Source organism: Bacillus sp. 166amftsu (genome assembly GCF_900107445.1).
Lineage (GTDB): Bacteria > Bacillota > Bacilli > Bacillales > Bacillaceae_G > Bacillus_A > Bacillus_A arachidis.
The window spans coordinates 1-87,879 of sequence record NZ_FNQA01000014.1; the positions used below are offsets into that span (position 1 = coordinate 1).

The 87,879-nt window shown below is 37.6% G+C and carries 82 protein-coding genes, 1 tRNA gene, 1 other RNA gene and 3 pseudogenes; 20 read left to right on the forward strand and 67 right to left on the reverse strand.

What is annotated here, in order from left to right; all coding sequences use genetic code 11:
* The 21 genes from BLV40_RS21370 to BLV40_RS21460 form a co-directional block, all read right to left on the reverse strand.
* On the reverse strand, window positions 1–1,543 hold a 1,543-nt coding region (locus tag BLV40_RS21370; RefSeq protein ID WP_244525438.1), incomplete at its 3' end, for a Cna B-type domain-containing protein.
* A gap of 410 nt (window positions 1,544–1,953) precedes the next feature.
* Complete coding sequence (locus BLV40_RS28705; protein WP_170833690.1) at window positions 1,954–2,103, reverse strand: glycoside hydrolase family 3 protein; 150 nt, start codon at window positions 2,101–2,103, stop codon at window positions 1,954–1,956.
* A gap of 397 nt (window positions 2,104–2,500) precedes the next feature.
* Window positions 2,501–3,130 carry a TetR/AcrR family transcriptional regulator gene (locus tag BLV40_RS21375; protein ID WP_090693698.1) on the reverse strand — a complete coding sequence of 210 codons (630 nt, stop codon included), beginning with the start codon at window positions 3,128–3,130 and terminating at the stop codon, window positions 2,501–2,503.
* Between the two features lie 521 nt (window positions 3,131–3,651).
* Window positions 3,652–4,010: a transfer-messenger RNA gene (gene ssrA / locus BLV40_RS21380) on the reverse strand.
* Between the two features lie 127 nt (window positions 4,011–4,137).
* Window positions 4,138–4,605, reverse strand: coding sequence for an SsrA-binding protein (gene smpB, locus BLV40_RS21385; protein WP_017153345.1), 468 nt, complete (start codon window positions 4,603–4,605; stop codon window positions 4,138–4,140).
* 170 nt (window positions 4,606–4,775) lie between these two features.
* Window positions 4,776–7,160 (reverse strand): ribonuclease R, encoded by a 2,385-nt coding sequence (gene rnr / locus BLV40_RS21390; protein ID WP_090693702.1) that lies wholly within the window; start codon window positions 7,158–7,160, stop codon window positions 4,776–4,778.
* Window positions 7,161–7,488: 328 nt separating this feature from the next.
* Window positions 7,489–8,229, reverse strand: coding sequence for an alpha/beta hydrolase (locus BLV40_RS21395; RefSeq protein WP_139265596.1), 741 nt, complete (start codon window positions 8,227–8,229; stop codon window positions 7,489–7,491).
* Window positions 8,195–8,401: a hypothetical protein gene (locus BLV40_RS28955; RefSeq protein WP_176527754.1), complete on the reverse strand. Its 207-nt coding sequence runs from the start codon at window positions 8,399–8,401 to the stop codon at window positions 8,195–8,197. Before BLV40_RS28955 ends, BLV40_RS21395 begins: the two co-directional genes overlap by 35 nt.
* 9 nt (window positions 8,402–8,410) lie before the next feature.
* Window positions 8,411–8,644, reverse strand: coding sequence for a preprotein translocase subunit SecG (gene secG, locus BLV40_RS21400; RefSeq protein ID WP_026594097.1), 234 nt, complete (start codon window positions 8,642–8,644; stop codon window positions 8,411–8,413).
* Between the two features lie 93 nt (window positions 8,645–8,737).
* The gene (locus tag BLV40_RS21405) at window positions 8,738–9,430 is read right to left on the reverse strand and encodes an LrgB family protein (protein ID WP_026594096.1); all 693 of its coding nucleotides are present in this window, start codon (window positions 9,428–9,430) and stop codon (window positions 8,738–8,740) included.
* Window positions 9,427–9,795: a CidA/LrgA family holin-like protein gene (locus BLV40_RS21410; protein ID WP_026594095.1), complete on the reverse strand. Its 369-nt coding sequence runs from the start codon at window positions 9,793–9,795 to the stop codon at window positions 9,427–9,429. The genes BLV40_RS21405 and BLV40_RS21410 overlap by 4 nt, the downstream gene beginning before the upstream one ends.
* Window positions 9,796–10,096: 301 nt before the next feature.
* A complete protein-coding gene (locus BLV40_RS21415; protein ID WP_090693706.1) occupies window positions 10,097–10,642 on the reverse strand; it encodes a hypothetical protein in 546 nt (181 codons plus the stop codon).
* A 168-nt stretch (window positions 10,643–10,810) separates the two neighbouring features.
* Window positions 10,811–12,103, reverse strand: a complete 1,293-nt coding sequence (eno, locus tag BLV40_RS21420) for a phosphopyruvate hydratase (protein WP_026594093.1) — start codon at window positions 12,101–12,103, stop codon at window positions 10,811–10,813.
* A gap of 32 nt (window positions 12,104–12,135) precedes the next feature.
* A complete protein-coding gene (gene gpmI / locus BLV40_RS21425) occupies window positions 12,136–13,665 on the reverse strand; it encodes a 2,3-bisphosphoglycerate-independent phosphoglycerate mutase (RefSeq protein ID WP_090693710.1) in 1,530 nt (509 codons plus the stop codon).
* Window positions 13,662–14,417, reverse strand: a complete 756-nt coding sequence (gene tpiA / locus BLV40_RS21430; RefSeq protein WP_003201936.1) for a triose-phosphate isomerase — start codon at window positions 14,415–14,417, stop codon at window positions 13,662–13,664. Before tpiA ends, gpmI begins: the two co-directional genes overlap by 4 nt.
* Before the next feature lie 32 nt (window positions 14,418–14,449).
* Window positions 14,450–15,634: a phosphoglycerate kinase gene (locus BLV40_RS21435; protein ID WP_026594091.1), complete on the reverse strand. Its 1,185-nt coding sequence runs from the start codon at window positions 15,632–15,634 to the stop codon at window positions 14,450–14,452.
* A gap of 134 nt (window positions 15,635–15,768) precedes the next feature.
* On the reverse strand, window positions 15,769–16,773 hold the full coding sequence (gene gap / locus BLV40_RS21440; protein ID WP_020061700.1) for a type I glyceraldehyde-3-phosphate dehydrogenase: 1,005 nt from the start codon (window positions 16,771–16,773) through the stop codon (window positions 15,769–15,771).
* Between the two features lie 26 nt (window positions 16,774–16,799).
* Complete coding sequence (gene cggR / locus BLV40_RS21445) at window positions 16,800–17,828, reverse strand: gapA transcriptional regulator CggR (protein ID WP_026594090.1); 1,029 nt, start codon at window positions 17,826–17,828, stop codon at window positions 16,800–16,802.
* Window positions 17,829–17,963: 135 nt separating this feature from the next.
* Window positions 17,964–18,209, reverse strand: a complete 246-nt coding sequence (locus tag BLV40_RS21450; RefSeq protein WP_090693713.1) for a glutaredoxin family protein — start codon at window positions 18,207–18,209, stop codon at window positions 17,964–17,966.
* A gap of 9 nt (window positions 18,210–18,218) precedes the next feature.
* Entirely contained in the window at window positions 18,219–19,526 is a 1,308-nt protein-coding gene (gene rpoN / locus BLV40_RS21455) for an RNA polymerase factor sigma-54 (protein ID WP_090693717.1), read from the reverse strand.
* Between the two features lie 504 nt (window positions 19,527–20,030).
* Window positions 20,031–20,106 (reverse strand) — tRNA-Arg (locus tag BLV40_RS21460).
* A gap of 180 nt (window positions 20,107–20,286) precedes the next feature.
* Between BLV40_RS21460 and BLV40_RS21465 the strand changes: the two genes are divergently transcribed.
* The 8 genes from BLV40_RS21465 (at window position 20,287) to clpP (ending at window position 24,904) form a co-directional block, all read left to right on the forward strand.
* Window positions 20,287–20,493, forward strand: a complete 207-nt coding sequence (locus tag BLV40_RS21465; protein ID WP_000216162.1) for a DUF1657 domain-containing protein — start codon at window positions 20,287–20,289, stop codon at window positions 20,491–20,493.
* A gap of 116 nt (window positions 20,494–20,609) precedes the next feature.
* Complete coding sequence (locus tag BLV40_RS21470; RefSeq protein ID WP_026594087.1) at window positions 20,610–21,098, forward strand: YhcN/YlaJ family sporulation lipoprotein; 489 nt, start codon at window positions 20,610–20,612, stop codon at window positions 21,096–21,098.
* Between the two features lie 34 nt (window positions 21,099–21,132).
* Window positions 21,133–21,609 carry a stage V sporulation protein AC gene (gene spoVAC / locus BLV40_RS21475; RefSeq protein WP_026594086.1) on the forward strand — a complete coding sequence of 159 codons (477 nt, stop codon included), beginning with the start codon at window positions 21,133–21,135 and terminating at the stop codon, window positions 21,607–21,609.
* Window positions 21,610–22,626 (forward strand): stage V sporulation protein AD, encoded by a 1,017-nt coding sequence (gene spoVAD / locus BLV40_RS21480; protein WP_090693720.1) that lies wholly within the window; start codon window positions 21,610–21,612, stop codon window positions 22,624–22,626. It begins immediately after the preceding gene.
* Complete coding sequence (gene spoVAE / locus BLV40_RS21485; protein WP_026594084.1) at window positions 22,623–22,973, forward strand: stage V sporulation protein AE; 351 nt, start codon at window positions 22,623–22,625, stop codon at window positions 22,971–22,973. The genes spoVAD and spoVAE overlap by 4 nt, the downstream gene beginning before the upstream one ends.
* Before the next feature lie 11 nt (window positions 22,974–22,984).
* Window positions 22,985–23,191: a DUF1657 domain-containing protein gene (locus tag BLV40_RS21490; RefSeq protein ID WP_026594083.1), complete on the forward strand. Its 207-nt coding sequence runs from the start codon at window positions 22,985–22,987 to the stop codon at window positions 23,189–23,191.
* A 20-nt stretch (window positions 23,192–23,211) separates the two neighbouring features.
* Window positions 23,212–24,081: a DUF421 domain-containing protein gene (locus BLV40_RS21495; RefSeq protein WP_090693724.1), complete on the forward strand. Its 870-nt coding sequence runs from the start codon at window positions 23,212–23,214 to the stop codon at window positions 24,079–24,081.
* 241 nt (window positions 24,082–24,322) lie between these two features.
* Window positions 24,323–24,904 (forward strand): ATP-dependent Clp endopeptidase proteolytic subunit ClpP, encoded by a 582-nt coding sequence (clpP, locus tag BLV40_RS21500; RefSeq protein ID WP_026594081.1) that lies wholly within the window; start codon window positions 24,323–24,325, stop codon window positions 24,902–24,904.
* Between the two features lie 164 nt (window positions 24,905–25,068).
* On the opposite strand, the gene BLV40_RS21505 is transcribed toward clpP, so the two are convergent.
* From BLV40_RS21505 to BLV40_RS21610, 22 genes are all read right to left on the reverse strand, one after another.
* The gene (locus BLV40_RS21505) at window positions 25,069–25,326 is read right to left on the reverse strand and encodes an HPr family phosphocarrier protein (protein WP_026594080.1); all 258 of its coding nucleotides are present in this window, start codon (window positions 25,324–25,326) and stop codon (window positions 25,069–25,071) included.
* 22 nt (window positions 25,327–25,348) lie between these two features.
* Entirely contained in the window at window positions 25,349–26,299 is a 951-nt protein-coding gene (whiA, locus tag BLV40_RS21510; protein ID WP_026594079.1) for a DNA-binding protein WhiA, read from the reverse strand.
* 86 nt (window positions 26,300–26,385) lie between these two features.
* Entirely contained in the window at window positions 26,386–27,339 is a 954-nt protein-coding gene (locus tag BLV40_RS21515) for a gluconeogenesis factor YvcK family protein (protein WP_026594078.1), read from the reverse strand.
* 3 nt (window positions 27,340–27,342) lie between these two features.
* The gene (gene rapZ / locus BLV40_RS21520; protein ID WP_026594077.1) at window positions 27,343–28,224 is read right to left on the reverse strand and encodes an RNase adapter RapZ; all 882 of its coding nucleotides are present in this window, start codon (window positions 28,222–28,224) and stop codon (window positions 27,343–27,345) included.
* Between the two features lie 20 nt (window positions 28,225–28,244).
* Window positions 28,245–28,703: an NUDIX hydrolase gene (locus BLV40_RS21525; protein ID WP_026594076.1), complete on the reverse strand. Its 459-nt coding sequence runs from the start codon at window positions 28,701–28,703 to the stop codon at window positions 28,245–28,247.
* Window positions 28,704–29,107: 404 nt separating this feature from the next.
* Entirely contained in the window at window positions 29,108–29,809 is a 702-nt protein-coding gene (locus BLV40_RS21530; RefSeq protein WP_090693728.1) for a LutC/YkgG family protein, read from the reverse strand.
* A complete protein-coding gene (locus BLV40_RS21535; RefSeq protein WP_090693732.1) occupies window positions 29,790–31,223 on the reverse strand; it encodes a LutB/LldF family L-lactate oxidation iron-sulfur protein in 1,434 nt (477 codons plus the stop codon). The genes BLV40_RS21530 and BLV40_RS21535 overlap by 20 nt, the downstream gene beginning before the upstream one ends.
* Before the next feature lie 15 nt (window positions 31,224–31,238).
* Window positions 31,239–31,964, reverse strand: a complete 726-nt coding sequence (locus tag BLV40_RS21540) for a (Fe-S)-binding protein (protein WP_026594073.1) — start codon at window positions 31,962–31,964, stop codon at window positions 31,239–31,241.
* Window positions 31,965–32,177: 213 nt separating this feature from the next.
* Window positions 32,178–32,987: a DUF368 domain-containing protein gene (locus tag BLV40_RS21545; protein ID WP_090693733.1), complete on the reverse strand. Its 810-nt coding sequence runs from the start codon at window positions 32,985–32,987 to the stop codon at window positions 32,178–32,180.
* A gap of 173 nt (window positions 32,988–33,160) precedes the next feature.
* Window positions 33,161–34,114 (reverse strand): thioredoxin-disulfide reductase, encoded by a 954-nt coding sequence (gene trxB / locus BLV40_RS21550; RefSeq protein ID WP_139265593.1) that lies wholly within the window; start codon window positions 34,112–34,114, stop codon window positions 33,161–33,163.
* 77 nt (window positions 34,115–34,191) lie between these two features.
* Window positions 34,192–35,703, reverse strand: a complete 1,512-nt coding sequence (locus BLV40_RS21555; RefSeq protein WP_026594070.1) for a tetratricopeptide repeat protein — start codon at window positions 35,701–35,703, stop codon at window positions 34,192–34,194.
* Window positions 35,704–35,842: 139 nt separating this feature from the next.
* Window positions 35,843–36,358 (reverse strand): acyltransferase, encoded by a 516-nt coding sequence (locus BLV40_RS21560; RefSeq protein ID WP_090693744.1) that lies wholly within the window; start codon window positions 36,356–36,358, stop codon window positions 35,843–35,845.
* A gap of 22 nt (window positions 36,359–36,380) precedes the next feature.
* Entirely contained in the window at window positions 36,381–37,019 is a 639-nt protein-coding gene (gene ppaX, locus BLV40_RS21565; protein ID WP_026594068.1) for a pyrophosphatase PpaX, read from the reverse strand.
* A 66-nt stretch (window positions 37,020–37,085) separates the two neighbouring features.
* Window positions 37,086–37,898 carry a prolipoprotein diacylglyceryl transferase gene (gene lgt / locus BLV40_RS21570; RefSeq protein WP_090693748.1) on the reverse strand — a complete coding sequence of 271 codons (813 nt, stop codon included), beginning with the start codon at window positions 37,896–37,898 and terminating at the stop codon, window positions 37,086–37,088.
* A 23-nt stretch (window positions 37,899–37,921) separates the two neighbouring features.
* On the reverse strand, window positions 37,922–38,851 hold the full coding sequence (gene hprK, locus BLV40_RS21575; RefSeq protein ID WP_035415741.1) for an HPr(Ser) kinase/phosphatase: 930 nt from the start codon (window positions 38,849–38,851) through the stop codon (window positions 37,922–37,924).
* A gap of 162 nt (window positions 38,852–39,013) precedes the next feature.
* Complete coding sequence (locus tag BLV40_RS21580; protein ID WP_026594065.1) at window positions 39,014–39,388, reverse strand: phage holin family protein; 375 nt, start codon at window positions 39,386–39,388, stop codon at window positions 39,014–39,016.
* A 316-nt stretch (window positions 39,389–39,704) separates the two neighbouring features.
* Window positions 39,705–42,575, reverse strand: coding sequence for an excinuclease ABC subunit UvrA (uvrA, locus tag BLV40_RS21585; protein WP_090693752.1), 2,871 nt, complete (start codon window positions 42,573–42,575; stop codon window positions 39,705–39,707).
* Window positions 42,576–42,580: 5 nt separating this feature from the next.
* A complete protein-coding gene (gene uvrB / locus BLV40_RS21590) occupies window positions 42,581–44,557 on the reverse strand; it encodes an excinuclease ABC subunit B (protein WP_090693754.1) in 1,977 nt (658 codons plus the stop codon).
* A 260-nt stretch (window positions 44,558–44,817) separates the two neighbouring features.
* The gene (locus BLV40_RS21595) at window positions 44,818–45,159 is read right to left on the reverse strand and encodes a zinc ribbon domain-containing protein YjdM (protein WP_026594062.1); all 342 of its coding nucleotides are present in this window, start codon (window positions 45,157–45,159) and stop codon (window positions 44,818–44,820) included.
* A gap of 76 nt (window positions 45,160–45,235) precedes the next feature.
* Window positions 45,236–46,990, reverse strand: coding sequence for a SulP family inorganic anion transporter (gene sulP / locus BLV40_RS21600; RefSeq protein ID WP_090693757.1), 1,755 nt, complete (start codon window positions 46,988–46,990; stop codon window positions 45,236–45,238).
* A gap of 127 nt (window positions 46,991–47,117) precedes the next feature.
* A complete protein-coding gene (locus BLV40_RS21605) occupies window positions 47,118–47,558 on the reverse strand; it encodes a hypothetical protein (protein WP_026594060.1) in 441 nt (146 codons plus the stop codon).
* Window position 47,559: 1 nt separating this feature from the next.
* Window positions 47,560–47,913 carry an ArsR/SmtB family transcription factor gene (locus BLV40_RS21610; RefSeq protein ID WP_090693760.1) on the reverse strand — a complete coding sequence of 118 codons (354 nt, stop codon included), beginning with the start codon at window positions 47,911–47,913 and terminating at the stop codon, window positions 47,560–47,562.
* 178 nt (window positions 47,914–48,091) lie between these two features.
* Here BLV40_RS21610 and BLV40_RS29830 point away from each other — a divergent pair.
* Window positions 48,092–48,196: pseudogene (locus tag BLV40_RS29830) on the forward strand (IS3 family transposase); the annotation flags it as partial.
* Between the two features lie 250 nt (window positions 48,197–48,446).
* Entirely contained in the window at window positions 48,447–49,856 is a 1,410-nt protein-coding gene (locus tag BLV40_RS21620; RefSeq protein WP_026594058.1) for a branched-chain amino acid transporter BcaP, read from the forward strand.
* Window positions 49,857–49,876: 20 nt separating this feature from the next.
* On the opposite strand, the gene BLV40_RS21625 is transcribed toward BLV40_RS21620, so the two are convergent.
* The 3 genes from BLV40_RS21625 to BLV40_RS21635 all read right to left on the reverse strand — a co-directional run bounded on the left by BLV40_RS21625 (window position 49,877) and on the right by BLV40_RS21635 (window position 52,429).
* Window positions 49,877–50,488, reverse strand: coding sequence for a hypothetical protein (locus tag BLV40_RS21625; RefSeq protein ID WP_090693766.1), 612 nt, complete (start codon window positions 50,486–50,488; stop codon window positions 49,877–49,879).
* Window positions 50,485–51,246 (reverse strand): MerR family transcriptional regulator, encoded by a 762-nt coding sequence (locus BLV40_RS21630; protein WP_139265594.1) that lies wholly within the window; start codon window positions 51,244–51,246, stop codon window positions 50,485–50,487. The genes BLV40_RS21625 and BLV40_RS21630 overlap by 4 nt, the downstream gene beginning before the upstream one ends.
* Before the next feature lie 160 nt (window positions 51,247–51,406).
* On the reverse strand, window positions 51,407–52,429 hold the full coding sequence (locus tag BLV40_RS21635) for a YeiH family protein (protein WP_026594055.1): 1,023 nt from the start codon (window positions 52,427–52,429) through the stop codon (window positions 51,407–51,409).
* A 293-nt stretch (window positions 52,430–52,722) separates the two neighbouring features.
* Between BLV40_RS21635 and BLV40_RS21640 the strand changes: the two genes are divergently transcribed.
* Complete coding sequence (locus tag BLV40_RS21640; protein ID WP_090693772.1) at window positions 52,723–53,616, forward strand: LysR family transcriptional regulator; 894 nt, start codon at window positions 52,723–52,725, stop codon at window positions 53,614–53,616.
* Between the two features lie 51 nt (window positions 53,617–53,667).
* A pseudogene (locus BLV40_RS29460) lies at window positions 53,668–53,997 on the forward strand (MerR family transcriptional regulator).
* A gap of 80 nt (window positions 53,998–54,077) precedes the next feature.
* Here the strand turns inward: BLV40_RS29460 and BLV40_RS21650 are convergent.
* Both BLV40_RS21650 and BLV40_RS21655 read right to left on the reverse strand, forming a co-directional pair.
* The gene (locus BLV40_RS21650; RefSeq protein WP_000637524.1) at window positions 54,078–54,389 is read right to left on the reverse strand and encodes a heavy metal-binding domain-containing protein; all 312 of its coding nucleotides are present in this window, start codon (window positions 54,387–54,389) and stop codon (window positions 54,078–54,080) included.
* A 47-nt stretch (window positions 54,390–54,436) separates the two neighbouring features.
* The gene (locus BLV40_RS21655) at window positions 54,437–54,769 is read right to left on the reverse strand and encodes a DUF1904 family protein (RefSeq protein ID WP_090693775.1); all 333 of its coding nucleotides are present in this window, start codon (window positions 54,767–54,769) and stop codon (window positions 54,437–54,439) included.
* Window positions 54,770–55,200: 431 nt separating this feature from the next.
* Here BLV40_RS21655 and zwf point away from each other — a divergent pair, with 431 nt between their 5' ends.
* Window positions 55,201–56,676: a glucose-6-phosphate dehydrogenase gene (zwf, locus tag BLV40_RS21660; protein ID WP_244525439.1), complete on the forward strand. Its 1,476-nt coding sequence runs from the start codon at window positions 55,201–55,203 to the stop codon at window positions 56,674–56,676.
* A gap of 16 nt (window positions 56,677–56,692) precedes the next feature.
* Complete coding sequence (locus BLV40_RS21665) at window positions 56,693–57,304, forward strand: cyclase family protein (protein ID WP_026594051.1); 612 nt, start codon at window positions 56,693–56,695, stop codon at window positions 57,302–57,304.
* Window positions 57,305–57,631: 327 nt separating this feature from the next.
* On the opposite strand, the gene gndA is transcribed toward BLV40_RS21665, so the two are convergent.
* From gndA to BLV40_RS21765, 15 genes and pseudogenes are all read right to left on the reverse strand, one after another.
* A complete protein-coding gene (gndA, locus tag BLV40_RS21675; RefSeq protein ID WP_090693786.1) occupies window positions 57,632–59,041 on the reverse strand; it encodes an NADP-dependent phosphogluconate dehydrogenase in 1,410 nt (469 codons plus the stop codon).
* A 400-nt stretch (window positions 59,042–59,441) separates the two neighbouring features.
* Window positions 59,442–60,644, reverse strand: coding sequence for a PDZ domain-containing protein (locus BLV40_RS21680; protein ID WP_081811124.1), 1,203 nt, complete (start codon window positions 60,642–60,644; stop codon window positions 59,442–59,444).
* Window positions 60,645–60,739: 95 nt separating this feature from the next.
* On the reverse strand, window positions 60,740–62,224 hold the full coding sequence (locus BLV40_RS21685; protein WP_139265595.1) for a S41 family peptidase: 1,485 nt from the start codon (window positions 62,222–62,224) through the stop codon (window positions 60,740–60,742).
* Between the two features lie 70 nt (window positions 62,225–62,294).
* Window positions 62,295–63,188 (reverse strand): permease-like cell division protein FtsX, encoded by an 894-nt coding sequence (ftsX, locus tag BLV40_RS21690; RefSeq protein ID WP_090693792.1) that lies wholly within the window; start codon window positions 63,186–63,188, stop codon window positions 62,295–62,297.
* Window positions 63,178–63,864, reverse strand: coding sequence for a cell division ATP-binding protein FtsE (gene ftsE, locus BLV40_RS21695; protein WP_090693795.1), 687 nt, complete (start codon window positions 63,862–63,864; stop codon window positions 63,178–63,180). Before ftsE ends, ftsX begins: the two co-directional genes overlap by 11 nt.
* 388 nt (window positions 63,865–64,252) lie before the next feature.
* The gene (gene cccB, locus BLV40_RS21705) at window positions 64,253–64,576 is read right to left on the reverse strand and encodes a cytochrome c551 (RefSeq protein WP_026594044.1); all 324 of its coding nucleotides are present in this window, start codon (window positions 64,574–64,576) and stop codon (window positions 64,253–64,255) included.
* Between the two features lie 451 nt (window positions 64,577–65,027).
* A protein-coding gene (prfB, locus tag BLV40_RS21710; RefSeq protein WP_098302617.1) for a peptide chain release factor 2 occupies window positions 65,028–66,129 on the reverse strand; the annotation gives its coding sequence in 2 pieces (ribosomal slippage) (window positions 65,028–66,056 and window positions 66,058–66,129; 1,101 coding nt in all).
* 173 nt (window positions 66,130–66,302) lie between these two features.
* On the reverse strand, window positions 66,303–68,813 hold the full coding sequence (secA, locus tag BLV40_RS21720) for a preprotein translocase subunit SecA (protein WP_090693804.1): 2,511 nt from the start codon (window positions 68,811–68,813) through the stop codon (window positions 66,303–66,305).
* A gap of 343 nt (window positions 68,814–69,156) precedes the next feature.
* Window positions 69,157–69,699 (reverse strand): ribosome hibernation-promoting factor, HPF/YfiA family, encoded by a 543-nt coding sequence (gene raiA, locus BLV40_RS21725; RefSeq protein WP_026594041.1) that lies wholly within the window; start codon window positions 69,697–69,699, stop codon window positions 69,157–69,159.
* Between the two features lie 390 nt (window positions 69,700–70,089).
* Window positions 70,090–70,287, reverse strand: coding sequence for a cold shock protein CspC (gene cspC, locus BLV40_RS21735; protein WP_026594040.1), 198 nt, complete (start codon window positions 70,285–70,287; stop codon window positions 70,090–70,092).
* 126 nt (window positions 70,288–70,413) lie between these two features.
* On the reverse strand, window positions 70,414–71,118 hold the full coding sequence (locus BLV40_RS21740) for a ComF family protein (RefSeq protein WP_090693807.1): 705 nt from the start codon (window positions 71,116–71,118) through the stop codon (window positions 70,414–70,416).
* A complete protein-coding gene (locus BLV40_RS21745; RefSeq protein ID WP_090693809.1) occupies window positions 71,118–72,464 on the reverse strand; it encodes an ATP-dependent helicase ComFA in 1,347 nt (448 codons plus the stop codon). The genes BLV40_RS21740 and BLV40_RS21745 overlap by 1 nt, the downstream gene beginning before the upstream one ends.
* Window positions 72,465–72,591: 127 nt before the next feature.
* Window positions 72,592–74,015, reverse strand: a pseudogene (locus tag BLV40_RS21750) (NlpC/P60 family protein).
* Window positions 74,016–74,164: 149 nt separating this feature from the next.
* Window positions 74,165–74,479 carry a winged helix-turn-helix transcriptional regulator gene (locus BLV40_RS21760; protein ID WP_016112543.1) on the reverse strand — a complete coding sequence of 105 codons (315 nt, stop codon included), beginning with the start codon at window positions 74,477–74,479 and terminating at the stop codon, window positions 74,165–74,167.
* Between the two features lie 169 nt (window positions 74,480–74,648).
* On the reverse strand, window positions 74,649–75,491 hold the full coding sequence (locus BLV40_RS21765) for a DegV family protein (RefSeq protein WP_026594035.1): 843 nt from the start codon (window positions 75,489–75,491) through the stop codon (window positions 74,649–74,651).
* A gap of 240 nt (window positions 75,492–75,731) precedes the next feature.
* Between BLV40_RS21765 and BLV40_RS21770 the strand changes: the two genes are divergently transcribed.
* Together BLV40_RS21770 and BLV40_RS21775 are read left to right on the forward strand one after the other, a co-directional pair.
* Window positions 75,732–76,373, forward strand: coding sequence for a YigZ family protein (locus tag BLV40_RS21770; protein WP_026594034.1), 642 nt, complete (start codon window positions 75,732–75,734; stop codon window positions 76,371–76,373).
* Between the two features lie 25 nt (window positions 76,374–76,398).
* Window positions 76,399–77,523: an LCP family protein gene (locus BLV40_RS21775; RefSeq protein ID WP_090693817.1), complete on the forward strand. Its 1,125-nt coding sequence runs from the start codon at window positions 76,399–76,401 to the stop codon at window positions 77,521–77,523.
* A 57-nt stretch (window positions 77,524–77,580) separates the two neighbouring features.
* Here the strand turns inward: BLV40_RS21775 and wecB are convergent, their stop codons facing one another.
* Window positions 77,581–78,699 carry a non-hydrolyzing UDP-N-acetylglucosamine 2-epimerase gene (wecB, locus tag BLV40_RS21780; RefSeq protein WP_026594032.1) on the reverse strand — a complete coding sequence of 373 codons (1,119 nt, stop codon included), beginning with the start codon at window positions 78,697–78,699 and terminating at the stop codon, window positions 77,581–77,583.
* A gap of 270 nt (window positions 78,700–78,969) precedes the next feature.
* Complete coding sequence (locus BLV40_RS21785) at window positions 78,970–80,295, reverse strand: UDP-glucose dehydrogenase family protein (RefSeq protein WP_090693832.1); 1,326 nt, start codon at window positions 80,293–80,295, stop codon at window positions 78,970–78,972.
* Between the two features lie 585 nt (window positions 80,296–80,880).
* Here BLV40_RS21785 and BLV40_RS21790 point away from each other — a divergent pair.
* From BLV40_RS21790 to BLV40_RS21800, 3 genes are all read left to right on the forward strand, one after another.
* Window positions 80,881–81,954 (forward strand): glycosyltransferase family 4 protein, encoded by a 1,074-nt coding sequence (locus tag BLV40_RS21790; protein ID WP_090693820.1) that lies wholly within the window; start codon window positions 80,881–80,883, stop codon window positions 81,952–81,954.
* A 192-nt stretch (window positions 81,955–82,146) separates the two neighbouring features.
* Entirely contained in the window at window positions 82,147–82,884 is a 738-nt protein-coding gene (locus BLV40_RS21795; protein WP_026594029.1) for a polysaccharide deacetylase family protein, read from the forward strand.
* A 104-nt stretch (window positions 82,885–82,988) separates the two neighbouring features.
* Window positions 82,989–85,664, forward strand: coding sequence for a sigma-54-dependent transcriptional regulator (locus tag BLV40_RS21800; RefSeq protein ID WP_090693823.1), 2,676 nt, complete (start codon window positions 82,989–82,991; stop codon window positions 85,662–85,664).
* Between the two features lie 43 nt (window positions 85,665–85,707).
* On the opposite strand, the gene BLV40_RS21805 is transcribed toward BLV40_RS21800, so the two are convergent.
* The gene (locus BLV40_RS21805) at window positions 85,708–86,133 is read right to left on the reverse strand and encodes a CHRD domain-containing protein (protein ID WP_026594027.1); all 426 of its coding nucleotides are present in this window, start codon (window positions 86,131–86,133) and stop codon (window positions 85,708–85,710) included.
* A 224-nt stretch (window positions 86,134–86,357) separates the two neighbouring features.
* Here BLV40_RS21805 and BLV40_RS21810 point away from each other — a divergent pair, with 224 nt between their 5' ends.
* Window positions 86,358–87,518 carry a chromate transporter gene (locus tag BLV40_RS21810; protein ID WP_090693827.1) on the forward strand — a complete coding sequence of 387 codons (1,161 nt, stop codon included), beginning with the start codon at window positions 86,358–86,360 and terminating at the stop codon, window positions 87,516–87,518.
* A gap of 54 nt (window positions 87,519–87,572) precedes the next feature.
* Here BLV40_RS21810 and BLV40_RS21815 read toward each other — a convergent pair.
* Window positions 87,573–87,879, reverse strand: a 307-nt coding sequence (locus tag BLV40_RS21815; RefSeq protein WP_139265524.1) for an IS3 family transposase, incomplete at its 5' end; no start/stop codon positions are given.

Here is an 87,879-nt window from a genome sequence, read left to right on the forward strand (position 1 = left end):
GAGCCTGTTGCCCTTCTAATTCACCAATCGTTTCCCATCCACCTGGTACTTCTTCGTCTTGTAGTGCATCGTGTATTTTTGTATTTACAATATCATATCCTTTAACTTTAGATTGATATCCCTCTACAGGGTGTTCTCTTACCTCATATTTATACTCTTTCCCATCCGAGTCGTATGCCGCTAGATTGTTAAACTCATATTTCCAATCACTTGCTGCCGATACTTCTTTAGTTGTAATTATTTTCCCATTTTGTAATAAGTCTACTTTAATTGTTCCTGGACGATCTTTTACCTTATCGCCTTTCCATGTTTTTGTTCCTGAAATGGATATAGTTTTCACTTTATTTGAAATCGGCAACTTAACTCCATTTGCCTCATTTGATTTAACTTCAAAACTTACTTTTTTCTGAGGATCAAAGTCAATATAATTTGGGGCTGAAACTTCTTGCACATAATATTTACCTGGTTGTAAATCAGAAATTTCAATTATCCCTTTGTCATTTGTTTTATAAACATCTCCAATTTGTTCTCCCGATTCTTTATACAACTTAAACGAGACGTTCGGTATTACTTTTTCTTCATCACCTTCAAGATGCTTAACAATTCTTAACGTTCCTTTAGGAGGTAAATCGCCTTGAATGCCACTGCCAGATGTTATATTTTCGACTGTAGCAGTACCCGACTGAGAAACCGGTTGTTTATGTAGAAGCTGATAATCAGCCTTATAATTATTCTTGAAAGATTCTTGGCTCTTTCCGCTTTCTGTTATAATACTTGCATAAGAAACGTTAAAAGACCTTGCACTTCCCATACTCCAGTTAATCACGACTTGAAATGATCGATTGTCGTCATTAAACTTAACATATCCATAACGTTGATCTTGAAATTGTTTAATAGTTAACTCCTCTCTGTCATTAACTATTATTCGAAAACTATCTTTATTGAGTGTTTGACCTTCCTGCAAACTATCAGACACGACAATATCTCTACCTAAATACTCTTTCTTGTTGTTTATCCTCAAACCCCAACGCACTTCATCGGGTTTACTTGGTTGGATATAACCCGTTTTGCCGACAAATGGGTCAGACCCTGTACTACCACCGCTAGAGCTAATAATCGTGACAGTTTGTTTATCTAAATTCGTACCTAAATTTGTTTCAACATTTGTTGTTTGTCCTACACCATTAGCTTGAACAGTAAAATAAAAATGTCCTCTGATATTTTGAAGTTTCTCCACCATATCATTAAATGTACATACCACTTTACCTGCAGTTACTTTACAAGAACCAAAATTATTCCTTTGCTCATCATTTAATGGAATCGTTCCCTCAAATCCCGTTAACTCTCGAGGCAGTGCTAATGTTAGCGTATCTCCAGGCTTCATATTATTTCCAGATTTATCACTGAAGGTTACATTTATTTTAGCCTTATCCCCTTGCTTCATCGTTTTTTTATCAATCGTAAAACTATCCACAAATCCTGTTGTACTTAACTCTTGTGCACTTGCTATTATAGGCAACAAACTCTGACCTATAGTAAACATAAAAATCATTATAATTGAAAAAATCGAAGTTATCCTTTTTAAATACATACATTCTCTCCTATTGTTGCTATGGGTACATTCCGTTATAGCAATTATTCTATTATTCAATGTCACTGATATATATTAATGATTTAGCAATAAATCTTACCGTCTGTTCTCTTTTTTGAATCCTGCTACTGTTTAGATAAAGTAACACTTTCATCCATATAAGTATTCCTTATCTATCCTATGATTCTCGCTGTTTTTACATTTAAAAGTATGATGTCCGACCTTTAAGGGGCGTAAATCAGATTCCTATTACAATTAATACCCTTTAAATTTTTATTTATATATGAATTCAATATTAAAATGAAAATAATGGCTCAACATTTTTCTTGTCATATTAATGATATTCCTAAAAAATACTTTCATCATATTCTATCTGCTTCGTCTAAGAATTTTTTGTACGAAGAATTATCGTTTAACTCTTTCGGAAATGTCTCTGCTAATTTCCCGCTAGGATTCGAAACTACAATACTATTACTTTGGACTTTCGCTACCTTCTCGATTAATCGCTCCAATAGAAGGGTATCCTTCTTCAGGTGCGATCCTTCTACATTTAATTAAGACTCGATAACGATTCAATCCAAACCCTTAAAAATTCCGATCTCTTCCCTGTACCTGAGATAATGGTCAATCCCATCACCAAAAGGAACTATATATGAAAAACTACTTGTATGTTCTTCCATCCAACTATCACTATTCAAATTTAATCCTTCTATTTAATGAACTGCAGTCGCAGATGCCTACAAAAAACCATTAGGAAATACTGTATTATTCATTTTTCCACTCCGTCCCACTCTGTTAACTACAAGAAAAGACTGTTAACTCGAAGTTAATAGTACCAAAATCATTAATATTTGGCAATTTATTCTTTTTAAAAATAAAAAAAGAGCTAATTGATGCTTAAAGTATCAATTAGCTCTTTTTTATGTAATTTGCAATCGATTCAATTGTCATTTCCATCATCCGTTCAGCTGAAACGCATGTTTCTTTTTCTAAATAGCGCTCTCTCGTTGCAAGACGCTGAGCCATTGCCATAAGAGTGTTAGCAGTCCATATAAATAGTTCTTTTCCACTAATATCTGTCCGAATGTTTCCTTCCTTTTGCCCTCGCTCAAATAGTAGATATAAAACCTCTACGATTCCCCAAATTTTCTCTTGCACCGATCGGACTTCTATGATTTCAGGATATTGTGTTCGATAGTAAGCTTGAAATCGAAGAATATCCCTTTTTGTTTTAAGAAAATCAAGACAACGTTTTAAAAATAATAGAATCTGTTCGTAAGCTGGAACATCATCTGAAAAACCTACAAAAAGCTCTTTCATCTCAAAAAACAACATATTATGTACTTCGAAGGCGATTTCATCAATAGATTTATAATATTTATATAACGTAACTTTACTAATTCCAGATTCACTAGCTATATCACTCATGTTCACTTTCAGGAAATTTTTTTCCAAAAATAATTTCCTTGATGCTGCCAGCACTTCTTTACGACGTTTATTTCTTTGCTCCTCTAATTCCTCATTCCATTTCGAGCTCAACCTAAACAACTCCCGATATTTACTAAACACATAAAATCAAAATTACAATATTATTTTGTTAAATTCCTACAATGTGTTTCATTGATATATATCAATATTACTTTTATGAATTTATCATAAATTACAAATACAAACAACAAAGGTTTATAATAAGTTCCCCTATCTTCAAACTCTGTCTTTTCACTTATTGATAAAAAACAGTTTGAAATCCCGAATAAAACTATACTTAGTGGCTATTTTTATCAAACGTAAATATAAATTATCAATCTTTGTTACAAATTAACAATTATCTCATATTCGTCCAAAAATAAATCTTCTTTGTTTTATGAATTCAATAATAACAAGTGTGTAACCAAATTTAATTTTCAAATCATAACATACCCACTAATACCTATAGATAATTAGATATACTCCATTTTTAGAACCATAAGTTTGCCGCAAACAAAAAGAACCATAAGCTTGCCGTTCCGGCAAACTTATGGTTCTTATCACACAAAATAAAAAAACCACCAAATATGTATTGGTGGAGACGGTGGGAGTCGAACCCACGTCCAAAAGTATTGGCACTTAAGCTTCTACGAGCATAGTCGATATATTGGCATTTCGCAAACTCTTCGGCCTATCGACAGGCTTCCAAGTCGCTAGTCTGATTATTCTCTTCCTTCGCCCTCAGACGGCGAACTCCGGCGTAGTCCACTTAGTTTGAGTCCCTTACCCTACCACATGGACGATGGAGGGAGGAACCGCTAAGCTGTATTAAGCAGCTAAAGCGAAGTTGTTTTGTTGTTTGCCAGTTATTGGCTTTGACGTTTTAACGAGGCCGATCCCCTCGACTCGCAACTTAAGCTCAAACTACCCCTGTCGAATCCGTAACGTCCCCATATAAGAAATGGAGCATACGAAGTATATTCGTGATAGCTACTCATGAGCTGTTTTTCAATGTTCAACTGGCCTTACAAAAATTATTATATCATACGTTTGTTATTTTACAAATGTAAATTTCTGTATTACATCTTTTGACGATCGCGGAACGCGCGAGCAATTTCACGTTTTGCTTCTTTCTCTTTTAAATCATGACGCTTATCATATTGTTTCTTACCTCTTGCTAAACCAAGTGCCATTTTTGCAAATCCATTTTTCAAATAAATTTTAACTGGAACAAGCGTATAACCTGTTTCTTTTGAATAACCGATTAGCTTTTGGATTTCTTTCTTATGAAGAAGTAATTTTCTTGTGCGAAGCGGATCATGATTGAAACGATTCCCTTGTTCATACGGACTAATATGCATATTATGTACCCAAACTTCACCATTATGTACACGTGCGAAAGCATCTTTTAAGTTAACACGTCCAGCGCGAATAGACTTAATTTCCGTTCCTTGAAGGACAAGCCCTGCTTCGTATGTTTCATCGATGAAATAATCATGAAATGCTTTTTTATTTTGTGCAATAACTTTACCGCTACCTTTTGGCATCTAACGTCCCTCCTCTATTTGTACTATTTTAACAAAAGTTATTAAAAGATGGAAGTGGCTCGCTCAGAATGTGTGGAAGAAGCGAAGCCGTCGAACATTCTAGCCACTGGAGCTGGATTATTAAAAAGCGGAAGTGGCTTCGCTTATGTGCCAAGCGAAGCCACCCTTTCTTACTTACGCTTTTTCTTTTTCTTCTTAAATCCTGGGACATTTTCAAAGAATGGCTTTTTCTTTTTACCGTTACCATCCTTTTTCCCCGGACGACCAGAAGCTCCTTTTCCGCGGCTGCCGCGTTCATTTTTGCGACCATTACCACGTTCTTCGCTACCGCGACCATTACGTCTCTTTCTACCGCCTTTTGGCTGCTCAATCACAACCGGACGATCTTTGAATTTGCGTCTTGGGCTACCTTTCATGCCGACGATTTCAAAATCAATTGCACGCTCATCTTTGTTTACATTAATAACGCGAATTGTGATTTCATCACCGATGCGGAAAATGTTACCTGTACGTTCTCCAATCATCGCGAAGTGCTGTTCGTCATAACGGTAGTAATCATCCGTTAAATAGCTAACGTGAACAAGACCTTCAATTGTATTTGGAAGCTCTACGAACAAACCAAAGTTTGTTACAGAACTAATCATACCATCGTACTCTTCACCGATCTTATCAAGCATATACTCAGCTTTTTTCAATTCATCTGTCTCACGTTCCGCTTCAACAGCACGACGTTCCATATTAGAAGAATGCTCTGCAATATCCGGTAACTTTTCACGCCATTTTGCTTGTGTTTCATTATCGATTTTACCGTTAATAATGTATTCACGAATTAATCGATGCACAATCGTATCTGGATAACGACGAATTGGTGATGTGAAATGCGTATAGAATTCCGTTGATAATCCGAAGTGTCCTAGGCTATCTGCATCGTAACGAGCTTGTTTCATTGAACGAAGCATAACTGTTGAAATAACCACTTCTTCAGGTTGGCCTTGTACCATTTCAAGAATTTGTTGCAGGGCACGAGGATGTATTTCATTCGCACGTCCTTTTACCGCATAACCGAAGTTTGTGACAAACTCGAAGAAACGCTCTAATTTGTCTTCTTTCGGATCTTCATGGACACGGTACATAAACGGTACGTTCATCCAGTGGAAATGCTCGGCCACAGTTTCGTTCGCTACAAGCATGAACTCTTCAATTAACTTTTCTGATACAGAACGGTCTCGCATAACAACATCTGTTGGTTTGCCTTCTTCATCTACTAATACTTTTGCTTCTTTAAAATCAAAGTCAATTGCACCGCGTCTCATACGTTTTTCACGTAAGATTTGTGCTAACTGCCCCATTTCTTTGAACATTGGTACTAACGGTTCATAGCGCTCAATTAACGCTTCGTCTTCATCTTCTAAAATACTTCTTACATCAGCGTACGTCATACGTTCTGTTGTTTTAATAACACTTTGGAAAATTTCATGGCTAACAACATCACCAAGATTGTTAATTTCCATTTCACAAGATAGTGTAAGACGATCCACTTTCGGATTTAATGAACAAATTCCGTTTGATAAACGATGCGGAATCATCGGAATTACACGGTCAACAAGATACACACTTGTTGCTCTTTCTGCTGCTTCCACATCAATCGGAGATCCTTCATGGACATAATGACTTACATCCGCGATGTGAACGCCAAGTTTATAATTACCGTTCTCAAGTTTTGTTACTGTAACAGCATCATCTAAATCTTTTGCATCTGCGCCGTCAATTGTAACGATCATTTGATCACGAAGGTCACGGCGATCTTTTAAATCTTCTTCTGAAATCGTTTCTGGTACACTGTTCGCATGTTCCATTACATCTTCTGGGAATGCGAGTGGCAAGTGATGTTTATGAATAACAGATAAGATATCTACCCCTGGGTCATTTTTATGACCAAGAATTTGAATCACTTCACCTTCCGCACTTAAACGATCCTGCGGATAGCTTGTAATTTTCACAACAACTTTATGCCCTTCTACCGCACCCATAGATGCACTTTTCGGAATAAAAATATCACTTGTCCAGCGTTTATTATCTGGAAGAACAAATCCGAAATTTTTTGACTCTGTATATGTACCAACTAACTCCTTCGTACCGCGCTCTACAATACGAATGATTGTACCTTCTTGGCGTGATCCACTAGATTGTGAATTAATACGTGCTAATACTGTATCGCCATGAAGTGCACCATTTAATTCTGTAGGCGGAATAAAAATATCATCGTCCCCTGTTTTCTTCTCTTCTGGGACAACAAAAGCAAAACCACGTGCATGTCCAATTAATTTACCGCGCACTAAGTTCATCTTTTCTGGAAGGCCGTAGCGATTGCTACGTGTACGAACAACAAGTCCTTTCTCTTCCATCATAACTAGGGCTTTTACAAAATCTTTAAAGCCAGCGGAATCTACAATACCAAATGCCTCTTCTAATTCTTGTATCGTTAGCGGTTTATACGCTTCTTCTTTCATAAATAACAACAACTTATCAATATGTTCTTGAATAATCTCTTCCAAGCACAAATACCTCCTTTAAATCCTCATATTATCTAGTGTATCCGAAAGATGATGGATGTATAAAGTGAAACTTCTATAAACACTCGTTTTTCATCATTTATTCTGCTGCGGAATCCTCATCTTAAACCTTTCTTTCTATATCAACTTCGATTTATTTGAACCTAAGTTCCGGCTATGAACATAAAAGAAGATTCCCACTCGTTTTCTCCTTCTATTTTTACGCGGCACGGTGCGAAAAAAAGCGCTGACCACTTATCCATCACCTGGTCCTCTCCCACCCTAAAAAGAATGGTTTTCATACCTCATGAAAAAAAGAGGCAACCAGATTTCACCAATCTAGTTGCTCCAAGAAGTTATATACATCTTCGTGTAGCTCATCACGCTGTTTATCAAGCGTAATAACATGAGTAGAGTCTTCATACCACTTAATTTCTTTTAACGTGGATTCTACACCGTTATAGATAATGTTTGCACTGTCTGTATTAATCATTTCATCATGGCGTGCTTGTACAACAAATGTTGGAGCATAAATCATATCGACATTATTGCGTACGTCACGAATTAAGTCTTGCAGTGCTTTTAATGTATTCATTGGTGTCTTTTTAAATTCCATCATTTCTTCTGCAATTCGTTCTGGTGACTTCTGCTCACGCTTTTTATATTCACGTGCATATGCCAATATCCCCTGGTACATAATTTCTTCGCTCTTAATGTACATTGGCGCACACATTGGAACAGCCCCTAAAATCGGTAATGTATAAGCAAGTTTTAATGAGAATACACCACCAAGCGATAATCCAACAGCCGCGATTTTCTCATATCCTAGATCTTTCAAATGTTGATAAGCAGCCATAACATCTTTCCACCAATCTTCAGGGCCTGTGTGAACAAGCTGCTCTGGTGGTACACCATGACCTTTATAAATTGGGGCGTGGCAAGTATAGCCTTTTTTCTCTAAAAAACGCCCGAGCATACGTACATCAGCTGAATTTCCCGTGAATCCATGTAGTAATAAAACAGCACGGTCCCCACCCTCAAATGTAAATGGTTTCGGAGATGCTAATTTCATCATCTTCTTCTCCTCTTTCTCTTCTGTAATCTAGTCGTATTGTTTCTATCCTTAGTTTACCATAGTTCCATTTCCATAATCTAATTAGAAACTTTTTCTCGATAATAAAAAAGAAGAACCATTCACACGAATGTGCAAACGCTTCTTCTCTTTCCATATCTGTAAAACGCAAGGCCTTTACTTATATGCTTAAGTAAGTAACTCCAATTGTTAGTGCGAAAAATAGTACAGCTACAACAACTGTAATGCGGTTTAATATCGCTTCAATTCCACGTGCTTTTTGTTTACCAAATAATTGCTCTGCACCGCCTGAAATTGCACCTGAAAGGCCTGAACTATTACTAGACTGCATAATTACTAAAACAATCATTAAAATCGATACAATAATAAGTAAAACTGATAATAACGTATGCACTCGGCGTACCTCCTACAAAGATTCAGTTAATTTAACTGTAGCACAAATCTAATAGAAAAGCGAGAGCTGTTCGATGACTCTCACTTTTCCATATTATATAAGCAAGCCCGCAAATAACGGTCCTAGTAAACAAGTTAAAATAGCCGTCAATGTCATTGTTACCGATCCAATGACACCTTCATGTTCATTATTTTTCATCGCTCTCATCACACCCATAATATGTGATGCACATCCAAAACCGATTCCTTTACCAACAGAATTTGTAACGCGGCTCCATTTCAATAAAAGAGGACCCGTAATTGTTCCTGTAATCCCTGCTACAACAACGAACGCTGCTGTTAATGATGGAACGCCGCCAACTTGCTCAGATACACTCATGGCAACTGGCATTGTTACGGATTTTGGTAAAGAAGATAAAATTAAGCTTTTATCTGTCCCCATAAGCGTTGCAATCACTAGGTCACTTGCAATCGCAACCGTTGTTCCGACTAATACACCACCCGCAATCGGTACAACATATTTTTGCAACACATGACGCTGTTTATATAGTGGAATTGCAAATGCTACAACACCTGGACCAAGCAGTTTCGAAATCCAGCCGCCACCACTTTGCATGTATGCTTGGTATGGTATATCCAGCACAAGTAACAAGACAATCATTAATGCTGTCGCTACAAGCATTGGAATGGTAAATGGTGTTGGTAATACTTTATAAATCTTTTTAGATAATTGATATAATAACAATGTAAGAATAACCCAACCAATTCCGATTAATATTTGACTCATCGCATTTCTTTTTCCTTTCTATTCGCAAGATATTGTCCTGTATGTCCTGCGACAATAATAATTAAAAATGTACTCGCTACAATCGTAATGAAAAGAGAAATTCCTTTACTCATAAAAAAAGCACCGTAATTCATTAGGCCAATCGTTGGCGGAATCAATAAAAACGGCATAATAGCAACGAGTGTTTCTGCTCCTAAATCAAACCATTTCACAGGAAGAACCTTCATGCTGAGTAAAATAAGTAATAGAAACATCCCAATCAAACTTCCTGGAATCGGAATATCTACCATTTCTTGTACCCATGTTCCAATCATGTAAAACACGTAAAGAGCTGCAACTTGGACAATAATCTTTGTAAATTTCATGTTCATCATCCCTCATGTTTATACGATCTTCTGTTTTATATCTTTATCATAGTATACATTGTAAAAACCTGCAATTTATCAACTTGACAACAAAAACGGCATATGTTACACGCTTACACCCTTGATATGACTGCGTTTTTGAGCGGAATTTACGTCAAAAACATTGACCTAAAATATAAAGTTTTTATTTTCTGAATTTTATGAGTTGCTATTTTAAGAAAGCAATCTCCATCAAATTGGATGTTCTCAAAACATAAAAAGAACAAGAAGTAATGTCTTCTTGTTCTTTTTATGTTTTGATTTATATTTTATATAGTGCCTGATGTACTACATCACAAAACTCTTTACTCCCATGCACTATGAAATTTATCTTGCTTGCAAATTCGATTGTTAACATCCAATCTTTATTTCTTCCAATAAGCCCAGTGTAACTTGTCCCTCCTTCAACTGCTCTGTTTTCTGTTAATAAGTAATACAATGGAAATAGTGCATAATTCTTTTCCGCTCTCTTTAAGCTATATGTCCCAATACTTTCTACTACCCTTGCAATATTATCGTGAACATTTACGTTAAAATAGTAGCATCCTTCATTTATACCTGTTTTTCTACACCCTTCCAATATAGCTGCATTTAGCTCTTCTGGACAAAAAGCCGCCGGTTTAGGGTTGTGGACAATTGAATAGAATGTTGTATAATGTTTGGCTAGATTGACTGAATATAAAATAGTGTTTACATCAAAGTAGCAGTCTTCTATAAAATCAATTGGAAAGATATATTTTTCTAACCATTCTGTAATTTCGTTAGATTCTTCACTATCTATTGCTGTACTCAGTTTAAACATTCCCATCACTCTATTCCCTCTCTCGATTAAATATTTTTTATTTATATCACAGGTTCATTATATTAGATTCTCTTATTAACATTTACTCATATGCATTACAAACATATAAAAACCCCCTATCACAAATAGGAGGTTTTTATCATTTAATTTAAACGATTAAAAATTACGTTTAAATTATTTTTTTAGGTTGTAGAAAGATTTTAAACCATCGTAAACAGCGATTTCGCCTAGTTCGTCTTCGATGCGTAATAATTGGTTGTACTTAGCAATACGGTCAGTACGGCTCATAGAACCAGTTTTGATTTGGCCAGCGTTAGTTGCAACTGCGATGTCAGCGATTGTAGCATCTTCAGTTTCACCAGAACGGTGAGATACAACTGCTGTGTAACCAGCACGTTTAGCCATTTCGATTGCTTCGAAAGTCTCAGTTAAAGTACCGATTTGGTTAACTTTAATTAAGATTGAGTTAGAGATACCTTTTTCGATACCTTCAGCAAGTTTTTGCGTGTTCGTTACGAATAAATCGTCACCAACTAATTGAACTTTTTTGCCAAGACGGTCAGTTAATAACTTGTGGCCATCCCAGTCGTTTTCGTCTAAACCATCTTCGATAGAGATAATTGGGAAGTCGTTGCAAAGACCTTCGTAGAAATCAACCATTTCTGCAGAAGTTAAGCTACGGCCTTCGCCTGCAAGGTCATATTTACCAGTTTCTTTGTTGTAGAACTCAGAAGAAGCAACGTCCATTCCTAAGAATACGTTCTCGCCAGCTTTGTAACCAGCTTTTTCGATAGCTTCGATGATTACTTCTAATGCTTCACGGTTAGAACCAAGGTTTGGAGCGAATCCACCTTCGTCACCTACTGCAGTGTTAAGACCTTTGTCATGTAATACAGCTTTTAATGCATGGAATACTTCAGCACCCATACGGATTGATTCTTTGAATGTTGGAGCACCAACTGGTAAGATCATGAACTCTTGGAAGTCAACGTTGTTATCAGCGTGAGAACCACCGTTGATGATGTTCATCATTGGAGTTGGTAATTGTTTTGCATTGAATCCACCAAGGTAACGGTATAGTGGAAGACCTACGAAGTCAGCTGCTGCGTGAGCTACTGCCATAGATACACCAAGGATAGCGTTAGCGCCTAGTTTACCTTTGTTTGGAGTGCCATCTAATTCGATCATAGCACGGTCGATACCAGCTTGGTCAGTTACGTCGAAACCAACGATTTCTGGAGCGATAATTTCGTTAACGTTGTTTACTGCGTTAACAACACCTTTACCAAGGTAACGAGATTTGTCACCGTCACGTAATTCTACTGCTTCGTGCTCACCAGTAGATGCACCACTTGGTACGATAGCGCGTCCGAATGCGCCGCTTTCTGTGTAAACTTCTACTTCTACAGTTGGGTTACCACGAGAGTCAAGGACTTCGCGAGCATAAACATCAATAATTGTTGACATATAATTTCTCTCCTTTTATATATACAATTTAATTATTTAATAATTGTTTTACCTGTCATTTCTTTCGGTTGTTCCACATTTAAAAGTGTAAGCATTGTTGGAGCGATATCTCCTAAGATGCCACCTTCACGTAATTCAACATCATTTTTCGTAACGATGAAAGGAACCGGGTTCGTTGTATGAGCTGTCATTGGCTGTCCATCAGAAGTTAACTCCTGATCAGCATTACCATGGTCAGCAGTAATAAGTGCTACACCATCTTTTGCAAGAATCGCTTCTACAACTTTTCCTAAACATTCGTCAGTTGCTTCTACTGCTTTAATTGTTGGTTCCATCATCCCAGAATGGCCAACCATATCACAGTTTGCAAAGTTAAGAATGATAACGTCATGTTTATCATTTTCGATTTCATTTACTAAAGCGTCGGTTACTTCGTAAATGCTCATTTCAGGTTTCAAGTCATATGTTGCAACCTTCGGTGAGTTAATTAAGATACGCTCTTCTCCTGGGAATTCAGCCTCACGACCACCGCTAAAGAAGAATGTAACGTGCGGATACTTTTCAGTTTCCGCGATGCGAAGTTGCTTTAATCCCGCTTGCGCAACAACTTCACCTAATGTGTTATCAAGGTTCATTGGCTTGAATGCCACATAACCATCTACAGTTTCACTAAAGTGTGTCATACAAACGAATTCTGGAATGCGAGGTACTTTTTCACCACGATCGAACTCACGGAAGTCTTCATTTGTAAATACACGTGCAATTTGAATTGCGCGGTCTGGACGGAAGTTATAGAAGATAACTGCATCATCATCATTGATTGTTGCAACTGGCGTTTCATCTTCATTCACAACTACAGACGGCAATACGAATTCATCATAGATACCATTTGCATAAGAGTCCTCTACGCACTCATATGCATTTTTGTAAGTAGGGCCTTCGCCATACACCATAGCACGGTAACATTTTTCTACGCGATCCCAACGCTTGTCACGGTCCATGGAGTAATAACGACCGGAGATAGTCGCGAATTGTCCTACTCCTGTTTCTTTAATTACTTCATTTGTTGCATCGATATAACCTTTTGCTGTTTGTGGTCCAACATCGCGGCCATCTAAGAATGCATGAATGTATACTTTCTCCACACCTTCTTTTGCTGCTAAGCGAAGCAGAGCAAACATGTGGTTCATGTGACTGTGCACACCACCATCAGAAAGTAAACCGAATAAATGAAGAGCTGTACCTTTTTCTTTTACGCTTTTAATTGCATTTTGGAAAGTTTCGTTCTTGTCGAACTCACCTTCACGAATTGCAACGTTCACACGTGTTAAGCTTTGATATACTACGCGGCCAGCACCAATGTTTAAGTGACCAACCTCAGAGTTACCCATTTGACCTTCTGGAAGACCTACTGCCTCACCACATGCTGTAAGCGTTGTGTGAGGGAACTTGTTCCAGTAACCATCGAAATTAGGTTTCTTAGCTTGTGCTACAGCATTCCCGTAAGTTTCTTCACGTAGTCCGAAACCGTCAAGAATGATTAAAGCTGTTGGCTTTCTCATTTTACCGCCCCCAGAAGACCTAAGAAGGAAGCAGGCTCTAAGCTAGCACCGCCAACTAAAGCGCCGTCGATGTCAGATTGTGCCATGTATTCTTTAATGTTTTCTGGTTTTACGCTACCGCCGTATTGAATACGAACAGCTTCTGCAGCTGCCGGCGAAACAGCTTCTGCAACAACTTTACGGATGTGCGCACATACTTCGTTTGCATCTGCAGAAGAAGATGATTTACCTGTACCGATTGCCCAAATTGGCTCATAAGCGATAACAGTTGCTTTTACTTGCTCTTCTGTTAAACCTGCAAGTGCTTTTGTCACTTGACCTGCTACTAGATCAAATGTTTTTCCGCTTTCGCGCTCTTCTAAAGTTTCACCACAGCAAACGATTGGTGTTAAACCATGTTCAAATGCTGCAAGAGTCTTTTTGTTTACTGTTTCGTCTGTTTCAGCAAACATTTCACGACGCTCAGAGTGACCAAGTACTACATAGCTCACTTTTAAGTCGCTAAGTGCTACTGGGCTAATTTCGCCAGTGAATGCACCATTTTTTTCGAAGTGCATGTTTTGTGCACCTACTTTTAAGTCAGTTCCTTCCGTAGCCGCTACAAGACGCTCTAAGAAAAGAGCTGGAGAGCAAACTACTGCATCAACAGCTGAAGCTGCTGGGATTTGACCCTTTACTTCCTCTACGAAGCTAACTGCTTCAGATAGAGTTTTATTCATTTTCCAGTTACCTGCGATAATTGGTTTACGCATGCTTTGCACCGTCCTTTTTCTTTGGCTGCTTCTTATTTGTCGTTAAGACAAACTACACCTGGAAGCTCTTTACCTTCCATAAATTCTAATGACGCACCGCCGCCAGTAGAAATGTGGCTCATTTTATCAGCCATACCGAATTTTTCAACAGCTGCTGCAGAGTCACCACCGCCGATAACAGAGTATGTACCTTCTGCATCTGCTAATGCTTGTCCTACTGCTTTTGTACCTTCTGCAAATGGAGTCATTTCAAATACACCCATTGGTCCGTTCCATACAACAAGCTTAGAGTTTTTAATTACATCAGCATAAATTTCACTTGTTTTCGGTCCGATGTCCACGCCTTCCCAGTCAGCAGGAATAGAATCGATATCTACAATTTTTACGTTTGCAGTTTCAGAGAAATCATCTGCAATTACGCAATCAACTGGCATGTAGAAGTTTACGCCTTTTTCTTTTGCAAGTGCCATAAACTCTTTTGCTAAGTCAATTTTGTCATTTTCACATAGAGATTGTCCGATTTCATGTCCTAATGCTTTTACGAATGTGTAAGCAAGGCCACCACCGATGATTAAGTTATCTACTTTGTCTAATAGATGACGAATTACACCGATTTTATCTTTTACTTTCGCACCACCAATGATTGCTGTGAATGGGCGTTCTGGGTTAGAAAGTGCTTTACCTAATACTTCTAACTCTTTTTCCATTAAGAAACCTGATACTGCTGGTAGGTAATCCGCAATACCTGCTGTAGAAGCATGAGCACGGTGAGCTGCACCGAATGCATCGTTAACAAAAAGATCAGCAAGAGCTGCAAATTCTTTCGCTAGTTCTGCATCGTTCTTTTCTTCACCCGCATAGAAACGTACGTTTTCAAGAACTAATACGTCGCCTTCGTTCATTGCTGCAACCATTTCTTGTACAGCTGGCCCGAATGCTTCGTCTGCTTTTTTCACTTCTTTACCAAGAAGCTCACCTAAACGTGCAGCTACTGGAGTAAGACGCATTTCTTCTACTACTTGGCCTTTTGGACGCCCTAAGTGACTCGCTAAAATCACTTTCGCACCTTGCTCTACTAAATATTGAATTGTAGGAAGAGCTGCACGAATACGAGTCTCGTCTGTAACTTTGCCATCTTTCATAGGTACGTTGAAGTCAACGCGGCAAAATACTCGTTTACCCTTTAAATCTACGTCACGAATTGATTTTTTGTTCATTGGATTTCCCTCCGACTAGTTAGGATTGACAAAACCCATTCAAAAGCTTATCACATTTGCTTCTAAAACGAAAGAAGAGAGAGGGAACAAACCCTCTCCCTCGTTTTGTCATTGATAGCTTATAAACTCAAAAATTAAAGACCTTTAGAAGCGATGTAATCTACTAAATCAACTACGCGGTTAGAGTAACCAGTTTCGTTGTCGTACCAAGAAAGGACTTTAAGCATGTTGCCTTCCATAGTCATTGTAGATAATGCATCGATTGTAGAAGAACTTGTGCATCCGTTATAGTCAATAGATACTAATGGCTCTTCGCTGTATCCAAGGATACCTTTTAATTCGCCTTCAGCTGCTGCTTTGAATGCTGCATTTACTTCTTCAACTGTTACTTCTTTTTCAAGTTCAACAACTAAGTCAACAAGAGAAACGTTAGCAGTTGGAACACGTACTGCGCCACCGTTTAATTTACCTTTAAGTTCTGGTAATACTAATGCTACTGCTTTAGCTGCACCAGTTGTAGTTGGAATCATGCTCATTGCTGCTGCACGTGCACGACGTAAGTCTTTATGTGGTAAGTCTAAAATTTGTTGGTCGTTAGTGTAAGAGTGAATTGTTGTCATCATTCCGCGTTTTACACCGAATTTTTCGTTTAATACTTTAGCAAATGGAGCTAAACAGTTTGTAGTACAAGAAGCGTTAGAAATTACATTATGGTTAGCTGCATCATATTGCTCATGGTTAACACCCATAACGATTGTAATATCTTCGTCAGAAGCTGGTGCAGAGATGATAACTTTTTTAACTGATCCACCTAAGTGTTTTTCAGCGTCTGCTTTTTTAGTGAAACGTCCAGTAGATTCTACTACTACTTCTACACCGTAGTCGCTCCATGGTAATTGAGCTGGGTCACGCTCAGCGATAACTTTGATTTCTTTACCGTTAACGATGATGCTGTCACCGTTAGCAGATACTTCTGCATTTACTGTTCCGTGAACAGAGTCATATTTTAAAAGGTGAGCTAAAGTTTTAGCGTCTGTTAAGTCGTTGATTGCTACTACTTCCACGTTAGGGTTGTTAAGAGCTGCGCGGAATACCACACGTCCGATACGTCCAAATCCATTAATACCAATTTTAGTCATTTGAATTTCCTCCTTGGGGGATTATATTAAAGGGTAATACCCTTTGTTAATTGTTTTGCTGCACCTTCATCTGTAATTAGAATCGAAGTGTGCCCTTGTTTAATTACAGCCTGTATTGCTTTTGCTTTTGAAGATCCTCCAGCTACTGCAACAACGTGAGATACGTTTTGTAAATCTTTCAGTTGCATGCCAACTGTTTGTACTTTATGAACGACATTACCTTGTTCATTGAAGTAATAACCGAAAGCCTCGCCAACTGCATCACTTGCTTTAATTTTCATCCAATCTGCTTCCGAAGTATTTCTGCGACGTGCCATTGTTAACGCATCACCAATTCCATGAATGACGATATTGGAAGATCGAATCAACTCAAGAACTTCTTTCACGGAAGGCTCTGTCACAATGGACGCATATGCTTCGCTGCTTACATGGTCTGGAACATACAATAAGCGATAATTGCTCATCGTATTTTGTGCCATTTTCGCACAAATGGTATTGGCCTCTAATTCGACCCCTTCTCCAATTCCACCACGCGCTGGGACAAATAGCATATGTAAGTCTTTGCAATCCAGTTGCATCATGTCCGCGGCGGCAGCTAGCGTTGTTCCTCCAGCCACAGCAACGATATTATTCGCTGTCAGACGGTCTTTTATACAAGTAACACAAGCACGGCCCATCTCCAATTTGACCCAAGGTGAATCGTCACTATCACCAGGGACAACGAAAACTTCATCCAAGTCTAATGTTTCCTTAAGTTGTTTTTCTAAAACCTTTAACCCGGAAATTTCTTTCATAAAGTCTTCCAAAGCAAGAACCACAGTTGTTCCTTCTTCTGTTAAAGTCATTCCAGAAGATGCGACGTGAACTAAGTTTTGTTCTTTCAAAACTTGCACTTCACTTCGCAATACTCGTTCTGTCATACCAAGACTTGCAGATAAGTTTCTTCTTCCAATCGGCTGCATGAGGCGAATGTACTGAAGAATTTGCATTCTCGTTTGCATAACAGGTAGCAAATCAGGTAATAATTTTTTTGTATTTCGAATCCATGAGCGCATATCTTTTCTCCTCACTGCATCGGTTCATTTTCCCTCGTGGTCATTTTGTGTCCCGTAGTGACATTTTATGTCCCACTAGGTTAAAAAAAATAATCCCTGCTACGTGTATTATTGTAACAGGAGATAGAAACTTATTCAACTCTTAACTGCATTCTTTATATAGTTTATTATGACATCTTTGTGAATGACACCATATTCCGCCTGTTTTCCGTCTATTTCCACGACCGGAATCATAATTTGATACTTTTCTAAAAGCTCATCATCTTCGTATATATCTATTTCCTCGATTTCAAAAGAATATACCTTTTGAACCTCTTTCAAAACCTGTTTTGCCTTCACACAAAGACCACAGTCCGTTTTCGTATATAAAACAACTTTCATCTTCTTCACCTATCCAATTGTTTTTCGTAAAGAAGAAGCGGGAATATTCATTTGCTCTCGATATTTTGCAACTGTTCTACGAGAAATAACGATCTCATGCTGTTCTTCTAACAATTTCGAAATTTTTTGATCTGAAAGTGGTTTTTTCTTATTTTCTTGTTCTACAAGCATTTGAATCAATTGTTTGACACGCTTTGTAGAAACAGCCTCATCTTCTGTTGTCACCACTGCATTGCTAAAAAATGACTTCATTTCAAACAATCCGTGCGGCGTTTGTACATATTTATTACGTGTAGCACGACTAATTGTAGATTCATGTACACTTAGTTCTTCAGCTACTTCTTTTAAGGAAAGTGGTTTTAAGTACTCTGGTCCCCGCCAAAAGAAATCGCTTTGTTTCTTCATAATGATCTCCATGACTTGCAAAAGCGTTTGTTTCCGTTGCTTTAAACTGCGCATAATCCACTGCACATGCTGATACTTCTCAGATACATATGAAGCAACGTCCCTCTCACTATTATGAAGAAGCGCGCTATACTCTGAATGAATTTCAATTCTCGGCATGTTGCGTTCATTCATTTGTAAAACGAGACGATCTCCTTCTTTTTTCACAGCCATATCAGGAACAATATAAAGCGGCTTCTCAGAAGAAAATGCAAGCCCTGGTTTTGGCTGAAGCGATGTAATACAATCAACAGCTAACTGCAATTCCTCATTACTACACTTTAAGATGTGAACAAGCTTTCGCCAGTCTTTCTTAATAAAATACGCGAAATATTCATCCACAATCATTTTTGAGAGGGCATTTCCTTTTTGTAAGCGCTTCAATTGAAGTGATAGACACTCCTGAATATTACGCGCTCCTACCCCTGCTGGCTCCAATGACTGAACAAGCTCCATAGAACATTCTACTATATCAATAGGTACGGCAAGTAACTCTGCTAATTCTTCATTTGTTTCTTGTAAATAACCATTTCCATCCATGTTCATAATGATGAAAGAAGCCGTTTTCCGCTCCAGCTCATCTATTTTGTAATACTGTATTTGATCCAATAAATGTTGCTGAATCGTTTTCGAATCCACACTGTAAATTTCCATTTGATTATCGACTTGTTTGCTTGTACTTTTACTTTTGCTTGAGCTCTTTTTCTTCTCCCTCTCAAAGCCATTTAACTCAATAAGGGGATTCTCCATCGATTGCTCATACAAAAACTCCGATAGTTCCTGCACGTTATATTGGAGCATTGTAATCGCTTGTCTTAACTCTTGTGTCATGGCCAAACGTAAGCTTTGTTCTTGTAAAAGACTTGCCTTCAATCTAATCTCCCCCTTGTTTCTATTGTACAATAAGTTTCTTAAAAGGAGAATCCTGTGCAGATACCCTTTCCAAAATATTATTAATTTATATGTATTAATGACGTTTACATCTTACAACTGCAAAATGAATAATATTGAAAGAAAACAATAAAAAAATATATAAACTGACATAAAGCCTTTCTTTTTTTGAGCGTAAGAGAGGACCAATCAAAAAAGAAGCGGTCAGTACTTTTTTAATCCCATGCAAAATGAGAACAAAAGGAGAAAACGAGTGGAGATTTCCTTTTGTTTTCATAACTTCGACTTATACGCTTGGAAATCTAAATACATATATAGAACAACTTTTTATAATCACATACTAATAGTAAATCTTATAACCAGATATAACAAGGGGGAATTCACGTTGTATATTTTCGAACAGTCGATAATTGCCGATATATAACGATTTTGACCATATATAAAATAAAAAGTCCTAACTTACAAATGTAAGTTAGGACTTTTTGACGCGCCCAGAGGGATTCGAACCCCCGGCAGACGTGGTACCGGAAACCACCGCTCTATCCGACTGAGCTATGGGCGCATGAACGATATACTCGTAATTATATCTTCTTATACCCATGTACGCAACTACTATCACGCAAAAAGCTCTCCCCATATTTCTTCAAAAACAAAATCACTAACCTAAATTTGGAAATTATATTTTCACCGCTATTCACAAATTATAATCTTTGAATTCATATTTCAAAGGAGGCTTCATTCAATGACTGTAATTACAAAATTAAAACAAACTGTTTCTGGATTAAAAAGTGCACAAGCGAGCTTAGAGGGATTTGCTCTGGATACAGATAACCAACAAGCGAAGCAACTTTTCCAAACAGCTGCACAGCAAACTCAATCGATTATCGATTCTTTAAACCCACGTGTTGAAGAAGTGCAACAAGAAGAGCCTCAATACGGACAACAATAAGCGAGCATACTATTCCGTCTGATGGTAGACATTTTTTGAAAAACAGAAAAAGGATGATTCCATATCATCCTTTTTCACACCAAATTACATAAAGCAATAGAAATGGAATGATTGTAATGCGAAAACTTAGAATCATAACCGCGTTATTCGTACTCCTATGCGCTTCATTTACTGGCTGCGATAATAGCCCCTTAGATAAAAAAGTAAAAAAAGAGGAATCAAAACGAGAAGAGGAAAAAAAAGGACCCAAGTTAACAAAAATGAGTACGGAATCCTTTAATCAATCTATATCGCAGGAAGCAAAGAAAAAAGTACTCGCTATGGAGGAAATCCTAAAGGCCACAGCAGTCAATTCTAATCTAGATCTTTACATAGCGGTCAAGCCCGAACATCATGAAAGATTTCGATTAAAACCTCTGCGTAGCAAAATCAAAAAACAATTGAGCGATGAGTATCCTACTTTCGATATTCGCGTAAGTACAGATCGAAAAATTTTCATGCTGTTAGATAGCCTGGAAAACAAAATTAAGAAAAAAGAAGTAAACAAAGATCAGATTAAAAAGCAATTGAAACTCATACAATCAGAAATGAAATCTGATACTTAATTGTACGTTCTCTAAAGGAAAAGGAAGGGTTCAAATGTCCAGTAAAGACAAAAATTTAACACCTGTACAACAAGAATATAAAAAGTTTGCACAACAACGGGAGCCAAAGCGCCCTGTTTTTAAAAATTGTATAAAAGCCTTTTTCGTCGGTGGGTTCATTTGTTTAATTGGTCAACTTATTTCAACCTTTTATATCACGTATTTCGATTTTACCGAGCGATCTGCTGGGAATCCGACAGTCGCTACGCTTATTTTCATCTCAATGCTACTCACTGGTTTTGGTGTGTATGATCGCCTTGGGCAATTTGCCGGGGCTGGGACAGCAGTTCCTGTTACTGGCTTTGGCAATTCCGTTATAGCTGCCTGCATCGAGCATCGAACAGAAGGTTTTGTTCTTGGAGTCGGTGGCAACATGTTTAAATTAGCTGGTTCCGTTATTTTATTTGGTGTATTTTCTGCTTTTGTAATTGCTCTTATTAAAACTATTCTTGTTCAATGGGGAGGGCTGTAAATGTTACAAGGACACCGAACATGGGTATTCGATAATAAACCTGTTATCATCTCAACGGGCGTAGTCGGTGGGCCATTTGAAGCAAAAGGAAAGATTCCTGAAGACTTTGACACCCTTCACGAAGACTTGTGGCTCGGACAAGATTCTTATGAAAAGGCACATAAAATTTTATTTGAAGAAGCCTGTAGTCGTGCAACGGAAAAAGCAAAACTTCGTAAAGAAGATGTTCAATTTGTACTCGCAGGAGACTTAATTAACCAAATTACTCCTTCAAGCTTCGCTTGTCGTACACTTGGCACTCCGTATCTTGGATTATTTGGCGCCTGCTCTACTTCTATGGAAGGTTTAGCTCTTGGCGCAAGTATTGTAAATGCAAAAGGCGCAAAATATTTATTAACAGGGTCATCCAGTCATAATACTGCTGTAGAAAAACAATTCCGTTATCCAACAGAATATGGCGGACAAAAACCGCCTACCGCACAATGGACTGTAACAGGCGCTGGTGCCGCCCTTTTGAGTAGTGAAGGACATGGTCCACAAGTAACATCCGCAACGATTGGCCGAATTGTTGATATGGGGTTAACTGATCCATTTAACATGGGAGGCGCGATGGCCCCCGCCGCTGTAGATACAATTGAAGCTCATTTACGTGACCGACAAATTGATGCATCTCACTATGATTTAATTGTAACAGGTGACCTTGGGCACGTTGGCCGCGAGATCGCTTATGATTTACTGCATAAACACGGGACAAAGGTCATAAGCAAACAATTTCAGGATTGTGGATTACTCATTTATAGAGACGGACAACCAGTGTTAGCAGGTGGAAGTGGTGCAGGTTGTTCTGCAACTGTCGTATACGGACACTTATTAAATCGAATGAAAAAAGGAGAATTCAAAAAGATGCTTGTCGTTGCAACAGGTGCGTTACTATCTCCTCTTACATTTCAGCAAAAAGAAACCATTCCATGTATTGCTCATGCTGTATCGATTGAGTTTGGAGGTGTGGAACAATGATTTTTTTCTGGGCTTTTGTTATAGGTGGACTCATTTGCGTAATCGGACAACTTATGTTCGATGTTGGGAAGCTTACACCCGCTCACACAATGGCAACGCTCGTTGTGATTGGCGCTATATTAGATGGATTTAATTTATATGAACCATTAATTGATTTTGCAGGTGCTGGAGCAACAGTTCCGATTACAAGTTTCGGAAATGCCCTTGTTCATGGGGCTATGGCTGAGGCAGCAGAGCACGGTATTGTCGGCGTTATAACAGGAATGTTTAAAGTAACAAGTGCTGGTATATCCGCAGCCATTATATTCGGATTTATCGGCGCATTGCTATTCAAACCAAAAGGATAAGAGGTGTTCCCATGACTGTTGTTGCTAGTGTTAAGACATGCCTCGCTAGTTTAAAAGGTGCCCAAGCAAGTCTAAGTACACTTTCGCAAAACGCTGCGGATGAAGAAGCAAAGCGAGTCTTTCACGAATGTATGTTAGAAATGGACAGTGTCATCGCTGATCTTAAAAATAGAGTTTCAATATTAGAACGTGAAGAACCTCAATATAAAGGTTTTTAAGCAGACTGGAGGAAATTACTATGTCTCACCTACCCGAATGGACACTTGTCATTCTTCGTTCCATATTTATATTAATTATGTTATTTGCTATTACAAAATGGTTAGGAAAAAGACAAATTTCTCAACTTTCCTTTTTTGAATATATAGCGGGGATGACAATTGGTGATATTGCTGCTCAGGTATCTACAGGGCTAGATCAAAAATTTTTCCATGGTGTCTTTGCTATACTCATTTTTGCTGCAGTCCCATTTTTCACAGGTATTCTGTCCTTAAAAAATAAAGCGGCCAGAGATTTTTTTGAAGGAAAATCTACCATTTTAGTAAAAGATGGAAAAATACTTGAAGATAATTTAAAAAAAGAAAAATATACAAGCGACGAATTACTCGAGCTTCTTAGAGGAAAAGATGCATTTAACATTGCTGATGTAGAATTTGCCGTATTAGAACCTAGCGGTGAATTAAATGTGTTATTGAAGAAAGATCGTCAACCGCTTACTGCAAAAGATATCGGATTAAAGGTACCAAATGAAAAAGAAACACAAACCGTTATTATGGATGGCAATGTACTCGATGAACCCCTGTCGGCCAGCGGGCATAATCGCGCTTGGTTACACGCTGAATTAGAAAAAATCGGTGTTGTAATTGAAAATGTCTTCCTCGGTCAAGTGGATTCTTACGGACAACTTACCATTGATATCTATAACGATAAAATTCAAATGCCTTCTCCTCAAAATAAACCTTTATTGCTCGCATCTTTAAAAAAATGCCATGCTGATCTTGAATTATTCTCTTTAGAAACAAAATCAAAAGCGGCGAGTCAAATGTATAGTAAAAACGCAAAACAAATCGAAAATATTTTAAATAAAGTAACCTATCTCCTAAAAGAATAGCAGATAAGAGAACGCTTCTATAGAAAAGGCGTTCTTTTGTTTTTTCTACATCTTCTATCAGGTTTAAATTTATATAATTCGGTTATGATGTTGAAGATACATAAGCAGGGAATTACAAAAACATAGCGAATAAATGATGATAAAACTACATATTTTTTTGATTTAAAGTGGTTTCGTTTGACCTTTATTGACCATAATTGTATTATAAGACTAAGAAAGCTTTCAAAGGAGGAAATAACAGATGAATTTAATTCCTACAGTAATTGAACAAACAAATCGTGGAGAACGCGCTTACGATATTTACTCTCGACTATTAAAAGACCGCATCATTATGCTTGGTAGCGCAATTGATGACAACGTAGCAAACTCAATCGTTTCCCAGCTTTTATTCTTGGAATCTCAAGACCCAGACAAAGATATTCACCTATACATCAACAGCCCTGGCGGTTCTATCACAGCGGGTATGGCAATTTACGATACAATGCAGTTCATTAAACCACCAGTATCAACAATTTGTATCGGTATGGCTGCATCTATGGGGGCTTTCCTACTTGCAGCAGGTGAAAAAGGTAAACGTTATGCACTTCCAAACAGTGAAGTAATGATTCACCAACCACTTGGCGGCGCACAAGGTCAAGCAACTGAAATTGAAATCGCTGCAAAACGTATCCTATTCTTACGTGAAAAATTAAACCAAATTCTTGCTGATCGCACAGGTCAACCATTAGAAGTACTACAACGCGACACAGACCGCGACAACTTCATGACAGCAGAAAGAGCACTAGAATACGGCTTAATCGATAAAATCTTTACAAATCGTTAATAAACTTTAAAGCGGAAGCGGCTCTTTCAGAATCGCTTCCAAAAAGGCTATCGCCACGTGCGATAGCCTTTTTTTATCGGCCGTTTCTCATGATATATCAGCGACTCGATAATATAACATAAATCAAGTCAATTGAAAAAGCTATCGCTACATGCGATAGCTTTTTACTGTTTATTTTGCACATATGCCGCTAGCGCTTCTAAAGCCGCTTCTGCATCTGAACCTTCTGTTATAATCGTTATATTGCTGCCAGATCCAATCGCTAAGCTCATAATCCCCATTATGCTCTTTGCATTGACTGTTTTACCATCTTTCTCAATAAAAATATCAGCATGAAAACGATTTGCTTCTTGTACAAACAACGCAGCCGGACGTGCTTGTAAGCCGTTTTTTAATGCAACCTCAACTTGTTTCTGAACCATAGCTCCCATTTCCCCTTTACCGTTATTTTTTTGCTACCGGTTCCCCCGCGCGTAATTTCTCTGCGATTTCATCGATTTTACGTAAGCGATGATTAATACCTGATTTACTGATTTTCCCCCCAGATACCATCTCACCTAATTCTTTCAATGTTACATCTTGATAACTAATGCGTAATTGTGCAATCTCTCGCAATTTGTCTGGCAAGACATCCAATCCAACTGTCTCATCAATGTAACGAATATTTTCAATTTGCCGTAAAGCGGCACCAATTGTTTTATTTAGATTGGCTGTTTCGCAATTCACTAAACGATTGACCGAATTACGCATATCGCGAACAATACGAATATCTTCAAATCTCAACAATGCATTATGTGCACCAATAATGTTTAAAAACTCCGTAATTTTCTCCGCTTCTTTTAAATACGTAATGTACCCTTTACGCCTTTCCAGCGTCTTACTATTTAAATCAAATCCGTTCATCAGTTCACATATAGAATCATTATGTTCCTTGTATAACGAAAAGACCTCTAAATGATAAGATGATGTTTCTGGGTTATTTACTGAACCACCTGCTAAAAATGCACCTCGTAAATACGATCGCTTGCAGCATTTCTTTTCAATCAATTCTTGTGAGATATTGCGGATAAACGAAAAGTCTTCCCTGACAATATGCAAATCTGCTAAGATTTCACGAGATTTCTCAACAAGCCGAACGATATATACATTATTTTTCTTCAGTCGCATTTTTTTACGAACAAGCAATTCTACCGTCACGTCATATCCTTTTTTCAGCAATGTGTAAATTCTTCTCGCAATTGCCGCATTTTCTGTTTGAATATCAATCGAAAGACGACGGTTTGAAAAAGAAAGTGATCCGTTCATTCGAAGCAATGCTGATAGTTCTGCTTTCTCACAACACTCCTTCACCTGAAGCTTTGTCAGCTCTTTCTTTGTTTCTGATGCAAATGACACAGCCCCACCTCCTTATACGATATTTTGGAACAAAAATCTTGTCCTATATGAATGAGTAGCGTTATCTCTCCTGAGATAACGCATGCTTATAACAACGAATATAAGATAGAAGCTAATTTCAATGTATCATGCCTAACAACTTGATCATCATACTTTGCTAATTCATCTTGAATTAAACTAATGTTACTTTCCGCAAAACGATCTTCGTCAATCACAACAGGTTCAGACATTTCTTCTGCATACAAGTTACGTAATTCAGCAGGAATATCATGATTATTTACAATCGCTGTATCGATGAAAGGCGCCCCAAGATGATCATGTAAAGCCTGCACATGATCAAATGCTGTATATTCCATCGTCTCTCCAGCCTGCGTCATGACATTACATACATATATTTTTTTTGCCTTTGCATTAAGAACAGCGTCACCAATTTTTTTCACAATTAAGTTTGGCAAAATGCTTGTGTACAAACTACCTGGACCAAAGACAAGTAAGTCTGCCCGCTGAATTTCCGTTAACGTCTCATACAGCGGCTCTACATCACCTGGTGTTAAAAATACACGATTGATCTTTTTTCCGAAGTACGGAATTTTCGATTCGCCTGTTACAATTCTCCCATCTTCCAGTTCTGCATGAAGCACCACGCTTTGATTCGCCGCGGGTAAAACACGACCTCTTACATTTAAAACTTTACTAGTTTCTGTAATAGCATGGAAAAAGTCGCCTGTAATCGAAGTCATACCCGCTAACAATAAATTACCTAATGCATGACCCGTTAAACCTTCTCCGGATGTAAAACGATGTTGAAATAAAGCTTCCACAAGCGGCTCTACATCTGATAACGCAACAAGTACGTTACGAATGTCGCCTGGTGGTGGAATTTCTAACTCATCACGCAATCTACCAGAACTGCCACCATCATCGGCTACTGTAACAATCGCTGTAATATCAACAGGATACTTTTTCAATCCTCGTAATAAAACAGACAGTCCAGTTCCGCCTCCCATGATAACAATCTTAGGTTTTCTCTCTTTTTTCATCCCTTAATTGCCCTTTCTCTTCTCCACATCACGATGAGATACATGAACGATATATTCTGGTTTCAAATGTTTTCCAAGGTATTCTGTAAGCGTAACAGAACGATGTTGTCCACCTGTACATCCAATTGCAATTACAAGCTGACTCTTGCCTTCTCTTTTATAATGAGGAAGCATGAAAGTAATAAGATCCGTCAGCTTTTCTAAAAACTTATGTGTCTCATTAAATTTGAGCACATATGACGAAACTTCTTCATCTAGTCCTGTTAACGGCTTCATCTGTGGAATATAATATGGATTTGGTAAAAAACGAACATCAAATACTAAATCTGCGTCAATTGGAATACCATACTTAAATCCAAATGACATCACATTTACACGAAATGCTTGCTCATTTTCTGTTGAAAACAGATGAACAATTTTTTCGCGCAATTCTTTCGGTTTTAACTCAGACGTATCAAGTACAATATTTGCTCTTGCCTTCATGTCTGTTAATAAACCACGTTCCGCTTCAATTCCTTTTAACGGAAGTCCTGTCGGCGCAAGCGGATGCGAACGTCTTGTTTCTTTGTAACGCGTTACAAGAGTGCTATCTCTCGCATCTAAGAATAAAATATGAGGAATAATCCAAGTGCGTTCTGATAAATCATCAAGCGCTCCCCATAAATGCTCAAAAAATTCGCGGCCACGTAAATCAATACCAAGTGCCACCTTGTTCATTTTCCCTTTCGAGTCTGCCATAAGCTCAACAAACTTTGGCAATAACATAGGTGGTAAGTTATCTACACAAAAATATCCTAAATCTTCGAAACTTTGCAGCGCTACTGTTTTTCCTGCACCGGACATTCCTGTAATAATTACCATTTTAATATCATTATTCGCTGTCATTGTATCCCCTCCATGACGGTTTAGCTTGGATCCAATCGATATGAAAGTAATTCAAATTCTGGTGTATATACAAACGTACCGTAGATTATTCCATTTCCTTTAATTAAATAATCAATAATGTGATAGTCTCCCGGCGCCATTGCTAATTCATCAATTTTATCAAGTGTATGCCAGCCAATGATGCCTTCTTCGCTTTCCAATTTGTTTTCTCCTGCAAAATCTGTCGCTAAAAAGGAGAACATCATCCATTCAGAAACAACTTTATCACCTTCTTGGATAACAAAAGTGAAGACCCCCTTTAACGCTGGGTTCTTTAAATAAATACCTGTTTCTTCACGATATTCGCGAACAACGGATTCTCTTACTGTTTCACCGCGTTCCATTTTCCCACCTGGCGCAACCCACCAGTTTCGACGAGGTTTTTGTAATAGGAGAACTTCATTACCTTTAATTAACACACAGTTCGTGACTCTTTGCATGCTTCTTCACCTCAGCTACTTATGATGAATTTCTTCATCACATACTTATTTCATTATACTATCAAAAACACTTTGTCACAATGAAGGAACTCCCAACCTAATTGAACTATCCCCACCTCCCCCTACACGAGCTTGAGGTGGGACATCCTACTGTTTCTACCCTAGCAAAAACACTTCCTCTTGTTCTGCAAAAAGGATTGATTTTCTTAAAAAAGAAAAAAACGAGAAGACCCCATCATCACTTCATGTAGAGGAAGGGGTCTTCTCGGTTAAAATGATAAAAAACCTCGTAATTTATATATCTCATAAGCAATTATGCAGATATTAAGTGCGACTTTTAGCAGCAGAGGTTTCTCTTTTACTCATTATTCAGTAATCCCCCTTAAGAGAGAAGACTTAAATCCTTATTGATCATCCACAATAATATACGCTGTTCTTATTGGCCCATGTACACCTACAACGAGATTCATTTCAATATCTGCACTATTTGACGGACCAGAAACGAAATTCAAACAAGCTGGTAATTTATCTCCCGCTTTATTTTGATCGTGAATGACTTTCGTAGCTTGGGTTAACCTTGGCACAATCTTACTTTTAGGAACAATTGCAATATACGATTCAGGAAGAAGGCTAACATGCCTTCCTTTTAATCCATCATTAAATAGAACAACAGTTCCTGATTCAGCAAGAGCGATATCACTGAATGTAATGCCAAGGTCAGCAGCTTTCGCAAATTCTATATTCTCTTCTTTATGATCTAAACCCCACTTACGAAAATGTATTGTACCTTCATTGCTTAAAAATTGACCGAGACCATATTCCTTAAACCGTTCATCATTAGAATACATAACAGATTGGATATTCCATTCTGTTAAAAAAGATTGTAATGTTTCAACAAGCCTGTCCTTTGTTGTTCGCTTAACTTGTGTGTGAATTACCTCGCATTGCTCTATTAACTTTAGTACAAGTTCATCTTGTGTGAATCCGTCAAAAACAGTCCACTGCGGAGAAAAAGACCAGTTCGGTTTTTTCACTGCTTCCGGACGTTTTCTGCCAAGCTTTTCTGATAAGTGGAGTAAAAATTCCTCACGATTTTGGATGGCCATTATCGTTCTCCTTTACACGTTTTTTAAACCAATCTCTAAACGACTGTTTTTCTGGAACTGGAAAATCTCTCGCATCTGTCCAAGCTTTTAACGGCCCGATTCCACGCTCAATCTTATCCCCTTTCATAAGAGGCTTTAACGCATACGGAGCGGTCTTTGCAGCAAGGGAAAACAATCTAGAGCTATTCACCGCTTTTTCAAAACCTTTCATAGCTACATTCCAAGCTACAGGTGATTGTTTCGCTTCTTCTACAATGCGGCGGCGATGTTTAATTAATAAATCGTGTAACGGTATTTTCACTGGACACGCTTCTGTGCAAGCACCACAAAGGCTAGATGCATAAGGTAAATCTTTATATTCATCATATCCTCCTAAAAGCGGCGTCAACACAGCTCCAATCGGTCCTGGATAAATGGAGCCATACGCATGTCCTCCGATATGCCGATATACGGGACATACATTAATACATGCCGCACAGCGAATGCACTGAAGGATACTTTGAAATTCTGTTCCTAAAATATTAGAACGACCATTATCAACAATGACTAAATGAAATTCCTCAGGTCCATCCGTCCCACCAGGCTCGGTTAATCCCGTAATATAACTTGTTAACTTTTGTCCTACAGAACTCCGGCATAGAAGAGTTACTAAAACATCAAGTTCTTCCCATGTCGGAACAATACGTTCCATTCCCATAACTGTAATTAACGTTTTCGGAAGCGTTGTGGTAAGTCTTGCATTTCCTTCATTTGCCACGATAGAGATAGACCCAGACTCTGCAACAGCAAAGTTACATCCTGTCACCCCTACATCCGCTGTAAAAAAATCATCACGCAAATAATTCCTTACAAACCTCGCCATTTCTGTAGGATCAGATGTTCCAGTATAATCTAACTTTGTTTTAAATATTTCACAAATGTGTTCTTTATCCTTATGAAGACACGGAACAACAATATGTGATGGTGGATCGTGGTCGTTCACTTGCAGAATAAATTCGGCAAGGTCCGTTTCTAACACTTCTCCTCCAGCTTCTTCAATCGCTTTATTTAAACTAATCTCTTCCGTTACCATAGATTTTGATTTCACAATTTTTTTCGCATTTTTCTTTTTTACAATCCCTTTTACATATTCCCTTGCGTCTTCTGCAGTCTTCGCAAAATAAACAAAACCACCGTTTTTCTCAATATTTTCACTCAGTTGATATAAATAATAATCAAGGTTTTCTAATGTATGCTTTCGAATTTCTTCTCCTAAAGCTCGCCATTCCTCCCAATTCCCCAGACTCTCAGTAGCTTTTAATTTCTTACCTCTAAGACCATCTTGCGCTTTCCTGACAGCCTTTCTCATGAATTGATCCCCTATACCTGTTTCAGTACGCTTATGAAAGGGATCGTTCCCAATTTTCATTCCCATCTTTATATCCCCCTCTCACTTTCGATCTTCATTTAATACTTGAGCAATATGTTTTACATCAATTGGATAACCATTGCGTGTTAAACGTCCTTTTATATTCATTAAGCAGCTACAATCCATCCCGATTAACAGCTCCGCACCGGTTTCCATAATATGCTTTACTTTTTCATCTACCATTTGTTCAGAGATTTCTGGCATTTTCACTGAGAATGTGCCTCCAAATCCACAACAATCATAATTATGTGGTAACGAAACAACTTCCAGCCCTTTTACACATTTTAATAATTTTTGCGGTGGTTCCTTAATCCCCATTAATCGGCTCATATGGCAAGATGTATGAACCGTTGCTTTTTTATGAAGCTCCGCACCTAAGTCTTCTTTTCCTAATACTTCAACAAGAAATTGTGTGAATTCATATGTTTTATTTGCAAGTTCAGTAGCTTTTTTCTTCCACTCTGCTTCACTTTCAGAAAATAAGCTAGCAAACTCGTGAACCATCATCGCACAAGAGCCTGATGGCGCTACAACATATTCTGAACCAGCAAAAGCCTCAATCATATGTTTAGCAGCTGTTTTTGTTTCTTTATGATAACCGCTATTATAAGCAGGCTGTCCGCAGCAGGTTTGGTCTTTAGGGAAATCAACTTCACACCCCAAATCTTCAAGAATTTCTACGACATCTTTTCCTACTTCTGGATAAAAAACATCTGCAACACAAGTGATAAATATTGACACTTTCAAATTTGACACCCCCAAATAAAGTAAAGTAGCCTGTCATAAATTGTCCTTTTACAGGCGATTTACTTTCCTACCAAATGTTGAGAGGCAAGATAAAGCAGAAAAGTAAGCTCTAGTAACATTTCAGCAAAATAATCACTTTTGTATATTATTGGTAAAAAACACAGAAAATATAAACACAAATAACAAAAAAAGTGATTGAGAGCTATCTCTCAATCACTTTTTCTTACTAAAATACGATACAATTGCAAATCCCAAAATAAACGTAATAATAGAACTTACAATCGACATACCACCGGTCGGAATCCCTGGAAACACTACTGCAATCGATCCGATAACAAGCCCGATAATTGAAGCGAATGTTGCACTTTTAAAATGCGCTATTAAGTAGCTAATTCCTTTACTACTCACAACAAACCCAACCATAACACCTGCACCAATGACTGCAATGAGCGGCAAGTTTAATGTTGTTAACGCATTAATCGCTGTTGGATATACACCGATGATTAATAAAATAAATGATCCACTAATCCCCGGAAGAAGCATAGCCATACTCGCCATCCAACCTGATAAGAATAACCCAATTGTATTTAAAATTGTTAAAGAAGTAATTGGATCTGCTGCTTTATCCGGTTTTAAAAATGCTGTTACAGCTACAAGTACCGCTGAAACAATTAGTATAACAATATGTCCTGTTTTAAATGTTTCCTTTGCATTTGCTTCCTTCATCAACATTGGTAAAATACTTAAAATTAAACCAAGGAAGAAAAACTGCGTTGGTTCATAATGATTTTCCAGTAAATACTTAATCACATGACTTAATGTTAAAAATGCCGCTGCCACACCAGTGCCAAGCGGAATCAAAAAGCCTAAATGCTTTTTCCATTCACGACTAAAGAATCCACTAAGTGCCGCAAGCAACCCTTCATAAATTCCTAATACAACAGCAATTGTTCCGCCGCTTACACCAGGAATTAAATCACTAACTCCCATACAAAAACCACGGTATATATTACGCCATTCCATACTGAATAAACTCCTCATTTCTCATAATCGTTTTTTCCGTAGATTCTAGTATAACAATAACTTTTGGTGTACTCCATGAGTAATTTAACAAATATTTTACATTTCAAACGAAAAATAAAGCAAGCTACCTTCTATGAAGATAGCTTGCTTCTCAAAAAAGACTCTTACCCTTATTATTCTGCTACAGTTTTTAATTCCTCTAGCAGCTCTTCTACGTAGTGCTGTGCACTTTGCGCCGCGATACTACCATCGCCAGTTGCTGTTACAATTTGACGAAGCATCTTTTCGCGAACATCACCAGCTGCAAAAATACCAGGAACTTTCGTCTCCATACGTTCATTTGTTTCAATATAACCATTTTCATTTGTAATGCCAAGCTCAGTAAATGGTTTTGATAGTGGTAACATGCCGATATAAATGAAAGCACCGTCTGTTTTAAACTCTTGCTCTTCACCAGTGTTCACATCTACAAGTGTTACACTACCTACTTTACCCTTCTCTTCATTGATTTCTTTTACAGTATGATTCCAAATGAAGTCCACTTTCTCATTTTGGAAAGCACGGTCTTGCAGGATTTTCTGTGCACGAAGAGCGTCACGGCGGTGAACGATTGTTACTTTTGATGCGAAGCGTGTTAAATACACACCTTCCTCAACAGCAGAGTCTCCTCCACCAACAACAACAAGCTCTTTCCCTTTAAAGAACGCGCCGTCACATACTGCACAGTATGATACACCGCGGCCGCCAAGTTCTTTTTCACCTGGTACACCGATTTTTTTATACTCCGCACCACTTGCAACGATAATAGCGCGTGTTTTATATTCTTTTTTACCAGCTACAACTGTTTTATATTCTTTACCATCAATGATTTCTTTCACATCACCATATGCATATTCAGCACCAAATTTCTTTGCATGCTCAAACATTTTATTTGATAAATCAGGTCCTAAAATAGATTCATAACCTGGATAGTTTTCTACATCTTCTGTATTTGCCATTTGTCCGCCTGGAATACCACGTTCAAGCATAAGCGTGCTTAAATTCGCACGAGATGTATACACTGCAGCTGTCATCCCAGCTGGTCCAGCACCAATAATAATGACATCATAAATTTTTTCTTCTGACACACTATTCACTCCTATTCATTCCTACCGTGATTTACCCTCATTATACTGTTAGCATCTGTTTTTTCCCAATGATTTGCCTATGCATGAGTACGCTTGACTACCTGCACATATTTTCTCACAGTTGCCACAGATACATTATATATATTTCCAAGTTCGGCCTGTGTCATTTTATTTTTCTGCTGACCGCGCACAATATATTCGATTGCCGCAGACCAACCAAACACATTCGTAAAGACCGTTCCAGATGTATATAAACGTATAAACGTACAAAACCAAAAATGCAAGCATTCTTCAATTAATTCATCTTCTTTATTTGTATAATTATATAAAGCATCCGCAACCCGAATACATTGTTCAAACGGTTGTAACTCGCTCGGAATACTCTTATGGCTATTCATTAAGAAGAAGTATTTTGCCAATTGCGAAACAATCGGCACACGATTTTTCGCCTGCATCACATCAAAGAAAAAACCAATTTTCTCAGGTGTTGTTAATTCATTCATTAAATATAGTGCTAACATTTGTTCTTCCAACGTTTCACTTTGCTGGAAAGATTTCCGTAGCTCTTCAAATAAAACATTCTGTCCCTCATCAGCTAGATTTAAAGCATTCCACGGCTCTTTCCCTTTTTTATCAGGATGTAATTCTACAACAGATTGCCACATCTTTTCCGCTGTCTGTTGATCTTTTATCATATAAGCAGAGTATGCGAACCAATAGTAAAAGCTGACATCTCCTTCATAGCCTTGGCGCTTTAATAACCTTAACCATTTATATGCCGATTCAAAGTGACCAATTGTTGCGAATGTTGTTCCTAGCTTTAATCGATGCTCAAATGATATCGGATATACTGATTCTAGTTGATTTGCTAACGATTCTGCTTGCTTGTGCTCTCCAATTGAATATAGAAAAATAAGCGTATTACATAACGCATGCATATTACCAGGATTTTTCTCTAAAATCATTTCTGTTAACTTTAATGCTTTATCTACATTTCCTAACTGAAAATGAGCAATTGCTAAATTATTATAACCCGACCAAAATTCTGGATAATCTTTCGTAACAATTTCAAGTGTAGCAATCGCTTCTTCTAATTGTCCGTTACGAATGTAACGATTCGCCTCTTCCTGCATAACAATTAGTTCATCTTCATCTTCAAGCTCTTCCGCATCCATTGATTCTTCTTCCATAATCTCAAGTAACTCTAAAGTCTCTTCCACAAATTCTTTCTCTGTAGCTATCTCTAAATATTGCTCCGCATACTTCTTTGCTTGCTGAAACAGACCAAGATATGCGTAATTATTTGCTACAAAATAATAACACTGTTCAATATCAGCTTGTGAACGGATAAGTTTCAAGAAAATTTGATTCGATTCTTGATACTCTCCCACCTCAGATAATACAGTTGCTAATTGACATAAAATAAACGGCTCTTTCTCACTTTGTGCCGCTCTACGGAAATATTTAATCGCATCTTGTAATTTATGACCTTGATAAGACCTCATCCCTTTTTTATAAAAGAAATCAGCTAATTGATTAAATGAGATAACTTGTCCGTTCTCCTTAAATATTCTTTGATTTTTCCCCATATATCCTCCAGTTTTTTGTTTTCTTCGCTCATACACTTTTCTATTTATAAGTATAAACGATTCCGTAAAAAACAAAACAGTATATTATAATCAATTATTTCCTTTTTATTCATAAAAAGAGAAGGAAAATGTTACATTTTTAACATTGACCTTCTTCTCTAGCTGCCATTTCTTCCTTCGTATAAATGATACGCATTGGATTTCCACCTACAAAAGCTCCACTTGGTACATCACGATGAACGAGCGTACCTGCTGAAACAATAGCACCGTCACCAATCTTCACACCTGGCAATACAGTTGAATTCGCTCCAATCATCACTTCATTCCCTATGATTACTTCTCCAAGACGATATTCCGTAATTAAATATTCATGAGCTAAAATCGTTGTGTTGTAGCCAATTACTGAATTCGTTCCAACTGTAATCTTTTCCGGAAACATAATATCTGGCATTACCATAAGTGCAAATGATGTTTGCTCTCCGACTTTCATTCGTAAAAATGTGCGATACAACCAATTTTTCATAGATAAAAATGGTGTATATCGTGCAATTTGAATAACAATAAAATTTTTCATTACCTTAAAAAAAGACACTGTTTTATATACATTCCATAATGAATTTGCTCCTGAAACAGGGTAGCGCGTTGTACGTCGCACTTTGCTCTCTCCCCTTATCCACTTACTCAGACAAAATAGATAATAAATCACTCATTTTATCTAATACATAATCCGGCTTATACGATTCTAAGTATTCTCTACCTTTAATCGTCCATGCAACCGCTGCTGTTTTCGTGCCTGCATTTTGTCCGCCTACTATATCATGATGGTTATCTCCAACCATTAAAGTTTCTTCTGGTTTCGCATCCAATAGTTTTAATGCTTTTTGAATAGGTTCTGGATGTGGTTTCACATGCTGTACATCATCAATTGTCACAACAACATCAAAGAACTCATTTAACTTCGAAAGCTTTAAACCCATTTCTACTGTTTGTCTTGCCTTCGTTGTTACAATTCCAATTTTATAATCTTGTTTCTTTAATTCCCGAACTGTTTCATAGACAGTTTCATATTCTTCCACTAATTCGTCATGATGGTCATGATTATACTGACGATAGCACTGAATCATCTCATCCACTTTATCCTCATCCATTGAACTAAACGTCTCATGCAAAGATGGACCGATAAATGGCAATACATCCTCACGCTTATACTGATCTGGATAGTACTTATGTAACGTGTGTAAAAAAGAAGAAATAATAAGTTCATTTGTATTTATTAATGTTCCATCTAAATCAAATAACACTGTATTTATTTTCATATGTTAAAGTCCTTTCACTGGCTAAATATGAAAGAAGCAGCATCTCATATAAGATGCTACTTTTTTCTAGTTTTCTGAATATCTTTTATCAGCTTGCCCCATTTTACGTCTCACAATAATGAAAATGATTGAAATCACAACAAGCCCGATGGACACCACTTGCGCAATGCGAAGCGGCCCTAACATTAAGCTATCCGTACGTAAGCCTTCCACAAAGAAGCGTCCTACCGAATACCAAATTAAGTACGTAAAGAATAATTCACCACGACGTAAATTCGCTTTGCGTAATAACAATAATAGAATTACCCCTGCAAAATTCCATAATGATTCATATAAGAACGTTGGATGATAATATACTCCATCAATATACATTTGATTCACTATAAACTCTGGTAAATGTAAGCTCTCTAAAAACTGTCTTGTTACTTCACCGCCGTGAGCCTCTTGGTTCATAAAGTTCCCCCAGCGTCCAATTGCTTGCCCAAGAAGAATACTTGGTGCTGCAATATCAGCTAGCTTCCAGAATGAAAGACCACGCTTTCTCGCAAAAATAATTCCTGTAATAACCGCTCCAATTAAGCCACCATGAATCGCCAAGCCACCTTGACGAATATTAATAATTTGGCGTGGGTCTTGCATATAATATTCCCACTCAAAAATAACATAGTATGCACGTGCACAAATAATTGCAATTGGTACTGCAATTAGAACAAGATCAATAAAAGTATCTTTTGGAATACCTAATCGTTCACCCTCGCGCGTAGCTAACCAAAGTCCAAGCAAAACACCTGTCCCAATAATAATCCCATACCAATAGACTGGGAATGGTCCAAGTTGAATCGCTACACGATCTAGCTGTGGTACAGAACCTAACAGCATATGTATGACCTCCCTCTTCCAAATTACTCTTGATTTCCTAGCTCAATGGCACTCATTAGACGCTCTGAAAATTGCTGAGCTGCATTGACTCCCATTCGTTTTAATCTGAAGTTCATCGCTGCTACTTCAATAATAACAGCCAAGTTTCGACCAGGACGAACTGGTAGTGTAATCTTCGTAAGTTCTGTATCTATAATTTTCATTTTCTCTTCATCAAGACCGAGGCGATCATAATTTTTCTTTTGATCCCAAATCTCAAGATTAATTACAAGTGTAATACGCTTATAGTTTCGCACCGCACCTGCACCAAATAGCGTCATGACGTTAATAATACCTAGACCACGAATTTCTAATAAATGCTCAATTAAATCTGGAGAACTTCCTACTAGCGTATCTTCATCTTCTTGACGAATTTCTACGCTATCGTCCGCCACTAAGCGATGACCACGCTTTACAAGCTCAAGTGCTGTTTCACTTTTCCCGACACCACTTTGACCTGTAATTAAAACACCAACTCCGTAAATATCTACTAATACACCGTGAACGGCAGTTGTTGGCGCTAACTTACCTTCTAAATAGTTCGTTAAGCGACTTGATAATCTTGTTGTCGTTTGTGCAGAACGCAAAAGAGGTACACCAGATTCACGTGACGCTTGCAATAATTCCTCAGGTACATCTTGACTACGAGTTACGATAATACAAGGCGTCTCTTCTGTACAAAGAGCTGTCATTCTTTCTTGCTTCTGTTCGCTTGTTAATGTATCAAAAAACGTAAGCTCTGTTTTTCCAAGAAGCTGCACACGATCTGCTGGATAATATGTAAAGAATCCTGCCATTTCGATTCCAGGTCGCGATAAATCACTTGTATCAATTGGACGATGAATCCCTTCTTCACCACTTACTAATTCCAATTGAAATTGTTCAATTAAATCTTTTGTCCTTACTTTTGGCATATGTAAACCTCCACTCCGCTGCGGGTTCAGTCTCATTTGATGTAAAATTCCATTCTAACCGATATTGTACCATTTTTTTCTGAAAACAAGAAATATGGTTTCTAGTAAATAGAAAAAAACATTTCATGAGCGTCATGAAATGTTTTTCTTTTTGTCATTTTTCTATTTCTTTTCAGCTAATGGCTCGACAATTACTTTATCAATTAGCATATTTAAAATCGAAATACAAATTGCCGCCAGAATGGCTACACCAAATCCTGATATGTTAAAAGCGTCACCTAATAAAGAATCTGTCATCTCTAACGTAATTGCATTAATTACAATTAGGAAGAAGCCAAATGTTAAAACAGTAATCGGTAACGTAATTAAAATTAATAACGGTTTTACAAACACATTTAAAATCGATAAAATAATGCTCGCGATAATCGCGGTTTGTATGTTTTCTATGTAAAATGCGTCTGGTGCAATTCCCTTCAGAAGACCTGATACTACAATTAACACAACGCTATTTACAAGAAGTGATAGAATCCATCTCATTTTCTTACACATCCTTTTGACATATATACTTAATCATACGCTAATGGATTGTAAACGCCAAGTGACCATTTAAAAAACGATACAAAACCTTTCCTTTTTAGTGGGAGAGAGCGTCCGCCCATGCATAGAAGCAGGCCCCATGACATGCGAAGACAGAAGGGGAAACTGAATAGAGGCCACCTTTGGACCTCGGAACCGTGATTTGTATGATAAAAATCGAAATGAGTTTATATAACAACTTATTCCAGCCCTTATACTTGTATACCTATTACGCTAAATCCTCTCCCAAACCAAAGCAAGGAGCCAGCCAATCGGCTTAGCTCCCTACTTCAACCTCTTTCATTTTCTCTTTCATACGAGCTGTATCACGCTGTAGAATTTCTTTTAAATACTTTCCTGTATAGGAACGCTCTTCTTTAACCACTTGTTCCGGTGTACCCGATGCAACGATTTGACCACCTTTGTCTCCACCTTCTGGACCAAGGTCAACAATGTAATCAGCTGTCTTAATTACATCTAAATTATGCTCAATTACAAGCACTGTCTCACCACTTTCAACAAGTCGCTGTAATACTTCTAGAAGGCGTGCAATATCATGTGCATGTAAACCAGTCGTTGGCTCATCTAAAATATATAACGTACGACCTGTAGAACGGCGATGTAATTCAGATGCTAATTTCACACGCTGCGCCTCACCGCCTGATAGCGTAGTAGCCGGCTGTCCTAATTTCATATATCCTAGTCCTACATCTACAAGCGTCTGTAATTTCCTTTTAATTTTCGGGATATTCGCAAAGAACTCTACCCCATCTTCAATTGTCATTCCTAATACTTCAGAAATGTTCTTATCTTTATATTTTACTTCTAACGTTTCGCGATTATAACGTTTACCGTGACATACTTCACACGGAACATATACATCCGGCAAGAAGTGCATTTCAATTTTTATAATTCCATCACCGCGGCAAGCTTCACAGCGACCACCTTTTACGTTAAAACTAAAGCGTCCCTTTTGATATCCACGTACTTTTGCTTCATTCGTTTGTGCAAACACATCACGAATATCATCGAACACACCTGTATATGTTGCTGGGTTTGAACGTGGTGTACGCCCAATTGGTGATTGATCAATATCAATAACCTTATCTAAATGCTCAAGACCTTTAATATCCTTATGTGCTCCTGGCTTACTCTTCGCCTTATATAACTTCTGCGCTAAGGATTTATATAAAACTTCATTGACCATCGTACTTTTTCCAGAACCAGATACACCAGTTACTGCAACAAATGTCCCAAGTGGGAATGACATCTTCGCATTTTTTAAGTTATTTTCTTTTGCACCAATAATCTCAACTTTACGTCCGTCCCCTTTACGTCTTTCAAGTGGAACCGGAATAAACTTCTTCCCGCTTAAATATTGACCAGTTAATGAATTTTCATCATTCATCACTTCATCTGGTGATCCGGCTGACACAACTTGCCCACCATGAATTCCTGCACCAGGGCCGATATCAATCAAGTAATCTGCTGCCATCATTGTATCTTCATCATGCTCAACAACGATTAGCGTATTTCCTAAGTCGCGCATTTCCTGTAATGTACGAATCAGACGATCATTATCACGCTGATGCAAACCAATGGAAGGTTCATCTAAAATATATAGTACGCCAGTAAGACTTGAACCGATTTGTGTCGCTAAGCGAATACGCTGTGCTTCACCACCTGATAACGTTCCTGCTGCACGGCTTAAAGTTAAATAATCAAGTCCAACATTAACTAAGAAACCTACTCGCTCTTTAATTTCACGTAAAATTAAACGAGCAATTTGTTCTTGCTTCTCAGTCAATTCAATGTTGGAAAAGAAATCATACACTTCCTGAACAGAGTACTTTGTTACATCCGCAATTGTTTTCTCGCCAACAAAAACAGCTAAGCTTTCTGGCTTCAAACGGCCCCCCTTACATTTCGGACACGTCTGCTCCGCCATGTACTTCTCCATTTGTTCGCGAATGTAATCAGAACTCGTTTCACGATAACGACGTTCGATATTTGGAATAACACCTTCAAATAAAATCTCACTTTCTTTCACTTGTCCAAAGTCATTCACATAGCGGAAATATACCTTTTCTTCGCCGCTTCCGTATAGTACTTTATCAAACAAATCTTTCGGAATATCTTTAACAGGCATATCCATATCAATTCCGTAATGATTGCACACAGATTGTAGCAATTGTGGATAATACTGCGAGCTTGTCGGTTCCCAAGGAGCAATCGCATGCCCATTTAACGATAAATCCCAGTTTGGAATCACAAGTTCTAAATCTACTTCCAGTTTCGAACCAAGTCCATCACAAGTCGGACAAGCTCCAAACGGGCTATTGAAAGAGAACATACGCGGCTCTAATTCACCGATTGAAAAACCACAATGCGGGCAAGCATGATGCTCACTAAATAAAAGTTCCTCTTCTTCAATCACATCGATTAATACACGACCTCCGCCTAGTTTCAATGCGCTTTCAAGAGAATCTGCAAGGCGGCTTGCAACCCCTTCTTTCACAACGATACGGTCAATTACGACTTCAATGGAATGCTTCTTGTTTTTATCTAACGTAATTTCTTCAGACACATCAAGCATTTCTCCATCAACACGAACGCGTACATAACCTTGTTTCTTTATATCTTCTAACACTTTCACATGCGCACCTTTACGGCCTGATATAATCGGTGCTAACACCTGTAATTTCGTACGTTCTGGATATTCAAGTACACGATCTACCATTTGTTCTACCGTTTGAGATGTAATTTCAATCCCGTGATTCGGGCAAATTGGCGTCCCAATACGCGCAAATAATAGACGTAAATAATCATAAATCTCCGTTACTGTTCCAACTGTTGAGCGCGGGTTACGGCTCGTCGTTTTTTGATCAATTGAAATCGCTGGAGATAGACCTTCAATTGTATCCACATCCGGTTTATCCATTTGTCCTAAAAACTGGCGCGCATACGCGGATAAAGACTCCACGTATCTGCGCTGCCCTTCGGCGTAAATCGTATCAAATGCTAATGATGATTTCCCTGAACCAGACAAACCTGTCACAACAACGAGCTGATTTCTCGGAATGGTTACATCAATATTTTTTAAGTTATGCGCCCTCGCACCTTTTACAACGATAAAATCTTTGCTCACTATTTTCACCCTTCCGCTTTTAATTCTAGCAGTAAATCTCTCAGCTCAGCTGCACGCTCGAAGTCTAGTGCTTTTGCGGCTTCCTTCATTTCTGCTTCCATCTTCGCAATTGTTTTTTCCCGTTCTTTCTTCGTCATTTTCTTAGCTGGCTCCGCTTCATACACTTCAGTTTCTTCTGCGGCTGTTGTTGCACGAATCACGTCGCGCACTTCTTTTTGAATCGTTTTCGGTGTAATACCATGCTCTTCATTGTAAGCTTCTTGCTTTTGACGACGACGTTTCGTCTCTTCAATCGCAATTCCCATTGATTTCGTTATGCGATCTGCATACATAATTACATGGCCATTTTCATTACGTGCTGCACGACCAATTGTTTGAATTAATGATCGTTCTGAACGTAAGAAACCTTCTTTATCCGCATCTAAAATAGCTACAAGCGATACTTCCGGAAGATCAAGTCCTTCTCGTAATAAGTTAATACCGACAAGCACATCGAATTTACCAAGGCGAAGGTCACGAATAATCTCAATTCGCTCCAGCGTCTTAATTTCAGAATGAAGATAGTTTACTTTAATCCCAACATCTTTTAAGTAATCTGTTAAATCCTCTGACATTTTCTTTGTTAATGTCGTAATTAATACGCGCTCATTTTTCGCAATCCGGTCTTGTATTTCTCCTAGTAAATCATCAATTTGCCCTTCAATTGGCCTTACATCAATTTGCGGATCTAAGAGCCCAGTTGGACGAATAATTTGCTCCACAACTTCCGGTGCATGTTCTAGTTCATATGGGCCCGGTGTTGCTGATACGTACACAACTTGATTCGTTTTCTCTTCAAACTCTTCAAACATAAGCGGTCTATTATCCATTGCTGACGGCAAACGGAATCCATGATCAACAAGTACTTGCTTACGCGCTTGGTCTCCGTTATACATCGCTCTTACTTGCGGGACTGTTACGTGTGACTCATCCATCACAATTAGGAAATCTTTAGGGAAATAATCTATTAATGTATATGGCGTTGAACCCGCTGGACGGAGCGTCAAATGACGGGAGTAGTTCTCAATCCCCGAACAAAATCCCATTTCGCGCATCATCTCTAAATCATAACGTGTTCGCTGCTCAATCCGCTGTGCTTCTAACAACTTACCGTTATCATTTAATTCTTTTAAACGTTCTTCTAATTCTTTTTCAATATTTTCAATAGCAACCTTCATTTTTTCTTCACGTGTAACGAAGTGAGACGCCGGGAAGATTGCCACATGTTCACGTTCTGCTAATACTTCACCTGTTAAAGCATTCACTTCACGGATACGATCAATCTCATCACCAAAAAACTCAATACGGATACAATGTTCATCAAGCGATGCAGGAAAAATCTCGACTACATCCCCGCGCACACGAAATGTTCCACGCTGGAAATCAATATCATTGCGGCCGTACTGCACATCAACAAGTTCACGAAGTAATTGATTGCGTTCCTTCTCCATACCAACGCGCAGAGAAACAACAAGCTCACGATATTCTTCCGGAGAACCTAAGCCGTAAATACAAGAAACACTCGCTACAATGATGACATCATCTCGTTCAAATAAAGCTGATGTTGCTGAGTGACGCAATTTATCAATCTCATCATTAATTTGTGCATCTTTCTCAATAAACGTATCGGTTTGTGGTACATACGCTTCCGGTTGATAATAATCGTAATAACTCACAAAATACTCAACAGCATTGTTTGGAAAGAAATCTTTCAGTTCACTGTACAACTGTCCTGCTAGCGTTTTATTATGAGCCATTACAAGTGTTGGCTTTTTCACTTCTTTAATAACATTCGAAATCGTAAATGTTTTTCCCGTTCCTGTCGCTCCAAGCAACACTTGATGTTTCTTACCATTATTAATCCCTGCTACCAGCTGCTTTATCGCCCTCGGCTGATCACCTTGCGGGGAATATTCTGAGACAATCTCAAATTGATGTTCCAAACAAAACCGACCTCCTCGTAAAAAATCTGTATTCCCATTTTACCACGAATGCCCATAAAAAAACCAAGAAAACGAACAGATATTCGGTAAAGTTTTCGACAATCAATATTGAGCAGCACCAACAAACCGCGAATTTTGTATGCTAAGCAAAATTCCACAAAAAAAAGCCGATTTCCTGTGTACTGTGCGCTAAGGGATAAATCGGCTTTTTGCTATTAATTTGTTTGCAGTGGTCAAAATTTTATTGTATGAAAAATCATTTATACTTTTTTAACAAATTCTGATTTTAATTTCATGGCACCAAAACCATCAATTTTACAATCAATATCATGATCTCCATCAACTAGACGGATATTCTTCACTTTTGTACCGATTTTCACAACTGATGAAGTTCCTTTTACTTTCAGGTCTTTAATAACTGTGACAGAATCACCATCGTTTAACACGTTTCCATTGGCATCTTTAACAACTTTTGTATCCTCATTGTTTTCCGCCCCTGACTCTAAATCCCATTCATGGGCACACTCTGGACAAACAAAAAGATTTCTATCTTCATAAGTGTATTCTGAATTACATTTTGGGCAATTTGGTAAATTAGACATATTTTTATTTCCTCCATTTTAAGCTTTTATAAAATCATTAAAAGCGTAGATCAACTAAACTTTTTATAGAATGCATTTAAAAATCCAATGCATTGGTTTTATTATTTATTACATTAGCTTGCTGAGAAAGTTGGGCACATTCATGAAAAGCAAAATGCTTACATCCTGTACATTTTTTCGTATTCAAATGTTCTAGAGCGCGGTTAATCGCTTCTCCTGTGTGATCAAAAAAGTGTTCTTCCCCGATTTCGTTGTACAATCCATTCTTATCTAGAGTTGCTTTTAACTCAGATTGAATTCCTGAGATGAGAAGTACGCCACCTTGTTTTTTAAAATGCTGAATAATATTTCTAAAGTATGCTTCTCCTGTTGTATCGATAAAAGGAACTTTTCCCATACGTAAAATTAAAACTTTTGGCTTATAATGAATAGTCCCTAAAATGTTTTGTTCAAATGTTTGAGCAGCACCAAAAAACAGTGGGCCCTCTATTGTGTAAATACTAATTTGTGGACAATCATGTGCCTTATTTACCACATGTGGTAATAATTTTTCATTCTTTTTTGTATGATCAGGAAGCACTTTAGATATGACAAGCATATTACTCATACGTTTTGTAAACAAAATAACAGCTAAAATAAGGCCGACTTCCACAGCTGTTGTCAAACTAGTAAATACAGTAAGCAAGAATGTTACGAGCAATACAAGAGAATCCCCTGTCTTCATCTTAAGTATGTGAACAAAATGTTTTTGTTCACTCATATTCCAAGCTACTACCATTAAAATAGGAGCCATACTAGCAAGTGGAATATGTGAGGCATATGGCGCTAACAGTAGAAGTGTGGATAACACAAATATCCCATGAATAACACCTGACATCGGAGATACAGCCCCACTTTTAATATTAGTTGCCGTGCGGGCAATCGCCCCTGTTGCTGGAATCCCTCCAAATAATGATGTAACAACATTGGCAACTCCTTGACCAATAAGTTCTTTGTTACTGTTGTGTTTACTATTTGTCATACCATCTGCCACGACAGCAGATAAAAGGGATTCAATACCACCCAACATAGCGATAACAAATGCAGGGCCAATTAACTGTTTTATGCGCTCTAACGTGATTTCTGGTATATCAAACTGAGGAAGTGTGTTTGGAATCGTACCATACGCTGTACCAATGGTAGGTACATGACCTGAAAAAAATACAGCAGCAATTATAGTTGAAATAGCAACACCTACTAATGAACCAGGTACTTTGGGCAGAATCTTTGGTGTTATCAATATAACCAAAAGGCAAATCAGAGCAGTTATAATACTATAAAAATTAATGGTATCAATATGGATAAAGATTTCATTTAGGTTTGCTATAAATGCCTCATGCTTTTTTATACCTACTAAACCTAAAAAACTAGCAATTTGTCCCGTAAAGATACTAACAGCAATACCTGATGTAAAACCAATTGTTACAGGGCGCGGGATAAATTTAATTAAAGATCCTAGTTTAAAAATTCCCATAAGGCATAAGATAATTCCGGCTAATAAACCGGCCAGTAGTAAATTTTCATACCCATAGGTAATTACAATCCCTAAAAGAATTGGAACAAAAGCACCTGTAGGCCCTCCAATTTGATACTTTGAACCACCAAATAACGAAATGAGTATCCCGGCAATACATGTTGTATAGATTCCATACTCCGGCTTAACGCCAGAAGCTATGGCAAAAGACATAGCAAGTGGAATCGCGACGACTCCGACAATCATTCCAGAAAGAAGATCTTTTTGAAAATGTCCTAATGAATATCCTTCAAACCTTCCTGTAAATAACCCTTTCATTACAAAACCTTCTTTTCTATTTTTAATAAATCTTGCTTCTTTTCTCCTGAAAGAATATTTTCTTGTGATAAATTTGTATTACAAATACATTTAAAAGCTCTCTACCCCGTTACAAAAGAGTATCATCCTAATATTGGTTATACGTTTTGCTTAAATGTCGTTCTAATTTGCCTATATCTCCGCCTTCTTGTACGTAGGATTCTAATCTTTCTGCTAAAAGTAATCCATTTCGACTCTCTAGCTTTTTCATATCTATAAACGATGTAATTCTTACTGTATCTGGTGTAATATCCCTACGAAACATTTGTCCTGGAATTTCACTCCAAAAACGATTCCATTCATCTAGTAATCCTATTTGGTCAAACAAAAAGCACTGAATTCCGCATAACCAGGCTGTACAAGCTGTATTTCTTTTTTGACATCCAACTCCATCTTGTAAATGTTGACATGAAAAACAACAAGAGTTTCCACTTTTAATACAAATGCTACAAACGTGATAAGCTCCTATTGAGCGAAATATCTCCATTCCATGTTGAATGATATCTTCTTTCTTAACTTCAATGCTCAACCTAGTCCTCCTTACCGATCGATTCACGCTCTGTTACATCTAGTTCCTCTAACATTGAAATTGTATCGATTAAATGGTTGTTAAAAATTCGCTTTGCAACTACCAGTAAATCCACAATCATAGGATCTCGTAAAGAATATAAAACTCGTTTCCCATCTTTGGTACCAACAACAATATTCTTTGAACGTAGTACGCTTAATTGTTGAGAAACAGCTGAACCCTCCTTATTAAGAATAGCTTGAATTTCATTTACACTTTTTTCACCCTCTGACAATAATTCTAAAATACCTATTCGCAAAGGATGTGCTAAGGCTTTAAAGAAGTCAGCTTTAAATTGTTGCATTTCGTTTCCCATTCAAATACCTCCATTACTTACCCTTAATTTGAAAAAGCACCATATTACATCTTCAAATATTTGAATATGTAATATGGTACTCCTAAAACTTCGAATTTTCAATACAATTTTTGAAAGATTAAACCAGCATCAAAAACGACGGAATTTGAACAGTAGCTCATTTACGCATCCACAAACAAAGCCTTGTGAGTCTTTTACTCAGCTAAAAAATGAAATTAAGAGATATATGACATACTACAATCATTATCCATATCAATTGAATATAAAGAAGATGACTTCTGTTGATACAGAACTCACCTTTTTTCAAACTTATCTAAGTTGGTCACTCCGCTCATTTTGGCTTTATACACTCGTTCAACACGAAATTAGCGAGCAAAAACAACTAGAATACAGAAAAGGTAGAATTTTCTAAAAAATATATGTTTACAAAGTTATTTTTTCACATTAGAATACGAACTACAAGGATTCGACATTATGCGACAAAACGAATTTATTTTTCTGAATTTTTAAACAAAAGGAGATGAGGAAACTATATGAATCTATTTCGAAAAAAATCCATTTCAGCATTATTAGCGCAGTCAGAACAAAAAGGAGCATCTTTAAAGAAGGAGCTCGGCGCATTTGACCTTACTATGCTTGGGGTCGGCGCTATTATCGGAACTGGGATTTTTGTTCTTACCGGCGTTGCCGCAGCAGAACATGCGGGACCAGCACTTATTTTATCGTTTATTTTTTCCGGTTTAGCCTGTGTATTTGCAGCATTATGTTATTCTGAATTTGCATCAACTGTACCGGTATCTGGTAGTGCATACACTTATAGCTATGCGACATTTGGAGAGTTAATCGCTTGGATTTTAGGATGGGATTTAATTTTAGAATACGGATTGGCTTCGTCAGCTGTTGCATCAGGCTGGTCGGGTTATTTCCAAGGGCTATTGAGCGGATTCGGGATTACATTACCTACCGCTTTAACAAGCGCATATAATCCTGAAGCGGGAACATATGTAGATTTACCTGCAATCTGTATCATCTTTCTTATGACATTGTTATTAACAAGAGGTGCCAAAAAATCAGCTCGTTTTAATGCTATCATGGTAGCTATCAAACTCTTTGTTGTTTTACTCTTTATCGGTGTTGGCGCCTTCTATGTAAAACCTGAAAACTGGACGCCATTTATGCCGTTCGGCTTCTCTGGCGTAACAACTGGAGCTGCAACTGTATTCTTTGCTTACATCGGATTTGACGCTGTATCAACAGCTGCTGAAGAAGTCAAAAATCCACAGCGTAACATGCCAATCGGTATTATTGCTTCTTTAACAATCTGTACAATTTTATATATCGTTGTTTCATTAATTCTAACTGGAATTGTGCCTTACGATCAGTTAGGTGTGAAAAACCCTGTTGCATTTGCACTACAATACATTCAACAAGATTGGGTTGCTGGTTTCATTTCTTTAGGAGCCATTACTGGCATTACAACTGTATTACTCGTTATGTTATATGGACAAACACGTTTATTTTACGCAATTAGTCGCGATGGCTTACTACCAAAAGCACTTTCTCGCGTGAACAAAAAAACAAAAACACCCGTTATCAATAGTTGGATCACTGCAACTATGGTTGCTTTCTTCGCTGGTTTCGTTCCTTTAAATAAACTAGCAGAATTAACGAATATCGGTACACTATTCGCATTCATCGTTGTATCGATTGGAGTAATCATCTTACGCAAAAAACAACCAGATCTACCTCGCGCTTTTAAAGTGCCATTCGTACCATGGATCCCTGCTTTAGCCGTTTTATTCTGTGGATATTTAGCATTGCAACTCCCAATAACAACATGGATCGGCTTTGTTATCTGGCTTGTAATCGGACTTGTTGTCTATTTCAGTTACGGTTATAAAAATAGCACTCTTCGAAATGAACAAAAAGAAGACGTTGCTTAAAAAAGAAGCTGTTGTCCTAATTAGGATGACAGCTTCTTTTCTTCTTTCGGAAAGATAACATATGAAAATGTAATGATCGTATCCGCTAAAAATACAACGCTCCATACTTGACTCACCCGACTTGCCGCCTCATTTAACACAATGCCTTTTTCAAGCCAATCTCCCCACTGTTCAATCGGCACGAACCCATACATAAAGAAAAATACAATGTGAATAATGATAAATAAAAGAAGATGTAAACTCCATTGTCCAATCTCCCGCTTTGTATAAGCCCAGCCTGTTAGCTCTAACGGTTCTTCTATATGCGAAAGTGGTTCATTCCGCCATTTGGCAACAAGTTTCTGCATACGTATATCTAGTTTCTTTAAATCTTTTTTCCCATAAAAGAGTGCATATAGTAGTATCACTACCGTAATGATTTGAAAGTTAGAAAACTTACCTGTTTGATAATAATCAATGGCACCTAGAGCTAAAATAAATACTTCATTAAGCAACAATACAATCCCGACAATGAAACTGGCTTTCTTGAATCGCAATCCGTAACGTAGTAAAAAAAATCCAATAGCTGATACCCAAAATACAATTTCTGCACCGATTAAGAAATACCAACGATATTCTGTAAGTATACTCATTTCCGACGCTCCCTCTCATCATATATACGAAAAGCCTCATCCATATACGCTAGAAGCTCCTCTTCAATTGGATACATATTCATCTTTTGTGAATCTTCTTTTGATTTTCTTACTTCCCACAATTTATCTAGAAATGCCTCATCACCGTTTGCCATCTCTATACATTTCGCCATTAACCTTTTTGTAGCCTCTTGTACTTCATCATGAGATGTATCTTTACCTTCTGTCATAAAGCTACGTAACTGCTTCAATATATCCACCCATTCTCGAACATTCTCATCTTCCTCGCTCATATTTGGCAAATTGCGAAGAAGTTTTTGCTCCTCATCTGAAAATATTTGTTTTTGAAACATTTCGCGTATACGAGGAGACTGCTGTGAAAGTTGAATAAGTTCAAACATAATTTTCCAGTTTAATTCTCCTTCAAGTTCCGCTGAATACACAACCGCCTGTAAAATCCGTTCCATCCGAGTGAATTTTTTCTGCTCTTCCTGCACAAACTTAAGCTGCTTTTCTAATGATTCTTTTAAGCTGAATCCACCTGTCACTAACATATTCGTAATCTCTTTCAATGAGAAACCTATTTCTTTTAGAAATAAAATTTGCTGTAAGCGAATAACGTCCGTTTCACTATATAAACGGTGTCCCCCTTCCGTTTTTCCGCTCGGTCTTAGCAAATCAATTTGATCATAATAACGAAGCGTTCTTACTGTAACTCCCGTTTCCTTTGTAAGCTCTTGAATCGAAATCATTTCCATCACCCTTTCCTCTTTCATTGTAAAAGATGACGTAACGTAACTTTCAAGTGTTTTTGTAAAAAAATTCAAAAAAGCTGTGTACATTCTTCATGTACACAGCTTTTACAGAAATAATATTTTATAAAAAGGAAACATATGAACTATATCTCCTTCTGTTACATTACATAAACCCTAACGCATATACAAGAATATAACCAAGAATCGATAGGCAAACAGATCCTATCAACCCAGCTACAAATGCTTTACTTCCTAATTTACGGAACGTCGTAAATTCTACATTTAAACCAAGCCCCGCCATTGCCATCGCAATAAGCATGTACGCGAGGACAACAATATAACCTGCAACAAACTCCGGTATAATTCCTAACGAATGAACCGCGCTCATTGCTAAAAAACCAAAAATAAACCACGGGATTGGGAGGTCACGCAATGAACTCTTTTGTCCTTTTCCTTCGCTGCGATTAAACCATAAGCCAATTAAGATGGCCACTGGTACCAGCATAGCAACACGTGTTAACTTCACAATTACCGCAATATCAACAGACGTACTTCCGCCTGGCGCAGCCGCGGCGATGACATGCGCAATTTCATGCAACGTCGCCCCAGAAAATACACCATAGCCATAAGGAGATAAGCCCAGAACCGGATACAATATAGTATAAATGAGTGTGAAAATCGTACCTAAAATAGCAATAATAGCCGCACCGACTGCTGTTTCATCATCCTTTGCTTTCACTTGAGGTGCAATTGCCACGACTGCAGCCGCGCCGCAAATCGCTGTCCCGCACGCTGTTAAAATCCCAAGTTTCTTATCGACTTTAAAAACACGTGTTAGCGTATATACAACAACAATTGTAAAGGCAATGACAATCCCCGCAATAACTAGCACCTTTGGCCCCGCCTTTGCAATATCAACTAAATTCAAACGCATCCCTAGTAAAATGATCCCGAACCGAAGTAACTTCTTACTAGCAAAATTCGTTCCTGCTACCGCTTCATAGGGTATGCTAATAGTTGCTCTCCAAATCATACCGAGCAGAATAGCAATAACCAATTGGCCCATAATATTTAAAAATGGAAGCTCTGCTAAAAATTTCGCAGCAATCGCAATTAACAGCGTAATCCCAATCCCTTGTGAAAAACCGAGACGCTTCTTTTTTTGCATAACCAGTGTTTGTTCCACTTTGTACCACTCCAATAATCGTATTGAAACATGCATGTTCGTTATATTTACATTATAGAAGATTTTCAATGATAAGTTTAATACCAATATCCAATCTCAATCATTAAGAAAACTTATGATAAACTAAAAATGCGGAAGCGGCTCGCTCAGAATGTGAGGGGGATGGAGCTTCTGACAGAGAGGCGCTTTTTGACTCGCAGGAAGATGCGAAGCCACCGACCATTCTTGCCGCTATAGCTAGACATAACCAACATACACAGTACAGTCGAATTCAAAGTAAAGGAGTAAACACAATGAATGTTGATATTTTAAAAATATTTGTGACTGTTGTAGAACAAAAGCATTTCTCTCGTGCCGCAGAACTACTTAACCTTTCACAACCTGGCGTCAGCATGCATATTCGTAATTTAGAAAACGAATTTGGTACGACGCTTATTCAGCGTTCCCCAAAACATGTCCAAGTGACAGAAGCTGGTAACATTTTATACATTCACGCAAAGCAAATGTTATCTCTTTATGAAGAGGCAAAACAAGAAATTAACGAACTACATAACGTTGTCACAGGAACGCTGCGCATCGGTGCAAGTTTTACAATCGGTGAATACTTACTTCCAAAAATATTGGCGCGTTACGCCAATGAAAATCCACGCGTGGAAGTACATACATTCATCTCCAATACAGAAGAAGTTCTCCAAAGTATTCGTTCCAATCAAATTGATATAGGCTTAGTAGAGGGACAAGTCATATACACCGATATCAATGTAGAGACCTTTATGGAAGATGAAATGAAACTTGTTGTTCCGCCTAATCATTCTCTTCTAAATACCAGAATAATAAATGAAGATTCCTTACAAGACCAAGTATGGGTACTTAGAGAAAGTGGATCTGGAACACGCGCCTATAGCGATCGCTTTATCCATCAGCACCATTTAAAAATGAAACGCTTCTTTACATTCAGCAGCATTCAAAGTGTAAAAGAAGCCGTTGCCGCGGGGCTTGGCATCGCAATTCTTTCCGACTGGACTGTGAGAAAAGAATTACAAGCAGGAGAACTTTGTCCAATCGAAGTTCCAAATGAAAAACTCATCCGCCCTTTCTCTATCGTGCGTGGCAAATACTTTATCCCCTCTAAAGCGATTCAAGTCTTCTTAGACCATGTTCAATCATTTGCAAAAAAACAGAGTTGACCTTCGCATTAGTGTGAAGGTTTACAATCTGTATGAAAAGAGTAAAAAACATTGCGGATTGGAGAATTATCAAAACAAACATATACCAGTGAACGTTCACTTAGACATTATGAAGAAAAAGGATGATTACCTTCTAAACGACTTCCGAATAGTTATCGTGACTTTGATCAGAGTGCTATCCAAAAGGTTGAACTCATTCAAATGCATTTACAGTTTGACTTAAATTTAGAAGAGACTACAAGAATGCTACGCTGCTTAGAAATCGAGCCGCAACTGTACGAAACTCCAGAAGGAATCACTCTAATGTCTTCCCTATATATCGACGAGGCCTTTGCCATTTCCCAAGAAATATCGATGATTCGACATGCTAGGGTGCCCTAAATATATCAGCGTTTCTACAATATAAGACATTTGTAAACACAAAAAAGCCGTGCAATGAGCACGACTTCTTTCTTTATATGCTATATACGGACAGCAGTTCCACTTACTGCAACCATTAGCATCCCTTCACGAACTACTTCATAATCCACGTCAATACCTACAATCGCATTTGCACCTTTTTGCTTCGCAAGAGATTTCATCTCTTCCATCGCAATGTCACGTGCTTCTTTTAGTTTACTTTCGTATGCACCAGAACGGCCACCGACAACGTCACGAACAGAAGCAAATAAGTCGCGGACGATATTTGCACCCATAATTGCTTCACCATTAACAATGTCAATATACTCAATAATTTCTTTCCCTTGAATAGTAGAAGTTGTTGTTACGATCATAATATATCTCCTCCTATGTATATAAGTTTATCAATGTTACATAAGCCTTAACTTGCGCAATGCTTTCCGTTAATATAATACGCTGACTCTGTGAAAACCGTAAACACAATCTCTACTTCAGGAAGTCCAAAACCCATTAAATATGTAGTAATGGCATTGGCAAATCGATTACGAATTTCCTGTCCACGCTCGAACCATTTTACTTCAATAAGAGGGAATGCCTCTATTTCTTCCCCATTGTATACAAATGTAGAACTTGGAAGTTCCAACGTAAAATTATCCGTACCACACTCACAAATCTCTGCGAGCTCTTCTACTAATGGTTTACTTATACTCTTTAATTGCTCAGTAGTAATTCCACGAAATACAATATGCGGCAAAAAAATCCCTCCGTTACATGGCTTTATTCTATATTTCTCCATATCATAGCACAATGTATTTCGTTGTACCAGAAATCTATCGGCTCTCCTAATTTCCCCAACTCTTCCGTCTTAATTCCTACAATTGCAGGTTTTTATCCCGCTATTCATGGGCAGTACGATTCCCACTGACGGAAGTTTCACTTTATTTCTTTCTCATTACGCCAACTTCAAAATAACTACACTACATTGTATTAATGATTTCATGCTCTTCTTTTGATTTTCTATAATCTTCATCTTAAAATAATTTAAAAGATTTATTCTTACTTTCTTACACATACTTAAAAGTAGGAGACTTCTTTCGAATTATGTTAAAATCTTCTGTGATAGTATTTATACATTGATAAAGGTGAGGGTACCCAGTGAACAAGAATGACAATACACACTGCACGATGGTTATATTTGGAGCAACAGGCGATTTAGCAAAGAGAAAATTATTCCCTTCTATATATAGCCTATATAAAAAAGGACATCTCTCTAAAAATTTCGCTGTTGTTGGTGTGGCGAGACGTGAATGGAGCAATGATGTATTTCGTGAAAATGTATCTTCCTCTATTCAAGAATCAAAAATTAAACCAGGGGATGATTTAGAAGAATTTTTAACTCATTTCCACTACTTAGCGTTTGATGTTACGAATACTGCTTCATACCAAGATTTAAACACGTTACTTATTAACCTAGAAGAACAATTCAATATTCCAGGAAACAGAATGTTTTATATGGCGATGGCTCCTGAATTTTTCGGAACAATCGCTTCTTACTTGAAATCAGAAGGTGTGACAAACTCAAACGGTTGGAATCGATTGATTATTGAAAAGCCTTTTGGAAATGACTTTTCATCTGCACAAATATTAAACGACAAACTTCGTCAAGCATTTACGGAAGACGAGATTTATCGTATTGACCATTATCTAGGAAAAGAAATGGTTCAAAATATTGGTGTCATTCGTTTTGCAAATGCAATATTTGAATCACTATGGAACAATAAGTACATCTCTAATATTCAAGTTACATCCAGTGAATCTTTAGGTGTAGAGGACCGCGGAGGTTATTATGACCATTCTGGTGCTTTAAGAGATATGGTACAAAACCATATGTTACAAATGGTTGCGTTACTGGCGATGGAACCACCAATTCGCTTAACAACAGAAGAAATCCGAAGCGAAAAAATTAAAGTATTGCGTGCACTTCGACCGATAACAGTAGAAGAAGTTGATCAATATTTTGTAAGAAGTCAGTATGGACCAGGAACAATCAATGGAAAAGAAGTTCCTGGGTACAGAAGCGAAAGTAAAGTGGATCCAAACTCAAGAACAGAAACATTTGTAGCAGGTAAATTATTAATAGATAATTTCCGCTGGGCAGGTGTGCCGTTCTACATTCGTACAGGGAAACGCATGCAAGAAAAATCAACAAAAATTGTCATTCAGTTTAAAGAATTGCCAATGAATTTATATTCTAAATCAGAAAACAACGTTCAGCCAAACCTGCTTATTATTCATATTCAGCCGGATGAAGGGATTTCTCTTGTTTTAAATGGTAAAAAAATTGGTACTTCTGAAAGAACAACACCATTTAAGCTTGATTACTGCAATGACTGCGTAGACGGAGTAAATACACCGGAAGCTTACGAGAAACTTCTATATGATGCAATTCAAGGCGATTCAACAAACTTCACTCACTGGGATGAAGTAGCATTGTCATGGAAATTTGTTGATGTTATTTCTAAAGCATGGCAACAGGATGTATCAACAGATTTACTTACTTACGAATCAGGCTCAATGGGACCACAAGCTTCTGATGATTTACTTGCGGAAAATAGCTTCCAATGGTGGCCTATTTCAGATGATAGTGACTACTCAATCTAAGCAAAGGGGAATTCTTATGAAAAAAGTATATGATATTACAGTACCTATTTACGAAGGAATGCCTGTATATAAAAATAAACCAGAGAAACAGCCTCAACTTTCCAAAGTTACAAACGGTCATGTAACAGAATCCACATTAAAAATGGATGCTCATACAGGAACGCATATTGATGCGCCTTTGCACATGATAAATGACGGGGATACGTTTGAAACACTTGATATTGAAAAATTAGTAGGCGAAGCAAAGGTTTTTGACTTAACTCATGTTGATAGTGGCATTACTGCTGAAGACCTGAAAGACTTCGATATTCAAAAAGGGGATTTTGTTTTATTTAAAACAAAGAACTCCTTTGATGAAGGATTTAACTTCGAATTTATTTATTTAGCTGAAAGCGGCGCGAAACTGCTTGCTGAAAAAGGGATTCGCGGTGTGGGCATTGATGCATTAGGTGTTGAACGTGCCCAAGAAGGTCACCCAACCCATAAAACACTATTTGCACACGATATTATTGTAATCGAAGGATTAACATTTAAAGAAGTAGAAGCGGGAACATACTTTATGGTTGCAGCTCCATTAAAACTAATGGGTACAGATGCATCACCAGCGCGTGTGCTATTATTCCAATAAAAAATGGACCAAGATATCAATCTTGGTCCATTTTTTACCGCTATTCGCGGGCAGTAATACTCCCACCTCAAAATTCAGCAAAAGCATTGTCCAGCTCTAGCGGCTAGAATCTCCGGTCGTTTCGCCCCTCGGACGAGGCAAAAAGCGCCTCTCTGTCGGGGCGTGGGCGTCCTGCGATTCTGAGCGAGCCGCTTCCGCTTTTCTTTATTGTCCAGTTCCAGTGGCTAGAATATTCGGTGGCTTCGCTTCTTCCTGCGAGGTAAAAAACACCTCTACGTCAGAAGCTCCATCCCCCTCACATCCTGGACGAGCCACTTCCACTTTATTTTATATCCATTTTGTATGGAATGTACCTTCTTTATCTACTCGTTTATACGTATGTGCTCCAAAATAATCGCGCTGTGCTTGTAACAAGTTTGCAGGTAGTGTTGCAGTACGATAGCTGTCATAATACGAAATTGCCGCTGAAAATGCAGGAACTGGAATACCTTGTTGTACAGCCACTGCGATAATTTGACGTAATCCGCCTTGGTATGACTCCACAATTTCTTTAAAGTATGGGTCAAGTAAAAGGTTTGGTAAGTCAGCGTTTGTCTCATAAGCCTCTTTAATGTTTTGTAAAAAGGCTGCACGAATAATACATCCGCCTCTCCAAAGCATAGAAATGCTGCCAAAATCAAGGTTCCAATCATATTCCTCAGAAGCTGCCTTCAATTGCGTGAATCCTTGTGCATAAGAACAAATTTTACTCATATATAAAGCTTGGCGCACTGCTTCAATTAATTCAGCTTTTTCAATTCCAAGTGCTGCTTTATCTTTAGGTCCAGATAAAACTTTGCTTGCGTTCACACGCTCTTCTTTTAAAGCAGAAATACAACGCGCAAATACAGATTCCGTGATAATAGGGAGAGATATACCTAAATCAAGTGCGCTTTGGCTTGTCCATTTCCCTGTACCCTTTTGTCCCGCAGTATCAAGAATAACATCCACTAATGGCTTGCCCGTTTCTTCATCTTTCTTCGTGAAGATGTCTGCTGTAATCTCGATTAGATAGCTGTTCAGTTCGCCCTTATTCCATTCAGCAAATATTTCATGAAACTCTTCTACAGTCAAATCCAGTGTTTGTTTCAAGAAGAAATATGCTTCACAAATTAATTGCATATCTCCATACTCAATACCGTTATGAACCATCTTTACATAGTGGCCTGCCCCATTAGGTCCGATATAAGAACAACAAGGCTCGTCATTCACTTTTGCAGAGATATTTTCAAGCATATCCTTCACTTTTTCGTATGCATCCTTCTGTCCGCCCGGCATAATAGACGGTCCCTTCAATGCACCCTCTTCTCCGCCTGACACACCTGCTCCGATGAAATTGATTCCTTCTTCGGCAAGACGTTTGTTTCGGCGAACTGTATCGATAAAGTATGTATTACCGCCGTCAATTAAAATATCACCTTTATCAAGGTGAGGAAGCAGAGAATCAATCGCCTTATCTGTAATTTCCCCTGCATTAACCATTAGTAAAATCTTTCTAGGTGATTCAAGTGAGTTAACAAACTCTTCAACCATATGAGTACCAACCATGTTTTTACCACGGTTTTCCTCAATGATTTCATTTACTTTTTCCTTTGAAATATCATATAGGGCAACAGAATACCCTTTACTCTCAAAGTTAAGTGCGAGGCTTTTTCCCATAACGCCCACACCAACAACTCCAATTTGTTGCTTTGGCATATTTCATCGTTCCTTTCTATGCATGTTACTCTGTCTATATTATAGTATATATACCTAAAGTAACACTTTAATCAAATAATCTATCTTATTTATTTCAATATGCTCCACCAAGACACGTGCAAAAGGTCATAGGGACATGGCACATCGCCATCAAGTTAAAAAATAATTTTACTCATTTTCCATACCCCACTTATATCATGAGGATTGCTTATAAAAATATACAAAAACCCCCAATCATGGACTTTTTAAGTGTCCACGATTGGGGGTACAGTTCAAAGCTAGATTTCATTCAGTTTGTATTTTCTGGTTTACTAATTATAGAAAAACGTGCTAATCACAATCACCAAATGGTTCCAATTAATTTTGAAACAATTCTATCTTATTATGAAAAATCATAGAATTACACAGCTTCCGTATCCCACTTATGATCTTGCTCTACAAACACAATGCCTAATTCATGATGTCCACCTGCATATAGCGCTGTTTGAGCAAGGCGAAGCTCACCTTTTGTATCAAGTACTTCTAACTTACAAAATGCCCCTGTCGTCTTGGACTGCAGCGCATCATAAAACTCCTCTGTACTTTTAGGAATCACGCCGTTTACTTTCGTAATAACCTCTCCTGGTTTCAGATTCAATTCTGCACCGACTGTATTCGGGATCGTGCCTAACACTACTAATCCATCATCGCGCGCTGCAAAATATGCTGGACGCGTTTCATCAGCAATTCGTTCTCTCATTGCAATTGTGAATCGTCCAAGCATTGCCGCTCCCATTGCAACAATCGCTACAACTGGCCACCAATAGCTCACAACACCTAAAATAAGAACAACAGTCGCTAATCCAAATATACGTCTTCCTGTAAATAATAACGCTTCTTTTGGTTCCTCACTTCTAATTGTTCGCATAAAGCCAATTAAAAATGGTACAAGGAATAAGGAATACGTTTGTGAGCCAACAGAAACAACTGGCCACCACGAAACAAATTGTGTAACAGCATCTCCCGGCACGAGAATAAAAATCGGAACAAGCCATAAACGCTTTGATTCATGCAGTCCAATATTTAAACCGCGCTTTCCTTTACGCATTTTTGGCGTTGAGTATCGCACTGCATTTTTCGAAATTAATAACCCTTCTACTACTAGCATCAAGCCAAGTAAAATGGCAAGTGATGCGATTGTACTCTTTTCTCCTTCCCCAAGCTGTAAGAAAGAGATTGGCAGCTTAGAAGACAATATAGCTGCTACAATCGCCGCGCCAAATGTGTAAGCAGCAGATAAATATCTATACTGAGCAGCTAGTCCAAATACGAGTGTCCAAATTAAAATCATCCATATACTCGCCTCTGATAATACCAACCCTGCTCCAATTGTAATGGCAGATACAAGCAGTCCGTATCCAACTCCTGCAAACCAAGATGTTCGCAGTTCAAACCAAATATCATATACTTTAAAGGAAAAATCTTTTCTCTCTCGTAATACGCGTAAATATCCAACAAACACACTGCTTATTAAAAATACATAAACAGCAGGGTGTAAGAAAAAACGCCCAACTGCTCGCATTATTTCAAAAAACCACGCCTCCACGAACTGTTTCACCACCATTTATATAATCATTTCTTTTTATCTTATCACAACTAATCAAACGTTTGTTTAACACGCACAAAAAAATACAGGCAATAACATGCCTGCATTTCTTCTTATTTCGCCATTAATTTTAATGCTGCCTGTAATTGCAGATCATTTTCACCAGAGCGAATCTTTTCAATGATTTTATTTTGTAGCGCTTCAGCTGTCTTTTTATCAAGCTGACCTGTCGCTTCCATTTCATTTGCATTTTGGAAGGCTTTTAGCGCTGATTCCGTTTCCTTACTGAAATAACCATCTTCACGTCCAGGTACATATCCTAAGCTCTTCAACATCTCTTGTGCATGTTTCACTTGGACATCATTTGAGTTATACGAAAGTGTTTTCTCAATTTGAATTGGCGTTGCATGATAATAATCTGGCTGTTTCACTTCCACTGTTGGGGCAATTCCTTTTTTATGAATCCAATTGCCGTCTGGTGTAAGCCATTTAAACATTGTCAATTTAATATTGCTGCCATCTTTAAATGGAACAGCTTGCTGAACAGTGCCTTTTCCAAATGTTTTTTCACCAACTAAATCATATCCTTCGCCTTCTTGTAATGCACCTGCTAAAATTTCTGAAGCCGATGCACTTCCTTTATCAATTAATACTGAAATCGGGTATGGCTTTCTCTCTTTTAATGAAGTTGAGAATTTCTTTTTCTCACCATCTCGTTGTTCAACTTGCATCATTGGCTTTTTGTCTGTCATGATTAATCCTAAAATATCTTGCACACTATTTAAGTAACCTCCAGGATTGCCACGCACATCAATGATAAGGCCTTTTATCTCTTTTTTTTCAAGCTCTTTTAATTGATCTTTAAATTCTTTTGCTGTATTTTCAGAGAAAGATGTAATTTGGATATAACCAATATTTTTCCCCTTCTCTTCTTTTACAGAACTAAACACAGTGAAAATTGGGATTTTTTCACGTTTAATTTTAAATTCTAATGGATCTGCCACTCCTGGACGTTTTATCTCAAGTGTAACGTCCGTTCCTTTCTTACCACGAATTTTCAAGACTGCTTCTTCACGTGATAAATCTTTTACACTGTTTCCATCTACCGATAAAATTTGATCGTTCGGTTTAATGCCTGCTTTTTCTGCTGGTGAACCTTTAATTGGAGATACAATAATAAGCTTGCCCTCCGTTTTGTTCACCTCAGCACCAATACCTTCGAGCTCAGGATCAAGTGATTGCTCAAATTGCTTCGCCGTTTCTTTATCCATATACGTGGAATAAGGGTCCTTCAGCGTAGACAACATTCCTTGTATTGCACCCTCAACTAATTTTTCATCCTTCACGTCTTCCACATAACGTGAATCAATCAGTGCATACGCCTCATTAATTTTTGCCAAATTTCCTTGCTTTGTGCTAGCACTATCGTTTGTTATTGTTTGCGCCACATATGCTGGATTAACCCCAAACATATACATACCCGCAAACATTCCGCCAGCACCAATTAAAAATGCAACAACCATTCCAATAATCGCAACTCTACGTTTCAATGCGGAATTCCCCTTTCCAAAGCACACAGGTGGTGTAGCAAAAGGCATCACACATTGTGTGATGCCTTTACCTATTTCTACTATATGATAAGCTTGTACGAATTATGTTTGCAACTTTTTACACTTTTAAGAAGCGACGAATTGACATTACACTTCCCCACATACCGATTAATGCACCGATTAACACTAATAAACCGGAAAGTTGGAATACAAACGGACTATATGGAAGCAGCTCGAAAATCGTGCCGCCAAGCTTCTCGTTAAACACGCCTTGCAGCGAGTTATAAATAGATAAAATCACGACAATTGGAAGGATTGAACCTAGTACCCCTAAGAATAAACCTTCTAATAAGAACGGCCAACGGATAAACCAGTTTGTCGCACCTACAAGTTTCATAATTTCAATCTCTGTGCTTCGTGCATAAATTGTAATTTTGATTGTATTAGAGATTAAGAACATTGCTGTGAATAACAGACCAGCAATTAACAGAATCCCAATATTACGACCTGTTTTTACAGTATCAAATAATTTTTCAACTTGGCCTTTACCATATTGAACTGTACTTACAAACTGCATTTTTTCCATTTTTTTCGCGATTGTAGCTGTATCTGTTGGTTCTTTCGCTTTTACAACAAATACGTTTTTAAGTGGATTATCTTGCTCAAATAGTTCAAACGTTTTTCCACTGTCACCTAAGCTTTTAATCAAACGTTTTAATTCTTCTTCTTTAGAAGAATATTTAACAGAATCTACTTTTGCAATTTTATTAATGTCTTCTTCCAATTTCTTTTGATCAGCTTCTTTTGCTGCTGGATCAATGTGTACACGAATCTCTACATCTTGCTCCACTTTCGTTGCAAAGTGGTTCATATTCATAATCGCTGTTAAAAAGACACCTACAAGTAATAGTGTAACTGTTACTGCACTTACAGAAGCAAACGTCATCCATCCGTTACGGGATAGATTTTTTACACCTTCTCGCAAATGTCGACTAAGGGTTTTATTCTTCATATCCGTATCCTCCCTCAATCTCATCTCGAACAATTTTTCCGCCTTCAATCGCAATTACGCGATGACGAATTGTATTTACGATATCTGCGTTATGCGTTGCCATAACAATTGTTGTACCGCGCTCATTAATGCGTTTAAAGATACTCATAATATCAAGCGCTGTATCAATATCTAAGTTTCCTGTCGGTTCATCGGCAATTACAACTTTTGGCTTATTTACAATTGCTCTTGCAATCGCCACACGCTGTTGTTCTCCACCAGAAAGCTCATTTGGAAGTGCATCCGCACGATCTTCAAGACCTACAAGACCCAATACTTCGGTAACACGCTCACGAATTGCTTCAGGTTCTTCTTCAATTACTTCTAAAGCAAACGCTACATTCTCATATACCGTTAATTTAGGTAGCAATTTAAAGTCTTGGAAAATTACGCCTAGTTGACGACGAAAATACGGTACATCTCGCTCTGCTAACGATTCAATTACAAGGCCATTCACATTGATAGATCCTGTTGTTGGTTTTTCTTCACGATACATCATCTTAATAAATGTAGATTTCCCGGCTCCACTCGGTCCAACTACATATACAAATTCACCCTGCTTAATGTTAACTGTGAGTCCATTGATGGCTTTCATACCATTTGGATACTCCTTATAAACACTCGTCATTCTTATCATTATTTATCACCCAATACTTAATGATTTTTTTTCGACATACTTTTTCTGTCTATCTGAACATGAAAGCAACAGCTTTCACTCTTACTCACATTCTGTTGTACTACAAATCTTATAGAAGTATTTCTGTTGTTTCAAAATAACAGCGACAGTATTTACAGTCTATCACTGCTGCTTATGTACATGTTTCAGCAAAATTCTACAAACTACATTGTAACATCATTCAGTTTCCAATTCGGATACAATTTTGTTACAGTTGTGTTACATCACAAAAGAAATACGAAAAAGGCCATTATCTTGGCCTCTTCCGCTTTTCTTTTGTTTAGCTCTAGCAGCTAGAATAGTCGGCAACCTCGCTTCTTCCTATTCTGAACAAACCGCCTGCGCTTTTTTATTTATGTTCTGCTAACCATTCTGATACTTTTTTTGCATCTTCACCTTGAATAAGTCCCGGTGACATTGCCCCGCGCCCTTTTTGGATAATATTTTCAATCTCCGCCGCGTCGTATTTACCGCCTACTTTTCGTAAATCGGGCCCAGTTGCACCAGATAAATCGTTAGCATGACACCCTGCACAACTTTTTTTGAAAATTTGCTCTGCACTATCTGTACTTGCAGATTGATTAGAAGACTTATTTTCCTCTTTCTTTCCGCATGCTCCCACAGTAAGAGCTAATGATGTTCCTAATGCAATAGCCAACAATTTCTTTTTCATTTATATCGCTCCCCATTGTTGATATCCTTCTTATTATTGATATAGCCATAATTTCATATAGCTCTCACTTGCCATTATAATAATTATCCCTTTATAGAAAAACCATCCTTCATAGGATATTTTTCACAAATCGATTGAGAACCCTATTCATATAAAGCTTTCACCAATTGTTTCAATTCTGTGAACAAATGTAAATTACTATAAAGATACTGTTTTTACAAAGCAGAAAAGAAAAAACCCTATCTATTTTCCTTATCATGTATAGCTCGATTCTTATATTTTCTACTTTTTACAAAACAATATACGGCCTTGTATTATAAAATTAAGCCCATTAAAAAGAGAAGTTGTCACTCAACTTCTCTTCCTCCTTCTCTTATCAATACAGACAAGATATACCTCTTTATACCCTCTATTCCCTCACCGATAGGCCAACATTCCGTTGGCTTTTTTCTTAAGAAATACGAGAGCGTAAATACGCATCAATAAATGGATCAATTTCTCCATCCATAACCGCTTGTACATTACCAACTTCCGTATTTGTACGATGGTCCTTCACTAGAGAGTATGGGTGGAATACGTAAGAACGAATTTGACTACCCCAACCAATATCTTTTTGTTCACCACGGATTTCATTCAACTCTGCTTGCTGCTCTTCTAATTTCTTTTGATATAATTTTGCCTTTAACATTTTCATCGCATGTTCACGGTTTTTAATTTGTGAACGCTCTGATTGACATGTTACAACCGTATTCGTTGGAGTATGTGTAATACGAACTGCAGAATCTGTCGTATTAACGTGCTGTCCACCCGCACCACTTGCACGGTACGTATCTATTTTTAAATCTTCCGTACGCACTTCAATTTCAATATCATCATTAAATTCAGGTACAACTTCACAAGATACGAACGATGTATGACGACGACCTGAAGAATCGAACGGTGAAATCCGCACAAGACGATGTACACCTTTCTCCGCCTTCAAATAGCCATATGCATTATGACCTTTAATTAATAATGTTACGCTTTTAATTCCCGCTTCATCCCCTGGTAAATAATCAACTGTATCTACTTTAAATCCGCGCTTTTCAGCCCAGCGTGTATACATACGTAATAGCATAGAACCCCAGTCTTGTGATTCTGTTCCACCAGCACCTGGATGTAGCTCTAAAATCGCATTATTTTTATCATAAGGATCGCTTAGTAATAGCTGAAGCTCGTACTCATTCATTTCTTGAACTAAAGATTTCACTTCAGATTCTAATTCTTCATGTAAATCCTTATCATATTCTTCTTTTAAAAGTTCATGTGTCACTTCTAAATTTTCAAATGTTTCATCTAACTGACGAAACTTCCCAACCATTTCTTTTAACGCATTCGCTTCATTAATTACTACTTGTGCACCTTGTTGGTCATCCCAAAAGCCTGCACCCATCATTGTTTCTTCTAATTCTGCAATGCGATTTTCTTTTGCAGGAAGGTCAAAGAGACCCCCTAAAAGCCGCTAATCTCTTAGCCATTTTCTCTAATTCTTGCCTAATTTCTACTAGTTCCATGCTCTTCACCTCTATGTAATTGCTTTCGCTTTTATATAAAACAAGGGAAACTCCCTCCACTTGTACAGAGAGAGTTTGTCCCTTTTTATTATATGGATATTCTTAAAACCTTTCCATTTGGAAAATAAAATTTCATGGAAGATCGATTTTAAACGAACCAACTTCGCTTTTCTTTATTTCCCAATTCCACAGCAGTTTTTATATTTTTTGCCGCTACCACATTTGCATAGATCGTTACGTCCGACTTGGTCACCTTTTACAACCGGTTTCTTTTTCACTTCTTCACCGTCATCTTTTGGGTGAATCGCTTCGCCTTGTGCTACTTCTTGGCGCTCTAAATTTTGTTCGATTTCTGCTTTCATGATGTAACGAGAAATCTCTTCCTCAATGGAAGCAATCATTGATTCAAACATTGCGAACCCTTCCATTTGGTATTCACGAAGTGGGTCAATTTGACCGTAAGCACGTAAATGAATACCTTCACGAAGATGATCCATCGCATCGATATGATCCATCCATTTCGTATCTACAACGCGGAATACAACAACCTTTTCAAATTCACGCATTTGTTCTTCTGGTAGAAGTTTTTCTTTTTCATCATAACGCGCAATTAACTTCGTAATGATCGGTTCACTCATTTCCTCTGGCGCAAGACGACGTAATTCTTCTTCTTTAATATCACCTTCCTCAAGAAGGTTTGTATTTAAGTAGTCAATCAGACCTTTAATGTTCCAATCCTCTTCAATTTCATCTTGCGTATGAAGGGCGATAGCACGTTCTACAGTAGATTTCATCATACCTTCGATAATGCCTCTTAAGTTTTCAGATTCCATTACTTCTTGACGTTGTTTATAAATAACTTCACGTTGTTGGCGAAGTACATCGTCATATTGCAGCAGTTGTTTACGTGCATCGTAGTTGTTTCCTTCTACGCGTTTTTGCGCAGATTCTACCGCACGAGATACCATTTTACTTTCAATTGGCTGTGAATCATCCATACCAAGACGATCCATCATTGCTTTCATATTATCAGAACCAAAGCGGCGCATTAGTTCATCTTCCATTGATAAGTAGAACTGCGTCACACCAGGGTCCCCTTGACGACCAGCACGACCACGTAACTGATTGTCAATACGACGGCTTTCATGACGTTCTGTACCGATAACCGCTAGGCCTCCAGCTTCTTTTACACCTTCGCCTAACTTAATGTCTGTACCACGGCCAGCCATGTTTGTCGCAATCGTTACAGAACCTTTAAATCCTGCTTCTGTAATAATATCAGCTTCACGCGCATGATTTTTCGCATTCAAGACATTATGACGTACACCTTTACGTGTTAACATATTTGAAATAAGTTCAGATGTTTCAATTGCAACTGTACCAACAAGAACTGGTTGACCTTGTTTATGGCGTTTTACAATATCCTCAACAACTGCATTGAACTTACCTTCCATCGTTTTAAAAATTAAATCCGCACGGTCATCACGAACAATCGGTCTGTTTGTTGGGATTACGATAACATTCATATTATAAATGTTACGGAATTCCTCTTCTTCCGTTTTCGCTGTACCAGTCATACCTGATAGCTTTTCGTACATACGGAAGTAGTTTTGGAACGTAATTGTCGCTAACGTCATACTTTCATTTTGAATGTCAACGCCTTCTTTTGCTTCAATCGCTTGGTGCAAGCCCTCACTATAGCGACGACCTTTCATAAGACGACCAGTGAATTGGTCAACAATTACAATTTCACCTTCTTGTACAACATAATCTGTATCGCGGTGCATAACAACGTGTGCACGAAGCGCTTGATTAATATGATGAAGAAGTGCAACATGTTTTAAATCAAATAAGTTTTCAATATGGAAAGATTTCTCTGCCCTCGTAATCCCGTCTTCTGTCAACATGACATTTTTCGTTTTCACGTCAAAGGAGTAATCTTTTTCGTTTTCTAACGTACGAATAAAGGCATTTGCAAAAATATATAGTTCTGTTGATTTTTGTGCTTGTCCAGAAATGATAAGAGGCGTACGCGCTTCATCCACTAAGATGGAATCGACCTCATCAATAATTGCGAAATGAAGCGGACGCTGAACACACTGTTCTTTATACAGCACCATATTATCGCGTAAATAGTCAAAACCAAGCTCGTTATTTGTACTATATGTGATATCAGCAGCGTAAGCAGCTTGCTTTTCCTCACGTGACATACTATTTAAGTTAATTCCTACTGTTAAACCTAGGAACTCATGAAGTTGTCCCATTTCATTCGCGTCACGCTGTGCTAAGTATTCATTGACTGTCACAACATGAACACCTTTACCTGTTAAAGCATTCAGATAAACTGGTAAAGTAGAAGTTAATGTTTTACCTTCCCCTGTTTTCATCTCAGAAATATTTCCTTCATGTAAGGCAATACCACCCATTAATTGGACAGGATAAGGGCGCATACCAAGAACACGTGTCGCCGCTTCACGAACAACCGCAAACGCTTCTGGTAATAAATCGTCTACTGTCTCACCTTTCGTAAGGCGTTCTTTAAATTCAATTGTTTTCCCTTTTAACTGCTCATCCGTTAATGGTTTAATAGATGATTCTAAACTTTCTATTTGATCCACAATTTTCTGCATACGTTTAATTTGGCGCTGGTTTACATCAAACACCTTTTTTAAAATACCGATCATAGGAAATACGCTCCTCTTTTATTAAAATAAAACTTCCGATCGTGCTCTATATTTCTGCTCACGAATCAGTCGTTATAAAGATCTAATTTATTCACTGCCAATTTCTCTCCTAATAAAAAAACAAATGTATAAACCTAATGATAATTGTAACACTTGTTTTATAACTATGACAACAACTGGCCAAGCGCATGGCCTAAATTAGCTGAAACTTTGATCAATAAAGGGGGTTATAGAACGTTTCGATTCCTAGGATAGCTCTTTCCCACAATAACAGAGTAAAGAATGAAAGACTTTCGTATCAAATAAAAAAAACGTAGCCTTTTACAGCTACGTTTTCTATTTATTATTTTGTTTCAATTACTCCATATTTTCCATCTTTACGGCCATATACAACATTTGTTTCATTTGTATCGGCATTTGTGAAGACGAAGAAGTTATGCCCTAACATATCCATTTGTAAAATAGCTTCTTCTACGTCCATTGGTTTTAAATCAAATCGTTTTGTACGTACAAGTTCTAATTCATCCTCTTGCACTTCTTCTTGAGTAGCCGCTGGCTCTGTAAGAATAAATGCAGATTTAACAGAACCTTTTTCACGTAATTTACGATTTACTTTTGTTTTATGTTTACGAATTTGTCGCTCAATTTTATCAACTACTAAATCAATTGCAGCGTACATATCGCTATGAGTTTCTTCAGCTCGAAGTAATAAATCTGTGAATGGGATTGTTACCTCGACACGTTGTTTCTCAGAGTATACTTTTAAATTAACTCTAATCTCTGGGAATGCATCAAAATAACGTTCTAATTTGCTAAGTTTTTTCTCTACATATTCCTTTAATGCTGGAGTTACTTCAATATTTTCACCACGAATGTTGAATTTCATAGATGAATTCCTCCTTTCAAGCCTATGTATATAATTTCGACACCGGCTTAAAAACTCCTTCTAACTTTTTAAAAAAGTTAGCGAAATTGCAATTTATTATCGTTTTTTGTTGAAAAGAAAAGATGCATCGTTTCTATTTACATTTTACCCTATTTGCATCGTAAATAACGAATATAAGTATGGACAATTCGTTACAGAAAAGAAACAACTTTTTGACAACTTTTGTAGCCCCCTGCCACGCAACAAAAAAAACAGAAAGAGACTCTATAGGTGAAAGCCTCCTTCTGTTCTTCATAGCTGCAATTTATATGTTGAAAGTTCAAATTCCCTCTATATAAACCGTTTCCACAACCGCAGCTCTATGTTTCTCACAAAACTCTTCGTTCAACATTATAATTTCACAACATTCGCTGCCTGTGGTCCACGCGCACCATCTACAATATCAAATTCTACTTTTTGCCCCTCTTCTAACGATTTATACCCATCTTGTTGAATTGCAGAAAAATGAACAAAAACATCATCACCTTCTTCACGCTCAATAAATCCAAATCCTTTTTCTGCATTAAACCATTTTACTCTTCCTTGCATGTTCGTTCCATTCCCTTCACTCTAAAAATAAGGGCGTTTGCCCCACAATTTGACTATAACGACTGACAAGATATCAAGTCAAAGAAGTCTTGTCGTCTTTTTATTGTATCTTTCGACACTCTCATCTTACCCACGACAAAGAGTAAGACTGGAAACAGTTTGAGCACCCGCCTCATACAAACACTCTGCAACTTGTCTAATCGTAATCCCTGTCGTATATACATCATCGATGAGCAAAAGATGCTGTCCAGTGAATCTTTCTTCTTTTCGAAAGTAAAAAGGATTGGTTCCCCTAAGTCTCTCGATACGTCTTTTTTTACTTTGCTTTTCCGTATTTTTTCTACTTAAAGATGTTTGTAGAACGAGAAGTGGCAAACAAGATGCCAACAATTCTGCTTGATTAAAACCGCGCTCATATTCCCTCTCCTTGCTAAGCGGAATGGGAATAATCGCATGACAATCTGAAAAGTATTTGCGAAATGCAGCTACAAATTTCGCATGAAAAATTTGTACAAGTTCAGCATCCCCGCGAAATTTAAACCGTGCTAATACTTCCTTCATCCAATCATTATAGACATATACAGATCGATTTTTTATAGGCGAAAACCTGTCTTCTTCCTTCCACCTTACACAATCTCTGCAACAGTTACCCTCTCTATACTCCAGCGCCAGAAACTCAAAAGGTCTGCCGCAGTCATCACAAATTTCTCCTATAATATAGGAAAGTTTTCGTTCACATCTCTCACACATACATCTTCTATCAGACTGAATAAAAAAAGAATACCAGCCCATACTCTCAGAAATAGAATCATCACAAAGTAGACAATGCATTAATCAATCAACCCTTCTTGCTTTGCTCTTTTATTCATAGATTGAATATGCCTTCTCGCTCGTATCATTGCTTCTGTTTTACCATAATGAAAATAAAAGATATCACCATCTGGCCTACGATGACTTCTACCGGCCCTACCAGCAATTTGTACAAGTGCACTTTCCGAGAAAATAGGTTCTTCCGCTCCTAACACCGCTACTTGCAAATTCTCTATCGTCACGCCGCGCTCCAAAATCGTTGTCGTTACTAATAGTGGGATATTTCTTTTTCGAAACGCTGTCACCTTTTCTTTTCGATTTGGATCCTCCGCATGAACGCCTTCAATTCGATTATCTAGTGTTTTTAACAATACACTTACTTCATCAATATAACGTACGTGGGGAACAAATAGAAAAATAGGAGATTGCTTGAGGAGGTGATACTTTAACCATTCAAAAACAACAAATGGGATTTCTTTTCGATTTAGTGCCTTTTTCCAATTGCCACACCACCTGAATCTTGGGACTGGCAAAGGATGTCGATGATAACGTCCTGGAATAATCACACCTTTTTGTTTCCCACTCCATAACTTACGTTTCCATGTTTCTGACGGGGTCGCCGTTAAATAAATTTTTGCTGCCCTATCTTTACTTGCTCGCTCCACCGCATAATGAAGCATCTTGTCCACTGCATATGGAAAGGCATCAATTTCATCGACAATCATAACATCGAAGGCCTTGTAATACCGAAGTAACTGATGTGTTGTAGAAACGAGAAGTCTCGCTTCCTTTTCACGATCCAAACTACCACCATATAGTGCAGCAATCGGTACATCTGGAAAAACAGTTTGTAAACGAGGAGCCAGCTCTAACACAACATCGGTCCGCGGCGTTGCAATACAAACCCGCTCTCCTTTTTGGAGTGCCTCTTCTATACCATAAAAAAGCATCTCCGTCTTACCAGCTCCGCATACTGCCCATATAAAAAAAGATTCTTTTTGGCGTACTGCTTCTGTTACTCCGTTAGCTGCTCTTTCCTGTCCAGGTGATAATTGCCCCTCCCATCGTAAAGAACTCGGCAAAACTTCCCATTCTACATCCCGTATACCTCTAACGAGCACTGTACATTCTCCCACTCGTCCCATCGTAATGCACTTTCGGCAATACGTGCACATTTGATTGCATCGCTTACATAAAAACGAAGCGAATAACCGCCCTTCCATATTTCCACAGCGCTGGCATACATAGCGTAAAGATTTCTTTATGACACCTCTTTCCAAAGAAATATCCCTTTGTCTTTCCAAATGATCTAATTCATCCTTTGAAAATGAAAGTTCTTCTAACAGCACTTGTCTTCCTGCTAGCATAGTAAAGCACCCCTGGCTTTACTATAACCCTTTCTCTTTCTCTCGTAAAAACTCAAAAAAGCCGATAACCTACTTTTAAAATAGTAAGCTATCGACTTTATACACATGTTTTATATGATTAAAAATCCTAGAATCTACCGTAACCTAAGAAATGTTTTTGATTATAGCTGCTGTTAATATCACCGTATGCAATACCTTTATCACTAGCATGAATCATTTGGCCATTACCAACGTAAATACCGATATGAGAAGGGCCTGCTTTATAAGTACCTTGGAAGAATACTAAATCTCCAGGTTGTGGGCTACTTACTTTAGAAACTGAGTTCCAATAACCCGCAACATCTTGACGACCTACACCAAAAATATAAGAAATGAAACCACTGCAATCAAAACCACCATTTGATGGAGATGCACTTCCCCATACATATGGAAGACCAAGGTATTGTTGTGCTTTACCAATTACGCCACCTTTATTTGGTTCTGGTGCTGGTTGAGGTGTTGGCGCTGACTTTGGAGCTGGTTTAGTTTCTTCTTTTTTAGCTTGTCCACCATTATTTGCTGGTGCTGGTGCAGCTTGTTGCGGAGCTGCTTCTTGTGCTTGTGCTGGTGCTGGCGCAGGTTGCTGAGCTTTCTCTGCTTGTTGCTTTGCAGCCTCTTCTTGTGCTGCCTTCTCTTTTGCTTCTTCTTCAGCCATGCGTTGTAATTGTAGCGCTTGTTTTTCAAGATCTTTTAATTGATCTTCTGTGCTTGTCATATTGTTTACAACCGTATCCATTTTACCGCTTAAGTCGTTTACTGCTTCTTGTTTTTTCGCTTTTTCAGTATCAAGATCTTTCTTTACAACTTCAATCTTTGCTTGTGCTTCTTTTAATTCTTTTTGTTTTTCTTTTACCGTTTCAACATCTTTTTTCACAGTTGCTTGCTCTTCTTGTTGCGTTTTCATGATATCTTCATCAGATTCAAGAATTCTAGAAACAGAAGTTAAACGATCTACTAGATCAGCAATGTTTTTAGAGTTTACAACAACCTCTGTTACAACGTTCGTGTTCGGTTGCTCTTGAAGTGCTACTAAACGTTTTCTTAACAAATCTTCACGCTTTGCAATTTTCGTTTGTAATTCTGCAATGTTTTTATTCTTCTTCTCAATTAATGCTTGTGTTTCTTCAACTTTTTTCGTTGTTTCGTCAAGTTTCGCTGCATTTTCTTGAACAGACTTATCTAAACCTTCAACCGTTTTATTTAAGTCATTCATTTGTTTTTGAAGCTCATCACGTTCTTGTTGTTGTTTATGTAAAGTATCATTTTGTGCGTTAATTTGTGTTTTTACGTCCTCAATCTTTTCTGCGAATACATTTGGTGTTACTACTGAAAACATCATAAATCCTGCAGCCAATGCGCAAGATGCAATTTTTAATTTTTTCATTTTGTTTTTACACCGCTTTCTTTTTTTTCTTTTCCGACATATAATCTATTAAAATTTATACCATATTTCGTAAGATTTTTTCTCAATGTTACGCTTTTGTAAAATAAATGTAATATTGCGCTTGTAATTTCCTGACATTTCCCTTCTAATCCTGTATTTTCTTGTAGAATTTTAAGAAAATGACACTGTTTTTTTATACAATTGTCATACATTTGTTATAAAAAAATCACAAGGAAAACTCCTTGTGATTTTTTCTCCCTATCCATGGATTACTTTATTATTTCACCCATTTTTCAGCCCAGTTTTGGACTTCATTCATAACACTTTCTAATGCTTTTCCTTTGTCTGTTAAACCATATTCGATTCTAACAGGTACCTCTGGATAAACATTCCGAACAACTACCCCTTCACTCTCCAATTCCTTTAAACGTTCTGACAGCATACGATCACTCATATTTGGGATAATATCCGCGATTTCTCTAAATCGTTTCGGTTCTTCTAACAGAGATTTAATAATTAAACCCGTCCACTTTTTACTAAGCAGTGTAAAAGCCGACTCAAACTTTGGACATAAACAAGAATTATGCTCCATATGTTTCACCTCTCCTTTATTATAAAATAGTTTCTTATAAAAAGTAAGCAATAAAACTTTCCTCATTTTAGGTTATGTACCATTTTATCACTTCCAAATATTAACTTGTCAATTCAATGTGGATATCCGTAAAAAAACTCTCTACAAAAAGAGAGCTTTTACATTGCTATTATTTTGTATACCAACCTAGACCTAGTGCTCCCTCTCCTAAATGCGTTCCAATTACAGCACCAAAATAACTGATGCGAATTGTAACATGAGGGTATTTTTCCGCTAATTCTTGCTGCCATTCTTTCGCTTCCTCTTCACGATTTGCATGAATGATAACAGCTTCCATTGGCATACCTTTACTCGCTTGCTCATCAAAGATTTCAACGATACGCTTTAGCGCCTTTTTGCGCGTGCGAATTTTTTCAAACGGAATGATAACTTTATCTCTAAAGTATAAAACCGGCTTTACTTGTAATAAGCTACCGATAAATGCTTGTGCGCTATTTAAGCGACCACCACGCTGCAAATGATGCAAGTCATCCACAACAAAATAAGCATCTATAGTTTGTTTCATTTCATCAAATCTAGCTAAAATTTCTGCTGGCATCTTTCCTTCGCTTGCCATTTTTGCACCTTCACGCACATAAAACCCTTGTACTTCACAACTAATTTCAGAATCATACGTATATACGTCTATTCCCTCGACCATTTGCCCAGCTGTCGTTGCTGTTTGATATGTGCCACTAATCCCGCTTGAAAGATGGATACTAATAACCGCATCGTATTCTTTTGATAATTCTTCAAATAGCTCCACAAATTTTCCAATTGCTGGTTGAGAAGTTTTTGGAAGTTCTTCATGTTCACGTACTTTTACATAAAAATCATCCGCTGTAATTTCTGCTTCTTCTTGGGAAGAATTCGCCCCAAAAATTACATCTAATGGGATCATATGTATATTGAGTTCTTCACGAATATGCTTCGGTATATATGCTGTACTATCCGTAACAATAGCTGTTCTCATTTTCGTACCTGCCTTATAAAAAAGTTTTTATTTCCTAATTTTACACGAAAATTGGAAAAGGTGCATTAGTGTATGAAAAATGCTGATTTAAGATTATAATCAACACTAGGGAAATTTACAACAAAAACATTAAATTTATAATAGAATTTGCCACCTTGCTATAAAAAATGTTTGAATCTGAAAACTCCCCATTTTACAATAAAGAGTACTAGTAATTTTGAAAGGTAGGAGCGTATACTATTGCTATTACAATATTTAACAATCAAAGGATACGGTGAACACGAAATTGTCATTCAAAAATCACGTTTCATTTGCTATATAAGCCGAGCGAAAACAGAAAAAGAAGCACAGGAATTTATTCAAAAAATAAAAAAACAACACTGGAACGCGACGCATAACTGTTCAGCCTATTTAATCGGGGAACAAGATCAAATTCAAAAGGCAAATGACGATGGTGAACCAAGCGGTACAGCTGGTGTGCCTATGCTAGAAGTATTGAAAAAACGTGGATTGAAAGATACTGTCGTTGTCGTCACACGATATTTTGGTGGCATTAAACTTGGTGCTGGTGGTTTAATTCGTGCATATGGAAAATGTACAAGTGAAGGACTTAACCATGTAGGTGTTGTTGAACGAAAATTAATGCGGGTTATGAAGACAGAAGTTGAATATACACTACTTGGGAAAATTGAAAATGAATTACGCCACTCGAAATATGTGATTAAAGAGATACATTACCTAGAAAATGTGACATTTGACACTTATGTGGAAGAAGATCAAAAACAAACTTTCACAAATTGGATGATTGAATTAACAAATGGGCAATGTACAATACAAGAGGATGACATGCTCTATTTAGAGCATGACGTTGTTCAACAATAACATATTGATTAAAGGGAGATTATGTATGGAAGAGCGTTATCATCATCTCCAGAAGAGAAGAATTAAAAAAAAGCGCAGACGTAGATTTTTCATCTATCTCATTATTATAGGCCTAATTAGTAGTGTAGGACTTTATGTATTTAATTCTTATTCGTCACTTATGGAGATGTATAGTGGTTTTACTCGCGATAAATCAAAATTACGTGCGGTAAATGTAGAAATTACAAAAGAACCTTTCAGCGTCCTGATTATGGGGATTGAAGATTATGCAACAGATGGACAAAATGGACGAACAGATTCTCTTATGTTCGCAACAATTAATCCAAAAACACAAAATGTTTCAATTATGAGTATTCCACGTGACTCACGTGTTACAATTGCTGGAAAAAATAAAAAAGATAAAATTAACGCCGCACATGCTTATGGTGGAGAAAAAATGGCATTAGAAACCGTAGAAGGTTTTTTAGGCGTGCCTGTTGACCATTATGTTAAAATTGATTTCAAAGGCTTTAAAGGAATTGTTGATGCTGTTGGCGGTATTACAGTCGATGTTCCGTTCGATTTCGAGGAACGATCTGATATAGATTACTACAAGCTAATTCAATTTAAAAAAGGAAAACAAGAATTAAATGGTGAAGAAGCGCTCGCTTATGTCCGAATGCGGAAACAAGATCCGAACGGAGACCACGGCCGTGCTGATAGACAGCGCCAAGTACTTGCTGCGGTTGCTAGTAAGCTAAATTCCACTTCCACCGTCTTTAAGATTAAAGAATTAGCAGAGGTTGTTGGAAAATATATAAAAACTGATATACCTGTATCTGACGGCCTTGCCCTATACACTAAGTTATCTGGATTCGATCCATCTAACATACAGACGATTCAATTAAAAGGTGAAGATAAAAAACTAAACGATATTTATTACTTTATTCCAGATGAAGTAGGCTTACAAGATGTTCGTAATACAATTTTAGCAAACTTGGGTAAAGAAAAAATAAACACGAATTCAACAACCAATAATGATTCTGGTTCTAGTTCTAGTTCTAATTCTGGTTCTAATACAAATTCATCAAATTCCTCTACTAAGACGAAAACAGAGGAACCTCCATCTACGAATGCGAATGCGGAATGGTTAATGCGCAATCATCAGTAGAGCATAAAAAAAGAGACTTTTCCTATACTAATAAAAATAGGAAAAGTCTCTTTTTACTTACTTTTGATTAAAGTATTGTAAAATCGCTTCTACAATACGCTCTGAAGCAAGGCCATCACCGTAAGGATTAGACGCTTGTGCCATTTTATTATGTGCTTCTTCGTTAGATAACAAGTCATCCGCAAGCGTGAAAATCGTCTCTTCATCTGTACCCGCTAATTTTAATGTACCTGCTTCAATGCCTTCTGGACGTTCTGTCGTATCACGAAGAACAAGAACCGGCACCCCAAGGGAAGGCGCTTCCTCTTGCACACCACCAGAGTCTGTTAATATTAAGTATGAACGTGCTGCAACGTTATGGAAATCAATTACATCTAGTGGTTCAATTAAGTGAATACGATTATGATCTCCCAAAATATCATTCGCTGTTTCACGCACAACAGGGTTCATATGTACTGGATATACAACTTGTACATCTTCATACTTGTCAACAAGGCGTTTAATTGCACGGAACATATTACGCATTGGTTCCCCTAAATTTTCACGACGATGCGCTGTCATAAGTACAAGTCGGTCATTTCCAAGCTTCTCAAGTACTGGATGACTATATTCTTCTTTTACTGTCGTTTTTAGCGCATCAATTGCTGTATTTCCTGTTACGAAAATACGTGCTTCATCTTTATTCTCTTGTTGCAAGTTCGTTGCTGATTTTGCTGTAGGAGAGAAATGAAGATCTGCCATTACACCTGTTAATTGACGGTTCATTTCTTCCGGGTATGGAGAATATTTATCCCATGTGCGAAGTCCAGCTTCAACATGACCGATTGGAATTTGATTATAGAAAGCAGCAAGACTTGCAATAAAAGTAGTTGTTGTATCACCATGTACAAGAACGATATGCGGCTTTGCTTCCTTCATTACTTTATCTAAACCCTCTAAACCACGTGTTGTAATATCAATTAATGTTTGACGGTCTTTCATGATATTTAAATCAAAATCTGGTTTAATACCGAAAATATCCAATACTTGATCTAGCATTTGGCGATGTTGCGCTGTCACTGTCACAATTGATTCAATTTGCTCAGGATGTTTTTGCAATTCTAATACAAGAGGTGCCATTTTAATCGCTTCCGGACGTGTTCCAAAAATTGTCATCACTTTTAAACGTTTAGTCATTTCACTGCCTCTTTTCTTTCACTAATTACAATCTACGAAAAGCTAACATAAAATCTCTCCTTTTGAGTGGGAGAGCGCGTCCAGCTATGCATAGAAACGGTCAAATCTTCTTTTAGCTCCACGCCAAGTAAAACAAAAGGAGAAAACGAGCGAAGATCTCCTTTTATTTTCATAGCCGCTATTTGGATACAGCTTCTCAACATGGATTTATATAGTATTGTTACACCCACCATTATATAGGAGAGTATACAAGGACAAAAGAGAACCTTCTTAATAGACCGTAGAAACTTTCCTATTACAAATACTTTTTCTGCCAACAGAATAGTAATCCATTCTATGCTTTTCAACATCTTTCCCAGTATAACAATTTCTACCATCAAATAAAATAGGTTCACGCATAAGCTTCACATACTTCTCTAATGGATACGTTCGTATGCATTCCCATTCGGTTACAATAAACGCTGCATCTCCTTCTGTAATTGCCTCATCTAAATTGGTTGTATATTTTATTTCGTCTCCAAACAACTGTTGTACATGCAATAGAGCTTGCGGGTCATATACAATTACATTTGCTTCCATCTCTAATAACTCTTTTATAATGAGAAGAGACGGCGCTTCCCTAATATCATCTGTATTTGGCTTAAAGGCCACTCCTAATACTGCAACCTTCTTTCCCCTCATGTTCATTACACTTCTAGCTTTCCGAACAAGCAACATCTGTTGATTATTATTCACTTCAATTACCGCTTTGAGTAGCCTAAAATCATGCGCAACATTACCTGCGATTTGAACAAGAGCATCCGTATCTTTTGGGAAACATGAACCTCCATAACCGATACCTGCCTGTAAGAAATGTGGACCGATTCGTCGATCTATTCCCATGCCACCTGCTACTTCTAACACATCTGCGCCCACTTTTTCACATATATTAGAAATTTCATTGATGAAGCTAATTTTCGTAGCTAAAAAAGCATTGGAGGCATATTTAATCATCTCAGCACTGCGGGTATCTGTAACAAACGTTTCCATTCGTAGCTTGCTGTATAACCCCTCTACTTTCTGTGCGATTTCTTCTGTTTCGGCTCCTATGACAATACGATCACCATGGAAAAAGTCATGTATACCCGATCCTTCACGTAAAAACTCTGGATTGGATACCATATGTATGATATGCCGTCCTTGTAACTTCTCCTGAATCCATTCCTTCATTTGATCGTTCGTACCTACAGGAACCGTACTTTTGGTAACCACAATTACATCTGAATTTGCATATATCCCAATTTCATAACAACTATTACGAATATATGTTAAATCTGCCGTCCCATCCGGTAAAGAAGGTGTTCCCACTGCTACAAATATAAAATCTACATGTTTAAATGCCTCTGCTTGACTTGATGTAAATACTAGTCTTTTTTCTTGGACAGCTGCATTGACTAATTGTCCTAAACCTGGTTCATAAATTGGCATTTCCCCTTGCTTCATTCGTGCTATTTTTCCTTGATCTATATCAAAACAAGTAACTGAATGACCTAATGTGGCTAATCCTACTCCAGTAATTAATCCAACATATCCAGTACCTATCACTGTAATTTTCATTAGATGTTCCGCACACACTACCTAACATTATATTTTAGGTATTTTTGTGCTTCCCCCTTTCATACGAAGAATGAATATAGGACAATCCCTTTAAGAGTTTCTTTTCCTCTGTATTAAGACATGGAATATACAGAAGAGATAACATGCCATCTCTCACCCCTTATTATATGAGCCGTCTTCTCTTTCATTTTTTAAGATTTTGTAAAATACCATCATTACATTTGAACATATTTGTTTACAAACTGTTCCATTATCAACACATTGAACAGTTCCATATTTTAACACGAAACGTACATGTTTGAACGTGCAACACTTATAGTAAAGAGATTCATTATCGGCCACATCGTATCGTATGTAAATGTTATAAGCTATACTAAATGATACGATATATTGTAACCTTCTTGTGGGACATTATATTTATCATAAATTTGTCATATTTTTATCTGTTTCCAATTACGTTGAACGAGAAAAAAGATTGAATTCTAATCTTTTTGTGATACCATATGTTATGAGCCTGCAAATAAACATCTTAATTTTCAGATAATTATCGAAAAACTACGTTAAAATATAAAAGGTGGGGTATTAATGGACTCACAAGTGATTTATGCAGTTTTGGCATCTTTCATTACCGTATTAGTCGTTACTCCTTTCGTCATCAAATTAGCATTTAAGATCGGAGCAACTGATAGGCCAAACGCACGTAAAGTACACCAAAAAATTATGCCTCGCCTAGGTGGACTGGCAATTTTCATTGGTGTAGCTGTAGGATTCATTGTTAGTGGATTATATGAACAAAGAATGCTATCCATTAGTTTAGGGGCTGTCATCATTGTCATTATCGGTATTTTAGATGACATGTATGAATTATCGGCAAAAGTAAAGTTCGGTGGACAACTAGTAGTTGCCGCATTCATCGTAAAAAGTGGATTATTAGTTCAGGTGTTATACATTCCATTCCTAGGAGATACTGAGCTTGGTCTACTTGCATATCCAATTACAATATTCTGGATTGTCGGTATTACAAACGCCATTAACTTAATTGATGGATTAGATGGATTATCCGCTGGTATTTCATCCATCGTTCTTGCAACGTTAGCATATATGGCCTTTACTAGTCCGATTGGTACTGGTGCTGTCATTATTCTACCATTAGCACTTATTGCACTTGCAAGTACACTTGGGTTTTTATTCTATAACTTCCATCCAGCAAAAATTTTCATGGGAGATACAGGTGCACTGTTTTTAGGATACTGTATTTCTGTTATATCCTTACTTGGATTGTACAAAAGCGTAACGTTATTCAGCTTCGTTGTTCCAATTATTATTTTAGGTGTACCAGTGTTCGATACAACCTTTGCAATTATTCGACGTGTTGTAAACAAAAAGCCAATTTCTGCACCAGATAAATCACATTTACATCATCGGCTGTTAGCAATGGGCTTCTCTCATCGTACAACGGTACTTATCATTTATGCATTCGGCATTTTCTTTAGCGTAAATGCAATTATATTCACTAGCGCAACATTATGGTTATCCATTATCCTTCTGTTCGCTTTAATCTTCTTTACTGAACTCATAGCAGAAGTAATTGGTCTTGTGCACGAGCGTTATAAACCAATTATTTCCTTCTATAAAAAAGTGAAAAAACGCGAAGACTAATTATAGTATTGTCTTTACTAGCAAAGAATATTCAAATAGCACTCTTTCTTTTTAAGAAAGAGTGCTATTTTTATTTCCAAAATATAGTTTGTTTGAGAGTTCTTCTATTGGAGAAAGATATACATATAAAGGGAATCATGAGAATATAATCTTAATTCCTTCTTCATGACTGTTAGATTGAGGGTGAGTATAATGATAAAGCAAATGTTTCTATGTATTATTATATTTTTGAGTATTACTACATGTTCGATATCTTATACTGAAGCAGCCGCTAACTCCCCACTTATACATCAATCTCCGGCTCAGGACACGGCTCTTCCGTCCAAAATTGCATACTTAACATTTGATGATGGGCCAAACAAGTACACATCACAAATTTTAAACATCTTAAAACAAAAACAAGGAAAAGCAACCTTCTTTGTAATTGGTAGCAAGGCTTCACATTACCCCCAAATAATGAAACGTTTCATACAAGAAGGTCATTATATCGGTCTTCATAGCATGTCCCATGACGTAAAACGTCTATATACTGGTGATCCATCCACTTTAATTACTGAAATGGAACAGACCCGCTCAATTGTCCGTCGCACCGCAAACTTGGATACACACCTTGTTCGCGTTCCATATGGTAGTATGCCTTATTTAAAAAAGAATTATCGTGATGCGCTTGTTTCTGCTCAGTACAAAATGTGGGATTGGACAATCGATACATATGACTGGAAAAGTTATCATAATCCTTCGGCTGTACTAGAGCGTGTTATGAACCAAAACGATGAACAAGTTGAAGTTATTTTAATGCATGATTCTAGCGTTACCGTACAAATTCTTCCAAAGGTAATTGATTACCTCAAAGCAAAAGGGTACACACTTCTTCCTTATAATCCTTCCTCACATTTAGAAGTTAACTTTTGGAAGGACACAAGATTGTAACAGCTTTAGTATATATACTAGGGCTGTTTCGTCTTTTTCTCTTCCCACACTTCCTATTTTTGTGTAAAATTTTAAATAGTGACGAAGTTTCGAGGTGAAGAAAAATGAAACGAATGGACCTCATTTATAATGTAATAAAGAAGGGGAATTACTCAGAAGGTGTAACAGCATCTGAACTCGCTACCTTTCTACAGCTAGACCGTGCAAATGTAAGCAGCGATTTAAATAAACTGGTGAAAGAGGGTCGTTTATCTAAAACAGGGACACGCCCTGTCCGTTTTTATTTAGGAGTTAACTCTCATATGGAAACGCATTCAGAGAATGACACTTCACTCGATACCTTTGCAAAAGAGAACACAAGCCTCAAAATTGCGATTGAAAAAGCAAAGGCCGCTGTACTCTATCCGCCAAATGGTATGCATACATTACTACTTGGAGAAACAGGTGTCGGGAAATCTATGTTTGCCTCTTTAATGCATGAATACGCAATTGAAGTTAATCGGCTCCCAAAAGATGCACCGTTTATCGTCTTTAACTGTGCGGACTACGCAAATAATCCACAGCTCTTACTTGGGCAGCTTTTCGGGATAAAGAGAGGTGCTTACACTGGTGCAAGTGACCAAAAGGGATTAATTGAAAAAGCTCATGAAGGCATTCTCTTTCTAGATGAAATACACCGCCTTCCGCCAGAAGGACAAGAAATGCTATTCACATTTATTGACCGGGGTGTGTATCGTCGCCTTGGAGAAACAGAGAACGAGCGCCGAGCACAAGTATTAATTATTACCGCAACAACTGAAGAACCAAACTCGTTTTTACTGAAAACATTTACACGGCGAATTCCAATGACCGTAACGCTTCCACCACTTCGTGAACGAACACATCAGGAGCGCTTTTCACTATTGCAGCTCTTTTTTACAAATGAAGCGATTCGCCTACGAAAAGAAATTCATGTCAGCCCAAATACAATGCGCGCATTCGTCTTTTATCAATGTCCAAACAATATCGGACAATTAAAAACCGATGTACAAATCGCCTGCGCAAAAGCCTATTCTGATTTCGTAACAAAAAAGAGAGATTCTGTACGTGTTTCTAGCACTGACTTACCATGGTACATGAAAGAAGGCTTATTTATCGAAAGAAAAAGTCGCCATCTGTATCAAGTACCAAACGAAACTTTTGTGTTTACGAGTGACGAAGGATGGAGTAGACATAAAACAGAAGATACACGCTCTTCCATTTATGATTACATCGATCATAAATATGAAGAACTCCAAGCACGCGGGATTGAAGAAAAAGAATTAGAATTATTAATAGACAATGATATCCAAAGCTTTTTCGTTCATTATTTTAATCAAGTGTCCAAAAAGACAAATCATGAAAACGTCTTTAAAATCGTCGATCGTAATATTGTTTCTGTTTGCGAAAAAATCGCTGAACTAGCAGAAAAACATTTATCTAAGACATTCGATGAAAAAGTCTTTCTCGCTTTAAGTTTACATGTACAGACAACTTTACAACGTTTACAAGGCGGGAAACAAATTCATCACCCACAGCTGAATCAAATTCGTACGAAATATAAAGAAGCTTTCTCCGTTGCCATGCAATGTATCCAGCTGTTAGAAGAAGAATTACAAATAACGATGCCGATTGATGAAGCTGGATTCTTAACGATGTTTTTTGTTGTTGATCCCATCCCAGCTTCCCAAACAGAAGTAAAAGTATTAATTTTGGCTCATGGCAATGGTATCGCAACAGAAATGGCAAATGTATCCAATGAACTTCTCGGTATCGATGAAGTAACAGGAATTGATATGCCCCTTCATGAATCGCCGAAAGATTTCTTAGAACGAGTAAAAATGTACATGAAAACACTAGGACATATAAATGGACTTCTCTTACTTGTCGATATGGGGTCACTTGCTTATATCGGAGATATACTAGAGACGGAATTCCATATCCCTGTACGCGTTCTCTCGATGACAAGTACGCCGCACGTACTCGAAGCAGCGCGAAAAGCCCAGCTCGGTTACTCATTAGATACGTTATATGAAACCGTGAAAAATTTAACACCGTTTTACTTGAACGTACAAGAAGAAAAGAAAAAGCCACTCGCTCCAATGAAATCAGTCATTTTAACAGCTTGTTTAACAGGAGAAGGAAGCGCACTGGCCATTCAAAAAATGCTTGAAAACTATTTGCGATTCGATAAGGATTTAATAGAAATTATTCCGATTAGTATCGTTCATGAAAAAGATTTAACAAAAATGATCGAAAATATAAAGAAAGAACGCAATATGATTTGTATTGTTACAAACTTTGATGTACAAGTACCATGTTTAACTTATCATTTCCAAGATATTATAAACTACAAAGCCATTCAACCGATTCAAGAATTAATTACGTATGAAGAAACATATGCAAAAATGGCTGATATTCTCGGGCAACAAATGCAACGCGAAGATGGAGCACTGATGATTAAAACAATACGGTACGCGCTCAATACAATTCAAGAGCTCATCTCTTTACAGTTAAACCCTGATAGTTTAATGGGAGTTATTTTGCATATGAGCTGTATGATTGATCGGCTGCAAAAGGGAGAAAAACTCCTCCCTTACCCTGACAAAGAAGCACGTAGACAAGATGAATACTGGATGTATATGAAAGTAAAAAAAACGCTGCAACCGATTGAAAATACGTTTGACGTACAAATTCCAGATGATGAAGTATTTTATGTAATGGACTTCTTCATAAAGAATCAACCAGAAAAAAAAGAATAAAGTAAATATGCCCATGAATGTTAACATTCATGGGCATATTTACTTAACGGCTTATCGATCGGCTATACCCCTTTATCTTTCCACGTATTTCTCCTCTTGCATATGCTCTTGTATGAACATTTACATATGCATTCATTTCTTCAATTGCCTGCACAAGATTTTCGAACGTCTTCCCTTGCAAAGGCCCTTCTAGATCTTCAGTGGACACCATACCTGTTATCGTTCCTTCATTTACACTAATTCCATGCTTCACAGGTCCATATAAAAACATTACCACTGGTCCTGTCTGATTCCCTTTGCCTAAGTGAATTTGGCAAGATGTTATCTTCTCAATATTCTTCAATATGATCCTATAATGTAGTTTTGTAAAATTGCTATTGAAAATAAGTTCAGCTACCCCATAAGCCTTTGTTTCTACAGGAGGTAATTCATTACCACCTTTTAGCTTAGCAACAAAATGTTTTGTCATACGAGCAACATTCTCCTTATATAAATTTCAATTTGAATAGCTGGCATCTCTTTAACTAATTTATTGCTGGGACACGATTAATTATGACTTTTTCAGAGGCGCTTTTTCATGAGGATTATTCCACTCAAGAAATCTTTACAAAAACATTACATCATAGCCATTCCCTTTGCTTAGGTCCTCCTTGTATAATGCACATAGACTTGAAATTTCTTTAGGAGGCCACCTTGAAAACGATAATAGAAATCTTTCTCGTATCACTTAAACTAGGTCTTACCTCTTTCGGAGGTCCTGTAGCTCATCTTGGGTACTTCCATCACGAATACGTACAAAAGCGAAAATGGATGGATGAGCGAAGCTATGGCGATTTAGTAGCACTCTGTCAATTCCTTCCTGGCCCTGCAAGCAGTCAAGTTGGAATTGGCATCGGTTTATCACGCGGAGGACTCCTTGGAGCTATAGCCGCTTGGACTGGATTTACACTCCCATCCGTTCTTGTACTTGTCTTTTTTGCTTCACTGCTCCAGCAATTTCATGTGACGGATGCTGGCTGGATTCATGGTTTAAAGCTTGTAGCAGTAGCAATTGTCGCCCATGCAATATGGGGAATGGCTCAGAAATTAACACCGGATCGAAACCGAGCAACCATTGCAATCATCACTGCTGCAATCGCATTATTATTTCCAAGTACATGGACACAAGTTGCACTTATTCTACTTGCTGGTTTTATCGGTTGGCTCTTATATCGTAAGTATGAAGTTCCACCTGCTAGCAAAATACATATTCCTATTTCACGTATAACAGCCATCTTGTGCCTTTTACTATTCCTTAGTTTATTATTCTTGTTACCAATCTTACGACCATTTTCACACTGGATTGCCATGTTTGATAGTTTCTATCGCTCCGGCTCACTCGTGTTTGGCGGGGGACATGTCGTTCTTCCTCTTCTTGAAAATGAATTTGTACTAAATGGCATGATGACAAAAGAACAGTTTCTAGCAGGATACGGTCTAACACAAGCCGTTCCAGGTCCTCTTTTTACATTTGCATCTTACATAGGAGCTGTGCTGGATGGAACGCTAGGAGCCATTCTTGCAACAATTGCTATCTTTCTTCCTGCATTCTTGCTTGTCATTGGTGTACTGCCATTTTGGGATCAAGTTAGAAGCTTGTCTTATGTACAAGGCGCACTCCTTGGTATTAATGCTGCTGTTGTTGGCATTTTACTAGCTGCTTTTTACAATCCAATTTGGACAAGCTCCATCATAAGTACGCCTGACTTTGTCATCGCCTCTCTCCTATTTTGTCTATTAGCATTTTGGAAAGCACCACCATGGATCATAGTTGTTCTTGGCGCCGTTAGTGGCTATATTCTTTCTATTATCTAGCCATACAAAAAGACGGTCTTAATTGAAATGAACCCAAAAAGTTAGACAGAAAAATTAAGCGGCTGATTGGATATGAGTCCGGTATTGTACTGGACTCATTCCATTTAACTTTACTTTAATTCTTTTGTGGTTGTAATAATGAATATAATCCTCTAATTCTACCTTAAAATGTTCCATACTTTCAAATTCTTTAAGGTAGAGTAATTCAGACTTTAATAAGCCAAAGAAATTTTCTATGACTGCATTGTCCAAACAGTTTCCCTTACGGGACATACTTTGGATAACCTTGTATTTTTTTAGTGCTTGTTGGTATTTCTTCATTTGATAATGCCATCCTTGATCTGAGTGAAGAATAGGAGTT

Coding starts and splice junctions, on each gene's coding strand:
- ftsX (WP_090693792.1), bottom strand. CDS start 63,188: ATGAAGAATAAAACCCTTAGTCGACATTTGCGAGAAGGTGTAAAAAAT.
- BLV40_RS21450 (WP_090693713.1), bottom strand. CDS start 18,209: ATGAAAGTTGTTTTATATACGAAAACGGACTGTGGTCTTTGTGTGAAG.
- BLV40_RS21760 (WP_016112543.1), bottom strand. CDS start 74,479: ATGGAGCATAATTCTTGTTTATGTCCAAAGTTTGAGTCGGCTTTTACA.
- BLV40_RS21765 (WP_026594035.1), bottom strand. CDS start 75,491: ATGAGAACAGCTATTGTTACGGATAGTACAGCATATATACCGAAGCAT.
- gpmI (WP_090693710.1), bottom strand. CDS start 13,665: ATGAGAAAGCCAACAGCTTTAATCATTCTTGACGGTTTCGGACTACGT.
- BLV40_RS21435 (WP_026594091.1), bottom strand. CDS start 15,634: ATGAACAAAAAATCAATTCGTGACGTAGATTTAAAGGGTAAACGAGTA.
- BLV40_RS21530 (WP_090693728.1), bottom strand. CDS start 29,809: ATGGCCATCCAAAATCGTGAGGAATTTTTACTCCACTTATCAGAAAAG.
- BLV40_RS21805 (WP_026594027.1), bottom strand. CDS start 86,133: ATGACAAAACATTTTGTTGCTAAGCTAAAAGGTGGTAATGAATTACCT.
- BLV40_RS21505 (WP_026594080.1), bottom strand. CDS start 25,326: ATGGTTCAGAAACAAGTTGAGGTTGCATTAAAAAACGGCTTACAAGCA.
- zwf (WP_244525439.1), top strand. CDS start 55,201: ATGGTTATATTTGGAGCAACAGGCGATTTAGCAAAGAGAAAATTATTC.
- BLV40_RS21800 (WP_090693823.1), top strand. CDS start 82,989: ATGAAACGAATGGACCTCATTTATAATGTAATAAAGAAGGGGAATTAC.
- BLV40_RS21775 (WP_090693817.1), top strand. CDS start 76,399: ATGGAAGAGCGTTATCATCATCTCCAGAAGAGAAGAATTAAAAAAAAG.
- BLV40_RS21745 (WP_090693809.1), bottom strand. CDS start 72,464: ATGCTAGCAGGAAGACAAGTGCTGTTAGAAGAACTTTCATTTTCAAAG.
- BLV40_RS21595 (WP_026594062.1), bottom strand. CDS start 45,159: ATGTCTAATTTACCAAATTGCCCAAAATGTAATTCAGAATACACTTAT.
- BLV40_RS21495 (WP_090693724.1), top strand. CDS start 23,212: ATGTCTCACCTACCCGAATGGACACTTGTCATTCTTCGTTCCATATTT.
- spoVAD (WP_090693720.1), top strand. CDS start 21,610: ATGTTACAAGGACACCGAACATGGGTATTCGATAATAAACCTGTTATC.
- cggR (WP_026594090.1), bottom strand. CDS start 17,828: ATGCGCTCATGGATTCGAAATACAAAAAAATTATTACCTGATTTGCTA.
- BLV40_RS21650 (WP_000637524.1), bottom strand. CDS start 54,389: ATGATCGTAACAACAACTTCTACTATTCAAGGGAAAGAAATTATTGAG.
- spoVAC (WP_026594086.1), top strand. CDS start 21,133: ATGTCCAGTAAAGACAAAAATTTAACACCTGTACAACAAGAATATAAA.
- secA (WP_090693804.1), bottom strand. CDS start 68,813: ATGATCGGTATTTTAAAAAAGGTGTTTGATGTAAACCAGCGCCAAATT.
- BLV40_RS21790 (WP_090693820.1), top strand. CDS start 80,881: ATGGACTCACAAGTGATTTATGCAGTTTTGGCATCTTTCATTACCGTA.
- hprK (WP_035415741.1), bottom strand. CDS start 38,851: ATGCCAAAAGTAAGGACAAAAGATTTAATTGAACAATTTCAATTGGAA.
- clpP (WP_026594081.1), top strand. CDS start 24,323: ATGAATTTAATTCCTACAGTAATTGAACAAACAAATCGTGGAGAACGC.
- wecB (WP_026594032.1), bottom strand. CDS start 78,699: ATGACTAAACGTTTAAAAGTGATGACAATTTTTGGAACACGTCCGGAA.
- BLV40_RS21740 (WP_090693807.1), bottom strand. CDS start 71,118: ATGCATTGTCTACTTTGTGATGATTCTATTTCTGAGAGTATGGGCTGG.
- BLV40_RS21685 (WP_139265595.1), bottom strand. CDS start 62,224: ATGCCTTTTGCTACACCACCTGTGTGCTTTGGAAAGGGGAATTCCGCA.
- BLV40_RS21490 (WP_026594083.1), top strand. CDS start 22,985: ATGACTGTTGTTGCTAGTGTTAAGACATGCCTCGCTAGTTTAAAAGGT.
- BLV40_RS21680 (WP_081811124.1), bottom strand. CDS start 60,644: ATGGTGGTGAAACAGTTCGTGGAGGCGTGGTTTTTTGAAATAATGCGA.
- BLV40_RS21415 (WP_090693706.1), bottom strand. CDS start 10,642: ATGGGAATGTTTAAACTGAGTACAGCAATAGATAGTGAAGAATCTAAC.
- BLV40_RS21545 (WP_090693733.1), bottom strand. CDS start 32,987: ATGGAATGGCGTAATATATACCGTGGTTTTTGTATGGGAGTTAGTGAT.
- BLV40_RS21640 (WP_090693772.1), top strand. CDS start 52,723: ATGAATGTTGATATTTTAAAAATATTTGTGACTGTTGTAGAACAAAAG.
- BLV40_RS21795 (WP_026594029.1), top strand. CDS start 82,147: ATGATAAAGCAAATGTTTCTATGTATTATTATATTTTTGAGTATTACT.
- BLV40_RS21395 (WP_139265596.1), bottom strand. CDS start 8,229: ATGAAATTAGCATCTCCGAAACCATTTACATTTGAGGGTGGGGACCGT.
- eno (WP_026594093.1), bottom strand. CDS start 12,103: ATGTCAACAATTATTGATGTTTATGCTCGCGAAGTCCTTGACTCTCGT.
- BLV40_RS21515 (WP_026594078.1), bottom strand. CDS start 27,339: ATGAAAAAAGAGAGAAAACCTAAGATTGTTATCATGGGAGGCGGAACT.
- BLV40_RS21630 (WP_139265594.1), bottom strand. CDS start 51,246: ATGGAAATGATTTCGATTCAAGAGCTTACAAAGGAAACGGGAGTTACA.
- gap (WP_020061700.1), bottom strand. CDS start 16,773: ATGACTAAAATTGGTATTAATGGATTTGGACGTATCGGACGTGTGGTA.
- sulP (WP_090693757.1), bottom strand. CDS start 46,990: ATGAAAGGGTTATTTACAGGAAGGTTTGAAGGATATTCATTAGGACAT.
- BLV40_RS21555 (WP_026594070.1), bottom strand. CDS start 35,703: ATGGGGAAAAATCAAAGAATATTTAAGGAGAACGGACAAGTTATCTCA.
- tpiA (WP_003201936.1), bottom strand. CDS start 14,417: ATGCGTAAACCAATTATCGCAGGTAACTGGAAAATGAATAAAACTCTA.
- BLV40_RS21610 (WP_090693760.1), bottom strand. CDS start 47,913: ATGGGAAACGAAATGCAACAATTTAAAGCTGACTTCTTTAAAGCCTTA.
- cspC (WP_026594040.1), bottom strand. CDS start 70,287: ATGCAAGGAAGAGTAAAATGGTTTAATGCAGAAAAAGGATTTGGATTT.
- BLV40_RS21470 (WP_026594087.1), top strand. CDS start 20,610: ATGCGAAAACTTAGAATCATAACCGCGTTATTCGTACTCCTATGCGCT.
- ftsE (WP_090693795.1), bottom strand. CDS start 63,864: ATGATAAGAATGACGAGTGTTTATAAGGAGTATCCAAATGGTATGAAA.
- smpB (WP_017153345.1), bottom strand. CDS start 4,605: ATGCCAAAAGGTAGCGGTAAAGTTATTGCACAAAATAAAAAAGCATTT.
- lgt (WP_090693748.1), bottom strand. CDS start 37,898: ATGCTGTTAGGTTCTGTACCACAGCTAGATCGTGTAGCGATTCAACTT.
- BLV40_RS21665 (WP_026594051.1), top strand. CDS start 56,693: ATGAAAAAAGTATATGATATTACAGTACCTATTTACGAAGGAATGCCT.
- gndA (WP_090693786.1), bottom strand. CDS start 59,041: ATGCCAAAGCAACAAATTGGAGTTGTTGGTGTGGGCGTTATGGGAAAA.
- BLV40_RS21405 (WP_026594096.1), bottom strand. CDS start 9,430: ATGAGTCAAATATTAATCGGAATTGGTTGGGTTATTCTTACATTGTTA.
- BLV40_RS21525 (WP_026594076.1), bottom strand. CDS start 28,703: ATGCAAAGAGTCACGAACTGTGTGTTAATTAAAGGTAATGAAGTTCTC.
- ppaX (WP_026594068.1), bottom strand. CDS start 37,019: ATGAAAATAAATACAGTGTTATTTGATTTAGATGGAACATTAATAAAT.
- rapZ (WP_026594077.1), bottom strand. CDS start 28,224: ATGACAGCGAATAATGATATTAAAATGGTAATTATTACAGGAATGTCC.
- raiA (WP_026594041.1), bottom strand. CDS start 69,699: ATGAAATTCAACATTCGTGGTGAAAATATTGAAGTAACTCCAGCATTA.
- BLV40_RS21625 (WP_090693766.1), bottom strand. CDS start 50,488: ATGAGTATACTTACAGAATATCGTTGGTATTTCTTAATCGGTGCAGAA.
- BLV40_RS21465 (WP_000216162.1), top strand. CDS start 20,287: ATGACTGTAATTACAAAATTAAAACAAACTGTTTCTGGATTAAAAAGT.
- spoVAE (WP_026594084.1), top strand. CDS start 22,623: ATGATTTTTTTCTGGGCTTTTGTTATAGGTGGACTCATTTGCGTAATC.
- cccB (WP_026594044.1), bottom strand. CDS start 64,576: ATGAAAAAGAAATTGTTGGCTATTGCATTAGGAACATCATTAGCTCTT.
- BLV40_RS21580 (WP_026594065.1), bottom strand. CDS start 39,388: ATGAGATGGATTCTATCACTTCTTGTAAATAGCGTTGTGTTAATTGTA.
- BLV40_RS21620 (WP_026594058.1), top strand. CDS start 48,447: ATGAATCTATTTCGAAAAAAATCCATTTCAGCATTATTAGCGCAGTCA.
- BLV40_RS21410 (WP_026594095.1), bottom strand. CDS start 9,795: ATGAAATTTACAAAGATTATTGTCCAAGTTGCAGCTCTTTACGTGTTT.
- BLV40_RS21535 (WP_090693732.1), bottom strand. CDS start 31,223: ATGGGAATGAAAATTGGGAACGATCCCTTTCATAAGCGTACTGAAACA.
- BLV40_RS21785 (WP_090693832.1), bottom strand. CDS start 80,295: ATGAAAATTACAGTGATAGGTACTGGATATGTTGGATTAATTACTGGA.